Source organism: Fluviicoccus sp. (genome assembly GCF_030646115.1).
Classification (GTDB): Bacteria; Pseudomonadota; Gammaproteobacteria; order Pseudomonadales; family Moraxellaceae; genus Fluviicoccus.
The window spans coordinates 345,036-460,378 of sequence record NZ_JAUSMX010000009.1 but is presented as its reverse complement, the minus strand read 5'-3'; the positions used below and the strand labels follow the sequence as shown (position 1 = coordinate 460,378).

Sequence of the window (115,343 nt, the reverse complement as noted above, 5' to 3'; positions counted from 1 at the left end):
TTCGCCAATCCCTGACCAAGTAATCGGTTACCGGCACACTGCATTGTCACCCGCCGCTTATTCACCCGCCAAAATCATCCAGCATGATGTTTTCACGATCCACTCCCAAATCAAGCAACATCTTGATCACGGCCGCATTCATCATGGGCGGACCGCACATGTAAAATTCGCAGTCTTCCGGAGCGGGATGGTTCTTCAGGTAATTTTCATAAAGTACGTTATGAATAAAGCCCGTTAATCCGGTCCAGTTGTCTTCAGGTTGCGGCTCGGACAAGGCCAGATGCCATTCGAAATTGGGATTCTCCTTCGCCAGCAGATCGTATTCTTCCGCGTAGAAAGTCTCGCGCAAGGAGCGCGCGCCATACCAGAACGAGATCTTGCGCGGACTCTTGAGCCGCTTGAGCTGATCGAAAATATGCGAACGCATAGGAGCCATACCGGCGCCACCGCCGATGAAAATCATTTCGGCATCTGTATCACGGGCAAAGAAATCACCGAAGGGGCCAAAGACAGTTACCTTGTCGCCTTTCTTCAGATTAAACACCCACGAGGACATTTTGCCCGGCGGAATCTCGTGCAACTGCCGCAACGGCGGGGTGGCGATGCGGATATTGAACTTCAACAGCCCTTTTTCTTCCGGATAGTTCGCCATCGAATAAGCACGAATGGTGGGCTCGGTTGTTTGCGCCTTCAAATCCAGCAGCTTGAATTTTTCCCAGTCGCCGCGATACTGCTCCTCAATTTCGAAATCCTTGTAGTCGACGCTGTATGCGGGCGCCTCCAACTGCATATAGCCACCGGCGCGGAAATGCACATCCGCTCCTTCCGGCAGCTTCAGGGTCAGTTCCTTGATGAAGGTAGCGACATTGTCATTGGCAATGACCTCGCACTCCCAACGTTTGATGCCGAAAAACTCCTCCGGCAATTCCAGGCACAGGGGTTGCTTGACTGCCAATTGACAGCCCAGACGCCAGCCATCACGGATTTCACGCTTGGTAAAATGCGGCTCTTCGGTAGGCAGGATATCCCCTCCTCCCGACTTGACCTTCACCCGGCATTGGCCGCACGTGCCACCGCCGCCGCAGGCCGACGACAGGAAAATCTTCTCATCCGACAGGGTTTGCAACAACTTGCCGCCGGTAGAAACCTCCATCCGCTTTTCGGGGTCATCATTGATATCAATGGTGACTGTCCCGGCGGAGACCAGTTGCGAGCGGGCAGCGAGAATGAAGGCCACCAGGACCAGCACGGTCCCGGCAAACATCAGCATGCTCAGGATAATGACGGCTTCTTGTGTCATGGCTCGTCTCGCTCAGAGTTGCACGCCGGAGAATGACATGAAGCCCAAGGCCATCAGTCCGGCAGAAATGAAAGTAATACCCAGACCCTGCAGGCCGGGCGGAACGTCGCTGTATTTCATTTTTTCCCGTACAGCGGCCAGCAGCACAATGGCCAGCGCCCAGCTGAGTCCGGAGCCAAAACCATAAACAACGCTCTCGGATACGCTGTAGTCACGTTGCTGCATGAACAGCGCACCGGCCAGCACAGCACAGTTAACAGTGATCAGCGGCAGGTAAATGCCGAGGGCGTTATACAGGGCGGGGAAAAACTTGTCGCAGGCCATTTCAATGACCTGTACCAGCGCCGCGATGGTGCAGATATAGATCATCAGGCTGAGGAACGACAAGTCGACGGTCTCAATGCCTTGAATGCCGGTCCAGGAGAGGCCGCCTTCCTTCAGCATGTATTGCCAAAGCACGGCATTCACCGGAACGGTCAGTGTCTGCACAAACACCACCGCTATGCCCAGGGAAATCGCCGTCTGGATCTTCTTGGAAATGGCCAGAAACGTGCACATCCCCAGGAAAAACGATAAGGCCATGTTCTCGATGAAGACAGAGCGGATAAAGAGGCTCAGGTAATGTTCCATGTCAGTGACTCCTCAATGGCCGGTCGTCTGCGCCTTGGACTGCGCCGCGATCTTGTATTCGGTGCTTTCCTGCTGGTCTGTCTTCCAGGAGCGCAGCGCCCAGATCACAAGGCCAATCAGGAAAAAGGCTGAGGGTGGCAGCAGCAGCAAGCCATTGGGAACATACCAGCCGCCATTGCTGATCGTCGGCAGGATGGTGAAACCGAGCAAGGTGCCGGAGCCCAGCACCTCACGGAACACTGCCAGAACAATCAACAGCGCTGAATATCCCAAGCCATTACCGATGCCGTCTATGAAGCTGATCACCGGGGGGTTCTTCATGGCGAAGGCTTCGAGCCGGCCCATGACAATGCAGTTGGTGATGATCAAGCCGACAAACACCGACATCTGCTTGGAGATGGCCGGTGCAAAGGCTTGCAGGAACTGATCCACGACAATCACCAGCGTCGCCACAATCACCATTTGCACAATGATGCGGATCGAATTGGGGATGATGTTGCGGATCAGGCTGATGAAGAAGTTGGAAAATGCCGTGACCAATGTCAGACCGATGGACATGGCCAGTGCCGTCTTCAGGCTGCTGGTGACCGCCAGGGCCGAACAAATGCCCAGCACTTGAAAGATCACCGGATTAGTGTTCAGGACCGGCCCGAACAGGATTTCCTTGACGGATTGTTGTTCTTCGGCCATGTCAGATACCCTCTTGACGAACTTTGTTCAGGAACTTGCGGAAACCGAGATCACCCATCCAGAACTTGACCAGGTGACTGACGCCGTTGCTGGTCAGGGTGGCGCCGGACAGGCCATCCACCTGATGAATGGCTTCCGGCTTGGCGGGGTCGACATTGCCCTTGATCAGACCCAGCACTGGATTGCCCTGCGCGTCGAAAACCTGTTTGCCGGGCCACAGTGCCTTCCACTTGGGATTGTCGACTTCCCCACCCAGACCGGGCGTTTCGGCATGTTCGGTAAAGGTAATTCCGACCACAGTGCCGGCATCGGCCTTTAACACGATATAACCGTAAAGCGTTGACCACAGACCATATCCGGAAATCGGCAACACCAGGTTTTCGGCTTTGCCAGAAGCATCGCGCAGCACATAAATATCCGCTTCATTGGCCCGGCGTTTGAGACCGGCAATGTCCTGATCACTGCTTAGAACAATTGACCGCTTGCTATCTTTCGACGCTTTACGCTGATCATAAGGATCATCGGTCTTGATCTGCTTGAAGTCACCCGTATCCAGGTTGACCAGATAACGCTGGAAACGCTCGAATTGTTTATGTACTTCCTGGGGGGAACCTTTCCCTTCTTCCAGAATCTGGGCGGCAGCCAAAATCTTGCGCTGCTTTTCAAGCGCCCGGTTGGTGTCCTGAATGGGCTTGAGCAAGGTGACGGCCGCCGCCAGCGCAATGGAGCAGACCACCGACAACACTGTCGCCACAAGAATGGTCTTGCCGGTGGTTTCTTTGGATTTAGACATTGCGCAAGGCCCTCCGCTTGATGTTGGCCTGCATCACGAAGTAGTCGATCAGCGGCGCACAGAGGTTGGCGAAAAGAATGGCGAGCATCATGCCTTCCGGATAAGCCGGGTTGACAACCCGGATCAGCACCACCATTACACCGATCAACATCCCGAAAACGAGGCGGCCGGTATTGGTCATGGATGCGGATACCGGATCGGTTGCCATGAATACCATGCCGAAGGCGAAGCCCCCCAGCACCAGATGCCAGTGCCACGGCATGGCAAACATCGGGTTGGTCACCGAACCAATCTGGTTGAACACAAATGACATTCCTGCCATGCCGATCATAACCCCGGCCATGATGCGCCAGGATGCAACTCTCGCCAATAGCAGAATTGCGCCGCCGACAAGAATCGCCAGTGTCGATACTTCTCCGATTGAACCGGGAACGGTGCCCAGGAAAGCATCCCACCAGGTAATGGGTTGCATGCCGGTAGCCGTCAGGTGCTGCATGCTTTCCAGCCCTCCCAGCTTTGCCTGCCCCAGCGCCGTGGCGCCCGAATAGCCATCTACGCCCTGCTTCCACAATTGGGTCTGCACGGCTGTCCAAACGGTGTCGCCGGACATTTGTGCCGGATAGGCAAAGAACAGGAAGGCGCGCCCGGCAAGCGCCGGATTGATAAAATTCTTGCCGGTGCCGCCAAACACTTCCTTGCCGATGACCACGCCGAAACTGATGCCCAAGGCGACCTGCCACAAGGGTATGGAGGGCGGTAGGGTCAAGGCAAAAAGCACCGAGGTGACAAAAAAGCCCTCGTTGACCTCATGCCCGCGCTTCATGGCGAAGAGCACTTCCCAGAAACCGCCAACAACAAAGGTGACCAGGTAAATGGGGACAAAGAAGGTGGCGCCGTACACCAGGCAATCCCAGACACTGGCGGAATTAAAACCGGCGACAAGGGCAATCAGCGCATGACGCCAGCCCTCCACAGCCATATCCGGTGTTACCCCCTGCTGAGCGGCAAAGGCCAGTGCCCCAAGTGCCTGGTTGCCCACATTCCACATACCGAAAAACATGGCCGGGAACGTCGCCATCCACACCAGGATCATGATCCGCTTCAGGTCAACAGAATCACGAACGTGGGCCGCGGCATGTGTCACCGATGGCGGACTGTAAAGGAAGGTATCCAACGCTTCGAAAAGCGGATACCAATTGTGATAGCGCCCTCCCTTCTCGAAGTGAGGCGCCATATTATCGAGTTTTTGTCGCATCCATTTCATGATCGGTCAGCCCTCTTTCTCAATACGGTCCAGCACGTCCCGCAGAATCGGGCCATATTCATATTTGCCGGGACAGACAAAGGTGCACAGTCCCAGATCCTCCTCATCCAGCTCCAGGCAGCCCAAAGCTTGGGCGGTATCTGTATCGCCTACCAGCAAATAGCGCAACAGGGGCGTTGGCAAAATATCCAGAGGCATGATTTCTTCGTAAACGCCAACCGGAACCATGGCGCGTGGACTGCCATTAGTGCTGGTAGTCATCTGGAAAGACTTCTGCAACCACTTGCCAACATAGATCCCCAACTGCGAGAAGCGCTGGGTACCCGGCTTGATATAGTGGACAAACTCGCGGTCAACGCCTTCCTTCAGAACCGACACCTGGAGGTGGTAACGCCCCAGCCATGCATCCACGCCTTGAGCCGTACGGCCTGACAACACCGAACCAGAGATGATGCGGTTGTTGCTGCCGTTCAACTCCCCGGTCGTCAAGTCTTGCAGTGAAGAGCCTGACAGAATGCGCAGAAGCCTCGGCTGCTTGACCGAAGGCCCCCCCAAGGCAATGATACGATTGCTGTCAATCTGACCCGTCGAAAACAGCTTGCCGATAGCAATGACGTCTTGATAACCCACATGCCAGACTGTCTTCCCTGCCGACACCGGCTCCAGAAAATGGATATGCGTACCGACCAATCCGGCCGGGTGCGGACCGCTGAAATCATGGGAGTTGAAATCACCGGTAGATATCCCGGCATGGACTTCCTTGCAGATATAAATCTTGGGCGCCAGGCGCGACACCAATGACAATCCGTCTTCAAACGCCTGCTGTTCGGCCTTGATGATCGGCGCGGGATCTGCGGACAGCGGATTGGTATCCATGGCATTCACGAATATTGCCGCGGGCGTGATGTCAGGATTGGCAATCTTGTTAAAAGGGCGGGCGCGGATTGCGGTCCACAAACCTGACGCCAATAATTGCTCAACCGCCGAATCCCGGTCCATGTTCTTGATCTGGAGGCGGTTGTAACTCCTGAATTCCACAGCCTCGTCGGATCCGGACTCCACGTCGATGACCAATGACTGGAATACGCGGCGTGCGCCCCGGTTGATAGCACGCACCCGCCCGGTGACTGGCGAGGTGAACTGGACACGGGGATTCTTTTTGTCGGCAAAAAGCACCTGGCCTTTGAGAACCCGATCGCCATCCGCGACTTTCATCGACGGCATCATGCCGTGATAATCCACCCCCAGCAGCGCCACTGAGCGAATAGAGGAAACATCGTGGATCTGTTGGGCCGGCGACCCGGAAATCGGGATATCCAGACCTCGTTTTATCTTGACCATACACACGCCCATGCACCCTTAGGGTGGGAAAGACCGGAGCAAACAGCCACCTTCAATCGGTGTTTACTGTCTCATCGCTCGAAAAATGTCGATTATAGTCACTATCAAGCACCATGCTCCACCCAAGATGCGTCAAAAGTGGTATCCGTCACGCTAATTTGTTGATTGGCCTGATGAAAAACAGCATGCCCGCCACACACGCACAAGCGGCCATGGAAAAGATAATTGAGGTTCCCAGCGAGGTCCATACTTCTCCCGTCATCCAGGAGCCAAAGGCCACACCCAAGCCCCACAGCGCACTGTAAACCGCCTGCCCTTGCCCTTGCTGACCTGAGTTGAACTCACGAAAAATCAATTGCATGGCAGCGGCATGAAATATGGCAAAACTGAAAGCATGTAGCAGTTGAGCCAACCAGATCAGCGCAGGAAAATCCACAAACCATCCAATCATTATCCAGCGCAAGGCCGCCAACAGCAGGCAACTGACAATTAAAGTGGTCTCACTGAATCGACTCAAAAGCCAGTATGTCCGCGTAAATGCGAATACCTCCGCCAACACCCCCAGTGCCCACAACAAGCCAATGACTGTGCGGCTATAACCATGACTTTCCAGATACAGGCTATAAAAGCTGTAGTAAGGTGCATGGGACAACTGAAGTAAAAAATGAGACGCAAAGAAGCCAGCCACCAATGGCTTTCTCAGAATTTGCCAGAATGTTGCGCCATGACTCTTCACTTGGATAGCCGGTGGTGTCGGGACCAAGAAGCTGAAGACGACTGCAATCAAGGCGCAGATCATCAGCATGACGGGCAGATTTTTAACTGAAATCATGTCGAACAAAAAGCCGAAGCCCGCCACAGTCGCGATGAAACCCAGCGACCCCCATAAGCGGATGTTGCCATACCGGGCACGGTCAGCGCCAAGATGCGCAATGGTAACGGCTTCAAATTGCGCCAGTATGGCATTCTGGAAAAAACTGTACGCAAACAGCACACTGGCCATTAACCAGAAGTGATTGCCAGTGAAAAAAATCCCTGCCCAGAAAACGCTGACCATCACCGCACCCAGCCGGACCAACTCAATCCTCTTCCCGGTTGCATCAGCAAGATACCCCCAAAAATTGGGCGCAAATATCCTTGTCAGCATCCCGATAGCCATCAACTGACCAATCTGGGCTGAAGTAAAGTCCAGATTGTCCAGATACAAGCCCCAATACGGCATGAATCCGCCCAATACGGCGAAATAGAAGAAATAGAAAAAAGACAGACGCCAGTAGGGCATGTTCTACGCCTAAACATTTGAGACACAATAAGGACCGTGTAGCATCAAGCCTCTGTGTGCTTGCCATCCGAAATGTCAATGAATGGTCGTCACTTTGACAAGTAATAGCGGCAATCGACCTGCATGGCATTGAAACTCAAACTATGATAAACCGATAGTCAAACGCATTATTACAGGGGTTAGCCGTATGAGTCCTGAATTCTCAGACATGAAAGCCTACTTGAAATTTATGGTTGAACAAGGAGCCTCGGACTTGTTCCTCTCTGTCGGAGCGCCGCCCAGCGTCAAGGTCAGGGGTGAGATACACCCTATACACCTGCCCAGCTTGACACCTGAGATGGCGCGCATGCTTACCGGATCAATATTGTCCATGGAGCAAATTCAAACTCTCCAGAAGGAACTGGAACTGGATTTGGCGATTGCTCTAGAGCCACTTGGCCGCTTCCGTTTGAACTTTTATATGCAACGCGGTGAAATTGCCGCTGTAATTCGGCATATTACATCCAAAATCCCTGACTTTGAGTCATTGAACCTGCCTCCTGTTCTAGCTGATCTGGCCATGCTGAAACGGGGTTTGATTCTTGTAGTGGGATCTACCGGTTCGGGGAAGTCCACCACCCTTGCCGCCATGCTTGAATATCGAAATCTAAATAGTCGATCGCATATTCTCACCATTGAAGATCCGATTGAATATGTTCACGAGCATAAGAAGTCCATATTTGATCAGCGTGAGGTTGGGCTGGACACGCATTCTTTCGCTGATGCACTTCGACATGCCATGCGCGAGGCGCCTGATGTCATCATGATCGGGGAAATACGAGATGCATTAACCATGCAACATGCCATTACTTATGCAGAAACCGGCCATCTCTGTGTTTCGACCCTTCATGCCAACAACGCCAACCAGACAATTGACCGAATCCTTAATTTTTTTCCTGAAGACCGCCGACGTCAGCTTCTAATGGACTTGTCTTTGAATTTGAAAGCCGTGGTCGCGCAACGATTGATACAGGGTGCAGGGAACTTTCAGGTGCCCGCCACAGAAATATTACTGCAGTCGAACTATATTTCGGACTTGATCCTGAAGGGAGAAGTTGATTTGCTTAAAGACGCCATTAGCAAGGGCAATGAGCAAGGCATGAATACCTTCGATCAGTCCTTATTTCATCTTTATCTGAAGGGAGCCATCACGGAACAACAAGCCATCGACAATGCAGACTCGAAAACTGATGTCGCCTTAAAGATCCGGCTAAGTCCAGGTCACGCCGCGTACCCGGACTCTCATCTGGAACTGGACAGGATTAACCGTGAATAATAACGTCGAGTCCGACCGGAAGTATAGTAACGGTTTCAGGCTGTCCGGAACATCTGAACCCGTTTAAATCACACTAAGGATTTTGGCCTCAAACTTGTCCATATCCGGAATATAGGCCAAATCCTCGCGAAAACGAACCTGCAAGAACTCCATAGGACCGACTGGCGCTTTTTCTATGTCTTCCAGTTCAGAAATCTTGACCTTTACCTGCTCGGCTGTAGCTTGCAAGGCAATTCCGTATTCCGGAATTTTGTCATCAATACTGATGGCATGCACAATGGCAATAGTTTGAGGGTCAGGAGCCTTCGGTCCATGATTCAGCACCTCAAAGGAAAACACGGGAATCATTTTGTTTTGCCACTCCACGGTCCCCAGATACCCTTCTTTCTTGCTTTTTGGAGGCACCAGATGGTTTGCCGGGACAAAATCCAGCACCACGGCAGAAGGCAACAGCAAAGTTTTTTGCCAGACGGGAAACAGATAACCCGGCAAACTACCCGTAGTGGCGCTTAAAAGTGTCGTTTGCGAAAGTGTGCCCAGATGCGACATAAAACTGTCCTCAAGCTGCCGTGTTGTGCAGGCCGGTATTGATGTAACTCACTAGTTTTTGAGCAAGCTCAAGCGGCTTACCACTGAATGAAACGCACCCGGTGGAACGCATCGCGTCGGGTTGGCTGGAGCAGGCACAGGAACCGGACTCTTGCGCCCAGATAACACCCCCGCTCTCCACCATAAGCGGACCGCTGATGGAGCCGTCACCGCCCATTCCGCTGAATATGATCGCTATGGATCGTTTTCCGAATCTGCGACTGACATTGGCCAGTACCTGATCAATGGATGGAGAGTAAGGCCCATCCCATGGCATGTCCCGGGCAACTACCTGACCATCGGCACTGAAATCTATTTCTGTTTCAACAGGAGCAATCAGCAATTCACCATGCTTCAGAGCTTCACCGCCTTTTCCCATCCGGCAAGGGATATGATTATGACGAACCAAGACTCGCGTCAGAGATTCTTGCATGCGTACATCAATATGCTGCGCAAGTAAAAACGCAACGGGCAGGCCCCCCGGTAAATAATCAAGAAACTCTTTAACTGCCGCTGGCCCCCCCAATGATGCGGCTAGTACGCAAACATATTCCAGCCTTGGAGATTGCCTGCGGCTGGATATTTCTGGCGGGAGTACCAGTTGTAAAGACTTGACAGGTTTGGGGGTCACCTTTTCCAGAGGCTCAAGACTCTCAGAAATAACCGGCTGCCCAATGACGTCATGCAACTTGATGAAAACCCGTCTTTCCCAGCGAGGATAAGCACGCGTTCCTTGCACCGGAGCTTGTTCCACACCAAACAGAATGGGGGTGTCGCCGGATAAAAGTTTATCAAGAAGGTCATCATCCTCCTCGTGCATATCAACCAGCCATACATCCGCCTTGGTATTGGCCAAGGTTTTATTATCCAGACGCTCTGGTGGAATATTCAGCACCAGATCATAGCCGTGCCCCTTGACCGCGTGCGCGAGCGCCAGTCTTTGCAGACTGGAATCTGAAACAATTGCTACACGCGGATTATGCACGGAGTCCATGGGACTTACCTCTCAACCGCAGTGGCCAGCAACTCGCCGATTGTATCCAGCAACTGTTGTTCCTGGAATGGCTTGCCCATGTAGCAATTAACTCCGATCTGGAAGGCCCGTTCACGGTGCTTTTCACCCGTACGCGAGGTGATCATGATGATTGGCAAGCCGACCAGATTCGGGTTGTGCCGCACCAAAGAAGCCACTTCAAAACCATCCATGCGCGGCATTTCGATATCGAGCAGCATGATATCCGGGCGGATATCTTCCAGCTTGGTGATTGCATCCAGACCGTCTTTTGCCAGAACGACCTCGTAACCATGACGTTCCAGCAGTCGCGAAGTCACTTTGCGCACCGTGACCGAGTCGTCTACCACCATGACGGTCCGGGTCGCCTTCTCAGGAACAACGCGCGCTTTTTCGACATCGCTCTTCTGACGTGGCTTGGAAATGGCCGCTGCACGGAGCATGGCCTGTACGTCAAGAATGATGACCACCGAACCATCACCCAGAATCGTGGCACCAGAGATACCGGCGACACTGGCCAGTTGGGCTCCTACCGATTTAACCACGATTTCACGCGAGCCAATCAACTGATCCACCTGAATGGCGACCCGCTGCTCTCCTCCGCGTACCAACAGGATTGGCAGCGGCAATGTCTGGCCAAACAATGACGGCGTACGCAGCCCGTGAACAAACTCACCCAGATAATGCAGCTTGTAGGTTATACCGGCATATTCGAAAGGTGGTGCCTCCGGGGCATAGTAGGTTTCCAGTTCATAAGGACTGGCACGCACGATACCTTCAATCTGCGAAAGCGGTATGGCGTACACATCTTCACCAATTCGGACCATCAGTGCACGACTGACCGCCACCGTAAACGGCAACCTCAGGGTGAATGTCGTACCCTTGCCCTGTGCCGAAGCAATGGCAATTGCTCCGCCCAACTGCTTGATTTCACTGACAACAACGTCCATGCCAACGCCACGGCCGGAAACCTGGGTAACTTTCTGGGCCGTGGACAAACCAGCATGAAAAATGAACTGCAACAATTCTCTTTCACTGACTTCCGCATCCGGGCTCAGCAGGCCGCGCTCAATCGCCTTATTACGAACTGCCTCTACGTTGATGCCGCGACCGTCATCAGCCAAGGTCAGAACCACTTCCCCCCCCTCACGGGACAGGGTAAGTGTGATGCGCCCCATCATTTCCTTTCCGCTGCGGGCACGATCTTCGGGTGGCTCCATGCCATGATCGACTGAATTCCGGAGCATGTGCTCAAGCGGGGCAACCAACCGCTCCAGCAAGGTACGGTCCATTTCGCCTTCAGCGTTGATCACGATCAACTCAGCTGGCTTATGCACTTCCTGGGACGTTTGACGGACAATACGCTGCAAGCGAGGGGCCAATCGCGAGAAAGGCACCATTCGCGAACTCATCAGGCCCTCCTGCAGTTCCGTATTCAGGCGTGCCTGCTGCAATAACAGGGTTTCTGTGTCCCGGGCTTTTTCAATCAGCGTTCCCTTGATGTCCATCAAGTCGGAAGCCGATTCGTACAGTGACTTCGACAACTGATTGACTGATGAATATTGGTCCATCTCCAATGGGTCGAAATCTTCGTACTTACCGCCTTCGGTGGTGTGCTGCGCAATAATCTGAGACTCAAGTTCACCCTGCATCCGGCGCAACTGATCAGCCAGACGTTGAACGGTGGCGCCCATTTCTTCTACCGTTTGTGCGAATCCATGCACACCCATTTCAACCCGAGAACGGATAATTGAACCTTCACCCGCCAGGTTAATCAGTTTTTCCATCAACTCCGAAGAAACACGGATCATTTCTTGAGCGGTTTGCTGGGCCTTAAGATTGCGGAAGTTGCCCAGCATGGATGGAATACCAACCTCATCCATCATAGGAGCACTAGCGGCTACAGTCGCAACCTCGACAGCCGCTTGCACAACGGCAGGAATAACGGGTGCTGCTGACAACTTGACCGACGCAGCCTCAGAGCGGTCATCACTGAATATTGCCGGATTGCTCAGGTATCGTTTCAAGGCGTTGACCAAGTCGCTCACGCCGGGGCACTGTCCGCTTGCCTGCAGCATATCAACAGCTTCTGCTATACGGTCATGGCACCGTTGCAAAATGGAAAATACAGCCGGTGTCCCTTGATAGCGATTCAGGCATGCCCCTTCATAGAGGTTTTCCATTTCATGAGCCAAATCTCCCAACGCAGTCACACCTGACATGCGGGCTCCACCTTTCAAGGTATGAAGTCCACGCTGCAGTATCTTAACTGGACCTGTGTCAGCCGGATTACTTTGCCATTCGGCAAGTTTGCTATTGGTTTCCTCCACGATTTCCTGAGCTTCCTCCAGGAAAATTTCCAGCATTTCAGCATCAAAGCCACTGGATGGTCCTTCAGCCGGAGAAGTCGGGACTTCCAGTTCAACTTCAGGCTGCACAAAAGTTGCGACTGCTGGTGACAGGGAGTTGTCCTCAGCGACGGCAACTTGCAATTCAGGCTCAGCAGCAGGCTGGATTGACGGTGCCTCAGTCGAGCCACCTGCCGCTGAGGAGAAAAAATCCAGAATTACCGTGTCCTTGGGAGTGTGCCGATATTGATTGATCACCTCGACCAAATCTTTAGCGTACTCACAGCGACCCGTTGCCATCAGGTCACTCAGTTGCCCGGCAATTCGGTCATGACAGCGCAGCAGCAGGTCCGTCAGGATTGGTGAAGGCAGGTAACGACCATCGAGCAAGCCCTCATAGATAAACTCCAGTTCGTGAGCCAAGTCACCCAAACTGGCCACAACCGCCATCCTGGCTCCACCTTTCAATGTATGCAAGTGGCGTTGCAATGCCCGGAGCGCCTGCTTGTTATCCGGATCCTGTTTCCATGACTGGAATTCGTCATCGGCAGCTTGTAATACTTCCTCACCTTCCTCAAGGAAGATGGATAGCAATTCAGCATCGGCACCATTGTCAATTTCAGCTACCGGTCTGACGGGTTGCTCCGCAGGTTCAACAGCAACAGCGCTCCAGTCTGCCAGTTTCTGGATCAGTTCATCATTTGCGCCTACGGTCTGACAAGCAGCCAGTGTATCGAAAATATTGATGAGTTCATCATGGGCATTAGCCAGCGCCTCCATCAAGGCTTCATTGGCCAATGAGCTTTGCGGATCCCGGGAAATCTGGCGATAGACACCCGTCAAACCGGCGACCAGTTGTGACAAGGGTTCAATCTTGGCTTTAACGGCCTCAGGGTGCAGTTGATGCAGTTCACCCAACATGGTTGCGATGTGCTCGTCCCTGTCATCACCGTTCAACCACCCAGAAAGCTCCCAAGGAGCATCCAGAAGGTGATCCAGACCTAAATCCAGGAATCCTGCAACAATACCGGCTGTATTTGCCGCCTGATCTACCTCATAAGTTTCCTCATGCGCTTCCGCCGGAGTCCGTGATACCTGCTCGATCCGTTCCAGCAACAAGTCATCACCAGACACAAGACCTTGTCCGCCACCGGCTACACTATTGATGCTCTGCTTGATCAACCGATGGGTTTCACCCAGCAATTCAATATGTGCAGCATTGAGCATCCGGCCTTGATTGCGAAGATCCTTGAACAGTGTTTCCATGGGCGCAGCAATTCCGGCGACTGTTTTGACACCAGCCATTCCCGAACTGCCTCTCAAGGTATGCAGGGCGCGCAAAACCTCGTCCGTAACCACCATTCGAGCGCCATGACTTACACCTTGTAAAAATTGTTCAATTTCATCAAGGTAAGTATTTGCCTCGCATACAAAAATTTCCATCAACACCGGATCGGCTCCGGCATCAGAGTCTTCCGGATTGACTTGTTCCAGGCTGCTGGCCAATGCCTCGAATGCATCCGTATGATTCTGTTCTACTGTTTCTGAATGCTGAGCCTGAACAGAAACATTGTCATCGAAAGACGCACTGACGGCCTCAGGGGCATCGTCATTATCCAAAATCGTTTCACTTGCCACCGCATCAACTTGTGCGACCTCACTGGAATCTGCCAGGTGACGGGCCTGATTCACGGCGTCAAGAACCCGGTCAACCGTTACAGGATTCGCTCGGGAGAATTCGTCGGCAACGGTCATCATCGGACCCGTGTCAATCGAAGGTGATTCCCGATTCTGGAACGCTGTTACCAGCTCCGGAATTAAGCCCAGCACTTCCGTAATCAGTCGCGTCATTGCCTCATTCGGAGTTGCCGTATGATCAATGACTCGATTCAGCATGTTCTCAATCGACCAAGCCAATTCTCCAACAACTTTGCCGCCAACCATGCGGCCAGAGCCTTTCAGGGTATGGAATCCACGCCGGAATTCCGTCAGCGCGCTTTTGTTATTAAAGTTGGCCGCCCACTTCGGGAAGAACTCATGGATAGTCTCCATAACCTCTTCCGCTTCTTCGATGAAAATTTCCCGGATTTCATCATCCTGGCTAAAATCATCCTGAGGCATATGATTCAGGACATTAATCTTGCTTACTACTGCAGACCCTTTTAGAGCAGATCCGCCTTCAACGGTCTCGATTTCCAGCAACTGCGTTTGCTCGGTTTGCGGCTCTGCAGCTTGCTGATTTGCTGATTCCAACTCGCCAGTTTCTGCTTGCCCAACAAGTCCAGGAGCCTCATCAGCTTCGCTAATCACTTCTTCCAGCTCAAATACTTCGTCATCCGCAAACTCGGAATCAAAGCTCTGTATCTCTTCGGCTTCCATGGATGTAGAGCTGGCATCCGACATGACTTCAATGCTGGAAATTTGATCTTCGGGCTCGTTGACTGGCTCAGAGTCAATTTCAGACTCAGTCTGGCTCGACCAGGCAATAGCTTCAGCGAGTTCTTTCTCCGTCGGGCTTTCACCTTTCCCAAAGCGATTCGCTAACTCCATCAACGGTACGGTGTGGATAGAAGGCAGAGCTCTTTGGTTGTAGTTTTCAACCAGCTCGGGCACTACTTCCAGCACTGCTGAAATGAGGTTGACCATGACTCCATTGGCTGTAGCGGTCTTATCAATGACCCGATTAAGCATGTTCTCAATGGACCACGCCAACTCACCCACAACCCGGGCGCCAACCATGCGGCCTGAACCTTTAAGAGTATGAAATCCCCGACGGAACTCGGTCAGTGCATTCTTGTTTTCAAAATTGGATGCCCATTTGGGGAAGAACTCATGGATGGTTTCCATGACTTCAGTTGCTTCTTCAATGAAGATTTCACGAATTTCATCATCCTGGTCGAAATCATCCTCAGGCATGGCTGCAAAAACTGGGCGAACCGGTCGAGCTACCGGCGCAGACTCCAATGTATCAGAACCCATGCTGATGGATGTTTCTTCCGATTGATAGCCAATCGTTTCATCAGCATCAACCATCAAATCATCTGCCTGAACTTCATTGGCTTCCGCCAGGACAGTTGTGACTTCACCGTCTGCCACTACAACATCGGCGGCATCAATAGTCTCCGGATGAATTGGCTCCGGGGCAACATCCGGCTCAGGTATTAGTACTTCCTCTTCAACCTGAACAGTGGAAGTGGATTGAACTGCGGTTGTAGATGGGCGCAACGTAAAGGTCATATCCCCCAACAAGGCTTCCGCATCAAAGCTGACGGTGCTGTCAAAATCATTGAACGAACTGAATGATTGCTCCGAGGCGGTTTCTGCCAAAGGAATATCGACAACAGGAATGCTCAACAATGTTTTGTCTACGGCATCAGCTTGCGGCGAGTCTTCCATCAACGGAATGTTGAGGGCAGGCATATTGATCAGTGTTCGATCCGGATCAGTCACATTGCCTTTGAGCATGTCATCGGTGATGACCGGAATACTCAACAATGTTTTTTCCGCAAACTCCTGGCTTGGCTCTGCCAAGCTTTCAATTTCAAGCGCTGGAATTTCAGTGAGTGTGCTGTCCATACTAAATGACGGCTCTTCCTGAACAGGCTCTTCAGGCAACACTAGAGCAGGCATCCCGACCAAGGTTTTTCCACTGATATCATCATTGTCAATTAATGCGTCATCATCAATTAACGCAACCGGCAGGTTTACCGCCGTCTCATTTGACGGATGCAAGTCTTCTAATACTTCCGGCAGGACCAGCGCTGGAATATTCAATAAAGTTTGCTGAGTATCTCCGGCTTCCTGCATCTCTGATGCAGGCGACTGATCCTGCTCGGGCTCTTTACGCGTCTCCAGCATGTCATGATAAGGCTGGATCGGAAACTGTATGGCCGGAGCGGCAAAAACAAGCCCATAACCCAGTTTGTCCAGAGCTTTTTCGGCCAGTTCCAGCAAGTCATTATTTTGATGATGATTTGCCATCCGCTCAAGGTAATACTCGACAGAGGAAACTATATCGGCCATGGTATCCATTTCGGACCAGCTTGGTCGATAGGCTTCACGCAACAGATGTTGCTCAACAAAGTCGGTCAGCTTGCCGAGTATCTGCGAAGGGCGAACCAGATCCAGCATGGTCAAGCCTCCACGCACTGTTTTCAACAGTTGAGGCAGCTCGGTCAGCCGCAACGGATCCCATTGTGAGCTGATATATTCGACTATCACTTCCTTGGACTTTTCAAGCGCTGTGCGCGACTCCCTCAAGACTGCCGCTTGGGCGGTTGAGAGCTGATCAGCCACAGTTCCACTACCGGTGTAGTTCTCACCGGAGGAACCTTCATCAATCATTTGCTGCAATCCGGACTCTACTTCCAGCAATCCAGCCGCTATGTGCAGCAGAGTACCTTCCGCGACTTCGTCATTGCGGATTGCTCCGGACATCACAACCAGTTGCTCATCCACAATCCGCTGCAAATGCGTCCAGCCCATAACCATAAGCGTACTTGACATTTGTCGCAGCAAGGGGAGTAGTGGCTCCAGTGTCTGCACCGACGGGCGCTCTGCATACATCAAATCATCAATGGCGTCTTTGACAGTAACCAGCTCGGCGTCAATGTTGGCAATGACCGACTTGAGCGCATCCCGATTGGGGGCATTCAGTTTGTCCTTTTCCGCTTCTACTTTTTCCTGTGATGGCAGGGCCTCATCCAAACGATACAACGCGCGGATTGCGGCAATGGTCGGAGAAGTTCCCTGACTTTTGGCAATGTAATACAGAATGTTTTTCAACAGTTCGAGCGATGGATTATGCTGCGGGTAACCGGCAAATTTACGGATCTCATGTTCAATATCACCCAGCAATTGCTTGACGGCAGGTGTCAACGGAATCGACTTGTTGATCAGCCCCTCAATCAAAGCCTCGCTGATTTGCCACAACGCCTGCAGCGACTTCTGTCCCAGAAGGGTTCCCAGCAAGCCCAATGCCTGATGCAGGGTATCAAGACCTTCGCGTACATTTTGCTGACGTAATACTCCCAACAACCCTAACTGGTAGAGATGACGCAGTTTTTTTAGATTTTCCGCCGTTGGTGTACTGCCTCCCTGTGCTGCAATAGCAAACACACGAGAAAAATCAGGCTGGAACAATGCGATTTCTGAGAGCGGAGCCTCATCATGTGCAACGCGCAATTCATTGATAGCAGGCAAAAGGACAAATGGAGTATCACGCTTGCTGACTTGCAAACGCTCAAGATATGCAGGTAATTGCAGCATGGCTTTGACCAGTGCGTCATAGGCAGCCTTGTTGTTTCGGCATTTGCCGTTGACCAGCGCCAGGCATAACTTCTCCATCTCTTCCGCAAGCATGGCTGCGCCATGAAACTCTACCATTTGCAGGGTGCCGAAGATTTGATGCAGATAGGCAAGGCAAAAGCGTAATTGGGAGGAATCACTTTCATTGGCAACATGCGCTTCCAATGATTGCTGGGCTTGCTTCAGCGTTTCTTCAATTTCGCTTTTTACCCAGTCCAACGCGAGAAAATTATGATTATTGCTCATCTCAAATCACCCCCCCTGTGGGGTCCAGATGCTTGTTGTTCGTAAAGGTTTCAGCACACGCGTCTGAACGCCAATGTATCCGGATATTCAATCCGCTCAAGCTGGGGATGGCTCCAGTCCACCACCTCGCCCAAACCGAGCACCATGACTCCACCCACAGCCAAGCGGTTAGCCAACTGGGTCACGACATCTCGCTTACGAAATCTGCGAAAATAAATCAATACGTTCTGGCAAAAAATAATATCCATATCAGCAAAAGGCGCTTTCTCCAACTCCATCAGGTTGAGCTGGCTAAACGCAACCCGCTTTCTGATGACATCCACAATCTTCCATTCCCGCTGGTTATCCAGATGCTGGAAGTATCGTTGACGATAATGCTCAGGAATCGCCATCACTTTGCGGTCCGCATATACTCCTTGCCTGGCTTTCATCAAGGTAGGCAAGCTGATGTCGGTGGCCGTCACCCCAAAAAATATCTCGTGCCGATGCGCATTAGAAGTTAGCAAACTATCTGACAGCATTGCCAGAGAGTACGCTTCCTCTCCTGTTGAGCATCCTGCGCTCCATAAATTAATGGAGCGGCGCTCAGGCTCCGCCACCAGCTTTCTCAGATGCTCTTCAACCAGATTATACGAGCTGACATGACGAAAGAAGCTGGTTTCCTGTACGGTTAAACGATCGGTCAGAATCATCCATTCTGTACTGCCCGCAGGGCCGGACATCAGCTTTTCGTAAAACACCTCATAGTCATCAAGACCAATTTCACGCATGCGGGTTGTCAGACTTGTCTCCAGAAAGGAACGGCGACTCGGAGTAACCGTAATTCCAATTCTGACCTCAACCAAAGCCTGCCATAACTCAAACTGCTCATCCGACATGGGCAAAGCCGGCTTAAAACCCCAATCTGCCAAACTCACGCCGGCTACTCCCTTTCAGACTTTGGTCAAGCAGCTTCAGGCAGCTTGAAACCTGCGACCGACAAACGCAACTCGGCAGCCATTTCCGCGAGATTACCAATGGACCGCGCGGTTGCGATGGTACCTGCAGTTGTTTGGGTCGTAATCTCCTGAATGACGTTCATGGTGTTGGAAATGTGGCCTGCGGATGCAGCTTGTTGACGTGCCGCATTGGAGATGTTCTGAATCAAGTCTGCAAGGCTTCTGGAAACGGACTGAATCTCTTCCAGAGCCACACCGGCATCCTGGGCGAGCCTGGCACCGCGCACAACTTCAGAAGTGGTTTGCTCCATGGAGATAACCGCTTCGTTGGTATCCGATTGAATCGTTTTAACCAACTGTTCAATCTGCTTCGTTGCAGCCGCCGAACGTTCTGCAAGACGCTGCACTTCGTCCGCAACCACCGCGAAACCGCGACCGGCCTCACCCGCCATAGACGCCTGAATAGCCGCGTTCAACGCCAGAATGTTTGTCTGGTCAGCAATGTCGTTAATCAGCGACACGATATCGCCGATTTCCTGAGAAGATTCACCTAGACGTTTGATCCGCTTGGAGGTTTCCTGAATCTGCTCACGAATAGTATCCATACCCTCGATACTGCGCTGCACTACATCCGCGCCTTTGTGTGCAATTGCCACAGATCTGTCGGCCACAACGGCGGATTCAGCCGCGTTAGCCGACACCTGGTCAATCGATACCGCCATTTCATTCACGGCGGCGGAAGCTCCGGCAATTTCTTGAGCCTGGTGCTCGGATGCCTCAGCCAGATGCATGGCTGTAGACTGAGTTTCCTGAGCCGCGGATGAAACCTGCACCGCCGTCTGGTTAATGGTCGATACTAGTTGCCGTAATTGGTCAATGGAGTAGTTGATCGAGTCAGCGATCGCACCGGTGAAGTCTTCAGACACGGTTGCCTGAACAGTAAGGTCACCATCCGCCAAATCACCGAGCTCATCGAGCAATCTCAAAATAGCGGCCTGATTGCGCTGATTTTCCAGCTCCACCTTCTCAGCGCGATCCTTTTCAACGGTCTTTTCACCTTCGGCCCGTTCCCGATCCTGACGGGCGCGCAAGCGAATCAGCATGATCAGAGAAACCAGTGTCGTTAACAGCGAAACACCTCCGATGATAGCCGCCGCCAAGGAGTTTGATTCTTCGTTGATGGAGACAGTCATCGTATTCAGTGCCGTCAGCAACTCGGGGGAATCACGGAATACGGCTGAAGAAGCTTCACGCACCTGAAACAATTCAGGCGAAGTTTCAAGAATTTCATTGGCGCCTTGCTGAACCGAGGTATCAAACAGTTTGGCCACAGCCTCAAGGGACTGACGTGCGTCTGCGTCACGCACCGCCAGAATTCCCAAATCAGGCGAGCCGTTGAGAAACCCCTGCAACACCTCACCGAATTCAGCCGCATCCCTACCGAAATCATCCGCCGCCATGACGGCGTTTTCATCCCCGTTGAGGACACTGGATACGGATCGCAGAATCCGCTCAGCCAGCACTGACTGCTGCTTGGCCAACACTACCTGTGACGAGGATGCATTCAACGCAACCAGACGATCAACAAACACATCGTTTTCAGACTGCAATTCCGGCACAGCATCAGAAATACCGGCCACCAGATCATGCAGGTTACCTACTGTCTTTTCACCGGCAAGTACTGCTTGAGTATTTTTGGACATCCGACTCCAAACTTCCTCAACCTTCTTGGAGTCAGGCTTGTTGGGGTCATGCAGCTTTTTCAGGGAGGTCCACCGTGCATCAAAATCCTTGGTCGCCTTCGCCAATGATTCAAATGCCTGCTGGTTGCCGGAAGCCGATTCCGTAGCGTTCTTCGCAATATCTTGCGACAACACGCGCATCTCCGAAGAGTCCTGAATCATCTCCCGACCTTTGGCGCTCCGGAAACCCACCACACCGAAGGCAATGGCGGTGAACACGAACGCCAGCACAAAGGACACCAGCCAACGCCCTGTATCCGGAGTGTCGGCAACCGACCGCCAGAGATTTTGCCAATAGTTACGACTGAACAGGGCTTGAAGGTTCTTTTTGGAGAACAACCCTTTGATTTTTTCGCCGCCCAGCGCGATGCGCTTGTTTTGCGTCTGCGGTTTCATAGCCTATTTCTCTCCCCCAAACCTGTTTTTGTTCTACAAAGCTGCATAAGGATCGTGAATTTACGCGGCCGAAGCCTTGAGGAAACGTGGATCCTCAATGAGCCGGCTCATAAGCAGTACATGCCAGACACGCCCGTCGCGGACAAAACTCCCGCGCACAAACGGCGCCATCTCAGGAAATACACCCACTGACGACTGCCTGAAGTCGGAGGCCGGAAAATGCTGCATTCCCAGCACATCATCCACAATCAGTCCGCTGAATACATCTTCATGATCAATGACCAGAACCCGGCGCTTATGCCCTTGCTGGCCGGATCTTTTATTGACAAAAGCCAACAAATCCATGATTGGCAGTAACCGCCCCCGCACATTGGCAAGCCCCTTCATCCAGCCGGCGACACCGGGAATCATGGTATAGCGGGGCACTTTAAGGATTTCAGCCACTTCACCGATCGGAGTCAGGAACAATTGACCGGACAACATGAACCCCACCCCGGTCCATGCATCCCCACCCTGACCCAGCAAGCCCAAACCCTGTTGTTTGGAGCGCTCGGCAATTTCAAGGAGTTTGATAAAGCCTTTGGCAGCCATGCTCGATACCCTACTTACTTGCCTGGAATCAGATTAGCGATGACCTGCATCAGAAGCGTTTCATCCACCGGCTTGGTGAGGTAGTCCTTGGCGCCCTGACGCTTGCCCCATACACGGTCTGTTTCCTGATCCTTGGTGGTCACAATCACCACCGGAATGTGGGCCGTTTCAGGGCTTTTAGTGATCTGCCGGGTCGCCTGGAATCCGTTGATCCCGGGCATGACCACATCCATCAACACCAGATCGGGCAATTCGGCTTTCGCCATTGCCACACCATCGGCGCCGTTAGGCGCTTCAAGAACGCCATGACCATACCGCTCAAGTATTTCCTTGAAGCGATACGTTTCTGTTGGCGAATCATCCACGATCAAAATTCGAGCCATGTTATCCTCACGAATGCCGTATCTGAATAATCAGGACTTGACATGTTGCTTGATGGCGTCGAACAACTCTTCCTTACTGAAAGGCTTGGTCAGGTATTCGTCAGAACCCACGATGCGCCCTTTAGCCTTGTCAAAGAGGCCGTCCTTGCTGGACAGCATAATGACCGGCGTTGACTTGAAAGCCGAATTGTTCTTGATGAGCGCGCAGGTCTGGTAACCGTCCAGACGCGGCATCATGATGTCGACAAAAATGATGTCAGGATTTGTGTCCGCAATCTTGGAAAGCGCATCAAATCCGTCTACCGCCGTGATGACTGTGCATCCGGCTTTCTGGAGCAGGGTTTCAGCTGTGCGTCGAATGGTCTTGGAGTCATCAATCACCATGACTTTCAAGCCGTCAAAATTTTCATCCATCGGAGCCGCCTTCCTAAAATTTGGGGCCACAAGGCCGGGGTGGAATCGGAAATTACCAAGAATTACCCCTCGTTATGATGCAATGACTGCTTTAATGGGGGCCACTGTTGTTTTAACATAGTTTTAGGGACGGCGCTACAATCTGTCGCCGAGGTTGTGGAGCGGTACGTTAAATTATTTTACAAAGGCTTAGCGTTTTTTCTTCATGCACTGGGCAAGGTAAGGCGCAATTGGATCAGCGCAGTGTTAGCATCTTTTCTTTGTTAGCGTAGAGGCGTGCGCCCTTGTGTTGGGCAAGGAAGCCTTTTTGACGGCTGTCTTTCCCGCTTTGGCTGGTTCCACTATCGGCTTTGCTTCATTTGTGACGGACACACTGACGAGTACAAGGAGTATACGGTATGTTTGATGACTGGACGCCATGGTATCTGGCCGGGATTGGAAGCCATCAATCCGTTGTCCACGTCTGGCCGCACAGCCCTGCTCATCTGCTGATCGCTTTACTGGTGCTGGCAGCCGGGTTCTATTCCTGCCAGCATTTCCATGCCCGCATTCATCATCCCGGGCTCTTGCCGGACAACACCCTGCCCTTCTGGCAACTGGCAGGAAGCCTGGTTTTGGCGGGTGCTCTCTGGTCCGGTATTTTCGTTCTCTATCTGGGTCTATTGCTGCCTTTCAGCGGGTTCAGCGGCATTTGGCTGTTGGTTTTTATCGCAGTATGGGGATGCACCTTCCTGCTTTTTCATATTCCGCCTGACCGCAGCCTCCTGACTTCCAAAACAATTTCCGCCCTTCTCCTGGGGGTTTCCATGGCCATGATGGTGCTGGCGCCATTGTCGCCGCTGTCCACTCTTGGCCCTTTGTATCTGAGTCCTGCAAACATACTCTGGGTGTTCGCTTTGATGGTGTTGACTAACGGGTTGGCAGCCTGGCGTTTTTTGACCCCCCGCAACCCCGACCGCGCTGTTGAGTCGGCAGGATTTTCGCTGTTGCTGGCGATACTGATCTGTACAGAATACCGGCTTACCATCCACTCTGTCCTGTTTTTCCCTTCGGACTCCATCACCGCCGGACCTGACAAGACCGCAGGTCACCTGATTCTGGCGCTGTTTATTTCTCTGACTTTTTTTATCGCCGTAATGACTCTTTTTCTGGCATTGTTCGCCTTCCGGAAACTGACGGAGCAGTCCGAGAGTCTTGTTCAGACCCGCTCTCTGGTAGAAGAGATGCATAACACCCGTGAAGGCCTTGAGCAACTGGCCCACTACGATCCGCTAACATCCTTATATAACCGCCACGCCTTCATGGAGGCCTTTGCAGCCCGGCTTCATGAGTCCCGTCAGGCCGGTGGACGCCTCGCCATACTGTTTATCGACTTGGACAACTTCAAACAGGTCAATGACACCTTGGGACATGCTGCCGGTGATGAGCTATTGCGCATCATTTCACGGCGCTTGCGTAGTGTTTTACGTGGGCACGATCTGATTGGGAGACTGGGCGGGGACGAATTCTGTCTGGTTGCGCCTATCAGCACCACCGCTGAGTCCAAGGCTATCGCCAACCGCATCCTGCAAAAAATGCAGGAGCCAATTGCCATTAGTGGACGCGCTGTCACCACCACCACCAGCATCGGCATCAGCCTGTTCCCCCATGACGGCGACCATCAGGACTTGTTGATCAAGAATGCGGATTACGCGCTCTATCAATCCAAGGGGAGCGGCCGGAACACCTTTAATTATTACAGTGACTACCTTCAGCACAAATCACACCGCGAACTCAAAATCCAGCAGGACTTGCAAAAGGCCATTACCGAATCAGAACTCTTCCTGCTCTACCAGCCGGTGCTTTCACTGGACAACAACACGCTATGCTCAGTAGAGGCCTTGGTCAGATGGCAGCACCCGGTCAAGGGCATTCTCACTCCGGACCATTTCATCAATATTGCAGAATTCAACGGGTTCATTGACCTGATTGACACTTGGGTGATCCGTCGCATTTGCAAGGATCTGACTATTCTTTCAGGAATTTTCCACGGCTTGCATATCAGCATGAACTGCTCTTCCCTGAACATGAACAATGAACGGTTTGTGGCGGATACTGTGCGTATCCTTGAGGAAGAAGGCGTCAGTCCTGCTACGTTCAGGCTTGAAATTTCCGAATCCATTCTTTTTGAATTCCGGCACAAAGCTCCAGCCTTCCTTTCCCGCTTGCAGGGTTCAGGCATTCGGCTGGTGGTTGATGATTTCGGTACCGGTTCTTCTTCCCTGCTTTGGCTTAAAACCTTACCCATTTCTGCACTCAAACTGGATCGATGCCTGTTGAGTTCGAATGAAGTGACACATGATCATGATATTTTGGCAGCACTGATCTCCATGGCTGGCCACATGGGGTGGGAGATAATTGCCAAAGGTGTTGAAAACAATGATCAATGGAAACTGCTGGCATCGCTCAAGTGTCATTCAGTTCAAGGCTACATGCCGGGTGCCCCAATGCGGCTGGACGAGTTGATCGCATGGGATGCAGCCCGGCGCAGTTCCTGCGCATTATCTGATGGCATCCAGAATCAGGTGTAGACCGACCAGAACCGTCAATACCTCGAAGGAGCGCTTGACCCAGGCATTACCTTTCAGCAAGCTCCAGTGCGCTCCGGCATAGCCGCCAATCAATGAGCCAGCAATCAGGGGAGGCAGCCAGCTCCAGGCTATCGGCGCCTGCAGTCCGAGCAGCAAGGCACCCGCACCATTCCAGAACAATCCCACCAGAATCAGGGTATATGACACGGCTGTCATAAAATCCAGTCCGAACCAACGCACCAGCCAAATGGTGACAAACAGTCCGGTTCCCGAGGTCAAGGACCCGTTTAGCATGCCTATCAGAAACAATACCACCCCTCCGCCCAAGAGCCCTCTCCAGTCGTGCCGCGTTTCGACACTATGTTGACCCAGTTGCGGCTTGCAGAAGGAGTAGCCTCCCAAACCCAATGTCAGAAGACCGAGACTCAATTCCGCCAAACGCTCGGGAACAGACAATATGATCCGGGTTCCCAGCCAAACCCCGGGCAGCCCGGCCACCAGAATCAGCATTGACAAGCCTGACGCCAGGGTGCGGTTCTGGAAATGCCGGAGCCCAGCCCCCACCCCCAAAGCAACACTGGCAATCTTGTGTGTCGCCAGCGCCGTGCCGAACGGTAAACCGAGAATCAGCAATGCCGGCAACTGCAGTAATCCGGCGCCACCGCCCGCCAAAGCCGACAACAAGTTGGCCGCTAATGAAACCACAAACAAAATCAACAGTTCAGTGGCTGACACGGGGCGCATCCTATGACTAGAATAGTTGGACAAGAATTACATGAAGTATCGGGCGTATCCATGAGTCTATCAGGCAAGGTCATTTTGAGGGTATTGGTGCTGGCTTTGTCGCTGGGCGCTGAATTTGCCATTGCCGCCACCTCCAACGCCCCTGCAGGATCAGAACCGAAACGCTGGTACCGTTTTTTCAGTGAAGGCGGAATTCCCACACTAAGCGATCAGATTACCGAAGAGCATGTTAAGCGCGGCTATGACATACTTGACAGGAACATGCAGGTACTTCGCCGTATACCGGCTTTCAATGAGGATGCCTACCAGAAGGACAAGGTACGGCGTGATGCCATGCTTCGCCGGCAACAGGAGGACGCGCGTATCCTCAGGCTTTATTCCTCCTCTCGGGACGCAGAACTGGCACGAAACCGCCTGCTGGATACGCTTGAGACCAGTATTGGTTACAATGCGATCCAACTAATGCGCCTGAAGCGGCTACGCTCCGAACTGGTGGAACATGCTGCGGATCAGGAACGTTCCGGCAAGTCACTTACCAATCAAACCAAGGACCAAATCCACCAGTACGAACTGCAGATTCAGGACCTGAATTCGCTCGTCGCCAGCCAGCGCGCGGAGCAGGCTAAAGTCCGGCAGGACTTCATAGGTATTATCCAGAGACTGACCGAACTTGAAAGCAACAAGGGAGGGTTACCGGCAATAGCCCCCCCTCCTTCACCCTGACTTTAACTCTTGCGGGCCTTCTTGCTCTTGTTGCTGATCAGGGTGCCAATACCTTCATCGGTAAAAATTTCAATCAAGGTGGCGTGTGGTAAGCGGCCGTCAATGATATGCGCACTGACAACCCCTCCCTTGACGGCATCCAGTGCGCATGAGACTTTGGGTATCATGCCTCCGTAAATTGTGCCGTCAGCAATAAGATCATCCACGTCCTGAGTGCTGAGACCGGTCAGAATATTCTTGTTCCGATCCAGTACCCCCGTAATATTGGTCAACAGTATCAGCTTCTCCGCCTTAAGCGCTTCAGCGACTTTCCCGGCTACCAGATCGGCATTGATATTGTAGGACTCACCGTCATCTCCCACTCCCACCGGAGCAATGACCGGAATGAAGTCGCTGGCCATGAAAAGATCCAGTACATCTGTCTTAACACCGGCCACCTCACCCACCTGGCCGATATCCACCTTTTCAGTCTTGCCGTCGTCGCCCTGCTTCTCGATATACAATTTTTTGGCCCGGAGCAGATTTCCATCCTTACCGGTCAATCCCATGGCCCGCCCGCCGTTCTGGTTGATCAGATTGACGATCGACTTATTGACCAGTCCACCCAGCACCATTTCGACAACATCCATGGTTTCTTTGTCGGTAACGCGCATGCCGTCAACAAATCGGGACTCCTTGCCGATACGGTTCAATAAATCTCCAATCTGCGGACCACCGCCATGCACCACGACCGGATTAAGGCCGACCGTCTTCAGCAGCACAATGTCACGGGCAAACGAGTTTTCCAGATCGGGATCCGTCATGGCGTTTCCACCGTATTTGACCACGATGGTTTTGCCATGAAACCGCTGGATATAGGGAAGGGCCTCAGTCAGAACCTTGGCAATATTCAACGCGGCATCTTGCGATAGAGCCATTCCTTCAATCTCCGTTAAAAAGGCAATAACATCATAGGGTCGGCCTTGTGCAACCGTTCCCTGAAGAAACTTTTGACCATCTCCAGATCTTCTGTCGTGTTCGCTTCAAATCTGGCGACCAAATAGGAACCGGTATTTGATGCACGGACAATGCCCCACCCTCCGGCAAATTCGACTCTCAAACCGTCGGTCGTATTGACGGTTCCCTCGAAGATCTCATCTTTGGAAGCCAACAACCGTTCCATCACCAACGATTTTTCGTCTTCCGACACCGGCACCTGTAATTCGGGTGTAGAAATCCGCTCCGGGAACTCAGCAAACAGGTCATCCACAACCCCTGTGCTTTGAGCCAGAATCTCCAGGAAACGAGCAGCTGCATAAAGCCCGTCATCAAAGTCGCCCCAGCGATCATTGAAAATGAAATGACCGCTCATTTCGCCTGCGAGAGGAGCGCCGGTTTCCGCCACGCCGGCCTTCAACCAGGAATGCCCCGTCTTGGTCATGACCGGACGGCCGCCATGTGTGGTGATTACTGACACCAGATCCCGGGAACACTTCACATCAAACAGGATATCGGCGCCAGGCTGCGTTGCCAGCACTTCACGGGCAAACAACATCAGCAAACGGTCGCTGGCCACAATTTTCGTGGAGTTGGTGACAATAACGACCCGGTCGCCGTCGCCGTCAAACGCCAAGCCCAAGTCTGCACCGCTGATCGCGACATCACTGAGCAAGTCTTCCAGGTTGTCATGATTACTTGGATCGGGGTCATGATGGGGAAAATTGCCGTCAGGCTCACAATACAGCGGACTGACGGTACATCCCATCTCCTCCAGCATGCGGACCGCCATCGGACCCGCCACCCCGTTACCGGCATCCACTACGACATTGAACGTTCTGGCCAGCAGGATGTCATCAGCAATGCGTTGCAGATAATCATCATCCACCGAATGCTGAACCATGGAGCCGCTGCCCTTGGCAAAATCCTTACGCAGGATGCGCTCGCGCAGGGCGCGGATTTCGATACCGCCCAAGGTGTGCCCTGCCAGCATGATTTTGAAACCATTGTCTGGAGCCGGGTTGTGGCTGGCGGTGACCATGACGCCGCTGCCGGAACCGATATTTTTGGCAGCGAAATACAGCACTGGTGACGGCACCATACCGACATCCACCACATCACAACCGGATTCGGTGAGACCGCGAATCAGCGCCTTGGCCAACAGGTCACTGCTCAGACGGACATCCCGGCCAACCACTACCGTGCGTTCACCTCGCTCCTGGGCTTCGGTGGCCACGGCGCGACCGATCTGCACAGCCAGATCCTCGGAAATTTCCGTGACTGCCTTGCCGCGAATATCGTAGTCCCGAAAAACATGCGCGGGAAAACCGGATTTAGTAGAAGTATCGTCCCCGCCTTTCTTGCTGAGCGTGAATTCCAGCGGCGACAGCTCGGCAACATCATGATCATCCTGAATAACTTCTGGCTCTTCTTCTTGCGCTTTCTCCAACACCAATGCCGGGGCAGCCTGCTTCGCTTCTTGAACCTGAGACTCCTCTATCGGCACAGCCACCGGCATCAGATTCAATGCCTCCGCATCCTCCACAATACCGGCCACATCATGGGTGCGGATGGCGCTTGCCGGTTTGCCGCCTGCAGAAGTCGTGGGTGTGTGACGCGAGGCAAATCCGGTCAGGATGGACCAAAGCTCCTGCATCGACTCGAAATGCAACGGACTGGACAGCTCCTCACCCCGGGTAACACCATGTAAGGCATCCAGGTCGTGGCGGATTCGGGCTTCGTACATCCGGACCAACAGGAAAGCCAGAATCGGGATAATAAGCGCCGCTATGATCAGGGCAATGGCCACCACCAGAATCGCGCTTGGGCCGACAGGCGCCTTGTACTCCAGCGTCCAGTTCGGATTCATCAGTTTGACGGCGGACAGGGTAAATGTGGCTCTGGCATTCAGTTCCACAACCTCTGACACCGTTCCGGTCGCCCCGATCTTTTGCCGCACCCGGATAGCCCCTTCCTTGTCCGCCAGGGCTTTCAAGCTGGCCACCAAAGGGACTGCAGAGAAGCCCGCCAACAGGAATCCGCCACTTTTCAGCATCCGCACCTGACTGATCATGACATCGCCGGTCGAGACATGGCTGGCTTCTGGGTGGATATTTGTCCGGGACTGGATCGCCCTTCGCAACATATCCTGATGCGTATAGCCCAGATCCTTGGGAATTTCAGCATTTGCCGGAACCAAGCGAATAACCGAGACACCCGGCAGGGATGATGGCGTCGATTCCGCAGGAAGGCCAGCCAATTGCGTGACAAACAGGTTCTGCTGTTCGATATACCCATTGACCAGCGCCGCCGCCTGGCGGTCAAAGCGGCTTTTTTCTTCTTTTGTCCTGTCGCCATCCGTCATGGCCAGCACGACAATTGTCAGGAGAGCCACAAGCAGCTGAACACCGGCAATAGCCGCTAGAAACGGTAGCGCCATGCGGTAGATGGGTTTTATTTTTGCCGCCAATTTATTCTCTCCCCTCAGCAGACCCGGATTATTGTTTAATGCCCGCCGTCAATGCGAGCCCGAATGACCGAAACCGCCGCCCCCTCGTGCTGTTGACTGAAAGTCGCTTACCACTGCAAGCTCTGTCTGGATGACCGGCACCAGAACATACTGGGCAATACGCTCTCCCGGCTGAATGGTAAAGGTAGAAGCCCCCCGGTTCCAGCAGGAAATCATCAACTCTCCCTGATAGTCGGAATCTATCAGCCCCACCAGATTTCCCAAAACGATACCATGTTTGTGACCCAGCCCCGAGCGGGGAAGCACCAGCCCGGCAAAGCCCGGGTTACCGATGTAGATTGAGAGACCAGTACCCACCAGCACGGTCTGCCCCGGCTCCAGTGTCAGCGGGGCGTCCAGGCAGGCGCGCAAGTCCAGTCCGGCCGATCCGTCGGTAGCGTAGGCAGGCAGCGGGAAATCCGTGCCAATCCGGGAGTTAAGAATCTTGACCTGAAGTTTCATGGTTTTGGCTTTCAATTTAGAGGGATGGATTGATCTGTCGGGCGATCAGGCTCACCAGTTCACGGGCGATCAGAGTTTTGGGAGCCTTGTCGAGCCGTTGCGAGCCTCCGTCCCAAAAAACCACCATGGCGTTGTCATCACTCTGGAAACCGATATCCGCTCGCGAAACATCGTTGCAGGCGATCATGTCCAGACGCTTGTCCCGGAGCTTGCCCTTGGCGTATTCCTCCACCTGACGCGTTTCTGCCGCAAAACCGACTACAAACGGACGATCCGGCCGTGACGCCACGGTGGCGACAATGTCCGGGTTGCGCACCAGTTCAATGGTTAGCGCATCACCGGTTTTCTTGATCTTGTGCTCCGCCACGCTGACTGGACGATAATCCGCCACCGCAGCGGTGGCGATGAAGATATCACAGCCATCACTCACGGCGGATTCAGCAACTGACAGCATCTCCAGTGCGCTGCCGACATTGATCCGTTGCACGCGTTCGGGGGTCGGCAAGTGCACTGGCCCGCTGATCAGCGTGACTCTCGCCCCTGCCTCGACACAGGCCTGAGCCAAGGCATAGCCCATTTTGCCTGAACTGTGGTTGCTGACATAGCGCACCGGATCAATAGGTTCGCGTGTGGGCCCGGCCGTAATTACCACGCGTCGTCCGGCCAGGCTGCCGGTGGCGAATAGTCCGGCGCAGTGCCGGGCCAGTTCCACAGCCTCCAGCATGCGGCCGGCGCCCACATCACCGCAGGCCTGACTGCCTGATGCCGGCCCGAGAACAACCACGCCTCTTCCCAGCAGGCACTCAACATTTTCCCTGGTTGGCGATGAAACCCACATCTGCTGGTTCATGGCCGGGGCGATTACCTTGATACCCGGACAGGCCAGCCAGAGAGTGGTCAGCAAATCGTTGGCCAGCCCGGCGGCCAACCGGGCGATGACGTCGGCGCTGGCCGGCGCCACCAGCACCAGATCGGCCCAGCGCGCCAGCTCGATATGACCCATGCCCGCCTCAGCCTCGGGGTCCAGCAACTCGGTATGCACGGGATGTCCGGACAGTGCCTGCAGTGTCAACGGAGTAATGAACTGGCAGGCGGCAGCCGTCATCACCACGCGAACCTCTGCGCCGGCATCACGGAGCCTCCGCACCAGATCGGCGCTTTTGTAAGCGGCAATGCCGCCGCTGATACCCAGGAGGATGCGTTTATTGCTAAGATTGACAAGCATATGGACGTTTGCGGCTGAAAAACCAAAGCGCCAACAATACCATTTGCCTTGACTATCCAAAAGGACTTGATGATGCCCATTACCGACTGGCCCGCTGATGAACGTCCGCGCGAGAAGCTTTTGCAGCGCGGCGCCCATTTTCTTTCCGATGCCGAACTGCTGGCTGTTTTTCTGCGCACCGGCACCACCCGCAAGACGGCGGTTGACATTGGGCGCGACCTGATCAGCCATTTCGGGTCCTTGCGCAACCTGCTGGAATCCGATGCCGACCGCGTACTATCCCGGGAAGGCATCGGGCCCGCCAAATACGCCCTGCTGATGGCCTCGATGGAACTGGGGCGCCGCCACCTTGAACAGACGCTGAATACCGGTGACCTGCTGACCAGCCCCGGCATGGTGCGCAGCTTTCTCCGCTCCCGTCTCCGCCACCAGCGGCATGAAGTTTTTGCCGCCCTGTTTCTCGACACCCAAAACCGTCTGCTTTCATTTGAAGAGTTGTTCCGGGGAACCCTGGACAGTTGCGCGGTTCATCCCCGCGAAGTCGTCAAGCGCGCCCTCGCCCTGCATGCGGCCGGCGTCATTTTTTCCCATAACCATCCATCCGGCCATGCCGAACCGTCCGCCGCCGACCGGCAAATAACGGAACGCCTGAAATCCGCTTTGGCGCTGGTGGATGTCCGAGTACTCGACCATCTGGTGGTCGGCGACGGCGACATCATCTCCCTGGCGGAGCGCGGTTGGCTTTGATGCCTGAAAATAATTGCTACGTTCCAGCCAATGGCGTAGAATGCCCGACCCCTGTCCAAGTGACCGGGATCCTCGGTCGTTCCTGCGGGAATGGCCACCACTCCTTGCCCTTGTCAAATCCGGCCTGGGCTGTTAACCCGTAAGGAGCTGTCATGCGTCATTACGAAATCGTGCTGCTGGTCCATCCGGACCAGAGCGAGCAAGTCTCTGCCATGGTGGAGCGTTACACCAACACGGTGAAAGAATCCGGCGGCCAAGTACACCGCCTGGAAGATTGGGGCCGTCGCCAACTCGCCTATCCCATCAACAAGGTCCACAAGGCCCACTATGTTCTGCTGAACATCGAGTGCGACCAGAAGATCGTTGATGAACTCGGCGAAGCCTTCCGCTACAACGATGCCGTTATCCGTAACATCATCATCCGTCGCGACAAGGCCATTACCGAAGAGTCGCTGCTGGCCAAGAGCGCCGAAGAAAAGCGCGCCCGCAAGGCTGCCCGCAGCGAAGAATCCCTGTCCTCTGACAGCGAAGGCTAATCTCCAGGAGAATCGTCATGGCGCGTTTTTACCGTCGTCGCAAGTTCTGCCGCTTTACTGCGGAAAAAGTTGATTATATCGACTACAAAGACACTGAAACCCTCAAGCAGTACGTCACTGAAAACGGCAAGATCGTTCCGAGCCGCATCACCGGTACGAAAGCCCGTTATCAGCGTCAGCTGGCCCTTGCCATCAAGCAAGCCCGCTATCTGGCCCTGCTGCCGTACACCGACAACCATCAGTAAGGGGTGAGTGATGGACATTATTCTTCTTGAGAAGGTCAAGAACCTGGGTTCCCTGGGTTCCCGCGTCAGTGTCAAGTCCGGCTATGGCCGCAACTTCCTGATCCCCAAGGGCAAGGCTGTGCCGGCTACCGAAGCCAACATCGCCGCCTTTGACGCCCGCCGCGCCGAACTGGAACGTCAGGAAGCCGAAGTGCTTTCCGCCGCCCAGGCCCGCGCCGCCCAGCTGGCCGAAATCGCTGTCGTCATCGCCGCCAAGTCCGGCGACGAAGGCAAGCTGTTCGGTTCAGTTGGCACCCGTGACATCGCCGACGCCATTACGGCCGCTGGCGTTGCCGTTGACAAGAGCGAAGTGCGCCTGCCTAACGGTGCCCTGCGCAACACCGGTGCTTACACTGTTGCCCTGCATCTGCACAGCGACGTGAACGCCGAAGTCAGCGTCACGGTGGTTGCCGAGTAAGCTCGGACAACGCACTGCCGAAAAGGCGTCGAACCTCTTAGGTTCGACGCCTTTTTTGTTTTCGGCGTATCATGGCTTTCGTCACACTTGGCCGCTTGTGCGAACCGCGCCGAGCAGGAATAATAGCCATAAATCCCCCTTCCCTATTCCATCCAGAAACAGGTCGCCCCTGTCACGGGGCTTGTATTCCTTTTACTCAGACTGCCGGTACTCCATGATTCCATCGCTGTCCGCTGAATCCGATGTTGTCACCAGCCTGAAGGTGCCGCCGCACAGCCTGACGCTGGAACAGGCCATCCTGTCCGGCCTGATGGCCGATCCCGGCGCCTGGGACAATGTCACTGAAATTGTCAGCGAAAAGGACTTTTACTCCCCGCGGCACACCATGATCTTTCGCGCCATTGCCACGCTGATCAATAGTGACCAGCCTTGTGACGCCATCCTGGTGGCCAAGTGGCTGGAAGACATGCATCTGCTGGACAAGGCCGGTGGCGAGTCCTATCTGGGGCAAATCCTCAAGGACTCCCCGGCCACCACCGCCAATATTGAGGCTTATGCCGAGCGGGTGCGTGAATTCTCGGTACTGCGCCAGTTGATCTCCGCCAGCGGCGATATCGCCAATATTGCCTACCAGCCCAAGGGACAATCGGCCACAAGCATTCTCGACCAGGCGGAAACCAAGATTTTTGCCATTGCCGAGCAACAGAAGAGCCGTGACTCCAAAAACGGACCGCAGCTGATCAAGCCCTTGCTGGCGAAAACTCTGGAAAAAATCGACGAACTGTATCACTCCACCGAGCCCATCACCGGCCTCACCACTGGCTTTAGCGATCTCGACAACCGCACTTTCGGCATGCAGCGCAGTGACCTGATCATTGTCGCGGCGCGTCCCAGTATGGGAAAGACCACCTTCGCCATGAATCTGGTGGAAAGTGTAATTTTCAACTCGGATTTGCCTGCTGTCGTGTTTTCCATGGAAATGCCCGCCGAACAGTTGCTGCTGCGGATGCTGTCTTCGATTGGCGGTGTCGATCAGAGCCGGGTCCGCTCCGGCAAACTGGAAGAGGATGACTGGCCCCGGCTGGCATCCGCCGTAACCCAGCTCAGTGACAAGAAACTGTATATTGATGACAGCGCCGCACTGCCCCCCAATGAAGTCCGTGCCCGGGCGCGCCGCATTGCCCGTGACCACGACGGCAAGATGGGCCTGGTGATGGTCGACTACCTGCAGCTGATGCGGGTGCCCGGCATGGAAAACAACCGCGTCAACGAAGTGGGTGAAATATCACGTTCGATGAAAGCGCTAGCAAAAGAACTGAAATGCCCGGTGGTTGCACTGTCTCAGTTGAGCCGTAACCTGGAACAACGCCCCAATAAGCGACCGGTCATGTCCGATCTCCGCGAATCCGGCGCCATCGAACAGGATGCCGACTTGATCATGTTCATTTATCGCGATGAAGTCTATAACACCGACTCCAAGGACAAGGGCACGGCGGAAATCATTATCGCCAAGCAGCGTAACGGCCCCATCGGCACCGCCAGACTGGCGTTTGTCGGTCATTTGAGCCGGTTCAAGGATCTGGCTCCGGAATATTACCGCGCGGATGACGAGTAAACGATGCGTGACGCCACCCTGACCCTGAGCCGCTCCGCCCTGCTGCACAACATGGCCCGCGTGCGCGCCTGCGCCCCGCAATCCCGGGTGCTGGCCATGGTCAAGGCGGACGCATACGGCCACGGCGCCTCCCTGGTTGCGTCCTGGCTGTCTCCTCATGTTGATGCCCTGGGTGTCGCCTTCATGGAAGAAGCGTTGGCGCTGCGCGATGCCGGCATCAAGACCCCCATTGCCTTGATGGAGGGCGTGTTCAATGCCTATGAACTGGCAACGGCGCGGGCGCTGGACATGTATCTGGTAGTGCACCAATCCCAACAGTTGGACTTGCTGGAAAAACACCCTTCCGGACCACCACTGACGGTGTGGCTGAAAGTGGATAGCGGCATGCACCGGCTGGGTTTCTCTCCGTCCGAAGCCGTCTTGGCTTACCAGCGGCTGGAGGCATTGCCTTCGGTTGTCCGCATTGTGTTGTGCAGCCATTTTGCAGCGGCCGATGTCACAACGTCCCTACAGACCGAACACCAGACCACTGTCATGAATGCCCTGGCCGCCCGCTTGCCCGCCATGCCGCGCAGCCTCGCCAACTCAGCCGCTATTCTCGGCCGTCCTGAAGTCCATCATCAATGGGTTCGCCCCGGCATCATGCTTTATGGATCCTCACCATTTGCCGATCGGACAGCGGCTGACCTCGACCTGGAGCCGGTCATGACACTGCACTCCCGCGTCATTGCCGTTCGAGATATCTCCGCCGGGGAAGCGGTGGGTTATGGAGCCACCTGGACATCCCGGCAGCCGACCAGGCTGGCGGTCGTCGCCATCGGTTATGGCGACGGATACCCGCGGCATGCGCCCTCCGGAACGCCGGTGCTGATCAACGGCCGGCGTTACCCGTTGGTCGGACGCGTCAGCATGGACATGATTACCGTTGATGTCAGTGACGAGCCGGTACAACCCGGAGATCATGCGGTGCTATGGGGGGAAGGATTGCCGGCTGATGAAGTCGCCGCTCACGCCGGAACCATCAGCTACGAGCTTTTTTGCCGGATTACCGGTCGTGTCGAGCGCATCTGGCGCTGAAATCTCCGACAAACGGCATAGCATTTCTTCAGAAGCGGACTATATTAAGAGTCGAGGTCAGGATAAAAGAGGAGTCATGAAGTTCAAAAACCGATGTGTTTCAACAGATTCGACTATCTTCTGCAAATTAAAGGCGTAACCGCCTGTCATCCGTTCTGACGGATCAAAACCCCGCTTCGACGGGGTTTTATTATTGGGCAGTGTTCCCCTCCGGAACTTCGGCCACTTCCTCCGGGACGGGTTCGGGCAACGGGCAATCGGATCGGCGTCCCGCACGGCGCATGATTCTTGATCGGGCCTCCTCGGCCTGAAACACCAGGGCTTGCGCTTCCGGAGACACATCATCCCGGAGTCGCAGTACAAAGGCATCCAGCGCTTCGGCAACCGGAAAGTTTCCGATCTCTCCCAGCACAGCAAGCGTTTCAACCCGGACCCGTGGCAAATCCCCTTTCAGACTGCGAACCAGAATTTCCATGGGCGCAGGATGGCAGGATTTGCCCAAGGCATAAACCACGCTTGAAACGACCTCCGGGTTATCATCCATATCAAAGGCGTTGATCAGTTGCTGCAAAGGACCGTCGTCCAATTGACCCATCGCGGCCAATTCGCCCAACCTGTCGGCGGCGTCCTTGCGTTGCAGGTAATCAGAATCATGCAATTGCTTTACCAAACGCCGGTTACGATCTTCCGCCGACTCAGGGGGCCGTTGGCTACTGTTGACGGCAGGCGCCGCTACAGCCATGTTGTCTGCCTGACTGCCGGCAGGCGGAGGGCCTTTGTCACACCCGGCCAAAGCCAGGGCCGCTGCAGCGCACAGCCACCAGCCTGTCAGTATATTGCGAAAGCCTTTACTCAAAATTCCCCCTTCACGTCAATTTGTGTCGCCGCCGGCTTTGCCTGCCCGCACAATTACGCCTAAGCTATTCCAACATTTAATTCTCGCCTTTTTTAAGCTCATGAGCAAAACCAAATCCGTTTATTCTTGCAACGCCTGCGGCTCACAATTCCACAAATGGGCAGGCCAGTGCGGCGATTGCGGCGCCTGGAACACCCTGCATGAAGTTCGCGCCGACAACTCCCCTCCCCGCCTGAAAGCCAGTAACGGTTATGCCGGTCAAGTTGCCCAGGTTACGGTACTCGATGAAGTCAGCGTGAATACCGAAACCCGCACTTCTACCGGATTGAGCGAACTGGACCGAGTGCTGGGCGGTGGTCTGGTAGAAGGATCAGTGGTGCTGATCGGCGGTGATCCCGGCATCGGCAAATCCACCATTCTCTTGCAAACCCTGACCTGGCTGGCTCAGGACCACAAAGCGCTGTATATCACCGGTGAGGAGTCGCTGGGTCAGGTCGCGATGCGCGCCAAGCGTTTGGAGCTTCCCTGTGACCGACTGCGGATCATGGCGGAAACTTGTGTCGAAAACATAGCCGCCACCCTGCGCTCGGAAAAACCTGCTGTCGCTGTCATTGACTCCATACAGACGCTATATACCGAAGCCATTCAGTCTGCACCCGGCGGGGTGTCACAAATCCGCGAATCTGCCGCCATCCTGACCCGTTATGCCAAGCAGACCGGAACCGCGCTGTTTCTGGTGGGGCACGTTACCAAGGAAGGCGCGCTGGCAGGGCCGCGCGTACTGGAACACATGGTGGACTGCGTGCTGTACTTTGAAGGTGAAGCCGACTCCCGGTTCCGCATGATCCGCGCTGTCAAAAACCGCTTTGGGGCCGTCAATGAACTGGGCGTGTTTGCGATGACGGACCGCGGCCTGCGTGAGGTCGCCAATCCTTCCGCCATTTTCCTGTCCCGTTATGAGGAGCCCATTCCCGGCTCCATTGTCATGATCAGCCGCGAAGGCACACGGCCATTGCTGGTCGAGGTACAAGCACTGGTCGATGATGCCTTTGGCAATCCGCGGCGGGTGGCGGTAGGCCTGGACCAGAACCGGCTGGCGATGCTGCTGGCCATCCTGCATCGTCACGGCGGCATACCCACCGTGGGACAGGATGTTTTCGTCAATGTGGTGGGAGGGGTCAAGGTGCTGGAAACCGGCTCCGACCTCGCGGTGTTGCTGGCGGTATATTCCAGCCTGCGCGGCCAGGCGCTGCCCACCGATCTGGCGGTATTCGGGGAAGTCGGTTTATCCGGCGAAATCCGTCCGGTGCCCAATGGTCAGGAACGGTTGCGGGAAGCGGCCAAACACGGTTTCAAGCGCGCCATTGTTCCCAAGGGCAACGCGCCACGCCAGCCTATCGAAGGTATTGAGGTCGTTGCGGTAGGACGATTGCATGAAGCCTTGGGCGCTCTTTGATCACGTATACTCCCCCTTGTATTCTGCCACCGGCATACCCATTAAGTTTGCATGAATATCCATTGAGTCCGAGGCCACTATGTCCAGCCTGCATCTGGTATGTCCCCATTGCCAAGCCGTAAACCGCGTCCCCGCTGAACGACTACAGGAAACGCCAGTATGCGGCAAATGCCGGCAGCCGCTGCTGACCGGCGCCCCGGTTGATCTCGACAGCAGCTCTTTTGATAATTTTGTCAGCCGCAATGACCTGCCCGTCGTGGTGGACTTTTGGGCAAGCTGGTGCGGCCCGTGCAAGATGATGGCCCCGCATTTCGCGACGGCGGCGCGGGAACTGCAAGGTCAGGTATTGTTTGCAAAGGTGAGCACGGAAGACTGTCCCGATCTGGCGCAACGCTACAATATCCGCAGCATTCCGACTCTGGCTCTGTTCCGTCAGGGCAAGGAAATCGACCGGGTATCCGGAGCGATGAACTCCGGACAACTGGTGTCGTGGTTACGTTCTAAACGCCAAGCCTGATTAAACCGCCGTCAGTGTCTTGACACCACCGGCTGTACCCAGCAGTAACACGTCGGCCGGGCGGCGGGCGAACAGGCCATTCGTGACAACGCCGGTAATCTGGTTAAGGATGCCTTCCAGCTCCGGAGGATTGACGATGCTGAGCCCGTAAGTATCCAGAATGACATTGCCATTGTCGGTCACGAACCCCTGGCGGTACACCGGACTTCCACCCAACTTCACCAGTTCACGCGCCACATAGGAGCGTGCCATCGGGATCACCTCCACCGGCAGCGGGAACTTCCCCAGCACATCCACATGCTTGCTGCCATCGGCGATACAAATGAACTTCCGGGCTACGGCTGCAACGATTTTCTCGCGGGTCAACGCCCCGCCACCGCCTTTGATCATGTGCAGGTGATTATTGATTTCATCCGCACCGTCAACATAGACGCTGATGTAGTCGACGTTATTCAACTCCATGACTTCAATCCCCAACTTCTGCAAACGCTCGGCAGTCGCCTTTGAACTGGCGACGGCGCCGGGAATGTGTTTCTTGATGGAAGCCAGCGCATCAATGAAGTAATTGGCGGTGGAACCCGTGCCTACACCCAGCACTTCATCCTTTTCGACATAGGCCAGCGCGGCTTCGGCCACAGCTCGTTTGAGTTGATCTTGCGTCATTTGGCGTAATCCCCGGAATCCCCAATAAAAGTGGCGGAATTATACCTTGAGTGCCTGCGGATAACTGCCTAACATGGCGTTTTTGCCCACGCTGAGATGACGATGACCGAACCGTTGCGACTGGAGGATTATGTCCGCCGCACCTTGCTTGCCCGCGTTTATGATGTGGCTGTCGAAACACCGCTGGAAGAAATGTCGCAATTGTCCCGCCGCTTCAAGAATCGAATTTGGCTGAAGCGGGAAGATCTGCAGCCGGTCTTTTCGTTCAAGATTCGCGGCGCCTATAACAAGGTGGCGCAACTCAGCCGTGAAGAACAGCAAAAAGGGGTGATCTGCGCTTCGGCCGGGAACCATGCCCAAGGGCTGGCCCTTTCCGCCAGCAAGCTGGGCATTCGCGGCACCATCGTCATGCCCCAGACCACGCCGGACATCAAAATCAACGCCGTCAAGGCCCTGGGCGGTCACGTCGTCCTGCATGGCGATGCCTTTGACGAAGCCTCCGTCCATGCCAACCAGCTTGCCGCCGAAAAAGGTTACACCTACATCCACCCCTATGATGACCTGGATGTCATTGCCGGTCAGGGCACCGTCGGCATGGAGATTCTGCGCCAGCATGCCGGCCCCATTGATGCCATCTTTATTCCCGTCGGCGGTGGCGGACTGATGGCGGGGATTGCCGCCTATGTCAAATACCTGCGCCCGGATATCCGCATCATTGCCGTGGAACCGGACGATGCTGCCTGTCTGGACGCCGCCATGAAAGCCAATGCACGGGTGGTGCTGCCGCAGGTCGGGCTGTTTGCAGACGGTGTCGCTGTAGCCCAGATTGGCGTTGAAACCTTCAAGGTGGCGCAACACTGCGTGGATGAAGTCATTACTTGCTCTACTGACGAAATCTGTTCCGCCATCAAGGATATCTTCGAGCATAGCCGCTGCATTGCCGAACCTGCGGGGGCGCTGTCGTTGGCAGGATTGAAGAAATACGTCCAGAAATACGGGGTTGAAGGGCAAATCCTGGTCGCCATCGACTCCGGCGCCAACATGAATTTCGACAGGTTGCGGCATATTTCCGAGCGTACCGAGTTGGGTGAAAAGCGAGAAGCCATTTTTGCCGTGACCATTCCGGAACGGCCGGGCGCGTTCAAGGCGTTTTGCCAGACACTGGGTAAACGCAACATCACCGAGTTCAATTACCGCTACTCGGACAAGGCGGACGCCCATGTCTTTGTCGGTATCCAGCTTCGCGCCGGAGACACCGAACGCACCGATTTGCATGAAACGCTGGAAAAGAAAGGATACCCGGTGCTGGATTTGTCTGATGATGAAATGGCCAAGCTGCATATCCGGCATCTGGTGGGCGGGCATGCCGGGCTGGATGATGAATTCCTGTTTCGTTTCGAGTTCCCTGAACGGCCGGGAGCCTTGCTGAATTTTTTGTCACGACTGGGCGGTCACAATATTTCCCTATTCCATTACCGCAACCACGGCGCCGCCTACGGGCGGGTGCTGGTCGGCATGCAGGTTGGCAAGAAAACCAAGGCTGAATTATTGGCATCACTGGATGCGGTGGGTTATCCGTGGTCAGAGGAAAGCGGCAATCCCGCCTATCAACTTTTTTTACGTTAGGGGGCTTGGGTCAAAGGCCATTTTGGGCCTATATTCGGCTTACAAGAAATCCAAAACACAGTCATGGAGCTATGGAAATGAAGAAGACGTATGTGATTGGCGGCGCCGCCGTGCTGACTGCCGCTTTGCTGGCTGGCTGTAACTCGAATGGTGATGATGGTTCTGTTCCGGCAGCCGGTCCGACCACCACCACACTGACCGTGACTCCCTCTTTGGGACGCATCAGCAATGGACGGGTTGTGCTGCGTAATGCTGCTACCGGCAACCAGATCGGGACTCCGCGCAACCTGGCTGGCGGTTCTGCTTCCTTCCCCGACGTTCCGCTGGGCATTCCCGTCGTCGCTGAAATCCAGCCGCTCCCCGGCGCTACTGATATCACCTATTTTGACGAAGGCACCGGCACCAACCACCAGATTACGGGTGCAGACCTGACCAACTTCCATTTCCGGGCCGCCTTGGGCAATGTCGTCCCGGGTGCCAATCTGGGTATCACTGCGCTGACGGAAGCCGCATTCCGCAACCTGCCAGCCGGCGGCGGACTCACGGCAGCACAGATTGATAATGCCAACAATACCATTCGCAATGAATTACGCCGTGTGGGACTCATTCCGACCGAGGCCACGTTTGACATTACCCAGGCCCCGGCCCTTGTCGGTGCTGCAGGCGATTACGCCGGGCTAGCCAACGACCTGCGCGGCCAGTATGCCGCCCTGCTCGCCATGTGGGCCAATGCCGTACACAACCGTATCGGCGGCAATGCACCCGCCCTCGACTTCCTGAACAACCTCGCCAGCGATCTGGCCGACGGCAACCTGAACGGCTCCGGCGGTGCAGCCTTCAATTTTGACAGTGCCCAATTTGATGCCGCACTCAATCAGGCTGCCGCCCAACTCCGGAGCCATCTGCCCAATCTGGGCGGTCTGGTCAACGGCATTACGTTCAGTGGCGGGGTGAGTGTCGGAGGCAAGGAATACGGCACCATCATTACAACCGGTAATGAGTCCCATACCGCCACAACCGCTGCCGTGGTTACTGTCAACAACATCAAGACCGTTACCTGGTCGGACGGAACAGGTGCCCTGAGCGTGGCGATGAATGCCACGACCAATGTACCACTCTCCCTCACCTTTACCAGTGATGCCGACGCAGGCTTCCTGACATGCTCGGGTCAGGCTTGCAGCGGCGTCACCGTTGACCCGACCGCCAAAACCGTCAGCTTCTCCAATGTCAGTTTTGATGTCGTGAGTGCCGGTTCCAGCCCCTTCTCCGTGATTTCCGGAACGCTGAGTTATGATATCGCTACGCCTGTCACAGGCGGCATCAATATCACTGCCGGAACTGCCCTCACGGTCGACGAACTGAAAAAGCTGGCCGGAACCTATCCGGGAAGCGGAACGCTGATGGTCGGTCAAACGTTCACCACTCCCAACTGCCAGGCATCAATTGATGGAAGTACCGGTTCGTTGGCGGTTACCGGCGGGGCTTTCAGCATGACCGTGGCACCCACCAACCAATCCATTGTGTCTGATACGACGGTGAATGTGGGCGGTCAGCAGCTTAGCGTCAAGTCGGTTACCCTTTACTCGCTCGCCCCGAGCAGCGTTGAGTTCATGACAGCCTCCTTCAATGCCAACAACAAACTGATCATGATCAGCGGCACTACCGTTTCTCCGGCGACATTCACGGCAAGTCAGTTGACCTGCAATCTTCAATAACAGCAACCCTAAAAAAAGGCACAACTCCGGTTGTGCCTTTTTTATGCGTACAGGAAAAGTCTGATATCAGTCGTGCATGACACGCGCCATCACACATTTCAGATAGGCCGTTTCCGTAATCGCCGGATTCACCGGATGATCCGGCCCCTGCCCGCCTTGGTACACAACCTGCGCCAAACGGTCGATATGACGGCTGGCCGCACGCATCACGTCCACCAGTTCATGCTGCCCCAAATGCATGGAACACGAACCGGACACCAGCAAGCCATCACGGGTCAGCAGGCGCATCGCCAGTTCATTGAGGCGGCGATAGGCCTGCAGACCGACGCCGTGATCCTTGCGCTTCTGGATGAAAGCGGGCGGATCGAGGATGATCACATCGAAATGCTCGCCCTGCTCCTTCAACTCAGCCAACACCTGAAAGGCATCACCCTGAAAGGTGCCGACTTTCTCGGCTACACCGTTGAGCGCTGCATTCTTCTCGACATAATCCAGCGCGAACTCGGAAGCATCGACACAGACCACTTCACTGGCCCCGAACACCGCCGCCTGCACGCCCCAGCTGCCGGCGTAGGAGAATACGTCCAACACTCGCTTGCCTTCGACCAGCCCCTTCAAGCGGGCGCGATTTTCGCGATGGTCGAAGAACCAGCCGGTTTTCTGCCCTGCATGCACCGGCGCCAGGAATTTCACGCCGTTTTCCAGCAACTCCACTTCCTGCGGCACATCGCCCGAGGCCACAGCGACATAGCTTTCCAGCCCTTCCGCCACGCGCGCCTTGCCATCATTGCGGAACAGGATGCCTTTGGGCGACAACACTTTTTCCAGGGCCTCAACCACTTCATCCTTGACCAGATCCATCCCGGCGGAGTTGATTTGCACCACCAGATAATCACCGAAACGATCCACCACCAGACCGGGCAGGAAGTCGCTGTCGCCATAGACCAACCGGTAATACGGTTCGTCATAGAAACGCTCGCGCAGGCTGAGCGCCTGCTGGATGCGGTGCACCAGCAGTGATTTGTTCAGCGGATGCTTGACGTCACGGCTGACCAGACGCGCGCAGATCAACGAATTGGGTTGCGCGGTGGCGATGCCCAGCACCTTTCCGGAGAAATCCTCGATCAGCACCTGTTCGCCGGGTGTCAGCGTTTTCAGTGGCGTGACGGCGGTATCGACTTCGTTGGAATAGATCCATAGGTGGCCTTCGCGCAGGCGGCGTTCTTCGTGTTTTTTCAGTCGCAGGGTATTCATGGTGACTCCTTGTAAAAGCAAAGGGCGCAACTTCCGCTGCGCCCTTGCCTTGGGTAAAACCGTTGACGCTTAGCCGTTGACCGGACGATACACCAGATCCAGCTCGCGTGCGGCGCGGACATCATCCAAACGACGCACCGGCATGGTGTGCGGCGCGCCCTTGACCAGTTCCGGCTCGGTGCGGGCTTCTTCCAGAATCTTTACCAGCGCGGCGATGAAACCGTCCAGCTCGTCCGGCGCCTCAGTTTCGGTCGGCTCGATCAAGAAGCACTCCGGCACCAGCAGCGGGAAGTATGTGGTCGGGGCATGGTAGCCATAGTCCAGCAGGCGCTTGGCGATGTCCATTGCCGACACGCCCAGGGTCTTGGCCTCCTTGGCAAAGGTGATGATGAACTCGTGCGAACCGCGACGCTCCGGGTAAGCCAACTGAAAACCGGCAGCTTCGAGGCGTTTCATCATGTAATTGGCATTCAGTGTCGAATATTCACCGACACGGTGAAGGCCTTCACGACCCAGCACCAGCGCGTAGAAATAGGCGCGCAGCAGCACCCCGGCATTGCCCATGAAGGCATGCAGGTGGCCGATGCTTTGCGGGAGGTCGTTGTGATCCAGCCAACGGAACCGGCCGTCCTCTTCCTTGCCGACAATCGGGGTCGGCAGGAACGGCAGCAGGCGCTCGCCGACACCGACCGGACCCGCACCCGGACCGCCGCCGCCGTGCGGGGTGGCGAAGGTCTTGTGCAGGTTCATGTGCAACACATCGAAGCCCATGTCGCCGGGACGAACCTTGCCGAGAATGGCGTTCAGGTTGGCCCCGTCGTAGTACAACAGACCGCCCGCGTCGTGGACAATCAGGGCGATCTGGTCGATCTGCTGGTCAAAAACGCCGCAGGTTGAGGGGTTGGTCATCATCAGACCCGCGGTTTGTGGACCGACGGCGGCTTTCAGCGCCTCCAGATCGACGTCGCCGTTGGCCATCACCGGGATTTCACGAACGGTGTAGCCGCACATCACCGCCGTAGCGGGATTGGTGCCGTGGGCGGTAGAGGGGATCAGCATTTCGGTGCGGGCCAGATCGTTTCGCGACAGGTGGTAAGCACGAATCATCGCCACCCCGGCGAACTCGCCCTGAGCACCGGCGGCGGGCGTCAGCGACACGCCCTTCATGCCGGTCACTTCCTTCAGCACTTCCTGCAGGTCGTACATGCACGCCAGAAAGCCTTGCGAGTGCGACGCCGGTGCCAGCGGATGGCGGCCGAGGAAGCCGGGCATCATCGCCGCCTTATGCGCGCCGCGCGGGTTGTATTTCATGGTGCAGGAACCCAGCGGATAGAACTGGGTGTCGATGCTGAAGTTCTTGCGCGACAGGTTGGTGTAGTGACGCACCACCTGCATTTCGGAGGCTTGCGGCAGCAGCGCAGGCTGTTTGCGGCGCAGGTTGGCGGGCAGAGCCACAGCTTCCTGACGGATCATGGGGGCCTGGGCGGTGGCGCGGCGACCGGGTTCGGAACGTTCAAAAATCAGGGTCATGGTCTTACTCCGCACGGGCCAGGGCTGTTTCGAGAACCTGCACGTACTTCTGCAGGTCAGCGGCGTTCTTGGTTTCGGTGGCGCACACCAGCAGGGCGTTGCCCAGCTCCGGGTAGTACGGCGACAGGTCCAGACCGCCCAGCACGCCCAGATCGGCCATCGCCGCCAGTACACCGGCGGCGGGCTTGGGCAGGGTCAGCACGCTTTCATGGAAGGTCGCCCCGGTGAAGGGACGGCCGACACCGGCCACGCCGGTCGCGTGCTGCGCCAGCGCCTGCAGGTTGTTGTGGCTGGCCAGCGCCACGCGCTCGATACCTTCGGAGCCCATCAGGCTGAGATAGATGGTGGCGGCGGTCATCGCCAGACCCTGGTTGGTGCAGATGTTCGAGGTCGCCTTGGCGCGACGGATGTGCTGCTCGCGAGCCTGCAGCGTCAGCACGAAACCGGGCTTGCCTTCCAGATCAACGGTACGGCCGATGATGCGTCCCGGCATCTGGCGCACATGCTCCTGCTTGCAGCAGAGGAAACCAACATACGGACCGCCTGACGACAGCGGAATACCGAAGGGTTGGCCTTCACCGACCACGATATCCGCACCGTTCTCGCCCCATTCACCCGGCGGGGTCAGGATGGACAACGCCATCGGGTTGACCACGGCAATGGTCAGCACCTTGTTGGCTTCCGCCCAGCGCGTCAGCGCGTCCACATCTTCCAGCACACCAAAGAAGTTGGGGAAGGGAATAACCAGTGCGGTGAAGTCCTGGCCTTCATAGGCTTGCAGGCTGGCGGGGTCGATCTTGCCTTCCTTGCTGTCATAGTCCAGCTCGACCAACTCAATGCCCTGCATCTCGACAATGGCCTTCACCGCTTCACGATACAGCGGCGACACGGTGCGCGGCATCAGGATGCGACGACTCTTCGACTTGCGGTGGGCGCGGACCGCCATCAGCGCCGCCTCGGCCAGACCGGATGCACCGTCATAGACCGAAGCGTTGCTGACGTCCATGCCGGTCAGGTGCGCCATCATGCTCTGGAATTCGTAGATCACCTGCAAGGTGCCCTGCGAGGCTTCCGCCTGATACGGCGTGTAGGCGGTCATGAACTCACCGCGCCCCACCACTTCCCAGACGGCGGCGGGAATATGGTGCTCATACGCGCCAGCGCCCAGGAAGCACAGCGCCCCGGCGTCCTGGTTGCTGCGATCCGTCATCCGTCGCAGCGCATCCATTTCGCTCAGGCCATCAGGAATGGCGTTCAGGGGCTGGCAGCGCAGGTGGGCCGGAATCTCGTCAAAGAGGTCATCCAGTCGACTGGCGCCGATGGACTGGAGCATGGCGCTCACATCGGCATCGGTATGGGGAATGAAGGGCATGGACAGGCTCGTATAAGCTGGGGGAATCTGAAATCCCCTCCCCCCGTGTGGGGAAGGGTTAGGGAGAGGGATACAGCGGGGGCTCAAACATGCGGCATGTTCAAGCGGCTTTCCGCACCCCTCTCCCCGGCCCTCTCCCACATGGGGAGAGGGGGTTAAAGCGAATTAATGCTCAGCGGCTACCTGGGCATCGTACTCGTCACCGGACATCATGTTATCCAGTTCGGAAACGTCGGAGATACGGATCTTGTAGATCCAGCCTTCGTTATAGGGATCGGTATTGATGATTTCCGGGGTATCGCCCAGTGCGTCATTCACAGCGATAACTTCGCCCGACACCGGCGCATAGATGTCGGAAGCGGCCTTGACGGACTCGACCACACCGGCTTCATCACCCGCAGAAACGGTATCGCCGACTTCCGGCAATTCCACGTACACCAGATCACCCAAGGCTTCCTGGGCATGGTCGGTAATACCGACGGTCACGACATCGCCGTCCAGACGGGCCCACTCGTGGCTGCTGGCGTACTTCAATTCACTGGGAGTATTGCTCATGATTTTCTCGCTTGAATTCGGACGCACTGGCCGGTGCGCCCCGATAATGAAAACTTAAACCAGCGCCTTGCCGTTACGGACAAAGGGCGGTTTGACGACGATAGCAGCCAGCTTCCTGCCGCGAATTTCCACCTGCACCTGCGTAAAATCACCGGCAGGCACACGGGCCAGCGCGATCGACTTATCCAGGGTTGGCGAGAAGGTTCCGGAGGTGGTGACGCCCTCCCCGACTCCTTCCACAATGACTTTCTGTTCGGCGCGCAACACACCCTTGTCTTGCAAAATCAGGCCAACGAGTTGTTGGCAGACACCGGCGTTCTTCTCGGCCAGAATGGGTTCCTTGCCGATGAAATCGTGACCCCAGGCAATGGTCCACGCCATGTTGGCCACCAGAGGCGACACGTTGTCGTCCATCTCATGACCGTAAAGGTTCATCCCGGCTTCCAGACGCAAGGTATCACGAGCACCCAGCCCGCAAGCGACCACCCCGGCGGCCAGCAGTTGCTGCCAGAACCCGGCGATTTCCGCCTCGGGCACCAGCATCTCCACACCTGCTTCCCCTGTATAGCCGGTGCGGGCGATGAACCAGTCGTTGCGGAATTCCTTGCCCTGGAAAACCTTGAGCCCGGCAATCAACGCGTCGGCTTCAGCACCCAGCACCTGACCAACGATTGCTATGGCCTTGGGACCTTGCACCGCAATCATGGCCAGATCGGTGCGCTCGGCAATGGACACGCGGAAGCTGGCGGCCTGAGCCTGCATCCAGGCCAGGTCCTTGTCATGGGTGCCGCAGTTGACGATGACGCGCCACAGGTCCGGGCTGGCCTCGGTCGGGGCGTAGACAATCAGGTCATCAATCACCCCGCCTTGCGGGTTTAGCATGGCGGAATAGAGCGCCTTGCCGGGCAAGTTCAGACGGGCGACATCATTGGCCAGCAGCTTTTGCAGGTAGGCTTTGGCATCGGGGCCGGTGACATCGACAAAGGTCATGTGCGAAACATCGAACATGCCGGCCTCGCGGCGCACGGCGTGATGTTCGGTCAGCACCGAGGTGTATTGAACAGGCATGTCCCAGCCGCCAAAATCCACCATGCGGGCGTTCAGGGCCAAATGTTCGTGATAAAGTGCGGTCTTGAGTCCCATAACGCCTCCGGAAATGCGGCCTGCATTTTACATGCTCAGGCCAATCCAGACTACCGGCAGGCGATGAACAAACAGGGTTTTCCATGTTTTATCAACTGATTGCCATTGGCAGCGGTGCAGCACTGGGGGCCATATGCCGTTGGCAGCTGGGTCTGTGGCTGAATGCACTGACGCCATCTGTTCCTCTGGGAACGCTGGCGGCCAACCTGATTGGCGGTTATTTGATTGGGGTGGCGGTGGCGGTGTTCGCGTTGCTGACTGATTTGTCGCCGGTTTGGCGTCTCTTGGTTATCACCGGTTTTCTGGGTGGATTGACGACGTTTTCAACTTTTTCGGCGGAAGTGGTCAGTTTGCTGCAGGCTGAACGCTTCGGCGCAATGGCTTTGGCGATCGGGCTTCATGTCGGCGGGTCGCTGATGATGACTGTATTGGGTATGGCTACGGTCAGCGCCTTGAAGTAGGTCGGTCTTCAGCCCGACAATACTCTCCTATCAAATATCGAAGGCTGTTGTCGGGTTGAAACCCGACCTACAGGGCATGGCCTGAAACGACCACTCCTTCGTCCTTTAATGACCCTTGCCATCCCGCGCCATTAGCGATAAGTTGGACGATAGTCCAAACCCCTCATAACCATAAATATCCGAGGATATTCCCATGCGTTCACTCGAAGGCAAAGTCGTCGTCATCACCGGTGCCGGTTCCGGCATTGGCCGCGCCCTGGCCCTGCAACTGGCCGCTCAAGGTTCGCAACTCGCCCTGTGCGATGTCAGCGCCGACAATCTGCAAAAGACCGTTGAAATCGCCGGTGCGCATGGCGTCAAGGTTTATAGCGCCACCGTCGATGTCTCCGACCGCAAAGCCGTGCAAACCTTTGCCGATAATGTTGAACGTGTTCTGGGCAAGGCCCATGTCATTATCAACAATGCCGGCGTTGCGCTGGCGCAAACCGTTGACCACATGAAGCGCAGCGATTTCGAGTGGGTGATGAACATCAACTTCTACGGCGTCGTCAACGGCACCGAGGCCTTCCTGCCGCATCTCAAGGCGCAGAAAGACGGCCATATCGTCAATATTTCCAGCATCTTCGGCATCATTGGCGTGCCCAGCCAGTCAGCCTACAACTCCAGCAAATTTGCCGTTAAAGGCTTTACCGAAGCCCTGCGTCAGGAACTGAAGGTCAGCCACCCGTACATCCACGTCACGTGCGTGCATCCGGGCGGCATCAAGACCAACATCGTGCGTAACGGCCGCATTGAAGAAGACATGAACGGCAAACAGGTCAGCCTGGGCAAGATGGCGGCCGACTTCGACAAGATGGCCGGAACTACGGCCGAAGAAGCCGCCCGCCAGATCGTCCGCGCCGTCGAGAAGAACACCAAGCGGTTGTTGATTGGCCCGGACGCCAAGGTCCTGGACCTGATGCAGCGCGTACTTCCCAATCACTACGACTCAGTAATGAGCGTCGGCACCAAGCTTCTCGAACGTTTGGGCAAGCGCTGAGATTTCCGGGGCGAACGGATTCGCCCCACTTCCCTTCCTAACAACCCGTCACCCGCGTCCCATTGGCCAATTGTTTCCCCTCCCCCTTCGCCGTACAATCGCCTCCTTCCTGAAACACCCCCTATTTCCTGCCGGTACCCCATGAGCAATCTCAATCCACGCCAACTCGAAGCAATGAAATACATTGACGGCCCGCTGCTGGTGTTGGCGGGCGCCGGCTCGGGCAAGACGTCCGTGATTACGCGCAAGATTGCCTATCTGATTGAGGAATGCGGGATCAAACCGCACCGGATCTTTGCGGTGACCTTCACCAATAAGGCGGCGCGGGAAATGAAAGAACGGGTCGGCAAGCTGCTGCACGGCAAGGCGGCGCAAGGCATCAGCGTCTCCACCTTCCACACGCTCGGCCTGACCATGATCCGGCACGAATTGGAAGCTGCCGGACTCAAGAACAATTTTTCGATCCTGGATGCTGACGACGCTCAACGCCTGCTGGCCGATTTACTGCACAAGGAAAACAGCCCGGCCGCCGAACGCAAGGAAGCGCTGAAATTCATCAGCAAGAAGATTTCTGACTGGAAAAACGACCTGATCCAGCCTGTTCAGGCGGTCAGCGTGGCGACCACCAATGAAGAACTGATTGCCGCCCAAATCTATGAAGGCTACCAACGACATCTGCGCGCCTATAACGCCGTCGATTTTGACGACTTGATCTCCATTCCCACGCGCTTGTTGCAGGAAAACCAGGTCATCCGCGAAAAATGGCAGGAGCGCGTGCATTACCTGCTGGTGGACGAATATCAGGACACCAACACCGCCCAGTATCTGTTGGTGAAACTGCTGGTCGGCACCCGCGCCCGCTTTACCGCCGTGGGCGACGACGACCAGAGTATCTACGCCTGGCGTGGCGCCAAGCCCGAAAACATGATCCAGCTGACACATGACTACCCGAATCTGAAGGTGGTAAAGCTAGAACAGAATTACCGTTCCATGGCGCGCATCCTGACCGCCGCCAACTCGGTGATCGGCAATAACCCGCACGTCTTCGAGAAAAAACTCTGGAGTCAGCACGGGTTGGGTGACCGCATCCGCATCATCACCTGCCCCACCGACCGTGACGAAGCCGAACGCGTTGCCAACGACCTGATTCACCACAAGTTGATTAACAGCCGCACATGGAAGGACTACGCCATTCTTTATCGCGGCAACTTCCAGGCCAAGGCGATTGAAACCCAGCTCCGTGAACTGCAGATCCCCTACAAGATTTCCGGCGGCACGTCCTTCTATTCACGGGCGGAAATCAAGGACGTGATGTCGTACATGCGGTTGATCATCAACCCGTCTGACGACAGCGCCTTCCTGCGCATCATCAACACCCCGAAGCGCGCCATTGGCCCCGCCACGCTGGAAAAGCTGGCCAGCTACGCCCAGCAGCGCGGAGTTTCGCTGCTGACCGCGTGCCAAGAGTTCGGGCTGGCAGAAGCCTTGGGCCAGAAGAAGGCATTGGTGACATTGCAGGAGTTTGCACAATGGCTGGAACACCATACCCGTGAGATTCTGGAGTCCACCGAGCCAGTACCGCTGATCCGCAGGCTGCTCAATGACATTGATTTTGAAGACTACATCCGCGAGCAAGCCCCCACACCGCAAGGGGCCGAGGCGCGGCTGGAAAACATCAACTTCCTGCTGAACTCCATTCAGGGCATGATCAACAAGGCCGAAACTGAAGACGACAAGAATATTGAAGCCATTATTCGCAAGCTGGTCTTGATTGACCTGCTGGACCAGCAGGCCGAGGAAGATGACAGTGACCGCGTGCAGTTGTTGACGCTGCATGCCTCCAAGGGGCTGGAATACCCTCATGTCTATATCATTGGTCTGGAAGAGGACCTGTTGCCGCACCGCAACAGTATTGATGCCGACACTGTAGAGGAAGAGCGCCGCTTGATGTATGTCGGCATCACCCGCGCCAAGCAAACCCTGACCCTGACCCTCGCTGAACGCCGGAAATCGGGCGGTGATTTCCGTTCCACCATGCCCAGCCGCTTCCTGGACGAGTTGCCACACGAAGAAATAGAGTGGATTGGCAAAACCAGCACCCGTTCGCCTCAGGAAAAACAGCGTATCGGAGCCGCCCACCTTGCCAACCTGAGAGCCCTGCTCAAGTAACCGGAGACCGTCATGACTGATGAGATGCTGACCCAATTGGGGATGAACCTGTTGGTTCCGGGATTTATCCTGTTCCTGCTGTTTATTATCTGGGACCTGGCCAAGAAGTCGAATGCCGGCAAATTGGGTACTTTTGCCTTGTTTATCGCCCTCGGGGTTGGTTTTTTGGGCTATATGATCAAGATTGTGTTGCAGTTTGTCATCGAGAAATAAATTGCTGAAGCTTAAATAAAAGAACCCGCCGAGGCGGGTTCTTTTATTACAAGAAGCTTACTTGGCCATGTAATCCACGGCACTCTTGATTTCGTCATCCGAGCAGGCAGCGCACCCGCCTCGGGCGGGCATCGAACGGATACCGTTCAAGGCGTGCTGGTAAAGGGTTGGCTTACCTTGTCCAAGCCGTGGAGCCCAATCGGATGAGCCCATCTTGGGCGCGCCCATGACTCCGGCGCCATGGCAACCGGCGCAGACGGCGGTATAGACTTGTTCGCCAGAGCGGGGAGCACCGCCCGGCACAGGAGCAGCCGCAGCGGCAACCGGTACTTTCACGGAGCAAGGCTTGCCCTGTACACATACATCACCGACCAACTTGATGCGGCCGATGACATCACCTTCATCTTGGGCCGCCATGACCGGCGACACAAATCCCAGACCCAATAAAGCAAGCAGAGCAAATTTCTTCACGGAACGCCTCGACGGAGCAGGTTGATTCTTCATGGCGAAGGAGTATAACCGCAAATGCGATGAGGACAAAGCTGAACGTCCATTAACTGGGAAAAGGCATAGACTACAGCAGGCTGTACGGGTATGATTGCGCCCCTGCACATGCGCCCGTAGCTCAGCTGGATAGAGTACTGCCCTCCGAAGGCAGGGGTCGTGGGTTCGAATCCCGCCGGGCGCGCCATATTTATCAATGACTTACGAACATCAATGGATGCGTAAGTCACTCTAAAATCCGTTTCGACCCCTCACACGACCCCTCAAAAAACAAGCATTCGCACTGGACACTGCTGGACTGCATTGGACTAATTTCACTGCCACATAACGCTCTTGCTTCATTTCTAAGCACAAAAGTACTTTCATTCCTATTTCCTTACTTGCCTGCTTTAACTCCTAATAAAGACACAATCCCATAACGAAATGTTATAACGTTTCGAATATAGTGGACAGTTTTGACTGCGACAGGGTCTATATGGACATAAGGTTGAATCACAGGCGTTGAGCAACCCGATCCCAATTTCTTTCAGATACATATCACCTACCAGAGACGCTCAACTCAAATCCCTGCCCCGTCTCATTACCTTTTAGTTATCAGCCTTCCCTCTGCATATCCCTGATGCAGAGGGAAGGCACTATGCCCTATTCAGGAGTAATCCCATGACATTGAATTGTCCCAACTGTCAGAGCCTGCAAGTCACCGTTCACAATCGCGGACGAAAGGCAGGTAGCACACTCGGTACTTTTGCCGGAGCTGCCCGTGGAGTAAGCATTGGAATGTCCGCAGGACCTGTCGGTGCGTTGGTTGGTGGTATAGCTGGAGCGCTGTTTGGTGGTCTAGTCGGAGGGGCCGCAGGCGGTGCGACTGGAAGTAAGCTGGGCGAATTTGTGGATGATCACATCCTTGATAATTTCCAGTGCCTTCGTTGCGGGTATTGCTTCAGCGAACCGTCAAGTCGTTAACCTGATTCAACTATCGTTACTCTGGCAAGCTTCTAAGCCTTGTCGAGCTGTCAAGACCAAGGCCAATCCATCCGCCGGATCAATCACCAAGGCTTCGCAGTACCTCACGAACTCAACTACATCCAGTCGACGATCACCGTCCTCTACCCGTTGTACGTAGTTATGTGCCTTGCCTAATTTTGCGGCGAGATCACGCATGGACCAGCCATGGTTTTCACGTGCGGTGCGTAACCACGCCCGCAAGGCAATCATTTCTTCGGAGTGGATGCTGTCGGTCATGACGCCTGTTTAAGGCAAATTGACCCATGTACTCAAAATGAGTACATTTAGACAGCCCATACAGATTCAATAACACGGCTCTAATGCGATACCGATTGCTGATTGGTATCGCACTTCTTTGTCTGCCACATTTCCACTACCTCAAGGAGCTACATCATGGAAAATGAAAACAAGGAGCCCCAGGGCTCAGATACCCAAGAGTCAGCGACCGGGCCCATCAATGTCTGGCCAATCGCTTCGTTCGGCTTCGCCGTCTTCATACACATCTTCAACAACGCCCACATGATTACCAGCGCGAGCTTCCTGGCTAAGTGCTTCTCGATCATCGTCGCAACAGTTCTGGGAACTATTGGAGCCGCCATCGGTGATGCGGTACGTAAGTTTGCAATGCCAGATGGCATTCTTACATCGGGTGGGATGGGCTCCCTGATCTGGAACAAACTGTTCTGGATGTTTGGCCCGCAAGTCATCGGCATGGTGCTGGGAGTGTTGATTGGTGCTGTTCTGGTTCTGAAGTAGGAGAATTTGATGAAACGCATTTTCGTTGTGATTGCGGTACTGACTTCGCTGACAGCTTGTTCTAAAGACCCTTATGCGCCCTATGAACAGGCCTTCATGCAGGGATGTTCCCAAGGTGGTAACAGCAGTCAATGTGAATGTACCTTCGGCAAGATCAAGGAACGCTTTACCCCTGAGGAGTTGGAACGATTCAATGATCCTCGGCACATGTCTCAGGAGTTCATGGAAGCCAATATGCGAGCGGCGATGGATTGTCGCTGACTCGGAAGACAGCGTACCCCTTATTAATCATTACCACACAAAGGAAGGCTTCGGCCTTCCTTTTTTCATTTCAGGAGATTCATCATGGCTCATCAAGTCGAATCCATGGCTTATGTCGGCGAAACCCCATGGCACGGCCTCGGCAATCAACTCTCTCCCCACCAGCCTATCGAGGTCTGGGCACGCCAGGCCGGGATGGACTGGAACATCAAGGAAGCCTCCGTCCGCTACTTCACCGAATGCGGCGGCAACCTGGGAGCAATCATGTCCTTCCCGGATAACAAGGTGCTGTTCCGGTCCGATAACCACGAACCTCTGTCGGTGGTTAGCCAGCGTTATCAGGTGGTGCAACCTCGCGAGATTCTGGAGTTCTATCGTGACCTGACTGCGATATCAGGTTTCGAGCTGGAAACTGCCGGGGTGCTCAAGGGCGGACGCAAGTTCTGGGCGTTGGCGCGGACCGGCAAGGACGGCATCATCAAAGGCGATGACCAGATCAACGGCTACGTGCTGCTGGCTACCGCCTGCGACGGCACACTGGCGACCACGGCGCAGATGACCAGTATCCGTGTCGTATGCAACAACACCCTGACAGTAGCGCTGAACGGTGCAACCAATGCAGTCAAGGTACCCCACTCCACCCGCTTTGATCCGGAAGCTGTCAAGAAGCAACTGGGCATCTCCGTATCCGCTTGGGACCAGTTCATGTACAGCCTGAAGACGCTCAGCGACCGCAAGGTGAAGAACGTGGAGGCGCAGAACTATTTTTGGAACGTCTTCGCACAGGAAAACGGCAAACCCGGTGCGGCAACCAACGAGCGGGCTATGTCGAAGGCCATGGAACTGTTCGAGGGTCACGGCATGGGGGCCAGTCTGGAGTCTTCGCGAGGCACGGCCTTTGGTTTGCTGAATGCAGTGACTCAGTTCGTGGACCATGAGCGCCGGGCACGCAGCACCGATTACCGTCTGGATTCCGCCTGGTTCGGCCAAGGAGCGACGATCAAGCAACGGGCCTTGGATAAGGCGCTGGAAATGGTTGCCTGATTCGCTCCCATCCTTCTCTCCCCTGTAGCCCGACACGTTCATCCGTGCCGGGCTTCTTTTTTGGAGCTACGGCAATGGCACAAACCAACGAAGCTGGACCACGCTTGCTGCAGCCGCCTGCCCGCGTGGCGGCGGTCTGGGGTGCAGTCCTGCATCAGGGCATGATGATTCCGGAGCGCGATACCTCTCGGGCCGGGACTATCCTCGACCTCTGGGGTTGTGGGTGCATCGAGTTGATGCAGTCCATGACCCGCCACTTCCCCCGATTGTGGAATCAGTTCGACGAGGAACATCGCAAGGCCATCAAAGCCTCACCGGGCGATGACGAGTTCATGGTGCTGTTTAGTCTGGGGCAATTCATCGGGGACAGCCTGCTCAGGAATGACGGTGTGCCGCCAAGTCCGGCGCTCATTCGCCTGGTCATGATGGAGATGGTGAGCCGCCATTTCCCCTGCCGTACATCGGCTTGATCCCCCCTCTTCATTTCTATCACTCAAGCCCACAGCACTTGCGCCGTGGGCATTTTGTTTTGGGAGATTCATCATGGTCTGCATCGCATCCACTCCGGTATCGGGTCAATCGATGCCGGTCAACGTCGCCGCTGTCTGGGGCGGCTTTCTGTACGAAGGGTTGTTGGCTCCGGCCAGGGATCATGAGCGCGTCAGTTTGATCTTGGATAGCTGGGGCTGCGGATGTCTGGAACTGGTGATGGCAGTCTGTGATTACCTGCCCGCTCTCTGGTCGCAGATTGCCGAGGTCTGGCACTGGCGCGAGGTCGATTTCCCCGGTGTCTTTGAATACGAGGTCATATCGGCTTTCGGCGCGTGGCTGGGGGATTGGCTGTTGGAGCACGATGGCCAGCTGCCCGAGCGGGATACCGCCACCGAGGCCGTCGCCCGCCTGATCGCCCGCTTCCTGCATCCGGATTTGCGTGAAATCTGGCGCGGTTCGTTGGACCGGGCAATGCCTGTCACTTCCCCCCACTGAGTCGGGCAACGCCGACGCCTACCTGTCACTTCTTTCCCAAACCGCCCGTCCGAGCCTAGCGCCGGACGGGCTTTTTAATGTCTGGAGACAAGCCATGAGCAACACCGCTATCGCGGTTCGTCCGCACCATCAGGCCTTACGCCTGGTCAATACCAAAGCCCTGAGCCGGGAATCCTGGCTCAACGTCCGCAAGCAAGGTATTGGCAGCAGCGATGCCGCCGCCGCTGTCGGCCTCAATCCTTATCAATCGCAGTTGGAACTGTGGATGATCAAAACTGGTCGTGATGCTGAGATTCCGAAGCCCGATCCCTTCGATGAATCCTCCCCGATGTATTGGGGCAGCCTACTGGAGCCGATCGTCGCCCAGCACTATACCAAGCATACCGGGCGCAAGGTCCGGCGCATCAACGCCGTGCTGCAACACCCGGACCAGGACAAGGCCTGGATGCTGGCCAATCTGGACTACACCATCGTCGGGGTCGATGAGGTACAGATTCTGGAATGCAAGACCGCCGGGGAGTTCGGGGCGCGCCTGTGGCGGGACGGGGTGCCGGAGTACATCCAACTACAGGTGCAGCATCAACTGGCTGTCACCGGCAAGCAGGCGGCGGATGTTTGTGTGCTGGTCTGCGGGCAGGAAATCCGCATTCACCGGATCGAGCGCGATGATGTGCTGATTGCCAAGCTGGTGGAACTGGAGCGGCAATTCTGGCGCTACGTCGAATCGGATACTCCGCCCCCGGCAGATGGCTCCGACTCAGCGGGCAAGGCCTTGCGCTACCTCTATCCTCAGGATGCCGGAAACACTTTGGATCTGTCCGAGGATATTCACTTGTCTGTCGCCTTCGCCGATCTGGTCAAAGTGCGACAGGAACTGGCCGACAACACCCAGACTGAAGAAACCTTGAAGCAGCGCATCCAGCAACGCATGGGGGATGCCAGCCGGGCAATCTTTGCCACCGGCAGTGTGTCGTGGAAAAGGAGCAAGGACAGCACCGGGTTGGATACCACCACCTTGCTGAAGGAACAGCCTGAACTGCTGACCCGTTATTCCCTGACTCGGCCCGGCAGCCGCCGCTTCATCATCAACAACTGACCCCTGCCTCAACAGCATAACGCCCGCCCCGGCTGCACCGGGCGCGGGCTTCTTTTTATTCGTTTCGAGGAAACTGCCATGATTAAAGGTTTAGCCATTACGCCCCCGGTGCTGGGGCGCATCAGCATCGGCCGCGTGGTCGAGAAGAACGGCAAGCGTCTGCCGGAGAAGGACGACCAGTTCACCATCACCACCCAGGTCCAGCAGCAAGGCAACTGGATCATTCATCCCATGGATGAGGAGTACCGCAAGGATGCGCCGGGAGGCAAGCTACGTTCGATTCCGGTACGCATGTTATTCAACGATCCGGACCTGAACCTGCGGGCGGAGTATTCGATGTTCGACCGTCAGACTGGGCGACCACTGTGTGTGGGCAACGGGGAGCAGTGCCGGCGCTTTACTCAATCGGGAGTACAGACGCTGGAGTGCCCCTCCCCCCTGCTTTGTGACTATGCGGACAAGGGAATGTGCAAGCCCTATGGCCGGTTGAACATGAAGTTGGGGGATGACGATGAAATCGGTACTTTCATCTTCCGCACTACCGGCTTCAACAGTATCCGCACGCTGGCGGCGCGGTTGCGCTATTACCAGGCCATCTCCGGTGATCTATTGGCTTGTATGCCGCTGCAACTGCGCCTGCGAGGCAAGAGCACTACCCAGAGTCACCGGGCGGCAATCTTCTACGTGGATCTGACGGTGCGCGAAGGGATGACGCTGGCGCAGGCGGTGACGGCGGCGAAGGAACTGGATGATCAGCGCCGGGAGGTGGGACTGGACCAGTCGGCATTGGATTCCGCCGGGCGCATCGGGTTTGGCAATGCGGCGTTTGAGTTCAGTGAGGAGGAGATACCCGAGGTCTTGGAGGAGTTCTACCCTACTGCTGGTACAGCAAACTCTGAATCTAGTGCAGAGTCATTGCCCGATCAGACTGGAGAATCAAACCGAAACCTACGGCTCACAGATAAGCTGGATCTCAAAGTTGCTAAACTAAATAGCCATTAATTCAAAGACGAAGAGATCCGGCATCGCCGTGATCTCTTTTTTTCTTGCCCTTTCCCACATCAGCGTCAACTAGTGTCGCCCATGATTCCGCTCACTATCAGGGTGCGCAACTTGATGAGATTGGATGCTTGGCCTTCCATGGAGCGGCTTGCTTTATCGGAATCTTGAAGAAATCCAAATAACGCACTTCGACGATTGCTTAATCGCGGCCCTTCTCGTTGGGGTGAGGCCGCATGAGTTACTCAAAGCATATGGACGCAAATAGTCAACGATGAAGATGCTTATGTCCGGTTTCACAAAACCATTCCGATTCTGAAATTGCCCTATAGAGGGCAGCACTCCATGAGTTGCTGTCTGCTTTACTTCGTGTTCGCGCTTGATGTCCAAGAAAAGATTTCAGACCATCGACTCCACTTGATTCAAAAAATTCAAGAAGTGCATAACGAATACTGACCATTTCAGATGCAGCCTGCGATGCGTAAAGCTCTTGTAATCCGAATACCTCAAAGTGCCTTCTGATACGCTTGATCAGAACTTGGTCAGCGCTCGATGATTCGTGGACTTTGTACAGCACTGACGGAGGTGAAGACTCCATAACGGTTGCCTCAAGCCACACTAGGCTACTGACATCATCAAAGTATGGATGTAAGGTTTGGTCTTCAGCAGCTACTGCAAGATGATCAAGCTTTAATTTATTGCAGTCCGAACAGGCTGGAATCAAGTTTATTGGACTTACCGCCAACGCCGGATGAGAAGACTTTGGCAAATAATGATCCAGAGTTTTTACTACCCTTTGGCTACACAATGGGCAAATGTCATTTTTTGCTTCTAGCTTGATCTTGTCGTAGTAGTGCCTGCTACTAGACCCTTTTTTTGAAAGACTTCCCTCATACAGTTTAATCATCTCTAAACTAGATACGACCCCATTAACTGAAGCCTCACTTGGAATCTCAAACAAGCCTCCGGTAACTCCCAACTCCTTATAGCCCTGTTCAATATTTTCGACATATGGAATGACGCTACAAATCCGCTCAGCAAGCTCCCTGTTATGGATTCGTGAAGTGCATGACTCAATTACCTCTCTTGAGTTGAAAGCAGGCTCAGGCAAGGTCTTCATCGACATCACCTCTTCCTTGATCTCTACTAAAAACCAGTCCCATCAGGATAGCCTGCGCCTCTAGACCGAGTTGCCCTTCAAAAGCCTGGAAGCACTCATCATAACTACCTCCACGTGAGACGACCATTTTCAATAGGTTATGGAACCCCGAGTTAGTGACCTCCAAACCAAAAACCTCACGAGTAAGAATACCTACATTCTCTCCAAAAGTCTCAATCTCTGGCCTCTGAACTACGGACGTTGCCCCAGATCGACGAAGCTTCCAAACGCAACACTGTGGCACCTCCTGGAGTACAACAGGCGAATGAGTTGCAATTAGTGCAACTCCATTTCGCCTGATCAATAGACCAGACAATGCCCGAACAAAGGCGGCAAGCAGAGGGGGATGCAAATGGCCTTCCGGCTCATCCAGAATTACCAATGTGCGCTCATCAACGAGCTCTACAAGCCGCGTAATTGTCAGCAATACAATGGCATGTCCAGAACTTAAGCGTTTGAAATGACGTTGCACCTGCTCATTCCATACTTCCTCCTCGTAATCTAATAACTGTGTAACATTAGCCTCGGCGAAGAGCGGGTCAGCCTCCAACATGGAGACCGACTCTTTCCATCGCCGCCCCCGTAAACCTGTTTTGCAACGACTCAAACTCTCACTGAAATCTGAGGCCAGCATTGCTGGCGTCTTGATGTGGGCATCATCAGCTTGGCCCGTCTCAGTTCGCGCTCGCAGCCCAACCTGATTCGCCTTGAGCTCACCCTCCGCAGACCTCGGGAGGTCAAAATCATCAAAACTACTGAACGAAACGGAAACAATTCCAGAAAACGTCCATTCATCAGCATTGGAGCCCAAACGTCGAAGCTCACCGTGCATATTGTGTTGATTGTTGACCCCAAGTACTGCCCGTGAGAGATTTTGCATGCAGCGCGTCTTACCGACACCGTTGCGACCAATAACTACGTGTACATTCGTTGGTGGCACTGATTCAGGGATAACCTCAAAGTTAAGCACTGGAGGCGAATCACTGTTTTCAGGTATACTTGGAAACTCAAATTCGAACTCAAATCGAGTCAACTCAGCATTTCCATGCGCAAGCCGATGAAATCGATTTTTTACATTCCGCTCCCGAACATCTCGAAGTAGTGACTCTGACATAACCACTTGCTCATGGTTATGATCAAAAATACTCAAATCAAAAGCACAGTCTCTAAGTCCAACAAGAATCATTTCCTTGAATTCAGGATCGAGCTCATTTAAGGTTTCGTAGTAGTTTTCAGACTGACCAATAGAGAAATGTTGCTCACCAAGCGCCGCAAATGAGCGATCTAATGTAGGAGACCTGAATCCGGCAGTACGTTCCCGACTCGGCTTAAGATCAACTTCTCCAATCTTTACCGAACCCGGTTCGTGTGTGATACCCTGGGAATCCACGACATAAAGTGAAAACATCGTTCGGAATTTACTCCAATCATCCCAGTTATCTTCAACTAAATAAGCATGTGCTCTTTGCCGATTCTCTGAGTGGGGCAACCGGGTAACCACTGAAAAAGAAACCGTATTCAATTCCACTTCATCTCTCCATCAGTTTGATGGTGAATATACCAATATTGATTTTTTTGAATAGAAAGTCCCAAGGCTTCGTTATCCAAAAACCAAACAAAACTACCTTTTAGTCCGACTGGCCGCCACGTATCGCTCAGATTGATCAGGAATTAATATTGTAGTATATGCCCTACGATCAAGCACACATAAAAAATCATACTCATGCCCTGTATTTGGGGAAAATTTTCCGTCACCCACATCCAACATATCGACTTGATTGATTTCACACGCCCGAAGCAGTAAATCACGATCAATCTGGGCCAAGTCGTTTCGACTACGAATAGCGGCAAGAAGTCGTGCAGAACGTGCATGTGTCTGAGCATACGTAGTAATGTTAGAAACATCAAGGAAGTCAATTTCGTCAGCGATTGCTTGAGCATTAGCAGTAGAAGCAGCTAGAATTTGCCCATGAACACTGGTTGTGGACTCAAAGCCATTTGGACGAAGAATGTAAACCATTGTATCAGAGACCAAATAGTCAAAATCCTTATCCAGTTTAAAAACACTAGCTGTCATTAATGACAGAAGTTCGCCATTAATCCAAGCAAGCTTTGATTTAACCACTCCTTTAAATTGGCTCGCCCGCTTAAAGGCATAAATATTTCTGTTTTGATCATCAACAAATACGGCATAATAGTAGACCAACTCCGAAATTTGACTGAGCGCATTAACATCGCTTGGCAAGTTTCTTAAGGCGACCACTCCAGCAAGATCATTCAAGTAGTCAGTTTCCAGTGCAATCTTTATTTTCTCTTCTGAAGCATACTTTTCAGCCGGGTCGAAAATAGGCATATCTGCTTCAGATGCAGGTAATCCTAAGCGCCTATTCGTTTCCATGAACATAAGCTTCAATTCAGCCTGAAGCTGTGGATCTATTGGAATCTGAACATGACGCGAATTTTGGCCTCGCTCATCCTCAAAATAACCATAAAGACTTACCAGCATTACATTCTGCAAATCAAAGTTCATCTCAAGCCCCCTATCCCTGATTATTTGTAAAACAACAAAAAGTTAGTAATTCTTATTGGGTGTATATCAACACCTCTTGGTATACTTTCCTTGCTTGTAATTATAACATGCGGAACAGAAAATGCGCCTGAAGAAACATCCGGCATAACCGTAATTATCCTATAGCCTGCAATTGAAAAAAATATATTCATGTAATATAGCTCCATATGACCAAATATATAAATAACCATAAGCAAAGCACAAGTCCCGGCATACAAGTCATTCACGGTTGCAACAGATGCTTGAAATAGAGGTAACAACATTGCAAAAATATATGTGATTAATTGCTCCCTGTTATCAGTAAAATCGTCGACCCTGATTTTCTTTGTATCTCCATTTTTTACAGCAATTACAACCCTAATCAAGAAAAACAAATTTGGAACGATAGCGAGCCCCAAAAATATTGGGAAATATATTTCCCACGGAATCAAATCAACCCCTCTAATCGCCATTAAAATAAATAATGGAGCCATGCATGCCAACACAAGCATAAATTTTGTAAAGTCCACTTCCCACCTCTCAAGCCCCTCCTGCCGCGTCCAGCGTTGTGCACGAAGCAAAGGCACAATTATGAACATCTCCATGCAAGTCTAGACTATAGCCCTTTCATAAATCCTGCAATTCAAGCAGTAAACGTCAATCTGTGTCGTCCGAGAACTTCGCACTGGCCCCAGTTCTTGAGTAAGATACCCCATCACCCTCGGACAGATAGAACCCCAGCAATGACTGCTCTCCAACAACTGCTCAACACCTTCCGCCAGGCCGCCGTCACCGAACGCGAGAAAGGCACGTACTTTGAAGAGCTGATTTGCTGCTACCTCCGGAATGAAGCAACATACCGTGATCTGTACAGCGATGTATGGACCTATGCCGAATGGGCGCAGCTTCAAGGCATCAATAAGCAAGATGCTGGCATTGACCTGGTTGCAAAGACCCAAGGCACTGATGAAATTCACGCCATCCAATGCAAGTTTTTTGCTGAAGACTACAAAGTTCAAAAAGCCGACATAGACAGCTTCTTCACCGCGTCCGGGAAGAAGCCGTTTACTCACCGAATCATCGTTACGACGACCAGCAATTGGAGTTCACACGCTAACGACGCGCTTTCTGACCAGCACACTCCGGTCAGCAAGATCGACCTCCAAGACTTGGAAAACAGTCAGATTGACTGGTCGCTGTACCAACCCAAACAAGCTCCTGTTCTCAAGGCCAAAAAGTCCTTGCGAGACCATCAGAAGCAGGCCTTGGCAGCGGTTGAGGCTGGCTTGCAGACTGCGGATCGCGGCAAACTCATCATGGCCTGTGGAACCGGCAAGACATTCACAAGCCTGAAGATTGCCGAGAAGTTGGCTGGCAAAGGGAAACGGGTTTTGTTCCTGGTCCCAAGCCTGTCCCTGTTGTCTCAGACCCTGACCGAGTGGACTCAGGAGAGTGAAACTCCGCTGCATAGTTTCGCCGTTTGCTCCGATAGTGATGTTGGCAACAAGCGCAAGAAGGATGAGGATGTCGTCCAGACCTACGCCCATGAGTTGCGTTATCCGGCAACAACCGAACCCTCCCGTCTTGCCAAGGAAATGACAAAGCGTCACGACGCACATCACATGAGTGTCGTGTTTTCGACTTACCACTCGATTGATGTCATCAGCAAGGCGCAACTGGAACACCAACTGGCTGATTTTGACCTGATCATTTGCGATGAGGCCCACCGGACAACCGGGGCCACCTTCGATACCGAGGATGAAAGCAATTTCGTGAAGGTTCACGATGCTTCGTTCATCCATTCCGCCAAGCGGCTGTATATGACCGCTACCCCGCGCATCTACGGTGACATGGCGAAGGCCAGTGCCGAGAAGGACAACGTGGCGCTCTGCTCGATGGATGACGTGACGCTTTACGGTCACGAACTCTACGTGATTACCTTCTCCGAGGCGGTCAAGCGAGAGTTGCTGGTGGATTACAAAGTCATCGTCCTATCAGTGGATGAGGCCTATATCAGCAAGCGTCTGCAAAACCTGTTAAAGGATGAAGACAACCAACTCAAAGTGGATGATGCCGCCAAGATCATTGGTTGCTGGAAAGCACTTTCCAAGCAAGGCACTCAAGAAATCCTGATAGATGACACGGACCCCATGCGCCGGGCTGTCGCCTTTTGCCAGGTAATTGAACCTCAGTACAAGGGCAACACCCACAAGGTCAGTTCCAAGAACATTGCCAGCATGTTTCAGGCTGTGGTGGACGCTTATCAGGAGCAAGAAGCTCTTGAGAATCCCAACCCCACTATTGAGTCCTATCTGTTGTGCGAAGCCGAGCATGTTGATGGCGGAATGAATGCTTCCAAAAAGGAAGAAAAGCTTGCTTGGCTGAAGGAGGAGCTTCCAGAAAATACCTGCCGGATTCTCAGCAATGTGCGGTGTTTGTCCGAGGGTGTGGATGTTCCCGCCCTGGATGCCGTTTTGTTCCTAACACCTCGCAACTCCCAAGTGGATGTGGTCCAGTCCGTGGGACGGGTCATGCGCAGAGCTGAAGGCAAGAAGCGCGGCTATGTCATTCTGCCGGTTGTGATCCCGGCAGGCGTAGAGCCTCACGAGGCGTTGAATGATAACAAGACCTACAAAGTTGTTTGGCAGGTGCTGCAAGCCTTGCGTTCACACGATGATCGCTTCGATGCCATGATCAACAAGCTGGACTTGAATCTGAATGCAAAGATGCTGTCCAAGATGGAAGTCATTGCCATCACCGACAAAATCAATCCAAAGACCAAGCAAGCGACGGGCACAAAAAACAAGGACGCCGGGAAAGGCAGCTACGGTATTGGCTCCAAGCAACCCAAGCATGCGCCCGAACCCGCTCAGCATGAATTGACATTCGAGATTGGGGAGATTGAGCGGGCCATCTACGCCAAAGTGGTGCAGAAGTGCGGCAACCGGTCTCATTGGGAAGATTGGGCGAATGATATCGCCAAGATTGCCAATACGCACATTACGCGCATCCAGACCATTCTGGACAACCCGGAAAACACGTCCGAAATTGAGGCGTTCAAAGCGTTTGCGGTTGAGCTTCGTGATGATCTGAATAACGCCATTACGGATGGTGAAATCGTTGAGATGCTGGCACAACATCTGATCACTAAGCCTGTGTTTGATGCCCTCTTCCAGGATTACAGCTTTGCCAAGTTCAATCCGATGTCGATTGCCATGCAAGACATTTTGGACAAGTTGGAGGAGCATCGCCTAGCCAAGGAGGCTGATACGCTGCAAAGGTTTTATGACAGTGTGAAGATGCGAGCAGAGGGAATAGATAACGCAGCGGGCAAGCAGAAGATCGTGGTTGAGCTATACGACAAATTTTTCCGCAATGCGTTCCCCCGGTTGACCGAGCGGCTGGGTATTGTTTACACGCCGGTTGAGGTGGTGGATTTCATCATCCATAGCGTGAATGACATTCTCAAGAGTGAGTTCGGGCAGACTCTGGGTGACAAGAATGTTCACATCGTTGACCCGTTCACGGGTACTGGCACATTCATTACACGGCTTCTGCAAAGTGGTCTGATTAGTGATTCTCAACTTCCCTACAAGTACAAGAATGAGATCCATGCCAATGAGATTGTGTTGTTGGCTTACTACATTGCAGCCATCAACATTGAGGCTGTCTACCACGACATAATTCTTGATGACTACGCGCCATTCAATGGAATTTGTTTGACTGACACATTTCAAATGTATGAGAAAGAAGATCTTGTCGATCAACTTCTGGTACAAAACAGCAAGCGACGGCAGCGTCAAAAACAATTGGACATTAGAGTCATAATCGGGAACCCGCCTTATTCTGTTGGCCAAAAAAGTGAAAACGACAATAATGATAATGTAGACTACCCACACTTAGACGCACGCATTAAAATGACTTTTGCTGATCGATCAAATGCAACTTCGACAAAAAGCCTTTATGACAGCTATATCAGAGCGATTCGCTGGGCATCTGATCGAATTGGAAATAGCGGCATAATTGGATTCGTGACAAATGCGGGATTCATTGAAGCTGCCGGTGCAGATGGAATGCGCAAATCACTTTCAGAGGAGTTTTCAAGCATTTTCATTTTTCATCTTCGCGGGAATCAAAGAACATCTGGAGAGCTTTCGCGAAAAGAAGGCGGTAAAATATTTGGCGGAGGAAGCCGCGCACCAATTGCAATATCAATTCTTGTCAAAAATCCATCTGCAGCCAAACATGGGCAAATACACCTTCATGATATTGGCGACTATTTGACGCGTGAACAGAAACTAAAAAGGATTCAAGAGCTCAATTCTATATCCGGCATCACAGAAGTGAATGGTTGGACAGCCATAACTCCTGATGAGCATGGCGACTGGCTAAGGCAGCGTGATGACAGCTTCAGTAATTTTATTGCTTTAGGCGACAAAAAAAATGATCACCCCAAACTGCTGGCTAACTTTTCACAAGGAGTTCTTACCAGCCGTGATGCCTGGTGCTATAACTCATCTAAGACTGCTGTTGAGAATAATATTTGCCGTATGATCTCATTTTACAACAACGAGGTTGAACGTTTTTTCGGCACATATCCCGCCCTACCCAAAAAGGAGATGTCCAAACTTATAGACAATTTCGTTGATATTGACTCTACGAAAATTAGTTGGAGTAGCAGTCTAAAGGACAGATTATTGCGAGGGCAAAAGATTAGTTTTGATGATAATTGCCTTGTTCCAAGTGTCACCAAGCCATTCACAAATCAATGGCTCTACTTCAGTGAACATCTAAACCATCGACTGAGTCAGTTGCCTCATATCTTTCCCTCCTCTGCTTCTCACAACCTCGTCATTTGCGTTCCTGCGAGCGGAGGAACTGTTTCTTTTTGCGCATTAATAACTGACAAGGTCCCCGGCTTCAAATTTATTGGTGATGGTGGCACGCAATGCTTTCCTCTTTATCTTTACTCCTCCGCTAGCGATGCGAGCTCAAGCAAAAAATCACAAGCAAGTCTATTTGAAAGTGATACTACACCTGAACTTTCAAAGAAATACAGCTTAACCGATGAAGGGCTAGCCCACTTCAAAGAAAATTACCCTAATGAAACGATATCTCATGAGGATGTTTTTTATTATGTTTATGGTCTCTTCCACTCTAAGGACTACATATCCCTATATTCAGATAATTTAGGCAAAGAATTACCTCGCATTCCTTGCGTAAAATCTGTAGAGGACTTTTGGAAATTCAGCAAGGCAGGAAGAGCTTTGGCTGAGCTACACATCAACTTTGAGACAGTAAAACCCTACCCTGTAAATATCGATTGCGGAAAATCATCGATCGATAAACTTGATGCTGCCGACTTCAATTTAGTACAGATGAAATTCGCTAAGAAAAGTGATAAATCTGTTGTTATTTATAACAGCAAGATCACCATTAAAGATATACCAACACGGGCTTATGACTATATTGTCAATGGTAGATCTGCCTTAGATTGGATCATGGATCGTCAGACAATAACCACCAATAAGGACAGCGGAATCGTCAATGATGCTAATGACTGGGCTATCGAAACCATGGGAAATCCCCGCTACCCTCTCGATCTATTCCAACGAGTCATCACTGTCAGTTTGGAAACATTGAAAATCGTTGAATCACTACCTAAGCTCAATATCTAACGAGCACAACACCGGAGAGACAGGATGTCAAAGCGCGTAGAAGATCAAAAATTCGGTGGTGTATGGACTGCCGAAAAGCTTGAAGCGCTCGAAAGATACCTGAAGAGCTACAGCACGGCCCTGAAAAAAATTGACTTCACAAAAGTCTATATTGACGCATTTGCCGGAAATGGTGAATGCATCATCAAATCAGGCGATTGTACGGTCCCAACGGAAGGCTCTGTCAAAAGATCCCTCAACGTCGATCCTCCCTTCGACAAGTATTACTTCATCGACCTCAAGCCAGAGAATCATGTCGGCTTGAGAACGCTGTGTGCACAGTATCCAGCACTGACCACCGAGCTTCGACAGGGGGACGCCAATGATGAACTCACCGACATCATTACCTCTATCAACTGGCAACGTACACGAGGAGTGCTCTTTCTAGATCCATTTGGAATGACCCTGAAATGGGACACGCTGTTTGACATCGCGTTCACACAGGCCATTGACGTTTGGTATCTCTTCCCGCTCAGCGGAATGAGTCGGCAGGCCGCCAACAACTTTGACAGCGTTGATGCGTCCAAAAAGAAAAGTCTCACCACCCTGCTCGGCTCAACCGACTGGGAGGAATATTTCTACAAAGATGATCCTGGCATGGCTTTGTTTGACGAGACCAACAAGAAGGTGCGGGTCACAGACCAGAGCCAAATGCTTGGCTACGTGAAGAAACGATTGGAGAGCATTTTCCCAAGTGTTCTGGAGCCTGCCATTCTTAGAACCGAGGGGAATGCCCCGCTTTATGCCCTGTTCTTCGCCTGCGCCAACCCCAACAAACGGGCTCAAGAGATTGCAGGCAGCATAGCCAGCCACCTTATAAAAAAGCTCAATGGCGGCAATTACGGATCAGTTGAAAAGCAGAAGCTGGCTGAACTCAAAAAAGACAACACGATTCAGCCCGATCTATTTGGTTAAAGGACTGCCTCCGCTGGCATAGCATCCCAGGTCTTCCCATGAAGCTCCCGGCCATTAAGATGCTTTGCCCGCTTCTTGCCATCCACACCCCAGCCGCCCCACTGCTTGAAGAAAAAGGCGGCTCCCGACTCCTCGCATTGCTCACGGATGTTATCCACCCATTCAATTTGCATCGGCCTGGCGCGACTCCCGGACTCCCCTCCCACGATCACCCAATGAATCCCTTCAAGGTCAACCTGACCAATATCTTCCAGTAGCGGCTCAACCGACAGGAAGCGAATACTGGCATCGACCCGTTGCAGATGCTTGATGCGGGGAACGCCATATTTCACGTCTTCAACGGACACGCCGATCCACGCATTTACAGGGACTGTCCTCCCAAAGAAAAACGACTCAAGACGATCCGCCCGCTTCGTGAGAATTTGAAAGGTGTGCTGAGGTGCTCTGCGAATGACATCAAAAACCTGCTCGATGTACGCAAACGGAACATCCTCATGAAACAGGTCTGACATGGAGTTGACGAAGTAGGTAGTTGGCTTTTTTCGTTGCAGCGGCTCATCAAGCCGATCCGGCATCAATTTCAGCTTGAAGCCATCCTCATAACCTGGCGCACGCATGGCTTGCAGGCGATGCGCCATTGTCTCTGCATAGCAGTGCTTGCAGCCGGGCGAGACTTTCGTGCAGCCCACCACAGGATTCCAGGTGCGCTCAGTCCATTCGATTTTGCTGTTAGTTCCCATGTCTCCCCCTCGACCCCAAAAAGCGCGGAGCATTTCATCATATTCAAGACACAACCGGCAACTTTTGCCAAGCAGGTTGTTGCCCGTCGGCAAATGCTTGCTGGCCCTTTTGAATATTGTAAACTAATTTCAAAATAAGGGGGAACTTTGATATGCCTAGTGGAGGAAAGCGCCCTGGGGCCGGTAGGCCGCCGGGTGAGGAGACCAAGCTCATGCGTGTGCCTGTACGCGCCATTCCAGACATTCGCGATTATTTACAAAAGCGCAAGCAGAAGCCCCAGCTCCGAATTGCTCCCTTGGAGAGCATCCGGATACTGGGGGATTATGCCCGCGTGGATGCTGCTAACAGCATGACCATCCCGTTGGTAGGCTCTCGTGTGGCTGCCGGATACCCCAGCCCTGCGGATGACTACATTGAAGAGTATCTCGACCTTAACCACCTGCTAGTCAGCGAGAAGGAAGCTGCCTTCATCGTGCGCGTTAAGAAGGAAAGCGAGAGCATGATTGAGGCCGGTATCTACCCGGATGACCTGCTGATCGTGGATCGCGCACTCACGCCAAAGGATGGCGACATCGTGATTGCGATCCTTGACGGTGACCTGACGGTGAAGGAGTTACGCATCCGCGACGGCCTGGTAGCGCTGGTGCCCCGCAACCGGACCATGAAACCGATCCCGCTGCGTGAAGGCCAGGAGTTGCTGGTGTGGGGAGTCGTCACCAGTTGCATTCATCAATTCCGGCGTTGAGGGCCAGCTCTCCGACGTGTTCCCAATACTTTCTTTTTTGATCCGTCACGTCACAAATGGTCGCGTTGCTCATCGCAAGTTGTGCTTGATCACTTGTTAACCGCTCAAATATGCGCCTAGAATTATCGTTACGATAATTACCCCTGCCCCCGACATGTCAAACACCCCAAAACCCGGCCGCCCCGTAGGCACCGGCCACTACGGCGAGAACACCAAAGTCATGCGTATCCCCGAAAGCGCCGTCACCGATGTGCGCGAGTTCCTGGCCCGTCGCGCCCAACCAACACTCGCGCCAGAGCATGCCCTGCCGCCGGGTGCCGATATCTGGAAGGCTCACCCCCACCCGTCCGTCGTCAAACGACCGCTGGCCTCGCACAAAGTTCAGGCAGGCTTCCCGTCCCCCGCCGACGACTACATTGAGAAGTTCCTCGACCTGAATGAGTTTCTGGTAGACGACGCCAACAGCACATTCTTTTACAAGGTCGGCGGCTTCAGCATGAAGGATGTCGGCATCTTCCCCGGCGATACGTTGGTGGTCAGCCGCTTAGTCACCCCCATGGATGACGATATCGTGATTGCCATTCTTGACGGGGAATTGACCGTCAAACGACTGAGGCTCAACAAGCTCGGCGTTGCCTACGCCCTGGTGGCCGAAAACAAGGAGTTCAAGCCGATTGTGATCCGGGAAGGCCAGGAGCTGCTGATCTGGGGCGTGGTCCTGCATGCCATTCATTCCTTCCGGAAGTTGAACTCATGACCACCCCGCTGGTCGCACTGGTCGACTGCAACAACTTCTACGCCAGTTGCGAGCGCGTGTTTGAACCCTGGCTGGAAGGACGCCCCATCATCGTCCTTTCCAACAATGACGGCTGCGTGGTGGCCCGCAGCAACGAATCCAAGGCCATTGGCATCCCGATGGGTGCCCCGGTGCATGAATGCAAGGATCTGATCCGTCAGTATGGCGTGGTGGTCCGTAGTTCCAACTATGCCCTGTACGGTGATATGAGCCGCCGGGTGATGAACATCCTGTCCGAGTATTCGCCCAATCAAGAGGTGTACAGCATCGACGAGTGTTTCCTCGATTTCACAGGGATGCCTAAGCCGCTGGAACTCGCGGCAAAGTTGCGTGGGGATGTTCGCAAACGCACCGGCATCCCGGTAGCGGTGGGCATCGGTCGCACCAAAACGCTGGCGAAGCTGGGCAACTACTGCGCCAAACGGATTGAGCCCTACAAGGCTTCCGGTGTCTTCTCCTGGGAAGAGTTGGAGGCGATGGACTACATGCACCTGCTATGCGGCATCGACGTGGGTGAGGTCTGGGGTATTGGTCGGCGCATTGCCGCCAAGTTGGAAAGTCTGGGCATTCACAAGGTCTCGCAACTGGTGACGGCTGACCCGAAGCTGATCCGCAAGCACTTCAGTGTCGTGGTCGAACGTACCGTCAATGAACTGAATGGAACGCCCTGCCTGTCCTTGGAGGAAATGGCTCCGGACAAGAAGCAGATCATCGCCAGTCGCAGCTTTGGCAACCTCATCACCGACTTGGAAGATCTGGAGGCGTCTGTGGCCAGTCATGTCAGCCGGGGCGTGGAAAAGCTGCGACGCCAGCACAGCACCGCCTCCCTGCTGACGGTTTTCATTCAGACCAATCGTTTCCGTTTGCAGGACCCGCAGTATCACCCCAGCCTGCCGGTTGCCTTGGTTCAACCCAGCGCGGATGTCGGGGTATTCCAGACAGCCGCGAACCAAGCCTTGCGCCGTATATATCGGGCGGGCTATCGCTACAAGAAGGCGGGAATCATGCTGCAAGGGATTCAGTCGGATCAGGTCTGGCAGACCGACCTGTTTGCACCAGAGCCGGACCCGGTGAGGGAGGCGCTGATGCAGACGCTGGATCGGGTAAATCGGAAGTATGGACGGGGAACGGTGAAAGCGGCTACCGAATTGCTGGGTAGCCGCTGGCAGATGAAGCAGGAATTGCGGTCACCGCGATATACGACGTGTTGGGAGGAGTTGCCGGTTGTCAGGTAAGCCTTGCACTTCCGAATTAAGTTATACGTGAATTAACCACCTCTAATGAGTGGAGCCTCTTCACTGACCGCCTCCCATTTGACGATCAAAAGACTGCCTGATCAGGCCTATTACATACGGCAATTCATCCATTGAAGACAGGCCTACTTCGACATCACCATTTCCCCATCGCCCCAGATTAGTGACATCCAGACAAAGCCTCTTCGGATCGTCAATCTCATCAAATGGCATGTTCAACGACAATCGTAATCGCTTTGCTTGCGGCACAACATCTACAAAGTTCGTTTCAGCTTTATATGCCACATAGAGCTTCAAGAACTCTTCATTTACACACGGATCAAGCGCTAACAGCTCCTTTCGCAGAGCCTCAAACAAATCATGGATTGGACCTGCTAACAAGTATGGGTGGTCTGCCTGACTGTAATGTTGACCTGGTTTGGCTGCAGCAGGACGATAAGCATCTAGCACATCAGCTGCTAGACTTGGCGCTTTCCAGACTTTGATTGCCTCTTGGGCCAACCGATCAGCACGTAACTGGATAGCATATTCGTCCCAGATTTGCACACTCCCCAGCCCCAGATTGAGTTTGAGAGGACTGTGAGCAAAGCCGACTGGATTGCCTTCCTTATCACACACCTGATCACGCTTATATACAAAAGGATGATCGCTGTACTCGCTGTTGTATCCGGTCAAAGTCAGATTGCCTAAAGTATGCAGCCAAGTTTGCTGAATTCGTTGCCACTCGGAACCCAGATCATCCTGCCATTCCTTGGACAAAAGCTCATTCTGCGGAAGTATGTGCTCAATGGTGTAATCTTCAACAAGCACACGTTCTTTACGCCCATGATTCTCCAAACGCCGTAACCAGTAGCTGCGGATGCGAAAGTTGTAGAGGTCTCGCAGTTTGATTTCACGAATAAACTCTTCATCACTGGGGAAGCGCCGATATGAAGGCAGCAGCAGAAATGCCGCATGCACGCTCTCGACATACCGATCTTTCTTAAGCGAGCCTCCCATTCCCGCAAAAATTTTGTTCAGCGAGTTTGTTGGAATCCCGCATACGGCCCGACGGAACACAAAGCTTTCAACTAAACGGACAATCAGCAGAGTCTCTTCCGCACTCAAGCGACCTTGGCTATAGTCATGGTAAACCCCCAGCAGGAACGGATAAGCCACATCAACTCTCAACTCCCGCAAGTCATGGAAAGCAAGCTTGAGCGCAGCATCCTTTTCCGACCCCAAGGCCATGGCGCAGTAGTAAATCGCAAAGGCATGGATATCAGCAACCAGCTCCTTCGTGTCCCCTTTCTGATTGCGCGCAAAGCTCTTGAATGCGACATAGACCTGGCCAACGTTGGGGATCTCTCCTGTCTTTGCCGTCAAGTAGTGACGCATGAAGGCATCAAAATGCACAACATACGCTGCTTGGCCAAATGCCTTTTCCATCGGGCGCCAGTAGTTTTTATAAAGCTCCGTTTGCAACTTTGGCTCCAACCCCATCAGAATAAAGTTGCGAATCAGGTCTGCCTGGCTAAGCTCCAGACCAGTAGAGTTCATACTCTCGAAGATTAATTGTGGATTATCTTGGGACCGATCCAGAGACACGTCGACAATCATCAGCTTAGCCAAGCCTTGGCAAATAGACTCCAACTCGTCTTTATGTTGGTCAATCAGCTCCTGGAACAACTTGTAGTTCTCAGTGATCCGAGTGCTGACTTCATTCGGCTTAGGGGTATTCTGCAAGATAGACAAAAGTGTCTCTTTATCTGTCTCAGACAGCAGCAACTTGTAGTGGCGCTCACCCTCTTCGTCGGGGTTCAGTAAATAGTAATTGCGCAGCTTCTTGGCCGAGAACGTCTCTAAAAGCTCCCCTACATTTTGCGCTTCGAAATGCTTGGCAAGCGCCGCAATCAACAATGTGCTTGTGGTCAGTCGTTGCTGCCCATCAATTACCAGCAGAGCCTCTTGATGGACCACATTGCTCAATCCGCGCTCTACATAGACAATTGCACCAATGAAGTGGGCATTGACCTTGTCATCTCGTCCCGCACGTAGCAAGTCTGCCCAGAGCTGTCGGCATTGGAGCTCCGTCCATGAATAGTTCCGCTGGTAGATTGGAATTACGAACTGTGGTGACTTCTTCAAAAATTTGAGCAGATTGGCTTCTGTGGCTTTCACTCAACTTCTCCTTGCCTTTTTGTTTGTCCACCAAGTATTAGTTGGTGACGCACGTTATAAAGTGCCCAGCCCTGCGCGTTGTATATTGCCCAAGCTTGGAAGCCACCTGCCAGCAGGTGGCGGGGTTTACGGTAACCGATTCAATCGGTTTTGGGGAACTACATAATGGCTCTTCCTGTTTTTTTCACTCCCGCTCCCTGATCCGCTGTTTGTGGCTCGCCGTGCTCTGGCGGAACCCCAGGATTCGTTGCTGGTCTCGATGATATGGCAGTGATGCGTCAGCCGGTCCAGCAAGGTTGTCGTCAGCCTGGCATCGCCAAAGACGTTCGGCCATTCGGCAAAGGTCGGGTTGGTGATGATGATAACGCTGGTGCGTCATACAATTTCGACAGCAGGTGGCCTTTCAAGCCACGCCACCGCGATCCCAGCCTGACGATCCCGCTGATCCAGCCTTGCGATGACGTAGTGTCTTCCAAGGCATTGCCAACGACACCCTGCACCGGATTTACCGGAAAGGGTATCGCTACAAGAAGGCGGGGATCATGTTGTCCGGCATCCAGAGCAACACCGTGCGCCAGGCCGACCTGTTCGCTCCCCCGCCCGACCCGGCCCGCGAGGCCCTGATGCAAACGTGGGACCGGATCAATCGGCAATACGGACGCGGCACCGTCAAGGTGGCGACGGAGTTGATGGGTACGAAGTAGCGGATGAGGCAAGAGTTACGATCGCCGCGTTATACGACGTGCTGGAAGGAGTTATTGCTGGTCAACTGAAAAGCTTAGAGTAAGCTCCAGTCTGTTCAAAGTTCTCCCCTATCCCATAGTGACTTGAAGTTTAACTGCGCGGGGATTTCCACCGGTCTTGAAGTAGCCTTCCCCGCGCCCCCTTAAAGCGAGCAGATCCTCATAGGGTACTTGAACCGTTGCGGCATTTCGCTTGGCTTCACGGGCATCCATGGGCTTCATAACCAGCAAAGAAGCCACGTTTGACAGTACATCTTGGCCGAAGTGGTCAACCATCTGCGAGGCAAGGATCAGTCCTATACCGAACTTTCGACCCTCGGTTATCAAGACGTTCAAGATCCTGTCCCTACTATCGGGATCTCCCTTCCCACAGGTCAGAATTTTTGCTTCATCGATCAAGATCATTAGCCTATAACGCTCCTTGTCACTAGCAGGATTCACCGGTATTGGACCAAGACCACGCAGCTTTGCGAACACAAGTCGAAGCAATGTTTCAGCAACAAGGAAACGAATGGATTCATCGACATGACTAAGATCAATTCTTGTGCAAGCGTTTTGAAGCCTGTTCAGGTCAAGACCAACGAATCGATTAAACACCGGATGGCCGAATACAGAAGTCACAGCGTTGTAGCAGCCTCGGATTGATGCTGCTGAAAAGCAATCGAAGCCATCCTCCCCCCATTTGCGAAGAACATCCAATACATCAACAAGCCTTGGAGCCTGATTTGACCAAGTCCAGGGAAAGGCCTCTTCAATTCCTGCATTTCGAAATGCTTGGCCAATGGCGAATGTAATGATCGCGAGTTGATTTTGACTTAAGTGTGGACATGCTCTTTTCAGCATTGCAGTGACTCCTAGCCACTGATCACGAAGGCCAATCAAGCGATGATTCAGCGAGGGGAGTTCTAACGGGTTGACGCCAATGCAGCTGTCGAACCCCGAGGACAGTAAGAAAGAGGTCTGCCCCGGGAATACGATATCGCCATGAAAGTCGATGATGAGCAATGGAATCGGGTGATGGATAACCGCGCGCCCTACCTTCTTCAATGTCTCCGTCTTCCCAGACCCAGAAGCCCCAAGGACCAACAAGGAGCCATTGGAGCATGCTGACGGCTCCCACGAGCATGGCTCAGTCAACTCTTCCTCATCCTCTGTATCGCGACGATAGCCCATATCGATGCACATCGGAAAACGGGGATTAATACGCTCAAAATAGTATTGATTCCCGGGAAATATATCCAAGGCAGCAAGCGCCATCCTTGAAGTACAGACCTTCATTTGTTCCATTAAGTGCTTCATTTCAGGAGCCCTCTTTCTGCAATTCTTGAAGATATCCATTCCTCAATCTCTTGATCCACCCAGCCCACGGCCCGCTCTCCCAGTGGAACCGGCTTTGGAAATGTACCCTGGGCAATGAACTTGTAAATCGAAGACCGGCCCAGACCGGTCGCTTCCATGACTGCTGTCAGTCGGAGAATTTTCATTTCGAGTACCTCGTTGATTTCACTCATCAGATGAGTGAGAGGCGTTTTTATTTACAGCTGGAGGCTGATCACGTCCCTGTGCCTCTCAAGCCTAGCTCTGACTGCACCCGAAGTTACGGTGCCGGTCACCGTATTGCTTGCTATGCACCTTCGCGAAATAGCTCAACCAGTTGAAAAGATTGCTGTACCTATCAGCGAAGTCAGATGTGCTTACGCTGACTGAGTACGGCAAATCAACGAACTGGACCAAGCCAATTGACTGAAATATGCTGATCCCGAGAGCACTGGCCCATGCTTTGCGCATCCTGTCCGCCATGTTCTTGCTACCATCTACAACCTCACCACGGTCTGTGTATTCCTCTGGTAACCTGAAACGCCCCCAATCCTTAAAACGGTCTCGATTCAGCAGGATAGCGACGTGGTAATGCCAATTAGCGGAGGTATTCTGTTCCCTGACCCAAATGTACCTAAGCGTGCAGGAATGCACAGACCCCTTCTCGCGGTATTTGCGAGCAGAATCAGCATTGATCTGTTCCTTGAGAGAACTGAGGAAGCGGGTGATAGCTCCACTGTCTGGCGTGTACCCCTTAGCCGGGAACTTTAGATCGACCCGGAAGACGCAGGTCCTGCTGTGCTCCCCAAGCGCATTTCTCAACACATCCTTGATTCGAAAAAGGTAATCTTCAATCAGCATGCCCTTCTGGCATTGAACCGGCAGGCCTTCCCAGAAAGGTACTTGTAGCATGGTCAGATTTGGGTTGATCGGGTGACGTATGTTCATGATGGTCTCTCGTGTGTGGTGGTTCTACACACGATGACCAGGCACGTATTTAATTACTGCCCTGCTCATTGAGGAGTGGATCTATCTCTCCAATCAACGCCCAGCATGCTTGGGGCATGCTGGGTTGTGTAATGTACCAATGCTATGATTATCCTGTAGTAAGCCATTGATGTTGTTAGATAATTCCTACTCTATAAGTATACTAATATTTACCGAGGGTCTGACGGCTTGTGAACTCCCAGTGTCATCCCACTTTTCTCGTGGAGACGCCAAAATTCCCCCCTGTGTTGGACCCAACTTTTCCTAGCCTCCTCCCGCAAAGATTGCAATTTTGCGCCGTAGACCAAACTTCAGGAGCTCTGAAGTTAAAATTCACCCATGCCGCGTAAAACATCGAGGTCGTAACCAGCGCTCCTAAAGATCTCTCGACACTTATCCGGGCTCAATTCGTATGAGTACTTCTCAAACCCAAGCGGTACTTGATTGCGGTTGACACATTGGACACCAGAAAACCGAGAGCCGGTGCCCCCTCGAATAGCAATTGTTAGCTCCTGAAAGTGGCCTGTGATAGGTTGCCTCGTCGGGAGAATTGCATAGGAACAAGACGAGAGCTCGGAGTCCGGCTCTCCACTTGCTACTATTGACTTTTCGATGATCGATTTGACCATGATGGCCTGTTGGTATGCGATGCAATAGACGAAGAGCGCCAATGCACTCCCTCGGATGACCTCTGGATCGTCATTGAGACGGGGATGTGGAAGGAGCGCTGACTCAAGATCCTCAAGCACGGAGTCAATAATTACGAGCCTCTCGACGAAAATCTGACTCCAGCTGGAGCTCAATATTTTCGATGCATAGCTATCGACCAGAAACTGTAGATACTTCGAGAAACCAAGAATAGGCCTGTCAGTAAAGAACTCCCAAAGCCTGAACGGAAGAAAAGTCTTGGCCCACAATAAAACAACTTCAGTACATCCCCCTGAAAAGAGGTCTGCTCCGCTAATATAAAAAGGGGTACTGGTCGAATAATACAACCCCTTTGATTCTAGAAATACCCTTACGGTCTGTAGAAGATCTGACGAACAACCTGACCAATCAATCTCGGCAACGAACTCCGCAGCTTCTCTTCCCAACTCCCAATTTTTCAAAAGACTCGCCAATGAACTGGGACGACTCTCCGCCAACCTTCTATCGAATATAATTTTTCCTCGGGAGGCTTCGGACTCAAGATAAACACTGAATCCCCAGTAGTGATAATTATAGGCGTTTGGTGAGTCCGACTTGATACAAATAAGGGAATAGCCATTACCCGTGCCTTGTAGGTCAACTGTACCAACATTCATGAAGAATGCGCCGGTTGCACGACCATACAAAACTCTACCAGTCAAACCAGAAACCCGATCAATCAAATAGCCCAGGCCAGATATGACTTCAAGTTGTGACTCAAGCCTGTCACTTGATATCCCTACGAGTCGCGACAGCCTCTGAAGGCTGAGCCCTCTAACGACACCACAGGCATCAGCACATAGATAAAGCACTGACAGCAAAATCCTCGTCGCAACGGTGAAGGTGTGCTTACGTGAAGCGGCACCATCAAGTTTTCTAGTCTTGCGGACATTTCTCGACCTGAAGCTATCGTCACCAACTGACCAGAACAACAACTTATCAAGCAACGCTAGATGGCTTACTTCTCCGACGGAGGCAGACGGAGTTCGACTCGACACGTTGTCGTCGTTCTCTTGCCGAATTCTTTCCTGAAGGACCATGAAGGCTTGCCTTGGCCGTCCTCTTTTCAGCCTCTCCGGATTCGAGTCCAGCATGGGCAGTAGACGCAAGTATCCAAGGGTGGCAAGTTGGGTTCTAGCCTTGCAAATTGCCACATCAGTAAGGCCTAGCAGCTTGGCTAATTCCTTAACTGTCGCGCTAACGACAGCATCCCCAAAGAGCCAAATCACACGGATCAGGAAGTACTTCGCCTCTGGACTCAATTGCCGATCATCGACTGCCAAGACAGCGAAACAAAGCTCCCTTTTTTCCGCCTGCTCTATCACGCTCATGTCACTTTACCTTCCCCTTGCATTGAAGCCGAAGCATGTCTGTACTTGCTGCATTCCAGTCCGACTTATTCAATGATACAACCTATCCAAGCTATGCATAAGCTAGTATTTAATCTTTGTTTTTACCCCCTGTATATTTCAATTACCTGTTCTTGTATGCATACTAATATTGCAACTAATTGCGCTACTAAGTAGCATGTTCGTGACGTGCTCCACCCCCAAGAGCATGCAACGACATTTGGTGACTACCATGCCAAGGCAGACCGAACAGAGGAAATGGACAGGATGGATCGACAGGAAGAATCCCAAGCAATTGGAGTGGGCTGTTAACTACCTTGCAAATCACTTCATAGGTGATCCCAGAATTCGCGATTTTGGAGCCTACCTTGACGATGCAGAAAAGAGTTTCACTAGCCAAGCAGCCGAAAACTTGGACAAGGCGCTCATTGTTTATAAACGAATGCGAGCCGCGTGGAATTCCAAGAAAATCCGAGGCAAGACCTCGGACCGTAAAGGCTACAGCTATGTCATGAGCACTGGCGTGGCCAAAAAAATGCGGGAACTCGCCGGCAATAAATCTGTCAGTGAGACGTTGGAAGATATAATTGAGCACGCATACCAACTACACGTGGCCGATCAACGAGTAATTAAAATTAACCTGCATCACGAAAAGGAGAGGAAGGACAGGCAGCAACGGCAAATAGATGACCTTCAATTTCGATTGAACAGCGCCAACTATGAAGTTGAGCTAGAAAAAAAGAAAATTAAATTAATAAAAGCGACTCTTTGTAACTTATGGCTTGAGTTATCAATAAAGGACATAACGCTAAAACGCTTTGGACATAACGATATGGAGCTAACCAAAGAAGAAAAAGCATCAGCATTAAAAGATCAAAAAATATACTTAGAATTCTTCGAGAGAAAATTAAAAGCTGACATTGAAAGAGAGTATGCCAACCTCGGAACGCAGAAGTTATCTTCAAATTAACAGGTTGGTTGAACCCCCTGCAGCAGCAACTTAACTGATGCAACAATAGCACATTTGCTTCCACAACGACTTTTGTAATGCGTGTTGCCGACATCTAACCAATGCTCATGTTATCTGAACAACAACCCCAGGCTCGTTTGCAACTTCTCGCTCTACCAAATCCCCCCACTTCAACCATGTCTCCTTTTGACGGTCAACTTGCCTGCCTCGCTGATACGTGCGAATCAATTTATCGACAGGCAGGTGATTCAACATTAACTCGACAACACGAGAATCCGCCTGAAGAGTATCTGCCCAATGCGTTGCACAAGTACGCCTCAGGTCGTGCAATGTAAACTCTGCCACCTTCTGAAAGAGAGGTCCATCCGGTTGCGTTATTGACGCGGGCTCTTGAAGTCGCTTAATTGCCCTAGAAACACTGTGTGCGGTGATTGGTCTGTCCTCCCTGCGCGATGGCACACTGGATCTCTCATCCCGGCGAGGTGAAGCAAATACAAATGATGAGCCGCCATTCAACAACTTCAATTCAGCCAGTAAATCAATCTGCTGGCGCGAAAGATAGATCGTATGCCCAGCCCCGTTCTTCGTACGTTCAGGTGGTAGTACCCACAACCCTGCTTCTAAATCCAGTTCATCCCAGCGCATGCCTACTGCTTCTTCACGCCGAACCCCCGTCAGAATGACCGTCTTAATGACCCCTATCATTGAAACACTCAAGACGGACGTTGCAGCAACTCCTCGCCCCTCCTTTCCCTTCATTTCAATTGCCATCCAAAGCATGCGTAACTCAGACAAAGTTAACCATCGGCTACGCCCTTCAGATGTGCTGGCAGCGAAATCCTTTGGCCTTAGCAATCGCATCGGGTTTTCATTAATCATTCCCCGCGCCAAAGCATAGTCCAACATCCCATTCAGCGTGCTCATTGCCTTACGGGTTTGCTCACGGGTGTTCTCACGCATCTTATCGAGCGCACCAGCAAGATGCGTCCGTTGAATATGATCCAGGCGGATATTGCCAAGAGACTTTTGCAGATAACGACTCCATCGGTCTGCGTGCTCCTGTATTGTTGACGGCTTGATCTCATCAGCTCGTATTAGATGCTTCAGCCAACGCTCATGAACTTCCTGCATCGTTAACACAGCCAAGTTTTCGGCCTTAACGGCTGCCTTATGATGACGAGGATCAATTCCTTGTTTGACCAATGCTACGGCCTCTTTATGCAGCGCCCGTGCATTTGTTAATGAAACACTGGGGTAGGAACCCAACTTCATTTCCAAAGCTTGATCATTCAAGCGGAATCGAAACACCCAGGACTTGGCATCACGATCAGATCTTGCTTCCAGGGATAGGCCACCGTATCCAGCATGTTTAACGGTCACCCTTATTTTTATTTTCCCGCCAGGACAGCTAAGTGCTGCGCATTGCCGATCCGTTGAAATTGGTAGTTGACTCATGATTACCCCCGTTTCCGACCCCTCATACGACCCCTCAAAAATCACTGACTGAGGATGGACAGTAATGGACATCATAGCACGGTGAATCAGCTGCATCTATTGCAGCGCAATCGTTTTGAAGAACAATGAAGGTTGCTACTGGACTTAGGCGGACTGAGAAATATCTACCTCCGAAGGCAGGGGTCGTGGGTTCGAATCCCGCCGGGCGCGCCATACTAATCAAAAACTTACAAATTTCTTTGGATCCGTAATTCACTCCAAAACACGTTTCGCCCCCTCCCGCTACCCCTATAAAAGCAAGTAATTGATTAAGCCTTGGGTATCAAAATTGGCTCCCAACTCTATGCCGGTGCAAAATCCAAACGTTACCAGCTTATAAAAATCGCTTCCCGGCCACCCCAACCTTTAAATATTTTCAAGCGCACAACAAAACTGACCTGCCCAAGCGCCAGACGCCGTAATTGTATATCCCTGATCTACCCCCATAGCGCGTACCATGGGCTTACCAATAAACTATAGCCGTCACACTCATGAACACCCGCCGCTGGATGCCCTTGCTGATGCTTTTGGCCAGCGTCACCGCCAAGGCTGAACCCGTCACCACAGTCCCCCGTGTCGATCTAGCTCGTTACCTCGGCACCTGGTACGAGATCGCCCATCTGCCGATGTTCTTCCAACACCACTGCATTGGCGACACCACCGCGCAATACGGGCTTCGTGAAGACGGCCGGATCACCGTACTGAACCGCTGCCGGACGGACAATGGCTGGCAGGAAGCCACCGGACGCGCCAAGGTCGTTCCGGACACCGTTAACGCTAGGCTCAAGGTGACATTCTTCTGGCCCTTCAGTGGCAACTACTGGGTGATTGGCCTGGATCCCGAGTACCGCTGGGCGCTGGTCGGTAATCCCAGCCGGAAGTATCTGTGGCTGCTATCCCGGACGCCGCAACTTTCGCCTGATCTGTTTGAGGAAGCCCAAAAAGCGGCTATAGCTCAAGGCTATGAGCTGTCAGGTTTGCTCATGACACCACACCTTAATGGCTCTAGCCTTCGACACCGGTAGCCCCAATAGCGGCTGCCGAATTGACAGTTCTACCAGTGTCAGCCAAATTCCCCTCAAACCAATCACCCCGTTGTCTTTTCGTACGCCAGACTCTCTCATCCCGCTTTTCCATTGACACCAACCCCCACCCATAGTACATACAAATCATAAGGTTACTGTCCATGTCACGGTTTCCAGACTTAAATCGGACTTCCCCATGAAAATTCAATTTCTCGGCGCCACCCAGACCGTTACCGGCTCCAAATATTTGCTGACCTCCGGCAAGACGAAAATCCTGATCGATTGCGGCCTGTATCAAGGCTACAAATGGCTGCGCGAACGTAACCGCGAACCCCTGCCGTTCAAGGCCTCATCGCTGGACGCCGTGATCCTGACCCACGCTCACATTGATCACTCCGGCTTTCTGCCTGTGCTTTACAAAAACGGCTTTCGCGGGCCGGTCTACTGTCATCATGCCACCAAGGCCCTGTGCGACATCCTGCTCCGCGATGCCGGGCACCTGCAGGAAGAAGACGCCAAGTTCTACGAACGCCACAAGATCGGCAAGCACGAAAAGCCGGAACCGCTGTATGACATGGATATGGCCATCGCCAGTTGCCGCCTGCTCAAGGGTGTTTCATTTGACCACCCGTTCAAGGTGGGCGATCTGACGATCCACCTGCATCCCGTCGGGCACTTGCTCGGCGCCGGCAGCGCCATCATTGTCGGTGAAGGCAAGCGCGTCGGTTTCTCGGGCGATGTCGGGCGCCCCGACGACCTGTTCATGCTGCCCCCTGCCCCCTTGCCGGAGCTGGACTTGCTGGTTCTGGAGTCGACCTATGGCAACCGCCGGCACCCTGATACCGACCCTTGGCAGCAACTGGAGCGCATTGTCAACGAAACCTCCGAAAGAGGCGGCGTCCTGGCAGTCCCCAGCTTTGCCGTCGGGCGGACCCAGATCCTGCTGCACATGCTGACGCGCCTGATGGACCAGCAACGCATCAAGCGGGTCCCGATCTTCCTCGACAGCCCCATGGCGATTGACGCCTCTGAAATTTATTGTGAATACAATGAATTACACCGTCTTAGTGATGAGGAGTGCCGAAGCCTCTGTCACGCCACGACATTCACGCGAACGGTATCCGAGTCCAAGGAACTTGATGAAGAAAACGGCGGCCATATCATTATTGCCGGCAGCGGCATGGCCACCGGCGGGCGCATTTTGCATCATATGAAACGGCTGCTGCCCTTCCCGAAAAACACGATCATGTTCACCGGATTTCAGGCCGGGGGAACGCGGGGAGCCAACATGCTGGAAGGGGCTGAATCGATCAAGATTCATGGTGCCTATGTGCCCTGTGCGGCCCATGTCGAATTGCTCGACGGACTGTCAGGGCATGCAGATTATGTCGAAATCACTGAATGGCTGAAGGCCTCGGCGTTGACGCCCAACACCTTGATTTATCTGGTGCATGGCGAACCGGATGCTGCGGACAATCAACGCAAATATATCGAAGAGCAAACACCCATGACCGTGAAGGTTGCCGAATACATGCAAACCATCACGGTCTGAATACGGTTAGCGGACCTTGCGGTAAAGCAGGTCCCAAACCCCGTGCCCCAACAAGTTCCCCCGGTTTTCGAACTTGGTCAAGGGGCGGAAAGCAGGCCGCTCAGCGTATTGGCCGGGTCCGGCCATGTTTTCGAAACCCTCGGCAAACTCAAGGATTTCCAGCATCCATTCCGCATACGGCTGCCAGTCGGTAGCCGCATGAAACACCCCGCCCGTCTTCAGTTTGCGGCGGATCAACTGCATGATGTGCGTCTGCACGAAACGACGTTTGTGATGCTTCTTCTTTGGCCAGGGATCGGCAAAATACAACTGCACGGTGTCCATGCAGGCGTCGGGAAAATAGTGTTCCAGCGCCAGCAAGGCATCTGCATCCATCACCCGCAGGTTAGGCAGGCTGATGCTGCCCGCCTCATAACAAATCTGCGCCAAGCCATTGGGATGGATTTCAATGCCGATAAAGTCCCTTTCCGGCACCGCCTTCGCCATCTCGATCAACGAATATCCCATGCCGAAGCCGATTTCCACCGTCAATGGAGCCAGCCGGCCGAATACAGCCTCCTGGTTGAACTTCTGGTCGGGGAAATTCAGCAGATAGCGGCTGCCATACTGTTCGAGCCCCTGCTTTTGCGAGGTGGTAAACGCTGAAGAGCGTTTCATGAAGGTCAGGATGCGCCGCTTGTGCTCTTCAGGAACTTCAACCGACGTGACTGCAACGGGTTCGGACATGGGGATGATCGTCTTCTGATTACTTGAAAAACAGGCCGTCCAGCGGACTGGAGGCCGAGGCGTAAAGCTTGCGAGGCACGCGACCGGCCAGGAAAGCCTCGCGCCCGGCCTCGACCGCCTTTTTCATGGCGGAGGCCATCAATACCGGTTGTTTCGCCTTGGCAATCGCGGTATTCATCAACACACCGGCGCAGCCCAGCTCCATCGCAATGGCGGCATCGGAAGCCGTACCGACACCGGCATCGACAATGATCGGCACCGTCGCCTGCTCCATGATGATGCGCAGGTTATACGGATTGATGATGCCCAGGCCGGAACCTATCAGGCTGCCCAGCGGCATCACCGCCACACAACCCATTTCTTCCAGTTGCTTGGCAATGATGGGGTCATCCGAGGTATAGACCATCACCTGAAAACCGTCCTTAACCAGGACTTCAGCCGCCTTTAGTGTCTCCACGACATTCGGGTACAGCGTCTTCTCGTCACCCAGCACTTCCAGCTTCACCAGTGAATGACCGTCCAGCAGCTCGCGCGCCAGGCGGCAGGTGCGCACAGCGTCATCAGCGGTATAACAACCGGCCGTGTTCGGCAAAATGGTGTACTTGTCCGGGCTGATTACGTCCAGCAGGTTCGGCTCACCAGGCGTCTGGCCGATGTTGGTACGGCGCACGGCAACGGTCACGATCTCCGCGCCACTGGCCTCAATCGCCAGCCGGGTTTCTTCCAGATCACGGTACTTGCCCGTTCCCACCAGCAAGCGGGATTCGTAGGTCTTGCCGGCCAGCAACAGCATTTCATCATTCATTACGTTCAACCTCCGCCAATGGCGTGGACTATTTCAACCTTGTCGCCCGGATTCAACCGGGTTTCAGCATGGCGACTGCGGGACACAATCTCGGCGTTTACTTCCACCGCCAGGCGCTTGCCCATCAGGTCCAGCACCTGCAGCAAGTCACTGACCGTTGCGCCTTCAACCAGTTCCTGTGGCGCGCCGTTTACCAGAATCTGCATTCAAATCCCCTTTTGCCAGGCGGAAACGGCCAACCACAGCCAGCCAGCGATAAAGGCCAGCCCGCCAATGGGCGTAATGGCGCCAAACCAGCGCGGCGCACCCAGCGCCATGGCATACAGTGAGCCGGAGAAAATCAGGATCCCCGCCAGTAGGCAACCGCCAATTCCGCGACTCCACGTTAAATCAGGTCGGCTTGCGGCCAGAATGCCAAGCGCCAGCAACCCCAGGGCATGGATGAAATGATAGTTGCACCCGGTATGCCACCAAGCCAGTTGCTCGGCGGTCAGGCGCGCTTTCAGGCCATGGGCACCAAAGGCTCCCAGCGTAACGGCCAAAGCCAGGTTCAAACTTCCCAACGCCAGCCACATGGTGATCGCTCCAATAAAAAGGCCGCGCAAAAGCGCGGCCGATATTATGCGTTGCCGAAATCAGGCTGTCAGCATCGCCGACTTGATCTTTTCCATGGCATTTTTTTCCAGCTGGCGGATACGCTCGGCTGAAACACTGTATTCGGCGGCGAGTTCATGCAAGGTCGCTTTCTCGTCCGACAGCCAACGGCGGGTCAGAATATCGCGTGAACGCTCATCCAGACGTCCCATGGCGGCCACCAGACGCTCGGTGCTGTCCTCTTCCCAATCCGACTCTTCCAGCATGCGCGCCGGATCATAACGATTGTCTTCCAGATACAGCGCAGGCGAATGAATGGCGCGCTCGTCCTCATCATCGGAGACACTGGCCTCGAAGGAGGCGTCAAAAGCCGACAGGCGGCCTTCCATTTCCAGCACCTGATCAGGGGTGACGTTCAGGTCATGAGCAATGGATTCCGCTTCGGCCTGGGTCAGGCTGCGGCTGCCCTTCTTCAGGCTGCGCAGGTTGAAGAAAAGCTTACGCTGGGCCTTGGTCGTGGCCACCTTGACGATGCGCCAGTTCTTGATCACGTATTCATGAATTTCGGCCTTGATCCAGTGCACGGCGAAAGACACCAGACGCACACCCATGCGCGGGTCGAAGCGCTTCACGGCCTTCATCAAGCCGACATTGCCTTCCTGGATCAGGTCGGCCTGCTGCAGGCCGTAACCGGAATAACTACGGGCGATATGCACCACAAAACGCAGATGCGCCAACACCAGCTGGCGGGCGGCCTCCAGGTCTTCTTCATAGAAATAGCGTTCAGCCAGTTCCCTCTCCTCCTCAACGGACAAGATGGAGACCTGATTGACATTGGCCATGTATGCACCCAGATTGGCTCCGGGGGCGGTGAGCGTCACCGGTACCAGACCGCGACTGAGGCTCATGCGTGCTTCTCCTACATATGCTTGATGACTATCTTTTTATAATAACGCTGTCAGCCTGAGCGCTCCAGTCCCTAATGCAGGGATTTTATGGCGGTTATGTAAGCCGCCCACGTCAGGAACATGACCCGTTAAGCCTTGCCGTGCAACTGTCAGGCTAAATTCGGAAGTTCTGTGCGCTAGGCGCGGCTTATTGTCGCAGACGGGAAAAACACGCTCTGCCAGACTTACATCATGATTTCGTTGGGAGTATTATTGACCTATCAGTCAAACAATCCTGAAACCTGAGTGAGACTCCCATGAAAAAATCCCTGCTCGCCGCTGTGGCTCTTGGCATGCTGGCTTCCGGCTCCGTATTGGCGGCCGAACGGTCCGGCGAAGATGTCTACAAGGCTACCTGCACCATGTGCCACGCCACGGGCTTGGCCGGTTCGCCCAAACTGGGTGACAAGGCCGCTTGGGCTCCCCGTATCGCCAAGGGCAAGGATGCACTTTACACCAGCGCCCTGAAAGGTATCCGCGCCATGCCTCCGCGCGGCACTTGCGCCAACTGCACCGACGGCGAGCTGAAAAAGACCGTGGACTATATGATCAGCAAAGCCAAGTAAATTGCCGGTCTGATAAAAAAAGGGGGAAGCATCTGCTTCCCCCTTTTTTTCGCTTGCGGACGGTCTGTTATTCCGTCTGAAACAAAGCCGCCACAAACTCCTTGGCCACAAACGGACGCAGGTCGTCAATTTTCTCACCGACGCCGATAAAGCGGATGGGCACATGGGAACGGCTGGCGATGTTGAACAACACCCCGCCCTTGGCTGTGCCGTCCAGCTTGGTGATGGTCAAGCCGGTCAAGCCAACCGCCAGGTCAAACTCCTGAACCTGGGCAATCGCGTTCTGACCGGTACCGGCATCCACCACCAACATGGCTTCATGCGGCGCGGCGCCATCCAGTTTCTGGATGACGCGCTTGACCTTCTTCAACTCTTCCATCAGGTTGGACTTGGTGTGCAGGCGGCCGGCGGTATCAATAATAAGTACATCAATATCCTTGGCCTTGGCGCTTTGCAAGGCGTCGAACGCCACCGAAGCTGAATCGGAGCCGGTACCCTGGGCCACCACAGCAATGTTGTTGCGTTCGCCCCAGACCTGCAATTGCTCCACAGCGGCGGCGCGGAAGGTATCCCCTGCCGCCAGCATCACTTTCTTGCCTTCCTTTTGCAGCCGCTTGGCCAGCTTGCCGATAGTCGTAGTCTTGCCGACCCCGTTCACCCCCACCATCAGGATGACGTAAGGCCGCTTGGCGGGATCAATATGCAGGGGTTTTACACGCGGCGCCAGCAACTCCACCAGCTCTTCCTGCAGGGCCTTGTACAAACCGTTGGAGTGGGTCAGTTCCTTGCGGGAGACGCGCTCGGTCAGCTTGCCGATAATGATGCGGGTGGCGTCGATGCCCATGTCGGCCAGCAACATCTGCGTCTCGATTTCCTCCAGCAACTCGTCATCAATTTCCTTGCCGCCAATCAGCAAAGTCACCATGCCGTTGGTAAAGGTTTCTCGAGTGCGCTCCAGACCACTCTTCATCCGGGCAAAGAAACTGCTGCCGGAGCCGGGCGTATGCGCGGCTGCGGGTTCCGAGTCATTCTCGGCCGCAGCCTCTGCCTGAACCAGGGCGACGGTAGCCGGGTTTTCAATAATGGGAACATTCACGGCCGGGAGGCTGGGCAGGGTGACATCGGTACTGCCTTCCCAGGCCCAATCCGCCGTTTCATCATCAGGCACGCTGATGGGGGTTTCATCCACTACCGGCGAGGCAGAGGTATTGTCCGGTTTTTTCCAGGAAAACCAGCCCTTGGGTCCGGTTTTGGCGTCAGCCGGGTTGTCATGCTCAGACATAGGGTCATCCACAAAGATTAACAAAGCACCCGAAAAAGTTGCGCTATGCTACCACTCCTCCGCCAAACTCCCTATACAAAGCGCTCGCTATGCATTGCAAACCATGGCTCTACCCGCTGCTGGCCATCCTGTCGATGACCGCCCAGGCTTCCTCCACCCAGGAGTTCACGCTCGACAACGGCTTGAAGCTGGTCGTCCGTGAAGACCACCGGGCTCCGGTCGCCGTCACCCAGGTCTGGTACAAGGTCGGCTCCAGTTACGAACCCTCCGGCAAGACCGGCATGTCGCATGCCCTGGAACACATGATGTTCAAGGGCACTGAGAAAGTCCCGGCCGGTGAATTCTCCCGGCTGGTCGCCTGGTTCGGCGGTACGGATAATGCGTTCACCACCGACGACTACACCGCTTACTATCAGGTTTACAGCAGCAACCGCCTGCCATTGGCGCTGGAACTGGAAGCCGACCGCATGGCGAACCTGCAAATGCAACCGGAGTCCTTTGCCCAGGAAATCCGGGTGGTGATGGAAGAGCGCCGCCAGCGTACTGACGACAACCCGCAATCGCAGGCCCTCGAAAAATTCCAGGCGCTGGCCATGTTCACCACGCCGCATCGTACCCCCACCATCGGCTGGATGCAGGATCTGGAAAACCTGAAAATTGAAGACCTGAGCGCCTGGTACCGGCAATGGTACGTCCCCAACAACGCCACCCTGGTCGTGGTCGGAGATGTCGACCCCCTGCAGGTCAAGGCTCAGGCCGAACAATTTTTCGGGGCCATCAAGCCATCCTCCGCCTTGCCGGCCATGACGGTTCCCCGTGAAATTCCGCAACCCGGCCGACGCGAAATGAAACTGTCCGTACCGGCCAAGGTGCCGGCGTTGTACATGGGCTTCAACGTGCCCAGCCTGACTACCGCCGCCACCCCGAAAGACGCCTATACACTCCGCATGTTGTTGAGCATCCTGGACGGCGGCCTCAGTGCACGACTGGAAAGCCGGTTGGTGCGCGAGAAACGGATCCTGACCGCCGTCAGCAGCAACTACAACCTGATGGCGCGCGGCGACACCCTGTTCACCCTGACCGCCATCCCCGGTGAAGGCCTGACCATGGAAGAGGCCCGCGACAAAATCCTGGAAGAGCTCGAAGCCCTGAAAACCGAGACCATTACCCCGGAAGAACTGGAGCGCGTTTACGCCGGAGTGCTGGCGGAAAACGTCTTCCGCCAGGACGACATCCAGGAACAGGCGAACCTGATCGGCATGCTGGAAAGCATCGGGCTGGGCTGGCAAATCATGGACACCCTGCCGGAAAACCTCAAGGCCGTCACCCCGGATGATATCCGCGAATCCGCCAAGCGCTGGCTGGTGCCCGCCAATATGACAACGCTGCTGTTGCAACCGGCCGCCCTGAACGTGGGAGAGGCAAAATGATGAAACGACTGGCCTTCCTGGCGCTGCTTCCGGCGCTGGCTTTTGCCGCCCCCGAAGGCGCCATGGTGACTGCGGGTCCCCTGACCGCCCTCGACAAGCTGCAAAGTGTGCCGATGGTGAAAGATGCCCCCATCCCCCACCGCAACATCCAGGTGAAAAGCTGGCAAACCATGAAAGGCACCAAGGTCATGTTCGTGGAGAACCATGATTTGCCCATGCTGGATGTGCGCCTGGTGTTTGATGCCGGATCGGCCCGGGACGGGGAAAAGTCCGGACTGGCCAGCCTGGTCAGCCGCATGATCGACGAAGGCACGACAACCCGCGATACGAGCGCCATTGCCGCCGCCTTTGAAAACCTTGGCGCCTCGTTCAGCACATCTTCCTACCGTGACATGTCGCTGGCTGACTTGCGAGTGCTCAGCAACGAAAAGTATCTGGATCCCGCGCTGGATGTCTTTAACGATGTACTGGCCAACCCGATATTCCCGGACGCTGCCTTCACCCGCATTTTTGATAATGCCCAGGTAGGGCAACAACAGAAGCAACAGTCCCCGGCCGCGCAAGCCGGTGTCATGTTCTACAAGAACCTCTATGCCTGGCACCCCTATGCCCTGCCGCCGTCCGGCACCGCTGACTCCCTGAAAAACATAAAGGCGGAAGACCTGCGCGCTTTCCACAAACAGTATTTTGTCGCCGCCAATGCCATGATTGCCTTGGTGGGTGATATTGATGAGCGCCGCGCCCAGCAGATCGCCGAGCGTATCAGCGCCGGTCTGGCGGAAGGCAAACCGGCCCCTCCCCTGGCGGAAACCCCGGCCCTGACCCGCTCCCGGCACCTGCATCTCAACTTTCCTTCCCAGCAAACCCATATCCTGCTGGGTCAACCGGGCATCAAGCGCGGTGATCCGGACCATGCCGCGCTGGCGGTGGGCAACGAAATTCTGGGCGGCGGTGGTTTCACAACTGTGCTGATGAAGGAGTTACGTGAAAAACGGGGACTGACCTACGGTGTTTACAGCAGCTTTGTGCCGATGCGGGCGCAAGGCCCCTTCATGATCAATCTCTCCACCCGCAACGACCAGGCCGGTCAGGTTCTGGAACTGGTACGCGACATTTTGCGGGACTTCATTAAACAAGGCCCCAGTGAAGACCAGGTCAAGGAAGCCAAGGACAATATCTTGGGCAGCTTTCCGCAAAGCACCGCCAGCAACAGTGACATTCTGGCCTACATTGCCTCCATGGGCTTTTATAACGAGCCGCTGGATTATCTGGAAACCTTCCCGGACCGGATTCGCGCCGTAAGTGTTGAGCAAGTGCGCAAGGCCCTGAAATCCCACCTCAACGCGAACAAGATGTTGTCAGTTACCGTTGGCCAAGGTGTTGAAGTCAAGAAATGAGCAAGACGCCTGTCAGCACGCTGCGCATCATTGGCGGCCAGTGGAAGCGGCGCAATGTCCGGTTCCTGGCCGTGGATGACCTGCGCCCGACACCGGACCGGGTGCGTGAAACCCTCTTCAACTGGCTGCAGTTCGAGATTCAGGGCAAGCGCTGCCTGGATGCCTTTGCCGGGAGCGGCGCACTGGGGCTGGAAGCCTTGTCGCGAGGGGCCTCGCACTGCCTGTTCCTGGAGAAAAGCCCGGTTCAGGCCAAGCAGCTTCAAGCCACGCTGAAGGAACTGAACGCAACACATGGCGAAGTGATGACCGGAGACAGCCTGGCGCTGTTGAACCGCGTGACCGAGCCGTTTGATGTAGTGTTTCTGGATCCGCCCTACTCACTGAATTTGTGGCAACCGGTAATGGCCCTGCTGACGACCCGGAATCTGCTGACGGCGGATTGCCTGATCTATGTGGAGGCTGACAAGGCTTGGGAGGACTTGGGCATTCCAGAGGGATGGGAGTATTTCAAGGAAACGAAGGCGGGAACGGTGAAGGGGTTTCTGTGTCGTCGGGCCACAACGCCAGTACCTGCATAACGAATATTGGACTGTAGGTCGGGTTTCAACCCGACAACACTCTCCGATCGAAGGATGTTGTCGGGCTCAAGCCCGACCTACACTTCTCCATCAAGAGCCGGCTTACGCCAGTTCTCCCAGCAAGCTGTTGATACGCTTCACATACCCGGCCGGATCAGCCAACGCGCTGCCTTCCGCCAGTGTCGCCTGGTCCAGCACGATCAGCGCCAAGTTCTCAAAGCGGTTGTCATCCGTCGTAACGGCCATACGAGCCAGCAGTGGATGCTGCGGATTGATTTCCAGTGTGGGCTTGGACTCCGGCAGTTTCTGGCCGCTGGCTTCCAGCATCTGCCGCAGGGCGGCGCCCATGTCAAACTGGCTGCGCACCAGACAGGCCGGAGAATCCGTCAGCCGTTGCGTGGCCTTCACGGCTTCCACCTTGTCGGCCAAGACGGCCTTCAGGCGTTCCACCAGCGATTGGCTTTCTTCCTGCAGCTTTTCTTCGGCCTGCTTGTCTTCCTCACTGGAAAGCTTGCCCAGATCCAGATCGCCCTTGGCGACGTGCTGGAAGGACTTGCCTTCAAACTGCGTCAGATGGCTCATCAACCATTCATCCAGACGGTCGCTCAACAGCAGCACTTCCACGCCCTTCTTGCGGAACACTTCCAGATGCGGGCTTTGGCTAGCAGCGGCCCAGGAGTCGGCGGTGATGTAGTAAATCTTTTCCTGGCCTTCCTTCATGCGGCCCACATAGTCGGCCAGCGACACGGACTGGATGGTGTCAGTGGTGTGGCTGGAGGCAAAGCGCAGCAGCTTCAGCACCTTGTCCTGGTTGGCGTGATCTTCGGCCACACCCTCCTTCAGCACCTGACCGAATTGCGCCCAGCACACGGCATAATCTTCGGGCTTGTTTTCGGCCATTTGCGTCAGCATGTCCAGCACGCGGCGGGTCAGCGCCGACTTCATGCTGTCCACCACCTTGCCGGATTGCAGCAACTCGCGGGACACGTTCAGCGGCAGGTCGTTGGAATCGACAATGCCCTTGGCGAAACGCAAGTACATCGGCAGGAACTGTTCGGCGTCGTCCATGATGAACACACGTTGCACATACAGCTTCAGGCCGCGCACGCCGTCGCGGTGGTACAGGTCTTGCGGGGCACGCTTCGGCAGGTACAACAGCGAGGTGTACTCCAGGTTGCCTTCGACCTTGTTGTGGCTCCAGGCCAGTGGCTCGTCAAAATCGTGGGAAATGTGCTGGTAGAACGCCTTGTAGTCGTCGTCGCTGATCTCGTTGCGCGGACGGGTCCACATCGCCGAGGCCTTGTTGACCACTTCAAAGTCACCCACTTCCCGCTCGCCGTCTTCCTTCCAGCTTTCGCTGTGCATGCAGACGGGAATGGCGATGTGCTCGGCATACTTGTGGATGATGTTCTTCAAACGCCAGCTGTCGGCAAACTCGGTTTGCGTGGGGCGCAAGTGCAGGATGATGGTAGTGCCGCGATCCGCCTTTTCCACGGACTCGACACTGAACTCCCCTTCCCCGCCGGACTCCCACTTCACGCCTTCCGCTTCGGACAGACCGGCGCGACGGGTCAGCACTTCCACGCGCTCGGCCACCACAAAGGACGAATAGAAGCCGACGCCGAACTGACCAATCAGCTGGGCATCTTTCTTCTGGTCGCCGGAGAGGTTCTTGATGAACTCGGAGGTGCCGGAACGGGCGATGGTGCCCAGGTTATCGATGACTTCCTGGCGGCTCATGCCGATACCGTTGTCACGCAGGGTGATGGTGTTGGCGTCCTTGTCGACTTCGATCCAGATCTTCAGCTCGGTGTCGTTGCCCAACAGCTCGGGACGGCTCAGCGCCTCGAAACGCAGTTTGTCGGCAGCGTCGGACGCATTGGAAATCAGTTCGCGCAGGAAGATTTCGGGATTGCTGTACAGCGAGTGGATCATCAGGTGCAGCAGCTTGGACACTTCGGTCTGGAAGCCGCGCGTTTCTTTTTGGGTCGCTTGGTCGCTCATCAGGGCACTCCATGGTTGAGTCGTGGGATGCAAGCAAGATGGGGCTGTTGAGCGGGACTTCAAGGGGGTGGGCGGCTATACTCTGCGCGAATGGTTCATCCCGTAACGGCGAGGGCGCATGCAATGCGCCCCTACATGACGGACGCAGGGACGCGTTGCATGCGTACTGCTCCGCCGAACGAGACTTTATTGAATAACCCGACTCTCCCAGCCCTTCAACTGACGCCGCAACAGGACGCCGCTCTCGCAGCCATGCGCGAATTCCTCGACAGCGACGACCCCTGCTTTATTCTGCGCGGCTATGCGGGCACCGGGAAAACCACGCTGGTTTCGCGCCTGCTGGAGTTGTTGCGCGAGCAGCAGCAAGACTACCTGTTGCTGGCCTCCACCGGCCGCGCCGCGCGCATTCTGGGCATGGCCACGGGTGAAGGCGCCCAGACTGTCCACTCCATCATTTACGAGTTTGCCAGCGTCGAGATGAGCGGAGACAGCGGTCTGAACGTGCGTTTCAGCCTGTCGCAGGAAGGTCCGGAAAACACCGTGATCATCATTGACGAAGCCTCGATGCTGGCCAACGGCAGCCCGTTGCCGGTGGGTCAGGCGTCGTTGTTTACGCAGTATGGCTCGGGGCAGTTGCTGAGTGACTTCCTGTTCTGGTCAGGGCTGACCAGCGGCCTGTTAAGCGGCAATCGCGTCATTTTTGTGGGAGATGCCGCCCAGTTGCCGCCTGTGGGTGAAACGGTGTCGATGGCGTTGTTTGCGCAGCATATTGAAAAGTTCTTCGGCCTGCGGGCACGGGAAGTGGAACTGACTGCGATTGTGCGCCAGCAGCAAGGCAGCCATATCCTGGAACAGGCCAGCCGTTTGCGTGACAGCATCATCAGCGGCGCACCCGACCCCGTGGACTGGCTACCACCCGCCGACGACTGGCGCTATCTGGCCGGGGATGAGGAGGCGACGCGGTATCGGGCCGGGCATATGTCGGGCCGCGCTTCGATTATCATTACCCATTCCAACAAGCGGGCGCTGGAGCTGAACCGCAAGGTGCGTCGTGAGCGTTTCCAGTCGATGTTTGCGCCCCTGCAGCCCGGCGATATCCTGATGGTGAACCAGAACAACTCCGAATCGCAGTTGCTGAACGGCGATCTGGTGAAGGTACTGGAAGTGGGCCCGCAGGAAACCCGGCTGGTGATGGTGCGCCTGAAACAGCGGCCGATGCCGAAACAGGTGACGCTGCTGTTCCGGCAGGTGAAGGTGGCCTATCACTCGTTACTGCACGGGCGGATGGAACAGGAATGCCTGATTCTGGAAAACCTGCTGCATTCACCGCTGGCCGGGCCGACGGATGAAGAGCGTCAAGCGCTGGTTACGGATTTCAAGCAACGTATCCGCGCGGAAAAACTGACACCGGCGCAGATCAGCGGGGCGTTCCAGAATGACCCGTATTTGAATGCCTTGCAGGTGAAATATGGCTATGCGCTGACCTGCCACAAGGCGCAAGGCGGGGAATGGGAGACTGCGATTGTGGATGTGCCGGGGTATTTGCAGGGCAGCTATACCAGTCAGTTGCGCTGGCTTTATACGGCGATTACGCGGGGGAAACGGGAGGTCAGGGTTTTGCGGGGGCAGAATGCAAAGGGGTGGTTACAAGGTGTATCACCTGCTTTACAATCGCCCGACAACAACAATCCCAAGAATGCCGCGCATGACCGCTGACAAACAGGTTCAAGCATGATGGCTGATAATGACTCCGCCCTGCCCCCCGATGCCCATTTCGGACTGCTGGTGGTCGCCCTGACCTTGGGCATGGCCCTCTATGCAGGCCATCAGGGCTCCATGACGAGCGCAGCGGCCGCCATTGCCGCCACTGCAATCGCCGGGGGCGTCACCCTGTTCCGGCCAGCTTGGTGGCGGCCCTTGAACCGGGGCTGGATGCGCATCGGTCTTGTGCTTGGCCTGGTTTCCAACACAGTGGCCCTCGCCGCCATCTATTTCCTGCTGATCACCCCCGTGGCTGTACTGACACGGCTGGCAGGCCGGGATGAGTTGCGCCTGCGGCAACATAATCCTGAGCATGGCTATTGGATTTCACGCCGCGAAGCTCCTCCCTCCTTGAAAAACTTCCGGAAACAGTTCTGAGCGCCATGATTGATTTTCTCACGGAATTCCTGGAGTTCCTCCGTCAGCGGCGCAAGTTATGGCTGCTACCGGTTATTTTCCTGTTGCTACTGATAGGCATGCTGTTCGTCTTGGCCCAGGGGTCCATCATGTCGCCCTTTATCTACACCCTTTACTGACTCAATGCTTATCCTGGGAATCTCGGCTTACTATCATGACGCCGCCGCCTGCCTGCTACGAGATGGCGTAATTGTCGCCGCCTGCCAAGAGGAAAGTTTCACCCGCCGGGTGCACGATGCCCGCTTTCCCGAACAAGCCATTGCCTACTGCCTGCAAAGCGCAGGCTGTCTGCCGGATGCCATTGACTATGTCGCGTTCTACGACAAACCTTTCCTGAAGTTCGAACGTCTGCTGGAAACCTGGCTGGCCTTCGCGCCACAGGGCTTCAACCAGTTCCGCCGCGCCATGCCTGCCTGGACTCAGGACAAACTGTTCCAGAAGATCACCCTGGTTCGCGAACTCCGGCGGGTCATGGGTGAACAGGTGGACTGGAAGTCGCGGCTGTTGTTCTCGGAACACCATTTGAGCCATGCCGCCAGCGCCTTTTTTGCGTCACCATTCGAGGAAGCAGCCATTCTGACTCTGGATGGTGTCGGGGAATGGACCACCACCTCCGTTGCTGCCGGCTGCGGCTATCGGCTGGATCTTATAAGCGAGATTCGGTTCCCGCATTCACTCGGACTACTCTACTCCGCTTTTACCCAGTATCTGGGCTTCGAGGTTAACAGCGGCGAATACAAAATGATGGGCTTGGCACCCTATGGTCGCCCGTTGTATGCCGACCTGATCCGCCAGCACCTGATTGACCTTAAGGACGATGGCTCATTCCGGCTGGACATGCGTTACTTCAGTTACTGTACGGGCGAAACCATGACCACGCCCCGTTTCCATGCGCTGTTTGGCGGTCCTCCCCGCACCGCCAAAGAAGCTCTCATGAAGCGCCATGCCGATCTCGCCGCGTCAATCCAATCAGTTACAGAAGAAGCAATCCTCACGTTGGCGCGGCATATCCGGCAAAGCACCGGCTTGCCCCGCTTGTGTCTGGCGGGTGGGGTGGCGCTCAACTGTGTGGCCAACGGCCGGTTGGCGCGTGAAGGCATTTTTGAGGACATCTGGGTACAACCGGCCGCCGGGGACGCCGGTGGAGCCCTCGGGGCCGCCTTGGCTGCCCAGCATCTGGCGCTGGAGCTTCCCCGCCACACACCGTCAGGCGACCTGATGCAAGGGGCGCTGCTGGGGCCGGCTTACAGCCCTGAGCAAATCCGTCACGAACTTGACACCTTGGGTGCGACCTACACTTGGGTGGAGGACGACACCTTGCTGGTGGACAGCACAGCACGTGCTATCAGCGAAGGGAGGATCGTCGGGTGGCATCAGGGCCGCATGGAGTTTGGCCCGCGTGCGCTCGGGAACCGCTCCATCCTTGCCGATCCTCGCTCCCCCAACGCTTGGGAGCGCGTTAACCAAAGCATCAAATTCCGGGAAGCCTTCAGGCCTTTCGCGCCCAGCATTCTCCGTGAACATGCCGCAGATTGGTATGATTTGTCCGGCGAGAGTCCTTACATGTTGCTGACTGCCCCCCTGTTGCCCGGTCGCCGCCTGGCGCCGCACTCCGACCCTGAAGCCGTCCCATTCTCGGTGGAGGCCACGCTACGGGAAATTCGTTCCTCAATCCCTGCTGTTACTCATGTGGATTATTCCGCACGAGTCCAGACGGTTGAGCAAACCCATAACCCGCGCTTCCACGCCCTGCTGCAAAGTTTTGCCGCCATTACGGGCTGTCCGATCCTGTTGAATACATCCTTCAATGTCCGGAACGAGCCCATGGTGCTGACGCCGGGGGATGCCTACCGCTGTTTCATGGCGACCGGACTCGATCTCCTTGTGATCGGCAATGCCTGGTTGGACAAGAACAACCAGACCCTTCCTCCCCTTTCGGTTGCCAGACCATGACTCTTTCCTCCCGCAAGCGCGCCGGATTTTTGGCGCTGACCATCGTACTGTCTCTGGCTATTGCCATAGGAGTTGTTGAAATACTGCTCCGAAACCTTAGCTTCTCTAATGCCACCGGAACGGGGAAAGCCAGCCAGCGCTGGTTCGCTGAACACTGGAAGCCCATCAATGAACTGGGCTTCCGGGATTTCAGCATCCGGGGGAAAGGTTATTTCAGCAAAGTGGTATTCGTGGGTGACTCCTTCACGTCCGGCCATGGCGTACTGTTTGAGGAAACCTATTACTACCAAACAGCAAAGGCATTCCAAGGCCGCGCCAACTTCTTCAACATTGGACTCAATGGTGGCTCAACGCGCAGTGAGTATCAGACCTACCGGCAGTTTGTCAGCAACACCGGCATCCGCAACCGTTGGGTGGTGCACCAGTATTTCGGCAATGACATTGAAGATCATATCGTCCGGCCCGGCTGGCGTCCGCCCGCTCTGCTGGCGGCGCTGTCAGACTATTCCGAGATTGCCAATTCCATCCAGAACTATCAAATGATTAACAGTTGGGGACGGCAATACATTGAGGCCTTGTTCCAGGCTTATGAAGACACCCCCCGCTTCGAGGCCCACGCCAACGACCTCAACTCCCTGCACGATGCCATGTACGCCAACAACAGCCGGATCATTTTCCTGGTGTTTCCGTTCCTGCATTCCGATGCAGCGTTGGCGCGCAGTCAGCGTTATGTGCAACGCATCGGGGCGCACTTTCTGACCCATTGCCGCCCCGGCAGCGTGCTTTTTGATGTTTCGCCACTGGCCTCTTCCCTGCCGCAGAAACGCAGGGTCGTCAACATGCTGGACCCCCACCCCTCTGCGGAATTGCACGCCTTGATCGCCCGGGATCTTGCAGAAATTTTGCGGCGGGGCATGCGGGGGGATCTCCCCAAAGGGGAGAATTGGAAAGGAAAAGACTACCTGCGGATGTGCCCCGACCCGCAGACTTGATCATCGTATAGCCGGCAACTTCACGGGGGAAAGCGGGAGGTCAGGGTTTTGAGGGAGCAGAATGCGAAGGGGTCGTTGAAATCAGAACCACCTACTTGCTGAGATACCGCGTCGCCGCCTCAATCCCCTGCAATGTCAACGGATACATCCGGTCTTCCATCAGCTTCTTCGCCACCTGGATCGACTGCGTCATCGCCCAGCTCTTCTCCGGCTCCGGATTCAGCCACACCACCTTCTGGAAATGCTGCGTCACCCGCTGCATCCACACCGCCCCGGCTTCCTCGTTGAAGTGCTCCACCGAACCGCCCGGCGACATGATCTCGTAAGGCGACATCGTTGCGTCCCCGACAAAGATCACCCGGTAATCCGGGCCGTATTTATGCATCACATCCCACAAAGGCATGCGCTCGGACCAGCGGCGGTTGTTGTCCTGCCACACGCTTTCATAAATGAAGTTATGGAAGTAGTAATAATGCAGATGCTTGAACTCGGTGCGCGCCGCCGAGAACAGTGACTCGCAAACCTGCACATACGGGTCCATGGACCCACCGATATCAAAGAAAATCAGCACTTTGACGCGGTTGCGGCGCTCCGGCACCATCTTGATGTCCAGCAGGCCGGCATTGTGCGCGGTGCAACGGATGGTGTCATCAATGTCCAGTTCTTCGGCCGCGCCCTGACGCGCAAACCGGCGCAGGCGGCGCAACGCCACCTGCATATTGCGGATGCCCAACTCCTGCGAATCGTCGAGGTTCTTGAACTCGCGCTTTTCCCAGACCTTGACCGCGCTCTTGTTGCGCGACGGCCCCGCCATGCGGATGCCTTCGGGATTGGCGCCATAAGCCCCGAACGGCGAGGTGCCGCCGGTGCCGATCATCTTGTTGCCGCCCTGATGACGCTTGTGCTGCTCCTCCAGCCGCTTCTTGAACTCCTCCATCAGCTTGTCGAGGGAGCCCATTTTCTGCAACTCGGCCAGCTCTTCGGGCGACAGATGCTTCTCGACTTCCTTGCGCAGCCAGTCTTCCGGCAAGGTCAGGTTGTCCAGCGGGTTCTCCATGGTCGCCAGGCCGTCGAAGAAATGCTTCATGGCGCGGTCGAACTTGTCGAAATGCTTTTCGTCCTTGACCAGCACCACGCGGGCGAGACTGTAGAACTCTTCCTCGCTGGCAAAGGCCAAGCCTCCATCCAATGCGCGCAACAGGTCTAGGTATTCCCGCACGGAGACGGGCACCTTGTACTGCTTGAGGGTGAAGAAGAAATTGAGGAGCATCACGGACTCTCCGGTCAAGAATCCCCTCTCCCCTTGTGGGAGAGGGTTAGGGAGAGGGGTGCTGAGGCGGCTACAGAACTGATGGTGTTCAGGCCACTTTCCGCACCCCTCTCCCCGGCCCTCTCCCACAAGGGGAGAGGGAGAACAGCGGGTCTTAACCCCGACGCGACATAAACGCCAGTCGCTCCAGCAGATGAACATCCTGCTCGTTCTTCAGCAACGCGCCGTACAACGGCGGAATGGCGCTGCGGGTGTCGCGGTTGCGCAGGATGTCCTCAGGAATATGGTCGGACATCAGCAGCTTCAGCCAGTCAATCAGCTCGGAGGTGGACGGACGCTTCTTCAGGCCCGGCACCTTGCGCAGTTCAAAGAAGATTTCCATGGCTTCGCGCACCAGCCTCGACTCCACGCCGGGATAATGCACATCGACAATCTTCTTCATCGTGTCCTGATCCGGGAAGACGATGTAATGGAAGAAGCAGCGGCGCAGGAAAGCGTCCGGCAAATCCTTCTCGTTGTTCGAGGTGATGATGACGATGGGACGATGCTTGGCCTTGATGGTTTCCTGAGTCTCGTAAACATGGAATTCCATCTTGTCGAGTTCGGTCAGCAAGTCGTTGGGGAACTCGATGTCGGCCTTGTCGACTTCATCAATCAGCAACACCACCCGCTCTTCACTGTCGAAGGCTTCCCACAGCTTGCCCTTCTTGATGTAGTTGCGGATGTCATACACCTTGTCGTCGCCCAGCTGCGAATCGCGCAGACGGGAAACAGCGTCGTATTCATACAGGCCCTGATGCGCCTTGGTGGTGGACTTGATGTGCCACTGGATCAGGCGCATGCCCAGCGCGGCGGCCACTTCCTCGGCCAGCATGGTCTTGCCGGTACCGGGTTCGCCCTTGATGATCAGCGGCTTTTGCAGGGTGATGGAGGCATTGACGGCCATCTTCAGGTCGTCGGTGGCCACATAGGTCATTGAACCGTCAAAACGCATCTTCACTTCCTCTTCAGGTTCCGGCATCGGGAACGTTTTCAGGATTCTGCCCTGCGGCTTTTCCACCAGGCAACGCTACAAACCAGTGTCGAGAGCAGCAACAAGGGGAACAGGCTTTTCAGCACCCCCAGTACGTCCCTTTCCATCAGGTTGAAAACCACGGCAATAATGGCGGGTGCAGGCAGCCAGGTATCACCATCAATCGGCCATGGGGTAAACAGCACCACGGCCAGCAAGCCCGCAGAAACCGGACGCCATCCTGGCGGCAGCATCGGCATGAAATGACGACGGAAAACCCGCAGCAAGACCACGGCCGTGGCCAGATACACGATCCAGGCAATCAGGTAGCCGAACATTACTCACCTTCCCCCTGTTGATACTTGCTTTCATCCGGGCGGAAAAGGTCGAGCATGTAATCTTCACGCTGGGGCGGCATTTGCAGGTAAAAGCCTTTATCAGCCATCTCGGACAGCACCTTCGGTGCTTCGGCGCGGGCCAGCTTCCGCTCCGTCGTCAGCATCATGGTCACGTAATGACGGGGACGGCCGAACATGTCCAGCAAGGCTTGCGGCACACGCTTCAGGCCATCCGCCTTACGGACATAGAGGTACATTTCGTCCTTTTTGGGACTTTTGTAGATATCGCAGATTTCAGGTTTGTTGCTCATGAATCTTCCCGGTGACGGTAACGGCGCCAGTTGGCAACGGAGGCAGACTCATCGTCCAGCACCTCCAGCAAGGGAAGTGTCAGGATATCATGCCGCCAGCCCTTCAAGGCGGAAGGCAATACCGCTGACTCGCCGTCGTCCACATAACCCAGCACCAGCGCATCCAGCCATTTCTTGCGCAGCAGCACTTCCGCCGGCACCTGATGCTTCACGGCAATGGCCTCGGACACCTGGCGCAAGCGGTCATACAACGACTTGGCGGCGCGCGGCAGGGGCAAGGGCATCAGCGGCGGGCACTGCGCCAGCGGCTTCTCTTCCGCCTGCTTCACCAGTTGCAGAATCATGGGGCCGTGTTTCTGGTAGGTGCGGGGATGAAGGTCCTGAATGCGGGACAACGCCGGCAGGCTGTGCGGCTGCCGCTCCACGATATCCAGCAAGGTATGGTTCTTCAGCACGAAGGTGCGCGGAATGTTGTGAATCCGCGCCGCGCCTTCCCGCCAGATGGTCAGCATCTGCAACAGCGCCAACTGCTGCCGGGTAAACTTCCAGGCATTGCTGAACGAGAGGTAAAGGTCGCGCAGCACCGGCGGCGCCCCCATCTCCTCCAGAATCAAGGCGCAATCGGCTTCGCACCAGTCCAGCAACTGGCGTTGCTCCAGCCGTTCACGGATGAAATCGTAAAGCGGGAACAGGTATTCCACATCAAAGGCGGCGTATTGCAGCTGATCGGGCGTCAACGGCCGCATCAGCCAGTCCGAGCGGGTTTCCGCCTTGCTGATGCTGATGTTCAGGCATTCCTGCAGTGCTTTTTGATAGCCCACCTGATTGCCGTAACCCAGAAAGGCCAGCCCGATCTGGGTGTCAAAGACACGGGTGATGCGCTGTTTGGGGAACAACAGGTTGAAGACTTCAATGTCTTCGCTGCAGGCATGGAAAATCTTGAGGGTTTCGGGGTTGCACAGGACATTGCCCAGTTCGGAAATGTCCAGCGTGAGGGGGTCAGCCAACGTGACCTGGCTGCCGTCATTCACCTGAATGAGGGCAGCCCGGGGGTTGAAGGTATCAACCCGAATGAACTCGGTGTCGAGGGCCAGACGGCCGGCAGCCGCCCAATCCCTGACCCGTTGCTGAAATAGCTGTTGTTCTGTAAGCAGTTCCCAGGACATTACAATCCCAATTGTTTGGCGATAATCTCGTTCATGATTTCGTGGGTACCGCCACCAATGGAAAGAATCCGGTTATCCCGGTACAGGCGCTCGACAAGGCTCTCGCGCATGAATCCCATGCCGCCGAAGATCTGCACCGCTTCGTAAGTGAGCTTGTCACTGACTTGCGTGGCGAAATTCTTGGCCATGGACACTTCCCGGACAGCCGGAATGCCGTCAGCAATTTGTGCCGCTACCCGATAGGTAAACTCACGGCTGGCTTCCAGTTCGGTTGCCATGTCCGCCAGCTTATGACGAATGACCTGCATCTTCGCAAGCGGCTTTCCGAACGCCACCCGTTGCTGCACATACTTGAGGCTTTCTTCCAGCGCCAGTTGTGCGGTCATGTTCGCCATGACCGCCAAGTTTAAGCGTTCTTTCTGGAAATTGCTCATGATTACGAAGAAACCGCCGTTTTCCATGCCGATCAGGTTGGTTTTCGGCACTTTGACTTCATCAAAGAACAATTCGGCGGTGTCGCTGGCCCACCAGCCCATCTTTTTCAGCGGTTGGCCGACGGTGAATCCGGGCATGTCCTTCTCCATCAGCACCAAGCTGACCCCGCCAAACCCTTCTCCGCCGGTGCGCACGGCTACGGTGTAATAGTCGGCGCGGCAACCGGAGGTGATGAAGGTCTTACTGCCGCTGACGAGGTAGTGGTCGCCCATGTCGACGGCACGGGTCTTGAGGTTGGCGACATCGGAACCGCCGGAGGGTTCGGTGATGGCCAGCGCGGCGATTTTTTCTCCGCGCAGCACGGCGGGCGCAATGCGCTGCTTCATTTCGTCACCGGCCCAGTTTTCAATGGGCGGCAGGCCGATATCCAGCGATCCCAGGCTGGCCACCAGGCCGCCGGAACCGGCGCGCATCAGTTCTTCACTGGCGGCGATTTTCATGAAGATGTCGGGACCGGAACCGCCCAGTTCTTCGGGGTGGTCGATACCCAGCAGTCCGGCTTCACCTGCTTTCAGGTACAGTTCACGGGGAAATGTTCCGGCTTCTTCCCATTCGTTGATGAAGGGTTTGATGTGCTGGTCCACGAACTTGCGGACGGTGCGGCGGACTTCCTGGTGGGTTTCGCTGAAGTAGGGGGTATAGAGGGCCATGGTCTGTGTCTCCGGGTCATTTTGGGCCGAGTCTGCCATGTTTTGTTGACCATACCAAGCGGTTGGTTGGTGTTTTTTGGACAGTTGTCCGGCAAACACAATGGAGGGGGAATTGTCACTTCAAGGGGTGGGTGCTTGGCGGGGTTGGGGGCGTGCGAGGTCGGGATATTTCGGCAAGGACGAATCGGCTTGGTTACACAGAATTAATATCGCTTTGTCATTCTTTTCCGAACCGAAAGCTCATTAGCCCGAAGTAATTGGGCGCTATTCAGTTACACTTGACTTGGCAAAATTAATTCCTCTTTGACGACTTCAGAATGGTCAGTATTCGCTCGTGCACTGCTGGTAGATAGGGCATGAACTGCTGGTACAACTGCACACTAAACTCATAGTTATCATCAAGATACAATATAGTACTACAATGCGAAGCTGAGTCAAAATCCGCATTAGGATCATAACGTCTATCACAACGTATTCGGCCGTAGTACGGCTTTCCATCAATCAACTGCACCATCGGTTTTTGATAGGGTACATATGTTGCTAATACTTCGCGAAATCTATTACTTTTGGCCAATATCTCTACCATCCCAAGATCCTTACGATCCTGAATTTGAACAGTATAAGCACCACTAAAAGCACTTGAATAATCATTCTTTGCCACTTCAACAGCTTTTCCTACACTTGTTGCCGCTACAGTTCTAGCCTGAGTTCTTTTTATGATATCTAAATTATCTGTACAGGATATCATCCCAAATAAAGTTCCACCCACCTTTGGATCTTTGAATTTTGGCTCATCCACTCCCAAGAAATTTCCGACTGAGTTTGAAAAATAATGATATGCAGACGGATCAGACTTTGGCCCACCAGTCCATTGGAACAGGTAATCTTCTGGATTCATCTCATACAAATGAGTTCCAACCCAAACATCATACCTGACAAGCTTTCCATTTTTATCCCTAACTTCATTAGGATATGGCCTTCCTGAACGAACAATAGCCCTTGCACTGTTTGTCACACAGCGACTTTGGACACAAGCCTTACTCCACTCATTCGTGCAGCCATTGCGCTCATTAAGCCAATAAGAAACGGGAGTATTATCATCAGGCTGATGCCTTTTCTCGCTTAAGCTGCACAGCGACAACAGAATGGTAATAAAAATAGCGACAAAGATCATAACAATCAACTTAATAAACGAACTCCCTATATCTTCATTATTTGAATTCAAAGCACTCACCTACTTCAAAATATTAACAACACCATTATCACAATATGCTTATCAGCTGGCCCATCCCGGTTGCCCAAGACCCCATTACCGAATGTATAGAGGACTTTAACCTCCACGTCAAACCGGCCGCTTGCGTAACGCGCCAAGCCTTACCCATAAACAAAAAGGGCAACCCGCAGGCCGCCCTTCCCCATCATCCCCCCGGCCCCAAAAGCCCGAAGAACTCACCCCAAACGCTTCAACCCAACCCCCAGCGCCTGCCCCAACACAAACTTCAACACCGGCCCCACCCCCGGCAGCGAATCAAACTCAATCACCCACTGCACCCGCGAACCCTTGGCCGTAGCACTGAAATCCAGACGCCCATGATGATTGCGGATAGGATAACCACCCTTGGAAATCACATAATCAATCGAACTGTTCGGCGTCACAGCCACCACCGTCTCGTCCACCGCCAACGGATGGAACAACCCCATACGCCGGGTGGAACCCACACCGTTGACATCGCCCTGCCCGTCCTGAATGCGCTTCACCGGAATCCCGAAAACCCTCTTCAGGTTATTGTGGTCCGCCAACTCGGCAAAAATGGCCTCCACCGGGAGTGAAAACTCACGAACCACCACTACTTTCTGCTGCGCCATGACAGACTCCTCGGCAAATGGATAGAAATTGGCACCATCGTGCCGGTGAACGGTATTTCATATTGAAGGAACGGCGTCAAGACGACACCGCACAAAAGCGGAATAATCATTCACAAACGTCTAAATTTCCGGCAAAACCATGCCGCCGCCGAGGGTCACAGCAACTGCCGCTGGTTCAGGGCGCGCGCCAGCGTATGGCTGTCGACCCCTTCCAGTTCCCCCCCCAAGGGCACGCCATGGGCAATGCGGGTCACCTGCAAACCGGACTCCCGGCAGGACTCCCGGATGTAATGGGCGGTCGCTTCGCCCTCCACCGTGGCATTGGTGGCCAGGATCAACTCCCGCACCTCGCCCTGCCCCAGCCGCTCCATCAGGTCGGGAATGCCCAGCTCACGCGGGCCGATGCCGTCCAGCGGCGACAAATGCCCCGCAAGCACGAAATACAAGCCGCGATAACTGCCGCTTTGCTCAATGGCCAGCACATCGGCCGGAGACTCCACCACACAAAGCAGGCCACGGTCACGGGCTGTATTGGCGCACAGGCGGCAAACAGGCTCCTCGGTCAGCGTGCGGCAGGTCTGGCAATGACCAATATCGGTCATGGCCTGGAGCAACACATCGCCCAGCCGCATGCCGCCGGCGCGGTTACGCTCCAGCAGATGCAGCGCCATGCGTTGCGCCGACTTGGGACCCACGCCCGGCAGCACGCGCAGGGCCTGGATCAGCTCACTGACCAGCGGGCTGAACATGACTTAGAACGGCAGCTTCATGCCGGGGGGCAGGCCCAGACCCTGGGTTGCACCGGCCATTCTCTCGGTCGTCAGCACATCCACCTTGCGCACGGCGTCATTGACGGCGGCGGCCAGCAGGTCTTCCAGCATTTCCTGGTCTTCTTTAAGCAACTCAGGATCAATGGCTACACGCTTCACGTCATGCTTGCCGGTCATGGTGATCTTGACCAGCCCGGCACCGGATTCGCCAATCACTTCCGTCTTGGCCAGTTCTTCCTGAGCCTGTGACATCTTCTTCTGCATCTGTTCCTGCATCTTCTGGGCTTGCTGCATCAACTGGTTGATGTTCATCGTTTTTCTCCAATCACAAGGGTTTCATCCAACAATCGGGCATCAAAAGCCTGTATCAGTGCCTGCACGGCGCCATCGGCCAGAAAAGCCTCTTTGGCGGCAGCGCGCTCGGCACGCTGCCGCTCCTGTTCAATTTCCAGCGGCGTGGGGCCGGAAGGTTCACGGGCTTCGCGCCGCACCTGCATCTGCGGGAAATCCTGCTGCAGCAACGCCAGCAAGGTGTCCAGCGCACGGTTGGCCATGATTTCATGACGCGGCGACAACTCCATCACCGCTTCACCGGTGCGACTGCCGGTCAGCAGCAGGTGACGCGCCAGGTTCAGCGCCATGCCGCTCAGTTCGCTGCGCACCACCCAGGCCGACCAGCCTTCCGGCGTCCAGTCCCCGGTTTCCGGCTCCACCACCGGAGCGACGGGAAACGGGAGGATGGTGGCGGTTTTGGGCGGCTCGGACGGAGCCGACGGCTCCACTGCCCAAGGCGGCGCGGAGTCCGCTGCCGCTGCGGGCCGGGTCGCTTCAACCCTTGCCGTCACCGGGGTCGATACGGGTTTTTGAGTAATCGGGGAAGACTGAATGGCCGCCGGAACGGATGCAACTGACAGGGATTGGTTCTCCACCCTGTTCACAACCGGCACGGAAACGGGCGGTGAAGCCTTGACCGAAGAAGCGGCAGGCGGAACCGGAACCGAGACGGCTTGCACCGGCGCAGATGCCGCAGGCCGCGCCGGCGCACGCGCGGGAACACCGGCTGACGGTCTGGCCGCAGCGCCCGGACTGCGCTTGCCGGAATCGGGGCCGCCGCCCGGCACCGGCTTGAACGCCAGCATCCGGAACAAGCACATTTCAAAACCCTGCCGCAGCCCCGGCGCCAGCGGCAGGTCACGACGGCCATGCAAGGCGATCTGATAATAAAGCTGAACATCTTCCGGCGTCAGCGAAGCGGCCAGATCCAGCACCCGCTCGCGGTCGCCCTCACTGTTGTCGACGCCGTCCGGCAGCAACTGTGCCAGCGCCACCCGGTGCAGGGCGGAAATCAGCGCGCCCAAGGCTGCTGAAAAGTCCACGCTCTGCGCCGCCATGGCGTCAATCACCTCCATGAGCGCAGCGGCGTCACCGGCCCCCACGGCTTCCAGCACCCGGAACACCACATCGCGGTCCAGCGCCCCCAGCATGTCCCGCACTTCGCCTTCACGCAGCACGCCGTTACCGTAGGCGATGGCCTGGTCGGTCAACGACAGGGCATCGCGCATGGAACCGTTGGCGGCCCGGCCCAATTCCCACAAAGCACCATCATCATGTTCAATATGTTCGGCGTTAAGCACGTTGGCCAGATGCTGCATCACCCGCTCCGCCGACATCGGCTTCAGCGAGAACTGCAGGCAACGCGACAACACCGTCACCGGCACTTTCTGCGGGTCGGTGGTGGCCAACAGGAACTTGACGTGCGCGGGCGGCTCTTCCAGCGTTTTCAGCAGCGCATTGAACGCCGACTTGCTGAGCATGTGCACTTCGTCAATCAGGTAAACCTTGTAGCGGCCACGGGTCGGCACGTACTGGGCGTTGTCGATGACTTCGCGCACATCATCCACGCCGGTGTTGCTGGCGGCGTCGATTTCCAGCAGGTCAATAAACCGGCCTTCATTGATTTCGGTACAGGACGAGCACACACCGCAGGGCGTAGCGGTAATGCCGGTTTCACAATTCAGGCATTTGGCGAGAATACGGGCAATGGTGGTTTTGCCCACGCCGCGGGTGCCGGTGAACAGGTAGGCATGATGAAGACGGTTGCTGGCCAAGGCATTGCCCAGGGCGCGGGCGACATGTTCCTGTCCCACCAGTTCGGCGAAATTTTTAGGGCGGTATTTACGGGCAAGAACTTGATAACTCATACCAATGCTGGAATGCTTAGCGCCAAAGATGGACTATGGTAGCGGATGCAGGTAATCGGCTAAAGCGTTTTGTTGAACCAGGACTGCCGGACCCCTTCCGGAACCACGGAGTGTCATGAAAACCAAGACCATATTAGTCACCGGCGGCGACGGCGGCGTTGGCGGCGCCACCGTGCGCGCCCTGGCGGCGCTGGGGCATCGCGTGATGTTTACCAGCCGTGAGCCGGAAGACGGCGAACAGTTGTGCCAGGACATCCGCACCGCCTTCCCCCGCGCCAGCGTCAAGCACTACCCGCTGGACCTCAGCTCTTTCTCTTCCATCCGTCTGCTGACCGACCGCCTGAAAAAAGACCACAACCAACTGGATGTGCTGATCAACAACGCCAGCGTCGCTCCGTTAACCAAACAAAAAACCCTTGACGGCTTCGAGATGCAGTTCGGGGCCAACTACCTGGGCCACTTCCTGCTTACCCAGTTACTGCTGGACATGCTGCATGAAGCCGGTCGCGCCCGGATTGTGCATACCTCGTCCATGCTGCACTGGCTGGGCAATGTCGATTTCGGCAGCTTTCACGGCGACAAGTTTTATGACCCGGTGCGGGCGTATGCACAATCCAAACTTGGGCTGCTGATGCTGAGCAATGAGCTTTCCCGACGCCTGAAAAAGGGCAAGGTCACCAGTAACGCCTTCCATCCCGGCGGCACCGCGCAAGAGGTGTATGCCAACCTGCCGCGCGCCGCCTACCTGACGGTCAAACCGTTTCTGGCCGCTCCGGAAGAAGGCGCCCGCACCGCCGTGCTGCTGTCCACCGCCCCGCACCTGTGTGATACCAGCGGCAAGTATTTCAGCAAGGGGGAGCCGGCGCTGATGTCGCCGCGAGCGCGCAATGAAGATCTGGCGTTGAAATTGTACGAAGTGTCCGCCGGACTTTGTCAGGTGGAAGCGCTTTAAGAAATTATTTGAGGATGTTGCGAGGGGGAGTTATGGTGGCTCCCCTGCCAGCCCGACCCCGGCACACGCATTACAATTACCGTTGCTACCTTCCGGTCCTGGCGGGGTTCATTGCTTAGCATTGCGGGGGAACCGGCAGGGTTGCCATAACGGTTCCGCCTTACAGCGGACGCACAGTATAGGCGAGCGATTGACGCTTGGGAACCGGCCCGAGGAGAGAAATATACATGAACCGATTGTTTATTAGCCGCTTTTCCGCACCATTCGGTGAACTGTCATTGATTCACGATGGCGGCACACTGATGCAGGTGCATTTCTCGGCCATTGCCGCCGATGACCGTTTGACTGAAACCACCCTGCCCGAGTGGCTGTCCGCGCCTCTGTCACGGTATTTTGAAGGCGATATTGCCGCCCTGGAAAACATTCCCCTGCACATGGATGGCACGCCATTCCAGAAATCCGTATGGACGGCGTTGAGGCGCATTCCGGCCGGACAAACCTGGTCTTATGCCGAACTGGCAAGTCAGACCGGCAACGCCAAGGCCTGCCGTGCGGTGGGGTCGGCGAATGGCCGTAATCCATGCGGCCTGGTGGTGCCCTGCCATCGGGTGATTGCCGCCGACGGTTCGCTGGGCGGCTTTTCCGGCGGGCTGGATGTCAAACGCTGGTTGCTGCGGCACGAAGGCGCGGCTTTTAGGGAATGAAAACCGGGGCAAAGGCCCCGGCGTTTTCTTACAACAGCTTTTCAATATCCTTGGCGATCTTTTCCGGTTCCGTCGTGGGTGCATAACGCTCCACCACCTTGCCGTTGCGGTCCACCAGGAACTTGGTGAAATTCCACTTGATGGCTTCTGAACCCAACAGACCGGGAGCCGCCGTCTTCAAATGCTTGAACAAGGGATGCGCCCCGTCGCCGTTGACGTCGATCTTGGCGAACATGGGAAAGGTGACACCATAATTCAGCTCGCAGAACTGGCTGATTTCATCATCACTGGCCGGGTCCTGATTGGCGAACTGGTTGCAGGGAAAGCCCAGCACCATCAAGCCCTTGTCCTTGTAGGTTTCATACAAGGCTTCAAGACCCTTGAACTGGGGGGTGAGGCCGCACTTGCTGGCGGTGTTGACCACCAGGATCACCTGTCCCTTGAAGTCGGAAATCGGCTTGTCCTTGCCGGTAATGGTGGTGGCGCTGTAATCGTAAATATTGCTCATGGCACACTCCTGACGGAAAAACCCTGGATAAACAGACTAACTGTATTCACTCATCACGCTTCAGGCGCAATGAAGCCGAATTGACGCAATAACGCAGGCCGGTGGGGGCCGGGCCGTCCGGAAAGACATGCCCCAGATGACAACCGCAACGGGTGCAGACTATTTCCGTACGGATCATGCCATGGCTGCCGTCGCGATGCTCATCAATCCTGCCCCCGGCCAGCGGTTCAAAAAAACTGGGCCAGCCGGAACCGGAGTCAAACTTGGCGGACGAGGCAAACAAGGCTGTCCCGCAACAGCGGCAGAGGTACTCGCCGTGCTCGTGGCAGTTCCAGTACTCACCGCTGAACGCGCGTTCGGTGCCTTTCTCGCGGCAGATATTGAACTCGTCGGGCGAAAGCTGCTCCCGCCACTCCTGTTCACTCTTAACAACTTGATTCATCACCATCTCCTGTGGAAACCATCCTCCGATCTGAACGGCTTTCCTTGCACAAGACAAGTGAACAGGCGTTAAGAAAGGGATAGAATACCGTGCTTTAGATGCTAGCCAGCCGAGTTTGTTACCATGGAAATCAAGAAATCGTCAAAACTTTTGAACGTATGCTATGACATTCGCGGCCCTGTCCTGAAAGCCGCCAATGCCATGGAAGAACTCGGCCATCGCATCATCAAGCTCAACATCGGCAATCCGGCCCCCTTCGGTTTTGAAGCGCCGCAGGAAATCCTTGCCGATGTCATTTCCAACCTGCCCAATGCGGTGGGTTATTGCGACTCCAAAGGACTGTTTGCCGCCCGCAAAGCCATTGTCCAGTATTACCAGCAAAAGAACCTGTTCGGTGTGGACGTCAATGACATTTATATCGGCAACGGCGTCTCCGAGCTGATTGTCATGGCCATGCAGGCGCTGCTCAACAACGGTGATGAAATACTGATCCCCGCCCCGGATTACCCCTTGTGGACTGCCGCCGTAACTCTCTCGGGCGGCACTCCGGTTCATTACCTGTGTGACGAGGGCAATCACTGGTATCCGGACCTGGCCGACATCGAAGCCAAGATAACGCCGAATACGCGCGGCATCGTCATCATCAACCCGAACAACCCCACCGGTGCGGTCTATCCCAAGCCGGTGCTGGAAGGCCTGGTCGCCATTGCCCGCCGCCACAACCTGATCATTTTTGCCGACGAAATCTACGACAAGATTTTGTACGACGAAGCCCAGCATACCTCCATCGCCACGCTGGCCGACGACCTGCTGTGCATCACCTTCAACGGCTTGTCGAAGTCCTACCGCGTTGCGGGTTTCCGTTCCGGCTGGCTGATGGTGAGCGGCAACAAGCGGTCCGCGAAGGACTATATAGAAGGCTTGGACATGCTGGCCTCGATGCGCCTCTGCGCCAATGTGCAGGCGCAGTTCGCCATCCAGACCGCGCTGGGCGGTTACCAGAGCATCAATGACCTGATCCGTCCCGGCGGCCGATTGTATGAACAACGTGAACTGGCTTGGCGCATGCTGAACGACATTCCCGGCGTCAGTTGCACCAAGCCCGAAGGTGCGCTCTACCTGTTCCCGCGCCTGGATCCGGCTGTCTATCCCATTGAGGACGACCAGCAATTCATCCTCGACCTCCTGCAGGCGGAAAAAGTGCTGCTGGTTCAGGGCACCGGTTTCAACTGGCCGCACACCGACCACTTCCGCGTCGTTTTCCTGCCGCACATCGACGAATTGCGGGAGGCCATCAGCCGCCTGTCCCGCTTCCTGGCTACCCGCCGCGCCCGCTCGTAATGCCCCGTGCCCCCGGTGCTC

104 protein-coding genes, 1 tRNA gene, 1 other RNA gene and 2 pseudogenes are annotated in these 115,343 nt (G+C 54.7%); 46 read left to right on the top strand and 62 right to left on the bottom strand.

The features are described from left to right. Positions 1-61 precede the first annotated feature (61 nt). From nqrF to Q7T36_RS07825, 7 genes are all read right to left on the bottom strand, one after another. Positions 62-1,300 (bottom strand): NADH:ubiquinone reductase (Na(+)-transporting) subunit F, encoded by a 1,239-nt coding sequence (nqrF, locus tag Q7T36_RS07855; RefSeq protein ID WP_304846168.1) that lies wholly within the window; start codon positions 1,298-1,300, stop codon positions 62-64. Positions 1,301-1,312: 12 nt separating this feature from the next. Beyond that, entirely contained in the window at positions 1,313-1,930 is a 618-nt protein-coding gene (gene nqrE, locus Q7T36_RS07850; protein WP_304846165.1) for an NADH:ubiquinone reductase (Na(+)-transporting) subunit E, read from the bottom strand. Between the two features lie 12 nt (positions 1,931-1,942). Continuing rightward, a complete protein-coding gene (locus Q7T36_RS07845) occupies positions 1,943-2,620 on the bottom strand; it encodes an NADH:ubiquinone reductase (Na(+)-transporting) subunit D (RefSeq protein WP_304846162.1) in 678 nt (225 codons plus the stop codon). Between the two features lies 1 nt (position 2,621). Continuing rightward, positions 2,622-3,413, bottom strand: a complete 792-nt coding sequence (locus Q7T36_RS07840; RefSeq protein ID WP_304846159.1) for a Na(+)-translocating NADH-quinone reductase subunit C — start codon at positions 3,411-3,413, stop codon at positions 2,622-2,624. After that, positions 3,406-4,677: an NADH:ubiquinone reductase (Na(+)-transporting) subunit B gene (locus Q7T36_RS07835; RefSeq protein ID WP_304846155.1), complete on the bottom strand. Its 1,272-nt coding sequence runs from the start codon at positions 4,675-4,677 to the stop codon at positions 3,406-3,408. Before Q7T36_RS07835 ends, Q7T36_RS07840 begins: the two co-directional genes overlap by 8 nt. 6 nt (positions 4,678-4,683) lie before the next feature. Then, entirely contained in the window at positions 4,684-6,018 is a 1,335-nt protein-coding gene (locus Q7T36_RS07830) for a Na(+)-translocating NADH-quinone reductase subunit A (RefSeq protein WP_304846152.1), read from the bottom strand. A 148-nt stretch (positions 6,019-6,166) separates the two neighbouring features. Then, the gene (locus Q7T36_RS07825) at positions 6,167-7,300 is read right to left on the bottom strand and encodes an MFS transporter (RefSeq protein ID WP_304846150.1); all 1,134 of its coding nucleotides are present in this window, start codon (positions 7,298-7,300) and stop codon (positions 6,167-6,169) included. 208 nt (positions 7,301-7,508) lie between these two features. Here Q7T36_RS07825 and Q7T36_RS07820 point away from each other — a divergent pair, with 208 nt between their 5' ends. Next, the gene (locus Q7T36_RS07820; protein ID WP_304846148.1) at positions 7,509-8,615 is read left to right on the top strand and encodes a PilT/PilU family type 4a pilus ATPase; all 1,107 of its coding nucleotides are present in this window, start codon (positions 7,509-7,511) and stop codon (positions 8,613-8,615) included. Positions 8,616-8,678: 63 nt separating this feature from the next. Here the strand turns inward: Q7T36_RS07820 and Q7T36_RS07815 are convergent, their stop codons facing one another. The 8 genes from Q7T36_RS07815 to pilG are packed head-to-tail and all read right to left on the bottom strand — an operon-like array spanning position 8,679 to position 22,580. Further along, positions 8,679-9,164 carry a chemotaxis protein CheW gene (locus Q7T36_RS07815; RefSeq protein ID WP_304846145.1) on the bottom strand — a complete coding sequence of 162 codons (486 nt, stop codon included), beginning with the start codon at positions 9,162-9,164 and terminating at the stop codon, positions 8,679-8,681. A 10-nt stretch (positions 9,165-9,174) separates the two neighbouring features. Next, the gene (locus Q7T36_RS07810; protein ID WP_304846141.1) at positions 9,175-10,197 is read right to left on the bottom strand and encodes a chemotaxis protein CheB; all 1,023 of its coding nucleotides are present in this window, start codon (positions 10,195-10,197) and stop codon (positions 9,175-9,177) included. A 5-nt stretch (positions 10,198-10,202) separates the two neighbouring features. Continuing rightward, a complete protein-coding gene (locus Q7T36_RS07805) occupies positions 10,203-18,116 on the bottom strand; it encodes an Hpt domain-containing protein (protein WP_304846138.1) in 7,914 nt (2,637 codons plus the stop codon). Positions 18,117-18,166: 50 nt separating this feature from the next. Continuing rightward, positions 18,167-19,033, bottom strand: a complete 867-nt coding sequence (locus tag Q7T36_RS07800) for a protein-glutamate O-methyltransferase CheR (RefSeq protein WP_304846135.1) — start codon at positions 19,031-19,033, stop codon at positions 18,167-18,169. A gap of 26 nt (positions 19,034-19,059) precedes the next feature. Beyond that, a complete protein-coding gene (locus Q7T36_RS07795) occupies positions 19,060-21,192 on the bottom strand; it encodes a methyl-accepting chemotaxis protein (RefSeq protein ID WP_304846132.1) in 2,133 nt (710 codons plus the stop codon). Between the two features lie 60 nt (positions 21,193-21,252). Continuing rightward, the gene (locus Q7T36_RS07790; RefSeq protein WP_304846129.1) at positions 21,253-21,783 is read right to left on the bottom strand and encodes a chemotaxis protein CheW; all 531 of its coding nucleotides are present in this window, start codon (positions 21,781-21,783) and stop codon (positions 21,253-21,255) included. Positions 21,784-21,797: 14 nt separating this feature from the next. Then, the gene (gene pilH / locus Q7T36_RS07785) at positions 21,798-22,166 is read right to left on the bottom strand and encodes a twitching motility response regulator PilH (protein WP_304846126.1); all 369 of its coding nucleotides are present in this window, start codon (positions 22,164-22,166) and stop codon (positions 21,798-21,800) included. A gap of 30 nt (positions 22,167-22,196) precedes the next feature. Beyond that, the gene (pilG, locus tag Q7T36_RS07780; RefSeq protein WP_304846124.1) at positions 22,197-22,580 is read right to left on the bottom strand and encodes a twitching motility response regulator PilG; all 384 of its coding nucleotides are present in this window, start codon (positions 22,578-22,580) and stop codon (positions 22,197-22,199) included. A gap of 398 nt (positions 22,581-22,978) precedes the next feature. Between pilG and Q7T36_RS07775 the strand changes: the two genes are divergently transcribed. Then, positions 22,979-25,150 carry a bifunctional diguanylate cyclase/phosphodiesterase gene (locus Q7T36_RS07775; RefSeq protein ID WP_304846122.1) on the top strand — a complete coding sequence of 724 codons (2,172 nt, stop codon included), beginning with the start codon at positions 22,979-22,981 and terminating at the stop codon, positions 25,148-25,150. On the opposite strand, the gene Q7T36_RS07770 is transcribed toward Q7T36_RS07775, so the two are convergent. Beyond that, a complete protein-coding gene (locus tag Q7T36_RS07770; RefSeq protein WP_304846120.1) occupies positions 25,121-25,885 on the bottom strand; it encodes a sulfite exporter TauE/SafE family protein in 765 nt (254 codons plus the stop codon). The genes Q7T36_RS07775 and Q7T36_RS07770 overlap by 30 nt on opposite strands. Before the next feature lie 12 nt (positions 25,886-25,897). On the opposite strand from Q7T36_RS07770, the gene Q7T36_RS07765 reads away from it, so the two are divergent. Then, positions 25,898-26,617, top strand: coding sequence for a hypothetical protein (locus Q7T36_RS07765; RefSeq protein WP_304846117.1), 720 nt, complete (start codon positions 25,898-25,900; stop codon positions 26,615-26,617). A 2-nt stretch (positions 26,618-26,619) separates the two neighbouring features. Here Q7T36_RS07765 and argB read toward each other — a convergent pair whose 3' ends face one another. The 4 genes from argB to coaBC form a co-directional block, all read right to left on the bottom strand. Continuing rightward, the gene (gene argB, locus Q7T36_RS07760; protein WP_304846114.1) at positions 26,620-27,534 is read right to left on the bottom strand and encodes an acetylglutamate kinase; all 915 of its coding nucleotides are present in this window, start codon (positions 27,532-27,534) and stop codon (positions 26,620-26,622) included. Between the two features lie 14 nt (positions 27,535-27,548). Then, positions 27,549-29,987: a phosphomannomutase/phosphoglucomutase gene (locus Q7T36_RS07755; protein ID WP_304846111.1), complete on the bottom strand. Its 2,439-nt coding sequence runs from the start codon at positions 29,985-29,987 to the stop codon at positions 27,549-27,551. A gap of 123 nt (positions 29,988-30,110) precedes the next feature. After that, positions 30,111-30,563, bottom strand: coding sequence for a dUTP diphosphatase (dut, locus tag Q7T36_RS07750; protein WP_304846108.1), 453 nt, complete (start codon positions 30,561-30,563; stop codon positions 30,111-30,113). 16 nt (positions 30,564-30,579) lie between these two features. Next, positions 30,580-31,788, bottom strand: coding sequence for a bifunctional phosphopantothenoylcysteine decarboxylase/phosphopantothenate--cysteine ligase CoaBC (gene coaBC, locus Q7T36_RS07745; RefSeq protein ID WP_304846106.1), 1,209 nt, complete (start codon positions 31,786-31,788; stop codon positions 30,580-30,582). Between the two features lie 69 nt (positions 31,789-31,857). Between coaBC and radC the strand changes: the two genes are divergently transcribed. The 6 genes from radC to alr all read left to right on the top strand — a co-directional run bounded on the left by radC (position 31,858) and on the right by alr (position 36,465). Continuing rightward, positions 31,858-32,535: a DNA repair protein RadC gene (radC, locus tag Q7T36_RS07740; protein WP_304846103.1), complete on the top strand. Its 678-nt coding sequence runs from the start codon at positions 31,858-31,860 to the stop codon at positions 32,533-32,535. 152 nt (positions 32,536-32,687) lie between these two features. After that, a complete protein-coding gene (gene rpsF, locus Q7T36_RS07735) occupies positions 32,688-33,071 on the top strand; it encodes a 30S ribosomal protein S6 (protein ID WP_304846100.1) in 384 nt (127 codons plus the stop codon). 17 nt (positions 33,072-33,088) lie between these two features. After that, positions 33,089-33,316, top strand: a complete 228-nt coding sequence (gene rpsR, locus Q7T36_RS07730; protein WP_130412080.1) for a 30S ribosomal protein S18 — start codon at positions 33,089-33,091, stop codon at positions 33,314-33,316. 10 nt (positions 33,317-33,326) lie between these two features. After that, complete coding sequence (gene rplI, locus Q7T36_RS07725; RefSeq protein ID WP_304846094.1) at positions 33,327-33,773, top strand: 50S ribosomal protein L9; 447 nt, start codon at positions 33,327-33,329, stop codon at positions 33,771-33,773. A gap of 214 nt (positions 33,774-33,987) precedes the next feature. After that, on the top strand, positions 33,988-35,388 hold the full coding sequence (gene dnaB / locus Q7T36_RS07720) for a replicative DNA helicase (protein WP_304846091.1): 1,401 nt from the start codon (positions 33,988-33,990) through the stop codon (positions 35,386-35,388). Between the two features lie 3 nt (positions 35,389-35,391). After that, positions 35,392-36,465 carry an alanine racemase gene (gene alr / locus Q7T36_RS07715; RefSeq protein ID WP_304846088.1) on the top strand — a complete coding sequence of 358 codons (1,074 nt, stop codon included), beginning with the start codon at positions 35,392-35,394 and terminating at the stop codon, positions 36,463-36,465. A gap of 190 nt (positions 36,466-36,655) precedes the next feature. Here alr and Q7T36_RS07710 read toward each other — a convergent pair whose 3' ends face one another. Further along, entirely contained in the window at positions 36,656-37,207 is a 552-nt protein-coding gene (locus tag Q7T36_RS07710; protein WP_304846085.1) for a HEAT repeat domain-containing protein, read from the bottom strand. A 214-nt stretch (positions 37,208-37,421) separates the two neighbouring features. Between Q7T36_RS07710 and radA the strand changes: the two genes are divergently transcribed. After that, on the top strand, positions 37,422-38,777 hold the full coding sequence (radA, locus tag Q7T36_RS07705; RefSeq protein WP_304846082.1) for a DNA repair protein RadA: 1,356 nt from the start codon (positions 37,422-37,424) through the stop codon (positions 38,775-38,777). A gap of 88 nt (positions 38,778-38,865) precedes the next feature. After that, complete coding sequence (trxC, locus tag Q7T36_RS07700) at positions 38,866-39,294, top strand: thioredoxin TrxC (RefSeq protein WP_304846594.1); 429 nt, start codon at positions 38,866-38,868, stop codon at positions 39,292-39,294. Here trxC and rpiA read toward each other — a convergent pair whose 3' ends face one another. After that, on the bottom strand, positions 39,295-39,957 hold the full coding sequence (rpiA, locus tag Q7T36_RS07695; RefSeq protein ID WP_304846079.1) for a ribose-5-phosphate isomerase RpiA: 663 nt from the start codon (positions 39,955-39,957) through the stop codon (positions 39,295-39,297). 102 nt (positions 39,958-40,059) lie between these two features. Here rpiA and ilvA point away from each other — a divergent pair, with 102 nt between their 5' ends. Together ilvA and Q7T36_RS07685 are read left to right on the top strand one after the other, a co-directional pair. Then, positions 40,060-41,583, top strand: a complete 1,524-nt coding sequence (ilvA, locus tag Q7T36_RS07690) for a threonine ammonia-lyase, biosynthetic (protein WP_304846076.1) — start codon at positions 40,060-40,062, stop codon at positions 41,581-41,583. 77 nt (positions 41,584-41,660) lie between these two features. Beyond that, positions 41,661-43,298, top strand: coding sequence for a hypothetical protein (locus Q7T36_RS07685; RefSeq protein WP_304846073.1), 1,638 nt, complete (start codon positions 41,661-41,663; stop codon positions 43,296-43,298). Positions 43,299-43,364: 66 nt separating this feature from the next. Here the strand turns inward: Q7T36_RS07685 and Q7T36_RS07680 are convergent, their stop codons facing one another. From Q7T36_RS07680 to gcvT, 5 genes are all read right to left on the bottom strand, one after another. Continuing rightward, positions 43,365-44,552, bottom strand: a complete 1,188-nt coding sequence (locus Q7T36_RS07680) for a class I SAM-dependent rRNA methyltransferase (protein WP_304846070.1) — start codon at positions 44,550-44,552, stop codon at positions 43,365-43,367. Between the two features lie 69 nt (positions 44,553-44,621). Further along, positions 44,622-46,082, bottom strand: a complete 1,461-nt coding sequence (gene gcvPB / locus Q7T36_RS07675; protein WP_304846067.1) for an aminomethyl-transferring glycine dehydrogenase subunit GcvPB — start codon at positions 46,080-46,082, stop codon at positions 44,622-44,624. Positions 46,083-46,086: 4 nt separating this feature from the next. Then, a complete protein-coding gene (gene gcvPA, locus Q7T36_RS07670) occupies positions 46,087-47,454 on the bottom strand; it encodes an aminomethyl-transferring glycine dehydrogenase subunit GcvPA (RefSeq protein WP_304846064.1) in 1,368 nt (455 codons plus the stop codon). Between the two features lie 165 nt (positions 47,455-47,619). After that, positions 47,620-48,009, bottom strand: coding sequence for a glycine cleavage system protein GcvH (gene gcvH / locus Q7T36_RS07665; protein ID WP_304846061.1), 390 nt, complete (start codon positions 48,007-48,009; stop codon positions 47,620-47,622). A 54-nt stretch (positions 48,010-48,063) separates the two neighbouring features. After that, entirely contained in the window at positions 48,064-49,152 is a 1,089-nt protein-coding gene (gene gcvT / locus Q7T36_RS07660) for a glycine cleavage system aminomethyltransferase GcvT (RefSeq protein ID WP_304846059.1), read from the bottom strand. A gap of 83 nt (positions 49,153-49,235) precedes the next feature. Here gcvT and crcB point away from each other — a divergent pair, with 83 nt between their 5' ends. The 4 genes from crcB to Q7T36_RS07640 all read left to right on the top strand — a co-directional run bounded on the left by crcB (position 49,236) and on the right by Q7T36_RS07640 (position 53,034). Continuing rightward, the gene (crcB, locus tag Q7T36_RS07655; RefSeq protein WP_304846056.1) at positions 49,236-49,613 is read left to right on the top strand and encodes a fluoride efflux transporter CrcB; all 378 of its coding nucleotides are present in this window, start codon (positions 49,236-49,238) and stop codon (positions 49,611-49,613) included. Positions 49,614-49,806: 193 nt separating this feature from the next. Continuing rightward, the gene (locus Q7T36_RS07650) at positions 49,807-50,652 is read left to right on the top strand and encodes an SDR family oxidoreductase (protein WP_304846053.1); all 846 of its coding nucleotides are present in this window, start codon (positions 49,807-49,809) and stop codon (positions 50,650-50,652) included. A 141-nt stretch (positions 50,653-50,793) separates the two neighbouring features. Beyond that, a complete protein-coding gene (gene rep / locus Q7T36_RS07645; RefSeq protein ID WP_304846049.1) occupies positions 50,794-52,821 on the top strand; it encodes a DNA helicase Rep in 2,028 nt (675 codons plus the stop codon). 12 nt (positions 52,822-52,833) lie between these two features. Next, positions 52,834-53,034: a DUF2788 domain-containing protein gene (locus tag Q7T36_RS07640; protein ID WP_304846046.1), complete on the top strand. Its 201-nt coding sequence runs from the start codon at positions 52,834-52,836 to the stop codon at positions 53,032-53,034. A 57-nt stretch (positions 53,035-53,091) separates the two neighbouring features. Here Q7T36_RS07640 and Q7T36_RS07635 read toward each other — a convergent pair whose 3' ends face one another. Beyond that, positions 53,092-53,505, bottom strand: a complete 414-nt coding sequence (locus Q7T36_RS07635) for a cytochrome c5 family protein (protein ID WP_304846043.1) — start codon at positions 53,503-53,505, stop codon at positions 53,092-53,094. 143 nt (positions 53,506-53,648) lie between these two features. On the opposite strand from Q7T36_RS07635, the gene Q7T36_RS07630 reads away from it, so the two are divergent. Then, positions 53,649-53,725, top strand: a tRNA-Arg gene (locus Q7T36_RS07630). Between the two features lie 782 nt (positions 53,726-54,507). Here the strand turns inward: Q7T36_RS07630 and Q7T36_RS07625 are convergent. Next, positions 54,508-54,780, bottom strand: coding sequence for a helix-turn-helix transcriptional regulator (locus Q7T36_RS07625; protein WP_304846040.1), 273 nt, complete (start codon positions 54,778-54,780; stop codon positions 54,508-54,510). Positions 54,781-54,936: 156 nt separating this feature from the next. Here Q7T36_RS07625 and Q7T36_RS07620 point away from each other — a divergent pair, with 156 nt between their 5' ends. The 7 genes from Q7T36_RS07620 (at position 54,937) to Q7T36_RS07590 (ending at position 59,689) form a co-directional block, all read left to right on the top strand. Continuing rightward, positions 54,937-55,299 (top strand): hypothetical protein, encoded by a 363-nt coding sequence (locus tag Q7T36_RS07620; RefSeq protein WP_304846037.1) that lies wholly within the window; start codon positions 54,937-54,939, stop codon positions 55,297-55,299. Positions 55,300-55,308: 9 nt separating this feature from the next. Next, positions 55,309-55,560 (top strand): hypothetical protein, encoded by a 252-nt coding sequence (locus Q7T36_RS07615; protein ID WP_304846034.1) that lies wholly within the window; start codon positions 55,309-55,311, stop codon positions 55,558-55,560. Positions 55,561-55,644: 84 nt separating this feature from the next. Further along, positions 55,645-56,604, top strand: a complete 960-nt coding sequence (locus Q7T36_RS07610) for a DUF932 domain-containing protein (protein ID WP_304846031.1) — start codon at positions 55,645-55,647, stop codon at positions 56,602-56,604. A gap of 74 nt (positions 56,605-56,678) precedes the next feature. Beyond that, a complete protein-coding gene (locus Q7T36_RS07605; RefSeq protein WP_304846028.1) occupies positions 56,679-57,074 on the top strand; it encodes a hypothetical protein in 396 nt (131 codons plus the stop codon). A 73-nt stretch (positions 57,075-57,147) separates the two neighbouring features. Then, a complete protein-coding gene (locus Q7T36_RS07600; protein WP_304846026.1) occupies positions 57,148-57,591 on the top strand; it encodes a hypothetical protein in 444 nt (147 codons plus the stop codon). Between the two features lie 94 nt (positions 57,592-57,685). Beyond that, entirely contained in the window at positions 57,686-58,687 is a 1,002-nt protein-coding gene (locus Q7T36_RS07595; protein WP_304846023.1) for a YqaJ viral recombinase family protein, read from the top strand. Between the two features lie 78 nt (positions 58,688-58,765). Next, the gene (locus tag Q7T36_RS07590; protein WP_304846020.1) at positions 58,766-59,689 is read left to right on the top strand and encodes a hydrolase or metal-binding protein; all 924 of its coding nucleotides are present in this window, start codon (positions 58,766-58,768) and stop codon (positions 59,687-59,689) included. Between the two features lie 265 nt (positions 59,690-59,954). Here Q7T36_RS07590 and Q7T36_RS07585 read toward each other — a convergent pair whose 3' ends face one another. From Q7T36_RS07585 to Q7T36_RS07570, 4 genes are all read right to left on the bottom strand, one after another. Beyond that, positions 59,955-60,812: an HNH endonuclease gene (locus tag Q7T36_RS07585; RefSeq protein ID WP_304846017.1), complete on the bottom strand. Its 858-nt coding sequence runs from the start codon at positions 60,810-60,812 to the stop codon at positions 59,955-59,957. After that, positions 60,790-62,373 carry an AAA family ATPase gene (locus Q7T36_RS07580; protein ID WP_304846014.1) on the bottom strand — a complete coding sequence of 528 codons (1,584 nt, stop codon included), beginning with the start codon at positions 62,371-62,373 and terminating at the stop codon, positions 60,790-60,792. The genes Q7T36_RS07585 and Q7T36_RS07580 overlap by 23 nt, the downstream gene beginning before the upstream one ends. A 93-nt stretch (positions 62,374-62,466) precedes the next feature. Then, on the bottom strand, positions 62,467-63,375 hold the full coding sequence (locus tag Q7T36_RS07575) for a Kiwa anti-phage protein KwaB-like domain-containing protein (RefSeq protein WP_304846011.1): 909 nt from the start codon (positions 63,373-63,375) through the stop codon (positions 62,467-62,469). 20 nt (positions 63,376-63,395) lie between these two features. Then, positions 63,396-63,980, bottom strand: coding sequence for a hypothetical protein (locus tag Q7T36_RS07570; RefSeq protein WP_304846008.1), 585 nt, complete (start codon positions 63,978-63,980; stop codon positions 63,396-63,398). 156 nt (positions 63,981-64,136) lie between these two features. On the opposite strand from Q7T36_RS07570, the gene Q7T36_RS07565 reads away from it, so the two are divergent. After that, a complete protein-coding gene (locus tag Q7T36_RS07565) occupies positions 64,137-69,071 on the top strand; it encodes a type ISP restriction/modification enzyme (protein ID WP_304846005.1) in 4,935 nt (1,644 codons plus the stop codon). A 24-nt stretch (positions 69,072-69,095) separates the two neighbouring features. After that, positions 69,096-70,025, top strand: a complete 930-nt coding sequence (gene tcmP / locus Q7T36_RS07560) for a three-Cys-motif partner protein TcmP (protein ID WP_304846002.1) — start codon at positions 69,096-69,098, stop codon at positions 70,023-70,025. Here tcmP and Q7T36_RS07555 read toward each other — a convergent pair. After that, on the bottom strand, positions 70,022-70,765 hold the full coding sequence (locus Q7T36_RS07555; protein ID WP_304845999.1) for a DUF5131 family protein: 744 nt from the start codon (positions 70,763-70,765) through the stop codon (positions 70,022-70,024). The genes tcmP and Q7T36_RS07555 overlap by 4 nt on opposite strands. A gap of 212 nt (positions 70,766-70,977) precedes the next feature. Between Q7T36_RS07555 and Q7T36_RS07550 the strand changes: the two genes are divergently transcribed. The 3 genes from Q7T36_RS07550 (at position 70,978) to Q7T36_RS07540 (ending at position 73,542) form a co-directional block, all read left to right on the top strand. Further along, positions 70,978-71,511 (top strand): LexA family transcriptional regulator, encoded by a 534-nt coding sequence (locus Q7T36_RS07550; RefSeq protein WP_304845996.1) that lies wholly within the window; start codon positions 70,978-70,980, stop codon positions 71,509-71,511. A 154-nt stretch (positions 71,512-71,665) separates the two neighbouring features. After that, entirely contained in the window at positions 71,666-72,268 is a 603-nt protein-coding gene (locus Q7T36_RS07545) for a LexA family transcriptional regulator (RefSeq protein ID WP_304845993.1), read from the top strand. Next, a complete protein-coding gene (locus Q7T36_RS07540; protein ID WP_304845990.1) occupies positions 72,265-73,542 on the top strand; it encodes a Y-family DNA polymerase in 1,278 nt (425 codons plus the stop codon). The genes Q7T36_RS07545 and Q7T36_RS07540 overlap by 4 nt, the downstream gene beginning before the upstream one ends. 60 nt (positions 73,543-73,602) lie before the next feature. Here Q7T36_RS07540 and Q7T36_RS07535 read toward each other — a convergent pair whose 3' ends face one another. Both Q7T36_RS07535 and Q7T36_RS07530 read right to left on the bottom strand, forming a co-directional pair. Further along, positions 73,603-75,720 (bottom strand): DUF262 domain-containing protein, encoded by a 2,118-nt coding sequence (locus Q7T36_RS07535; RefSeq protein WP_304845987.1) that lies wholly within the window; start codon positions 75,718-75,720, stop codon positions 73,603-73,605. A 184-nt stretch (positions 75,721-75,904) separates the two neighbouring features. Next, positions 75,905-76,118: pseudogene (locus Q7T36_RS07530) on the bottom strand (ATP-binding protein); the annotation flags it as partial. A 144-nt stretch (positions 76,119-76,262) separates the two neighbouring features. Here Q7T36_RS07530 and Q7T36_RS17990 point away from each other — a divergent pair. Beyond that, positions 76,263-76,493: pseudogene (locus Q7T36_RS17990) on the top strand (DUF4113 domain-containing protein). A gap of 39 nt (positions 76,494-76,532) precedes the next feature. Here Q7T36_RS17990 and Q7T36_RS07520 read toward each other — a convergent pair. The 4 genes from Q7T36_RS07520 to Q7T36_RS07505 form a co-directional block, all read right to left on the bottom strand. After that, the gene (locus Q7T36_RS07520) at positions 76,533-77,801 is read right to left on the bottom strand and encodes an ATP-binding protein (RefSeq protein WP_304845984.1); all 1,269 of its coding nucleotides are present in this window, start codon (positions 77,799-77,801) and stop codon (positions 76,533-76,535) included. Next, complete coding sequence (locus tag Q7T36_RS07515) at positions 77,759-77,920, bottom strand: AlpA family transcriptional regulator (protein WP_304846592.1); 162 nt, start codon at positions 77,918-77,920, stop codon at positions 77,759-77,761. The genes Q7T36_RS07520 and Q7T36_RS07515 overlap by 43 nt, the downstream gene beginning before the upstream one ends. 118 nt (positions 77,921-78,038) lie before the next feature. After that, on the bottom strand, positions 78,039-78,728 hold the full coding sequence (locus Q7T36_RS07510) for an inovirus Gp2 family protein (protein WP_304845981.1): 690 nt from the start codon (positions 78,726-78,728) through the stop codon (positions 78,039-78,041). A 365-nt stretch (positions 78,729-79,093) separates the two neighbouring features. Then, entirely contained in the window at positions 79,094-80,785 is a 1,692-nt protein-coding gene (locus tag Q7T36_RS07505; RefSeq protein WP_304845979.1) for a hypothetical protein, read from the bottom strand. Between the two features lie 250 nt (positions 80,786-81,035). On the opposite strand from Q7T36_RS07505, the gene Q7T36_RS07500 reads away from it, so the two are divergent. Continuing rightward, on the top strand, positions 81,036-81,773 hold the full coding sequence (locus tag Q7T36_RS07500; protein WP_304845976.1) for a hypothetical protein: 738 nt from the start codon (positions 81,036-81,038) through the stop codon (positions 81,771-81,773). 105 nt (positions 81,774-81,878) lie between these two features. Here the strand turns inward: Q7T36_RS07500 and Q7T36_RS07495 are convergent, their stop codons facing one another. Next, on the bottom strand, positions 81,879-83,228 hold the full coding sequence (locus Q7T36_RS07495) for a site-specific integrase (RefSeq protein WP_304845973.1): 1,350 nt from the start codon (positions 83,226-83,228) through the stop codon (positions 81,879-81,881). 530 nt (positions 83,229-83,758) lie between these two features. Here Q7T36_RS07495 and Q7T36_RS07490 point away from each other — a divergent pair. Both Q7T36_RS07490 and Q7T36_RS07485 read left to right on the top strand, forming a co-directional pair. Next, positions 83,759-84,292 (top strand): lipocalin family protein, encoded by a 534-nt coding sequence (locus tag Q7T36_RS07490; protein ID WP_304845970.1) that lies wholly within the window; start codon positions 83,759-83,761, stop codon positions 84,290-84,292. A gap of 196 nt (positions 84,293-84,488) precedes the next feature. Next, a complete protein-coding gene (locus Q7T36_RS07485) occupies positions 84,489-85,844 on the top strand; it encodes an MBL fold metallo-hydrolase (RefSeq protein WP_304845967.1) in 1,356 nt (451 codons plus the stop codon). Positions 85,845-85,850: 6 nt separating this feature from the next. Here Q7T36_RS07485 and trmB read toward each other — a convergent pair whose 3' ends face one another. The 5 genes from trmB to rpoH are packed head-to-tail and all read right to left on the bottom strand — an operon-like array spanning position 85,851 to position 88,877. Continuing rightward, the gene (trmB, locus tag Q7T36_RS07480; protein ID WP_304845965.1) at positions 85,851-86,570 is read right to left on the bottom strand and encodes a tRNA (guanosine(46)-N7)-methyltransferase TrmB; all 720 of its coding nucleotides are present in this window, start codon (positions 86,568-86,570) and stop codon (positions 85,851-85,853) included. A 19-nt stretch (positions 86,571-86,589) separates the two neighbouring features. Continuing rightward, positions 86,590-87,375, bottom strand: coding sequence for a thiazole synthase (locus tag Q7T36_RS07475; RefSeq protein ID WP_304845963.1), 786 nt, complete (start codon positions 87,373-87,375; stop codon positions 86,590-86,592). Positions 87,376-87,380: 5 nt separating this feature from the next. Next, positions 87,381-87,581: a sulfur carrier protein ThiS gene (gene thiS, locus Q7T36_RS07470; RefSeq protein WP_304845959.1), complete on the bottom strand. Its 201-nt coding sequence runs from the start codon at positions 87,579-87,581 to the stop codon at positions 87,381-87,383. Next, positions 87,582-87,950 (bottom strand): DUF423 domain-containing protein, encoded by a 369-nt coding sequence (locus Q7T36_RS07465; protein ID WP_304845956.1) that lies wholly within the window; start codon positions 87,948-87,950, stop codon positions 87,582-87,584. Between the two features lie 60 nt (positions 87,951-88,010). Continuing rightward, positions 88,011-88,877: an RNA polymerase sigma factor RpoH gene (gene rpoH, locus Q7T36_RS07460; protein ID WP_304845954.1), complete on the bottom strand. Its 867-nt coding sequence runs from the start codon at positions 88,875-88,877 to the stop codon at positions 88,011-88,013. 296 nt (positions 88,878-89,173) lie between these two features. Here rpoH and Q7T36_RS07455 point away from each other — a divergent pair, with 296 nt between their 5' ends. Continuing rightward, a complete protein-coding gene (locus tag Q7T36_RS07455) occupies positions 89,174-89,482 on the top strand; it encodes a cytochrome c5 family protein (RefSeq protein WP_304845952.1) in 309 nt (102 codons plus the stop codon). Positions 89,483-89,549: 67 nt separating this feature from the next. Here the strand turns inward: Q7T36_RS07455 and ftsY are convergent, their stop codons facing one another. Continuing rightward, entirely contained in the window at positions 89,550-90,764 is a 1,215-nt protein-coding gene (ftsY, locus tag Q7T36_RS07450; protein ID WP_304845949.1) for a signal recognition particle-docking protein FtsY, read from the bottom strand. A gap of 89 nt (positions 90,765-90,853) precedes the next feature. On the opposite strand from ftsY, the gene Q7T36_RS07445 reads away from it, so the two are divergent. From Q7T36_RS07445 to rsmD, 3 genes are read left to right on the top strand one after another with little or no spacing between them, the layout of a single operon-like run. Next, positions 90,854-92,194, top strand: a complete 1,341-nt coding sequence (locus tag Q7T36_RS07445) for a pitrilysin family protein (protein WP_304845946.1) — start codon at positions 90,854-90,856, stop codon at positions 92,192-92,194. Then, complete coding sequence (locus Q7T36_RS07440; protein WP_304845943.1) at positions 92,191-93,591, top strand: pitrilysin family protein; 1,401 nt, start codon at positions 92,191-92,193, stop codon at positions 93,589-93,591. Before Q7T36_RS07445 ends, Q7T36_RS07440 begins: the two co-directional genes overlap by 4 nt. Beyond that, complete coding sequence (gene rsmD / locus Q7T36_RS07435) at positions 93,588-94,169, top strand: 16S rRNA (guanine(966)-N(2))-methyltransferase RsmD (RefSeq protein ID WP_304845940.1); 582 nt, start codon at positions 93,588-93,590, stop codon at positions 94,167-94,169. Before Q7T36_RS07440 ends, rsmD begins: the two co-directional genes overlap by 4 nt. Before the next feature lie 102 nt (positions 94,170-94,271). Here rsmD and htpG read toward each other — a convergent pair whose 3' ends face one another. Further along, positions 94,272-96,173: a molecular chaperone HtpG gene (gene htpG, locus Q7T36_RS07430; protein WP_304845937.1), complete on the bottom strand. Its 1,902-nt coding sequence runs from the start codon at positions 96,171-96,173 to the stop codon at positions 94,272-94,274. A gap of 159 nt (positions 96,174-96,332) precedes the next feature. On the opposite strand from htpG, the gene Q7T36_RS07425 reads away from it, so the two are divergent. From Q7T36_RS07425 to Q7T36_RS07405, 5 genes are read left to right on the top strand one after another with little or no spacing between them, the layout of a single operon-like run. Further along, on the top strand, positions 96,333-97,889 hold the full coding sequence (locus tag Q7T36_RS07425) for an ATP-dependent RecD-like DNA helicase (protein WP_304845934.1): 1,557 nt from the start codon (positions 96,333-96,335) through the stop codon (positions 97,887-97,889). 15 nt (positions 97,890-97,904) lie between these two features. Then, positions 97,905-98,312, top strand: a complete 408-nt coding sequence (locus Q7T36_RS07420; RefSeq protein WP_304845931.1) for an SxtJ family membrane protein — start codon at positions 97,905-97,907, stop codon at positions 98,310-98,312. A gap of 5 nt (positions 98,313-98,317) precedes the next feature. Next, on the top strand, positions 98,318-98,470 hold the full coding sequence (locus Q7T36_RS07415) for a DUF5989 family protein (RefSeq protein ID WP_304845928.1): 153 nt from the start codon (positions 98,318-98,320) through the stop codon (positions 98,468-98,470). 4 nt (positions 98,471-98,474) lie between these two features. Then, complete coding sequence (locus tag Q7T36_RS07410; protein ID WP_304845925.1) at positions 98,475-100,304, top strand: carbamoyltransferase; 1,830 nt, start codon at positions 98,475-98,477, stop codon at positions 100,302-100,304. After that, a complete protein-coding gene (locus tag Q7T36_RS07405; RefSeq protein WP_304845922.1) occupies positions 100,301-101,296 on the top strand; it encodes an SGNH/GDSL hydrolase family protein in 996 nt (331 codons plus the stop codon). The genes Q7T36_RS07410 and Q7T36_RS07405 overlap by 4 nt, the downstream gene beginning before the upstream one ends. Positions 101,297-101,387: 91 nt before the next feature. On the opposite strand, the gene Q7T36_RS07400 is transcribed toward Q7T36_RS07405, so the two are convergent. The 11 genes from Q7T36_RS07400 to dnaX all read right to left on the bottom strand — a co-directional run bounded on the left by Q7T36_RS07400 (position 101,388) and on the right by dnaX (position 111,375). After that, positions 101,388-102,566, bottom strand: a complete 1,179-nt coding sequence (locus Q7T36_RS07400) for a VWA domain-containing protein (protein ID WP_304846589.1) — start codon at positions 102,564-102,566, stop codon at positions 101,388-101,390. 154 nt (positions 102,567-102,720) lie between these two features. Then, the gene (locus Q7T36_RS07395) at positions 102,721-103,560 is read right to left on the bottom strand and encodes a MoxR family ATPase (protein WP_304846586.1); all 840 of its coding nucleotides are present in this window, start codon (positions 103,558-103,560) and stop codon (positions 102,721-102,723) included. Between the two features lie 38 nt (positions 103,561-103,598). After that, on the bottom strand, positions 103,599-103,916 hold the full coding sequence (locus tag Q7T36_RS07390) for a hypothetical protein (RefSeq protein WP_304845919.1): 318 nt from the start codon (positions 103,914-103,916) through the stop codon (positions 103,599-103,601). Continuing rightward, on the bottom strand, positions 103,916-104,227 hold the full coding sequence (locus Q7T36_RS07385) for a YcgL domain-containing protein (protein ID WP_304845917.1): 312 nt from the start codon (positions 104,225-104,227) through the stop codon (positions 103,916-103,918). The genes Q7T36_RS07390 and Q7T36_RS07385 overlap by 1 nt, the downstream gene beginning before the upstream one ends. Continuing rightward, on the bottom strand, positions 104,224-105,393 hold the full coding sequence (gene rnd, locus Q7T36_RS07380) for a ribonuclease D (RefSeq protein WP_304845914.1): 1,170 nt from the start codon (positions 105,391-105,393) through the stop codon (positions 104,224-104,226). Before rnd ends, Q7T36_RS07385 begins: the two co-directional genes overlap by 4 nt. Next, entirely contained in the window at positions 105,393-106,538 is a 1,146-nt protein-coding gene (locus tag Q7T36_RS07375; protein ID WP_304845911.1) for an acyl-CoA dehydrogenase family protein, read from the bottom strand. The genes rnd and Q7T36_RS07375 overlap by 1 nt, the downstream gene beginning before the upstream one ends. A 292-nt stretch (positions 106,539-106,830) precedes the next feature. Further along, entirely contained in the window at positions 106,831-107,763 is a 933-nt protein-coding gene (locus tag Q7T36_RS07370; RefSeq protein ID WP_304845908.1) for a hypothetical protein, read from the bottom strand. A 224-nt stretch (positions 107,764-107,987) separates the two neighbouring features. After that, positions 107,988-108,404 carry an SRPBCC family protein gene (locus Q7T36_RS07365; RefSeq protein ID WP_304845905.1) on the bottom strand — a complete coding sequence of 139 codons (417 nt, stop codon included), beginning with the start codon at positions 108,402-108,404 and terminating at the stop codon, positions 107,988-107,990. Between the two features lie 155 nt (positions 108,405-108,559). Next, positions 108,560-109,153 (bottom strand): recombination mediator RecR, encoded by a 594-nt coding sequence (recR, locus tag Q7T36_RS07360; RefSeq protein ID WP_304845902.1) that lies wholly within the window; start codon positions 109,151-109,153, stop codon positions 108,560-108,562. A 3-nt stretch (positions 109,154-109,156) separates the two neighbouring features. Then, positions 109,157-109,486, bottom strand: coding sequence for a YbaB/EbfC family nucleoid-associated protein (locus tag Q7T36_RS07355; protein ID WP_304845899.1), 330 nt, complete (start codon positions 109,484-109,486; stop codon positions 109,157-109,159). Beyond that, positions 109,483-111,375, bottom strand: coding sequence for a DNA polymerase III subunit gamma/tau (dnaX, locus tag Q7T36_RS07350; protein ID WP_304845897.1), 1,893 nt, complete (start codon positions 111,373-111,375; stop codon positions 109,483-109,485). The genes Q7T36_RS07355 and dnaX overlap by 4 nt, the downstream gene beginning before the upstream one ends. Before the next feature lie 115 nt (positions 111,376-111,490). Here dnaX and Q7T36_RS07345 point away from each other — a divergent pair, with 115 nt between their 5' ends. After that, positions 111,491-112,327: an SDR family NAD(P)-dependent oxidoreductase gene (locus Q7T36_RS07345; protein ID WP_304845894.1), complete on the top strand. Its 837-nt coding sequence runs from the start codon at positions 111,491-111,493 to the stop codon at positions 112,325-112,327. A gap of 42 nt (positions 112,328-112,369) precedes the next feature. On the opposite strand, the gene ffs is transcribed toward Q7T36_RS07345, so the two are convergent. After that, positions 112,370-112,465, bottom strand: an RNA gene (gene ffs / locus Q7T36_RS07340) — signal recognition particle sRNA small type. A gap of 89 nt (positions 112,466-112,554) precedes the next feature. Between ffs and Q7T36_RS07335 the strand changes: the two genes are divergently transcribed. Further along, positions 112,555-113,031: a methylated-DNA--[protein]-cysteine S-methyltransferase gene (locus tag Q7T36_RS07335; protein ID WP_304845891.1), complete on the top strand. Its 477-nt coding sequence runs from the start codon at positions 112,555-112,557 to the stop codon at positions 113,029-113,031. Positions 113,032-113,059: 28 nt separating this feature from the next. On the opposite strand, the gene Q7T36_RS07330 is transcribed toward Q7T36_RS07335, so the two are convergent. Together Q7T36_RS07330 and msrB are read right to left on the bottom strand one after the other, a co-directional pair. Next, positions 113,060-113,539: a glutathione peroxidase gene (locus tag Q7T36_RS07330; protein ID WP_304845888.1), complete on the bottom strand. Its 480-nt coding sequence runs from the start codon at positions 113,537-113,539 to the stop codon at positions 113,060-113,062. A 46-nt stretch (positions 113,540-113,585) separates the two neighbouring features. After that, on the bottom strand, positions 113,586-113,981 hold the full coding sequence (gene msrB, locus Q7T36_RS07325; RefSeq protein WP_304845885.1) for a peptide-methionine (R)-S-oxide reductase MsrB: 396 nt from the start codon (positions 113,979-113,981) through the stop codon (positions 113,586-113,588). A 123-nt stretch (positions 113,982-114,104) separates the two neighbouring features. Here msrB and Q7T36_RS07320 point away from each other — a divergent pair, with 123 nt between their 5' ends. Then, entirely contained in the window at positions 114,105-115,322 is a 1,218-nt protein-coding gene (locus tag Q7T36_RS07320; RefSeq protein ID WP_304845880.1) for a pyridoxal phosphate-dependent aminotransferase, read from the top strand. The last annotated feature ends 21 nt before the right edge of the window (positions 115,323-115,343 follow it).

Coding starts and splice junctions, on each gene's coding strand:
- Q7T36_RS07615 (WP_304846034.1), top strand. CDS start 55,309: ATGAAACGCATTTTCGTTGTGATTGCGGTACTGACTTCGCTGACAGCT.
- Q7T36_RS07710 (WP_304846085.1), bottom strand. CDS start 37,207: ATGGCTGTAGCGGCGCCTGCCGTCAACAGTAGCCAACGGCCCCCTGAG.
- gcvPA (WP_304846064.1), bottom strand. CDS start 47,454: ATGCCCTTCATTCCCCATACCGATGCCGATGTGAGCGCCATGCTCCAG.
- alr (WP_304846088.1), top strand. CDS start 35,392: ATGCGTGACGCCACCCTGACCCTGAGCCGCTCCGCCCTGCTGCACAAC.
- Q7T36_RS07465 (WP_304845956.1), bottom strand. CDS start 87,950: ATGTGGCTGGCGTTGGGAAGTTTGAACCTGGCTTTGGCCGTTACGCTG.
- nqrE (WP_304846165.1), bottom strand. CDS start 1,930: ATGGAACATTACCTGAGCCTCTTTATCCGCTCTGTCTTCATCGAGAAC.
- Q7T36_RS07400 (WP_304846589.1), bottom strand. CDS start 102,566: ATGCTCCTCAATTTCTTCTTCACCCTCAAGCAGTACAAGGTGCCCGTC.
- Q7T36_RS07835 (WP_304846155.1), bottom strand. CDS start 4,677: ATGAAATGGATGCGACAAAAACTCGATAATATGGCGCCTCACTTCGAG.
- Q7T36_RS07595 (WP_304846023.1), top strand. CDS start 57,686: ATGAGCAACACCGCTATCGCGGTTCGTCCGCACCATCAGGCCTTACGC.
- pilG (WP_304846124.1), bottom strand. CDS start 22,580: ATGGATGAAAATTTTGACGGCTTGAAAGTCATGGTGATTGATGACTCC.
- dut (WP_304846108.1), bottom strand. CDS start 30,563: ATGAAACTTCAGGTCAAGATTCTTAACTCCCGGATTGGCACGGATTTC.
- Q7T36_RS07385 (WP_304845917.1), bottom strand. CDS start 104,227: ATGAGCAACAAACCTGAAATCTGCGATATCTACAAAAGTCCCAAAAAG.
- Q7T36_RS07490 (WP_304845970.1), top strand. CDS start 83,759: ATGAACACCCGCCGCTGGATGCCCTTGCTGATGCTTTTGGCCAGCGTC.
- radC (WP_304846103.1), top strand. CDS start 31,858: ATGATGCCCATTACCGACTGGCCCGCTGATGAACGTCCGCGCGAGAAG.
- rpoH (WP_304845954.1), bottom strand. CDS start 88,877: ATGAGCCTCAGTCGCGGTCTGGTACCGGTGACGCTCACCGCCCCCGGA.
- trmB (WP_304845965.1), bottom strand. CDS start 86,570: ATGTCCGAACCCGTTGCAGTCACGTCGGTTGAAGTTCCTGAAGAGCAC.
- Q7T36_RS07415 (WP_304845928.1), top strand. CDS start 98,318: ATGATTGATTTTCTCACGGAATTCCTGGAGTTCCTCCGTCAGCGGCGC.
- Q7T36_RS07590 (WP_304846020.1), top strand. CDS start 58,766: ATGATTAAAGGTTTAGCCATTACGCCCCCGGTGCTGGGGCGCATCAGC.
- Q7T36_RS07420 (WP_304845931.1), top strand. CDS start 97,905: ATGATGGCTGATAATGACTCCGCCCTGCCCCCCGATGCCCATTTCGGA.
- Q7T36_RS07405 (WP_304845922.1), top strand. CDS start 100,301: ATGACTCTTTCCTCCCGCAAGCGCGCCGGATTTTTGGCGCTGACCATC.
- Q7T36_RS07505 (WP_304845979.1), bottom strand. CDS start 80,785: ATGAGCGTGATAGAGCAGGCGGAAAAAAGGGAGCTTTGTTTCGCTGTC.
- Q7T36_RS07625 (WP_304846040.1), bottom strand. CDS start 54,780: ATGACCGACAGCATCCACTCCGAAGAAATGATTGCCTTGCGGGCGTGG.
- Q7T36_RS07845 (WP_304846162.1), bottom strand. CDS start 2,620: ATGGCCGAAGAACAACAATCCGTCAAGGAAATCCTGTTCGGGCCGGTC.
- Q7T36_RS07610 (WP_304846031.1), top strand. CDS start 55,645: ATGGCTCATCAAGTCGAATCCATGGCTTATGTCGGCGAAACCCCATGG.
- msrB (WP_304845885.1), bottom strand. CDS start 113,981: ATGAATCAAGTTGTTAAGAGTGAACAGGAGTGGCGGGAGCAGCTTTCG.
- Q7T36_RS07355 (WP_304845899.1), bottom strand. CDS start 109,486: ATGAACATCAACCAGTTGATGCAGCAAGCCCAGAAGATGCAGGAACAG.
- dnaB (WP_304846091.1), top strand. CDS start 33,988: ATGATTCCATCGCTGTCCGCTGAATCCGATGTTGTCACCAGCCTGAAG.
- Q7T36_RS07620 (WP_304846037.1), top strand. CDS start 54,937: ATGGAAAATGAAAACAAGGAGCCCCAGGGCTCAGATACCCAAGAGTCA.
- Q7T36_RS07345 (WP_304845894.1), top strand. CDS start 111,491: ATGAAAACCAAGACCATATTAGTCACCGGCGGCGACGGCGGCGTTGGC.
- Q7T36_RS07680 (WP_304846070.1), bottom strand. CDS start 44,552: ATGAATACCCTGCGACTGAAAAAACACGAAGAACGCCGCCTGCGCGAA.
- dnaX (WP_304845897.1), bottom strand. CDS start 111,375: ATGAGTTATCAAGTTCTTGCCCGTAAATACCGCCCTAAAAATTTCGCC.
- Q7T36_RS07790 (WP_304846129.1), bottom strand. CDS start 21,783: ATGGCTGCCAAAGGCTTTATCAAACTCCTTGAAATTGCCGAGCGCTCC.
- Q7T36_RS07320 (WP_304845880.1), top strand. CDS start 114,105: ATGGAAATCAAGAAATCGTCAAAACTTTTGAACGTATGCTATGACATT.
- Q7T36_RS07775 (WP_304846122.1), top strand. CDS start 22,979: ATGTTTGATGACTGGACGCCATGGTATCTGGCCGGGATTGGAAGCCAT.
- Q7T36_RS07685 (WP_304846073.1), top strand. CDS start 41,661: ATGAAGAAGACGTATGTGATTGGCGGCGCCGCCGTGCTGACTGCCGCT.
- ilvA (WP_304846076.1), top strand. CDS start 40,060: ATGACCGAACCGTTGCGACTGGAGGATTATGTCCGCCGCACCTTGCTT.
- Q7T36_RS07555 (WP_304845999.1), bottom strand. CDS start 70,765: ATGGGAACTAACAGCAAAATCGAATGGACTGAGCGCACCTGGAATCCT.
- Q7T36_RS07840 (WP_304846159.1), bottom strand. CDS start 3,413: ATGTCTAAATCCAAAGAAACCACCGGCAAGACCATTCTTGTGGCGACA.
- Q7T36_RS07640 (WP_304846046.1), top strand. CDS start 52,834: ATGACTGATGAGATGCTGACCCAATTGGGGATGAACCTGTTGGTTCCG.
- Q7T36_RS07820 (WP_304846148.1), top strand. CDS start 7,509: ATGAAAGCCTACTTGAAATTTATGGTTGAACAAGGAGCCTCGGACTTG.
- gcvT (WP_304846059.1), bottom strand. CDS start 49,152: ATGGGACTCAAGACCGCACTTTATCACGAACATTTGGCCCTGAACGCC.
- Q7T36_RS07795 (WP_304846132.1), bottom strand. CDS start 21,192: ATGAAACCGCAGACGCAAAACAAGCGCATCGCGCTGGGCGGCGAAAAA.
- Q7T36_RS07605 (WP_304846028.1), top strand. CDS start 56,679: ATGGCACAAACCAACGAAGCTGGACCACGCTTGCTGCAGCCGCCTGCC.
- Q7T36_RS07550 (WP_304845996.1), top strand. CDS start 70,978: ATGCGTGTGCCTGTACGCGCCATTCCAGACATTCGCGATTATTTACAA.
- Q7T36_RS07810 (WP_304846141.1), bottom strand. CDS start 10,197: ATGGACTCCGTGCATAATCCGCGTGTAGCAATTGTTTCAGATTCCAGT.
- rsmD (WP_304845940.1), top strand. CDS start 93,588: ATGAGCAAGACGCCTGTCAGCACGCTGCGCATCATTGGCGGCCAGTGG.
- Q7T36_RS07765 (WP_304846117.1), top strand. CDS start 25,898: ATGACTAGAATAGTTGGACAAGAATTACATGAAGTATCGGGCGTATCC.
- Q7T36_RS07485 (WP_304845967.1), top strand. CDS start 84,489: ATGAAAATTCAATTTCTCGGCGCCACCCAGACCGTTACCGGCTCCAAA.
- Q7T36_RS07575 (WP_304846011.1), bottom strand. CDS start 63,375: ATGAACTTTGATTTGCAGAATGTAATGCTGGTAAGTCTTTATGGTTAT.
- Q7T36_RS07515 (WP_304846592.1), bottom strand. CDS start 77,920: ATGGAAGCGACCGGTCTGGGCCGGTCTTCGATTTACAAGTTCATTGCC.
- gcvH (WP_304846061.1), bottom strand. CDS start 48,009: ATGAGCAATACTCCCAGTGAATTGAAGTACGCCAGCAGCCACGAGTGG.
- rnd (WP_304845914.1), bottom strand. CDS start 105,393: ATGTCCTGGGAACTGCTTACAGAACAACAGCTATTTCAGCAACGGGTC.
- Q7T36_RS07565 (WP_304846005.1), top strand. CDS start 64,137: ATGACTGCTCTCCAACAACTGCTCAACACCTTCCGCCAGGCCGCCGTC.
- Q7T36_RS07815 (WP_304846145.1), bottom strand. CDS start 9,164: ATGTCGCATCTGGGCACACTTTCGCAAACGACACTTTTAAGCGCCACT.
- coaBC (WP_304846106.1), bottom strand. CDS start 31,788: ATGCTTGTCAATCTTAGCAATAAACGCATCCTCCTGGGTATCAGCGGC.
- crcB (WP_304846056.1), top strand. CDS start 49,236: ATGTTTTATCAACTGATTGCCATTGGCAGCGGTGCAGCACTGGGGGCC.
- thiS (WP_304845959.1), bottom strand. CDS start 87,581: ATGCAGATTCTGGTAAACGGCGCGCCACAGGAACTGGTTGAAGGCGCA.
- Q7T36_RS07330 (WP_304845888.1), bottom strand. CDS start 113,539: ATGAGCAATATTTACGATTACAGCGCCACCACCATTACCGGCAAGGAC.
- Q7T36_RS07510 (WP_304845981.1), bottom strand. CDS start 78,728: ATGAACATACGTCACCCGATCAACCCAAATCTGACCATGCTACAAGTA.
- rpiA (WP_304846079.1), bottom strand. CDS start 39,957: ATGACGCAAGATCAACTCAAACGAGCTGTGGCCGAAGCCGCGCTGGCC.
- Q7T36_RS07585 (WP_304846017.1), bottom strand. CDS start 60,812: ATGTCGATGAAGACCTTGCCTGAGCCTGCTTTCAACTCAAGAGAGGTA.
- Q7T36_RS07390 (WP_304845919.1), bottom strand. CDS start 103,916: ATGTTCGGCTACCTGATTGCCTGGATCGTGTATCTGGCCACGGCCGTG.
- nqrF (WP_304846168.1), bottom strand. CDS start 1,300: ATGACACAAGAAGCCGTCATTATCCTGAGCATGCTGATGTTTGCCGGG.
- Q7T36_RS07440 (WP_304845943.1), top strand. CDS start 92,191: ATGATGAAACGACTGGCCTTCCTGGCGCTGCTTCCGGCGCTGGCTTTT.
- gcvPB (WP_304846067.1), bottom strand. CDS start 46,082: ATGACCCTGATTTTTGAACGTTCCGAACCCGGTCGCCGCGCCACCGCC.
- Q7T36_RS07825 (WP_304846150.1), bottom strand. CDS start 7,300: ATGCCCTACTGGCGTCTGTCTTTTTTCTATTTCTTCTATTTCGCCGTA.
- Q7T36_RS07455 (WP_304845952.1), top strand. CDS start 89,174: ATGAAAAAATCCCTGCTCGCCGCTGTGGCTCTTGGCATGCTGGCTTCC.
- Q7T36_RS07475 (WP_304845963.1), bottom strand. CDS start 87,375: ATGAATGATGAAATGCTGTTGCTGGCCGGCAAGACCTACGAATCCCGC.
- Q7T36_RS07500 (WP_304845976.1), top strand. CDS start 81,036: ATGCCAAGGCAGACCGAACAGAGGAAATGGACAGGATGGATCGACAGG.
- Q7T36_RS07540 (WP_304845990.1), top strand. CDS start 72,265: ATGACCACCCCGCTGGTCGCACTGGTCGACTGCAACAACTTCTACGCC.
- rpsR (WP_130412080.1), top strand. CDS start 33,089: ATGGCGCGTTTTTACCGTCGTCGCAAGTTCTGCCGCTTTACTGCGGAA.
- Q7T36_RS07335 (WP_304845891.1), top strand. CDS start 112,555: ATGAACCGATTGTTTATTAGCCGCTTTTCCGCACCATTCGGTGAACTG.
- Q7T36_RS07445 (WP_304845946.1), top strand. CDS start 90,854: ATGCATTGCAAACCATGGCTCTACCCGCTGCTGGCCATCCTGTCGATG.
- Q7T36_RS07375 (WP_304845911.1), bottom strand. CDS start 106,538: ATGGCCCTCTATACCCCCTACTTCAGCGAAACCCACCAGGAAGTCCGC.
- rpsF (WP_304846100.1), top strand. CDS start 32,688: ATGCGTCATTACGAAATCGTGCTGCTGGTCCATCCGGACCAGAGCGAG.
- ftsY (WP_304845949.1), bottom strand. CDS start 90,764: ATGTCTGAGCATGACAACCCGGCTGACGCCAAAACCGGACCCAAGGGC.
- htpG (WP_304845937.1), bottom strand. CDS start 96,173: ATGAGCGACCAAGCGACCCAAAAAGAAACGCGCGGCTTCCAGACCGAA.
- tcmP (WP_304846002.1), top strand. CDS start 69,096: ATGTCAAAGCGCGTAGAAGATCAAAAATTCGGTGGTGTATGGACTGCC.
- recR (WP_304845902.1), bottom strand. CDS start 109,153: ATGTTCAGCCCGCTGGTCAGTGAGCTGATCCAGGCCCTGCGCGTGCTG.
- Q7T36_RS07805 (WP_304846138.1), bottom strand. CDS start 18,116: ATGAGCAATAATCATAATTTTCTCGCGTTGGACTGGGTAAAAAGCGAA.
- Q7T36_RS07395 (WP_304846586.1), bottom strand. CDS start 103,560: ATGCGTTTTGACGGTTCAATGACCTATGTGGCCACCGACGACCTGAAG.
- Q7T36_RS07650 (WP_304846053.1), top strand. CDS start 49,807: ATGCGTTCACTCGAAGGCAAAGTCGTCGTCATCACCGGTGCCGGTTCC.
- Q7T36_RS07410 (WP_304845925.1), top strand. CDS start 98,475: ATGCTTATCCTGGGAATCTCGGCTTACTATCATGACGCCGCCGCCTGC.
- argB (WP_304846114.1), bottom strand. CDS start 27,534: ATGGCTCTATCGCAAGATGCCGCGTTGAATATTGCCAAGGTTCTGACT.
- rplI (WP_304846094.1), top strand. CDS start 33,327: ATGGACATTATTCTTCTTGAGAAGGTCAAGAACCTGGGTTCCCTGGGT.
- Q7T36_RS07365 (WP_304845905.1), bottom strand. CDS start 108,404: ATGGCGCAGCAGAAAGTAGTGGTGGTTCGTGAGTTTTCACTCCCGGTG.
- Q7T36_RS07495 (WP_304845973.1), bottom strand. CDS start 83,228: ATGAGTCAACTACCAATTTCAACGGATCGGCAATGCGCAGCACTTAGC.
- rep (WP_304846049.1), top strand. CDS start 50,794: ATGAGCAATCTCAATCCACGCCAACTCGAAGCAATGAAATACATTGAC.
- radA (WP_304846082.1), top strand. CDS start 37,422: ATGAGCAAAACCAAATCCGTTTATTCTTGCAACGCCTGCGGCTCACAA.
- pilH (WP_304846126.1), bottom strand. CDS start 22,166: ATGGCTCGAATTTTGATCGTGGATGATTCGCCAACAGAAACGTATCGC.
- Q7T36_RS07545 (WP_304845993.1), top strand. CDS start 71,666: ATGTCAAACACCCCAAAACCCGGCCGCCCCGTAGGCACCGGCCACTAC.
- Q7T36_RS07425 (WP_304845934.1), top strand. CDS start 96,333: ATGCGTACTGCTCCGCCGAACGAGACTTTATTGAATAACCCGACTCTC.
- Q7T36_RS07520 (WP_304845984.1), bottom strand. CDS start 77,801: ATGGATATCTTCAAGAATTGCAGAAAGAGGGCTCCTGAAATGAAGCAC.
- Q7T36_RS07830 (WP_304846152.1), bottom strand. CDS start 6,018: ATGGTCAAGATAAAACGAGGTCTGGATATCCCGATTTCCGGGTCGCCG.
- Q7T36_RS07600 (WP_304846026.1), top strand. CDS start 57,148: ATGGTCTGCATCGCATCCACTCCGGTATCGGGTCAATCGATGCCGGTC.